Raw genomic sequence first — 115,343 nt, forward strand, 5'->3', positions numbered from 1 at the left:
ATGAATGTAGGCTCAGATTTTTCTAAGGTAGGCACATCATGTGCACCATAGGTAACGGCTAAACAATCCATACCGGCATGATGCGCCATATAAATATCGTGCGTGGTGTCTCCCACCATCAATACGTTTTGCGGCTCCAAATCAAGCTCCCACATAATCTCGTGCAACATTTGTGGGTCTGGTTTACCTCGGGTTTCATCGGCACAACGTGTGGTATTAAAGTAGTGAACTAGATTTACGGTTTGCAAGACTCGATCCAAGCCCACCCGGCTTTTCCCTGTAGCCACGCTAATAGGTACAGTACGTTCACGTAAATTATCTAGCATAGGCACGGCGCCATCAAACATTTTGATGCTTTGATCTCGCTGAAAAAAATGATGTCTGTAACGCTCTAAAAATGGCTCCACCAGCTCTGCCGTAAGCTCAGGTACCGCCTTGTACAAGCCTGCCTCTAACGACAAACCAATAATCCAGCTGGCCTGCAGCGTAGAAGGCACTGGTAGACCTATATCACCAGCAGCCAGCTGTATGGATTCGACTATAGAATGGGTGGAATCCATCAGCGTGCCATCCCAATCAAAAATCACTGCTTCATAATGTTTCAATGTTCATTCTCCAAAATTTGCATAATTTGTGTACACGCCGTGGGCAAATCCGCCTCTAGCTCTAAGATATCATTCGTAATAGGGTGCGGCATGCGTAAACGCGCAGCATGTAAAAACATGCGTTTAAACCCTAGGTGTGAAAAGTGCGCTCGTACTGCATCGGAGCCATATTTATCATCGCCCACTATAGGAAAGCCCGTATGCGCTAAATGTACGCGAATTTGATGAGTGCGTCCTGTTTTCAGTTCGGCCTCTACTAAGCTATAGCGCCCAAAACGTTGCAGCAGCGTAATAATGGTATGTGAGGCTTTGCCTTGATGTTCGTCTACACGTACTCTGCGCTCACCCGACGCTGTCATCCAGCGCAGTAAAGGCGCTTTAATATGTTGGCGATCATTAACCCAATCCCCTTCCACTAAGGCTTGATAATACTTATCGATACGCCCATTTCTAAACATATCATGAATAGCGACTAAGGCATTACGACGCTTAGCAATAATCAAGAGCCCAGAGGTGTCTCTATCTAAACGATGACCTAGCTCTAAAAAACGCGCTTGGGGCCGCGCCGTGCGTAGCTGCTCTATGACACCAAAAGACACGCCACTACCCCCGTGCACCGCTACCCCTTGGGGTTTATCAATAACGAGTAAATAATCATCTTCAAAAACAATAGGGAATTGTGCCGGCGGTGCAACAGGCCTCGCCGCCGGATCTGGCATGCGCATGGGCGGAATGCGCACCACATCCCCCACCTCTAAACGGTATTCATTTTTTATACGCCCTTTATTTACTCGCACCTGCCCACTACGAATGGCTCTATAGATGTGACTTTTAGGTACGCCCTTACACTCTTTAATCAAAAAATTATCAAGTCGTTGACCTGCTAAATCGGCATTTATTTCTATCTGCCGCACTTGCGGTATGGTCTTTTTCGCAGCTAATGGTTTATTCATATTCAAAAGAGGCATATAATCGCCTCAGCCTATGAGATCTGTGACACCGCTAGACGTAGAGACGCAAGGAGCGCCTCCGCTAGCCGTAAAGTATTTATTGTAATACGTATTGTCTACAGTTTTCGGGTCATAAGGTCGCCGGGGCAACACAAAGGCACAGACGCGGTTAACAACGCTCCGCGCATGCTCTTTATGTTTGCCACCCGCGTGCGGCACTGAATACCTGCCAAGCTGTCGCTGTAAATAGAATTTAGCAGCCGTTGTAATTACCCATTACAACGGTGGTTCCCCAGCAGTGTTTTTTTATTATTATTGTTATTTAACACTTACTATTGTGAACTTGTGAACATGACCTCTATGCAGTTATTAGTAGTGCCACACACCGAGTGACTCGCGGTCGCGCGCCGATTGTCTGCGCGCAATGACTACGGAGAATTTCGCTCATGAAACGCATGTTGTTTAATGCAACACACCAAGAAGAACTACGTGTTGCTATTGTAGACGGTCAAAAACTGATCGATCTGGATATTGAATCTGCCGGACGCGAACAGCGCAAAGGCAATATTTATAAAGGAATTATTACCCGCATCGAACCAGGCTTAGAGGCCTGTTTTGTTAATTATGGTGAAGACCGCCACGGTTTTCTGCCCTTTAAAGAAGTGGCTAGAACCTATTTCAAAGAAGGCGTAGATGTACGCGGTGCCCGTATCCAAGATGCGCTTAAAGAAGGGCAAGAGCTCATTATCCAAGTAGAAAAAGAAGAACGCGGCAATAAAGGGGCTGCTCTAACGACTTTTATTTCTCTGGCTGGCCGTTACCTAGTATTAATGCCTAACAACCCTCGTGGTGGTGGTGTTTCGCGCCGTGTAGAGGGCGAAGAGCGCCAAGAACTACGCGAAGCCATGGATCAGCTAGATACCCAAAAAGGCATGAGCATTATTGCTCGTACGGCAGGTATTGGGCGTAGTGTAGAAGAGTTGCAGTGGGATTTAAACTACTTAATGCAGCTCTGGAATGCCATTGATGCAGCTGCCAAAGAGAACCCCGCACCTATACTAATTTACTTAGAATCTAGTCTAGTTATTCGTGCTATCCGAGATTACTTTTCATCAGAAATTGGTGAAATTCTTATTGATACGGATGATATTTACGAACAAGCCACCGCTTTTATGAATGTGGTGATGCCTGACAATGTGGATCGCGTCAAAATGTATCGCGATGACGTCCCACTATTTTCTCGCTTTCAAATCGAAAATCAAATTGAAACGGCTTATTCACGCACGGTACAGCTACCTTCTGGGGGCGCAGTGGTTATTGACCACACCGAAGCGTTGGTTGCCATTGATGTTAACTCCGCTCGCTCTACTCGTGGTGCGGATATTGAAGAAACTGCGCTGCGCACCAACCAAGAAGCCGCCGACGAAGTCGCGCGTCAGTTACGCTTGCGTGATTTAGGCGGACTAATCGTTATCGATTTCATCGATATGGAAGACAGCAAAAACCAACGCGCTGTAGAACAACGCCTGCGCGATGCTTTGTATGTAGACCGTGCTCGTGTGCAAATGGGCAAAATTTCCCGTTTTGGCTTGATGGAACTCTCACGCCAACGCTTACGCCCGGCGCTTAACGAAGGCTCACACGTTACTTGTCCTCGCTGTACGGGCACAGGCGTGATTCGAGATGCCGAATCCAGTGCTTTGCATGTATTACGTTTGCTACAAGAAGAAGCCATGAAAGAAGGCACAGCGGTTATTCATGCCCAATTGCCAGTAGAAGTGGCTACCTATCTACTTAACGAAAAACGTAGTGACATTAGCAATATTGAATCACGCTTAAAGGTCACCCTCACCTTAATTCCAAATAAAAATCTAGAAACCCCTCACCATATTATTGAGCGTTTGCGTAACGATGATGAGCGCCTAGATGAGGCAGAAGCTAGCTACAAACAAGTCAAGGCCGAAGAAACGCCTACATTAACACCCCAACAACGGGCCCAAGAGACAACCACACGGCCACAAGCCTTAGTCAAGGGTATTACCCCTGCTCAGCCTGCTCCCGGAGCCGCTACAGAAAAACCCTCCCCCGAAGGCTTCTTAGCGCGTTTGGGCGCATGGTTTAAATCGCTGTCCGCTTCCCCGGCAGCTAACGAGGAAAAAGCCGCCGTTTCTGAGCCGACACCTCCTAAAAAACCGGCTGTACGTCATAAAAACGAGCGCAGAAGTCCCAGTAGACAGCGTACGCAACGCCCTAAAAACGAACGTCGCGCTGCTAGTCCCACTGACCCTAAGGCAGTAGCCGAGACCGCCACTCGTGATGCACGTAGTCGCCGTCAAGCGCCCAAAGATGCACCGACCGAAGAGCAACAAGATAAACAAAGTACTGACAAGAGTAGAGAAAGCACTTCTCGCCGCCGTCGCAGCCCACGCAACCGTCGTAGAGATACTACGCCCACAGCTGAAGCACAACAGCAGAAAACCGCAGCACCACAGCAGGAACAACCAGAGCCACAGCCGCCTGCACCTAAAAAGCAGCCAGTTAAAGAGGTCGCTCCAGAAACGGTAAAAACCACTCCTGACCATCCAGAAAGTAACGAAGAGGAAACGCAAAGCACTGAACGCAGACGCAGCAGTAGTCGTCGTCGCCGCAGCCGTCGCCCTCGTCGTAACACAGACACCACCGCCACAGAAACCCAAAATGTGACGGCGTCTGAAGACAAGGTAGTAAAAAGCAATGCAGAAGAAACAACAGCTAATCAATTTGTGCCTCATGAAACCCCTCGCTTTGACGCTAAAGCTTTAGAGGCGGCTGCAGAAGCTGAAAGCTCTCAGCCAACGACCCCAGCCAAAGAGACGCAGCCTGCCGCTAAGACTCAAGCAAAGACGGAGACTAAAGTTGAGGAGCAAAAACCTGTGCAGATAGCCGCTGCTGTAGAAACAGCACTGCAACAAGTGCAAACCACTCAAACTACACCAGTCACTCCCACGCCAGAGCCAGAGCAGCCGCTAGGCCGCAGCCCTCGTTCTAGTTGGGCTGAGCCCGTAGCTTCAGAGCCTTTGATACAAGTAGAAACGGGTGATGAACCGAAGGTTGCTGTCACTGAAACCGACGAAGTCAACGTTCCGGTTCCGACTACGGAACAAGAACAAAAGCAAGAGGAGCAAGAGCCAGTGCTAGAAAAAACAGCGCCTACCGCTACTACCCCTGCCCCTGTAACGACTTCCGCACCAGCCTCCATTGAAGAGCCCGTATTTAACCCAGACGAATTGTCTGCCGTCCTGGAAGAAGCCGGCTTAGAGTTAGTACAAACACGCTCTACTCAAAGCCAGCCTACTTTGCCCGAAGAAGAGCCTGTAAAGCTTGGCCGTCCTCGCAAGGTAGTAAATAAAACGGAAAGTGACGTTGAGTTAGTTCAAGTGGACACCACTAAAAACTAATTGCAGCTAACGCAAAAAAGGCCAGTTCCTAATTGAACTGGCCTTTTTTGTATCAACCTAAATCTATATCTACCTAGCCTGAACCGCCTCAGCCGGCTGACGCATAAGCAATGCCATAATAGAGGCCATCTCTTTACGCATCTCACGCCTATCTATCACAATATCAATGGCGCCTTTTTCTTGTAGAAACTCAGCCCGCTGAAAACCTTCTGGCAATTTTTCACGTACCGTTTGCTCAATCACCCGTGGACCAGCAAAACCAATTAAAGCATTAGGTTCAGCGATGACCACATCGCCCATAAAAGCAAAACTCGCAGACACCCCACCCATAGTTGGATCTGTGAGCACACTGATAAAAGGCAAGCCGGCTTCAGAGAGCTGAACCAACATGGCGTTAGTTTTAGCCATCTGCATTAAAGAAAACAAACTTTCTTGCATACGTGCCCCGCCCGAAGCGGCTACACATACAAAAGCAGAACGAGTACGAATGGCCTCTTTAACACCACGTACAAAACGCTCACCCACCACCGAGCCCATTGAGCCGCCCATAAACTCAAACTCAAAACAAGCAACAACTGCAGGTATAGAAAGAATGGTACCGCTCATCACCACCATAGCCTCAGACTCACCAGTAGTGCGCGCTGCTTGAGTTAAGCGCTCGGTATAACGTTTAGTATCACGGAATTTAAGTGAATCCACAGGACGTGTTAGCTCGCCTATTTCTTCTCGGTGATCTGCATCAAGTAAAGCCTCTATACGAGCTCGCGCATCAATGCGTAAATGATGACTGCATTTAGGGCAGACGTTTAATGTGGTCTGTAAATCTTCCTTGTAGAGAACTGACTCACACGAAGGGCATTTCACCCACAAGCCTTCGGGCACCCGTTTACTACTTTCGTGGTTGCGGTTAATTCGAGGAGGCAGTAATTTTTGGATCCAACTCATGAGGACAATCCTGTTTGTAAATGAATTAAGCGATTAATGCTTGATGAACGGTTTGCAGCCAATCAGCCGCCGCCTGTATAGCGAGTTGGTCATCAGCGTGCTCATTAAAGTTTTGTTCCATGGTTTCAATAAGCTTACTGCCAATAACCACCGCATCAGCATGCTCAGCAATTTTTTGAGCACTGTGGGCGTCACGAATACCAAAGCCCACTCCTACTGGAATGGTAACGTGTTGACGAATACGCGCTAACTGCTTAGCCACATCCGCCACATCTAAGGAGGCTGCGCCAGTAACGCCTTTTAAAGACACATAATAAACATAACCACGAGCAATGTCAGCAATCGCCTTTATACGGCCTTCGGTAGACGTGGGGGCTAAGAGGAAAATAGGATCAATTTGATGCGCTAATAACTGTTGTACGTACTCAGAATTCTCCTCTGGCGGATAATCTACAGTCAGCACACCATCTACACCCGCTTCCGAAGCTGCTTTAGCGAACACCTCTTGACCCATCGATTCAATAGGGTTGGCATATCCCATAAGGACCACAGGCGTTTCAGTATCTGTTTGACGAAACGTAGCCACTAAATCTAATACCATGCGTAAAGACATGCCCCTAGCAATGGCACGCTCAGCAGCGCGTTGAATCACTGCGCCATCAGCCATTGGGTCTGAAAAAGGCACGCCCAGTTCAATCACATCGGCGCCCGCTTTAACTAAAGCGTGCATAAGCGGCACTGTAGCGGTTAAAGAAGGATCACCCGTGGTAATGTAAGGGATTAACGCAGCACGCCCTGCTAAGCGCTCAAACACTGCCTTTAGGCGTGGATTTGGAGCTGTAGACATAATAAAAATCTCAACTTATAAAAATTAAAGGCTAATACCGCTGTACTCAGCCACGGTATGCATGTCTTTGTCACCCCTACCTGACAAATTAACCAAGATAATTTTATCTTTATCTAAGGTGGGCGCTAATTTTACCGCCTGAGCGATGGCATGCGCGGACTCCAAGGCAGGCATAATACCTTCAATACGACAACAGTCATGGAAAGCTTGTAACGCTTCTTTGTCTTCAATAACCTCGTAGCGAGCACGCTCAGAATCTTTTAACCACGCGTGCTCTGGTCCCACACCTGGGTAATCTAGACCTGCAGAAATAGAATGTGCCTCTTGAATTTGCCCCGCCTCATTTTGTAAAATATAGGTGCGATTACCATGTAACACTCCCACTTTACCCGCGCTCAATGAGGCCGAATGCTTCAAGCTCGTTAACCCCTCGCCCCCAGCTTCCACACCAATTAACTGCACATTAGGCTGATCCAGATAGGGATGAAAAATCCCCATGGCATTCGAACCACCCCCCACTGAAGCTAAAATATAATCTGGCTGATGCCCCGTTTCAGCAGGCATTTGCTCTAAGCACTCTTTACCAATAACGGACTGAAAGTCACGCACCATCTGCGGATACGGGTGAGGACCTGCCACCGTTCCAATAATATAAAAAGTATTTTCAATATTTGTCACCCAATCACGCATTGCCTCATTTAAGGCGTCTTTTAGCGTACGAGAACCGGAATCAACTGGTATAACTTCAGCCCCTAATAACTTCATGCGATATACATTCGAGGCTTGACGTCTTACATCCTCACTCCCCATATAAACCACACACTGCAGCCCATAACGCGCCGCCACAGTAGCCGTAGCCACTCCATGCTGGCCAGCCCCCGTCTCAGCAATAATACGCTGCTTACCCATGCGCTTAGCCAATAAAATTTGACCAATACAATTATTAATTTTGTGAGCACCAGTGTGATTTAAGTCTTCGCGTTTGAGCCAAATTTGCGCACCACCCAGTTTCTCTGACCAGCGTTTGGCATGATAAAGGGGGGAAGGACGACCTACGAAGTGCTTTAAATCATAATGAAACTCTCGCAAAAACTCAGGGTCATTTTGGTATTTTTTATAAGCTTCAGCAAGCTCATCTAAGGCATGTACTAACGTTTCGGCCACAAAAGAGCCTCCAAAACGGCCAAAATTTCCTAGGGAGTCGGGGTAATTATAGGTTTTCAAGGCATTACTCTCAGTATCTGATTCAGGATAATTGGGTGAAAAATATATTCTAACAGTCTAGATATGCATCGGCTACCCATGGCGCCTAGCTTGTACCCCGGATATTTCTTCAAGGGCACTAATTATACGAGATATTTGCTCGCCATCTTTTACCTCTACTGTAAATAATAGTTGCGTCAGGGTGCGGCGGCTTTGCGTACTCACGCCCACCACGTTAACCCGCAAGCGCGCAAACACCTCAGAAATATCACGTAACAAATTGGCTCTTTCTGGACCTGTTACAGACAAATCAATAGGATAAAGGGCATCTGTTGTTTGCCCCCAATCCACTTCAATCGCACGTTCTGGCTGCTTGGCTATTAAGTTTGCATAGGATTTACAATCACTGCGGTGGATAGAAACACCACGCCCTTTGGTCACGTAGCCAGAAATAGCATCTGGCGGCGCTGGTCTACAGCAGCGGGCTAATTGTGTCATGAGGGAGTCTACCCCCACCACTAACACCCCACTACGACCCGTGCGCGTTACATTGGCACGGTTTGCATCAAACACCTTGGTAGTGTGTTCGGTAGAGCTACTAGTCGCCTCAGACGTCTTAAACGCATTTTCTATTTGCCGTAAACTAAATTCGTCTTTGGCCACCGCTACAAATAAATCATCGGCCTGCGCAAAACCTAGCTTTTGCGCTAATTGCTCTAAATTGATAGCGGTACGCCCTAAGCGCTGCAATTCTTTTTCTACTAAGGCTTGGCCTTGACCAATACGCTGCTGCAACTCAACGGCATTAAACCAAGCACGTACCTTAGCTCGTGAACGAGGACTGGCTAAAAACCCTAACTGCGGATTCAACCAATCCCTAGATGGGCCGCCTGACTTTGCCGCAATAATCTCTACGGTTTGTCCCGTTTTCAGTTTGGTTAATAAAGGCACCATTTGGCCGTCTACTTTAGCTCCCCTACAACGATGGCCTAAATCCGTGTGTAAGTAATAGGCAAAGTCCACTGGTGTGGCTCCATAGGGCAGTTCAATCACTCGCGCTTGTGGGGTTAATACATAAATATGCTCAGGGGTTGCGGCTATGGCTTTATTTGAGTGCTGATCCGTGGAGTGATCCCAAGCCAATAACTGACGCATCCACGCCATTTTTTGCTCTTCAGCAGACACAGCCACCTGCCCGCCTTTAGCCCCCGCTTCTTTATAATGCCAGTGGGCTGCCATACCAAACTCAGCATAATGGTGCATTTCTGCTGTACGTATCTGCACTTCAAAAGTGCGGCCCTCTTCATCCATCACTACCGTATGTAATGATCTATAGCCATTAGGTTTAGGGCGGGAGATATAATCATCAAACTCATTACTAATAGGGGTCCACATAGCATGTATTAATGCCAAAGTGCTATAGCAACTACGTTCGTCATCTACAATAATGCGCAAGGCGCGAATATCAAACAGCTGATCAAAACGCAGGTTTTTATTACGCATTTTATTATAAATGCTATAGATGTGCTTAGGGCGACCATTAATATCGGCCGCTATATCCATCTCTTGTAAAGCTTGCTTTAAGGTGGCCACCACCTTATCTATATATGCCTCACGTTCAGTCCGTTTCTCTTCCAGCTTTTTTGCAATCTCTTTATAGGTATCCGGCTTTAGAAATCGAAAAGCCAAATCCTCCATTTCCCATTTAAGCTGCCAAATACCTAAACGATTTGCTAAAGGAGTGTATAGCTCCATGGTCTCTTGAGCAAACTCCACTGGACAAGGTGTTTTACTGGAGGCAAACCATCGCAAAGACTGTAAACGCGAAGCTAAGCGTATTAACACAATACGTAAATCTACCGCCATGGCCAGTAGCATTTTGCGTTTCATTTCTTTTTGATCTGTGCCGGTAGCGGCTTGATCATGAGACTGAGCCGCCAGTATGCTGATACGATAAAGCGCTTGGGCCCCCCCAACCATAGTGGCCACTTGATCCCCAAACTCTTTTTTTAAAAACTCATGCTTAACCTGATCTTTTTTGGTCAATATAGCAAGTAAAGCACTGATACGCGTGGGCGCATCCACGTTTAGTGCTTGCAGAATTTCTACTACCGCTGCACTATGAGTATCTAAGGGCTCTCCTGTGGGAGCATATAAGCCTTTAATAAGCGGCTCTACATAATGCGTGGCAACGTGTAACTTTTGCTGCAGCGCAGGCGTCAAATCCGCCCCTACCTTTTCTAGCCATTGTGGCGTAAAAGGCGTTTGAGTGGTAATCGCAGACTGAGGCTGAGCAGGAATAAAACTAGACATAACCAATATGCACCATTATTTAGCAACTTTACTTATTGTATGGCATTCTCGCACCTGTGCGAGTAAGCAACTTGCCCAGGCAGCTGCCCTCCGAGCACAAGAAGTCTTGGAAGAGCTTGAATGCACAGAACAAATTCAAATTCTGTGCTTGGCGGCTGATGACGTTCAAAGCAAGCAGATTTTAGAGGCTGACGCCTATTTGTTTTGTGCTCCTGAAAACCTGGGCACCTTAAGCGGTGAAATGAAAGCCTTTTTCGATAGAAATTACTATGCGGTTTTAGAGCAAATTAATGGCAGAGCTTACGGCCTGATTATTAGCGCTGGCTCTGATGGCCAAGGAGCTGCACGCCAAGCAGAGCGTATTTGCACCGGCTGGCGTCTGCAGGCAGTCGCTCCTACCATTATAGTAAATACGGCTGCTCAAACCACCGAAGAAATATTAGCGATTAAAACCATCAGTGCCACCCAAGCGGCACCTGCAGCAGAGCTGGGCGCACTCTTAGTGGCACAATTAGCTCTAGGCTTGGGGTAGATCAAACACCTGACGCAAATAAGTTAAATAGGCTTCGTCATCACACATAGTTTTACCCGGTGTATCTGATACTTTGGCTACGGGCTGCCCATTGCACCGCACCATTTTCATCACTATTTGTATAGGGGTGGGCCCTAGATCATTAGTGAGATTAGTGCCAATACCAAAAGACACCTGACAACGCCCCTGAAAATGCTTATAGAGTTCAATGGCCTTAGGGATAGTAAGCCCATCAGAAAAAATTAATGTTTTGGTGCGTGGGTCTACGCGGTTTTGTTGATAGTGCGCTAGTAAACGCTCTCCCCACACAAATGGATCACCAGAATCATGACGCGCTCCATCAAATAACTTGCAGAAATACATATCAAAATCCGCTAAAAACGCCTCAAGACCATAAACATCAGACAGCGCAATACCTAAATCCCCCCTATACTCTTTAGCCCACACTTCAAAGGCATAGGTTTGAGAATCTCGTAAACGTGGACCTAATGCCTGGCAAGCTTGTAAGTATTCATGTGCCATGGTGCCTAATGGTAGTAAATCGTGTTTTTTCGCCATCCACACATTGCTGCTACCAGCAAAATGCTTGCCCATGTTTTTTTTCATAAGACTGACTACTTCATCGTGCCAACGCTTAGAAAAACGTCTGCGCGTACCGTACTCAGCCACCTTGAAATCCTTAATTTGAGAGTCAGCGGTAATGAGTTGTATTTTATTTTGAAGACGCTTGCGGCCCTCATTCCAATCGGGCTCAGGCTGCGTATTACGAAAATACACCTCATTGATAATGGCAAGCACTGGTATTTCAAATAAAATAGTGTGTAGCCACGGCCCTTCAACCTCTATGCTGAGCTCACCTGGTTTTTCACCGTACTCTACCCGTATACAACGTTCTGGCAAATGAAACAAACCTAAAAAATCCACAAAGTCACTTTTAATAAAGCGCAACTGACGTAAGTAGTTGAGCTCATCTTCTTTAAAACGTAGCTGACATAACGCTTTAATCTCGGCCCGTATTTCATCTATGTACGGGTGTAGATCGACGTTAGGCGTACGGCACTGATACCTATACTGCACTTGGGCAGCAGGAAAATGGTGCAATACCACCTGCATCATAGAAAACTTATATAAGTCGGTATCAAGTAAAGAAGTAATAATCATTGTTTTCCAAGCCTAAACGAATGCGCACAACCTGTGCGTTAAGTGTGTATTAACGATTATAAGATGGTCAATTTCGCACCATGAGTTAAAATAACCCTATTTCCCATATATTTACTATCGTTTCATTGCATTAAAGCATGTTGGAGCCACATAATGACTCATGTCGTCACAGAAAACTGTATTAAATGTAAATTTACCGATTGCGTAGACGTCTGCCCTGTAGATTGTTTTCGTGAGGGTCCTAATTTTTTAGTAATCGATCCCGATGAATGTATTGATTGTGCCGTTTGTATACCAGAGTGCCCAGCTAATGCTATTTTTACGGAAGAGGACGTTCCGGAAGATCAAATGCATTTTATTGAGCTAAATGCTGAGCTTTCCCCCATTTTTGGCATGATCAATCGCTCTAAAGAACCCCTACCTGATGCTGATGATTGGAATGGTGTTGCAGATAAGCTGCAGTACCTAGAACGTTAAAATACATATTATTATAAGGGGCTATTATGCTGTATGACTTACACGAGCTACAACGTTCATTTTTAACACCGTTGGCTGCTTTTTCTGGCTCAAATGCACAGCTGCTTACACACCCTTACAGCCCATGGGCTTACACGCCCGTCTCCAAACAGTTGGCTGCAGGCTATGAGCTGTTGCATCGTTTGGGCAAAGATTATGAAAAACCCGCCTGGGAGATTGATGCTATTACTATAGACGGGCAAACCGTTGCGGTCACAGACCAAATAACACATCAGTTTCCTTTCTGTAATTTAGTTCACTTTAAGCGCGATGGTAGAATTGAGCAGGGGCCTAAAGTATTAATTGTGGCTCCCCTTTCAGGGCATCACGCTACCTTATTGCGTGATACGGTTCGCACTATGCTGGTAGACCATGATGTTTATATTACTGACTGGATTGATGCGCGCATGGTGCCCTTATCTGCAGGGCCTTTTCACCTTAACGATTACGTGCGTTATGTAGAACGGTTTCTTGAGTTTTTAGATGATGATGTACACGTTATAGCGGTCTGTCAGCCTACTGTACCGGTATTGGCTGCCGTCGCTTTAATGTCGGCAAGTAACAACCCCCATGTGCCCAAAAGCTTAACGCTAATGGGTGGGCCTGTTGATACGCGGGAATCCCCTACTGACGTGAATAGCTTAGCTACCACTAAACCGTTTAGTTGGTTTGAAAATAACCTTATCCACCGTGTACCGGCTCGTTACCCAGGAGCTGGCCGCCGCGTCTACCCAGGCTTTCTACAGCATGTTGGCTTTATAGCCATGAATCCAGACCGTCATATGGCCTCGCATTACGATTTCTACCAGCATTTAATTAAAGGACAAGACGATGATGCCGAATCACATCGCCGTTTTTATGACGAATACAATGCCGTTTTGGATATGTCCGCTGAGTTTTACTTAGATACCATTAAAACGGTGTTCCAAGAGCACGCCTTACCTCAAGGTACGTGGGAGATTGATGGTGAACGTGTTGATCCTAGCGCTATTAAAAATACAGCCTTGCTTACTATAGAAGGAGAATTTGATGATATCTCCGGTAAAGATCAAACCCATGCGGCACAACATCTCTGTGAAAACATACCCACTGCTAAAAAGAAAGCCTATACGGCTATGGGCAGTGGTCATTACGGTATTTTCTCTGGTCGCCGTTGGCGCAACCATACTTACCCCTTAGTGAAAGACTTTATTAAAAACAATGCCTAGCCTTACTCAGCGTATTGATGCGCTGCTGCCTCAAACGCAATGTACTCGCTGTGGCTATGATGCCTGCCTGCCCTACGCTGAAGCTATCGCCTTAAACAACGAAGCCATCAACCGTTGCCCCCCCGGGGGTGACGCAGGCATCGCGGCCTTAGCTAAACTAACCGGGCAAGCTATACAGGCGTTAGACCCGGATTGCGGTACCTACACCCAAACCACTGTGGCCCTGATTGATGAGGAGCATTGCATAGGTTGCACTTTATGCATTCAAGCCTGTCCGGTGGATGCTATTGTGGGGGCGAACAAACTTATGCATACGGTGCTTAGCAATCGTTGTACGGGCTGTGATTTATGCGTAGCCCCTTGTCCAGTGGATTGCATTCAAATGGTACCTATAGATCGCGAGTGGACTTCCAACCTCGCCGATCAAGCACGTCTGCACTATGAGCAGCGCACGCAACGTTTAGCCCAAAAACACGGTGAATCCACCGGTGTGGCAGCCCGTGTTTTAGCTAATAAACCCAAAGTCAGCACGGAAGCAAACTCGGAGGCGCACCGTAAAGCCACCTTGGCTGATGTGCTGAGTAAAGCACGCGCTCGTCGCTCATCATAAATTAATGAATTAATGATTTAATGAATAAAGCCATACGTACTGAAATTTTCACGCGTCTGCGAGCCGCCAATCCCAAGCCCACTACGGAGCTTGAATACGACAGCACCTTTCAGCTACTCATTGCTGTGATTCTTTCCGCTCAAGCCACTGACGTATCGGTAAATATTGCTACCCGGCGCTTTTTCCCCACTCATGGCACACCGCAAGGTATTTTAGATCTTGGCCTAGAGCAGCTTACCGAATGCATTAAAAGTATAGGTCTGTATAAAACCAAAGCCCGTAATGTGATTCGCACCTGTGAATTACTACTTAGTGAGTTTAACGGTGAGGTGCCGGATAACCGCACTGACTTAGAATCGTTGCCAGGAGTAGGTCGTAAAACCGCCAACGTGGTACTCAATACCGCGTTTGGCCAATATGCCATGGCGGTAGATACCCATATTTTTCGCGTCTCAAACCGCACCGGCATCGCTAAAGGTAAAACCGTACGCGAAGTGGAAGATCGCTTAATGCGTTTAGTACCTAAAGAGTTTTTACTTGATGCCCACCATTGGTTAATTTTGCATGGACGCTATATTTGTGTGGCTAGGACACCAAAATGCCCACAATGCGGTATTTCTGACCTTTGCGAATACAAAGATAAGACCAAACCCCTATAGCCGTTTTTCATACTGCACCGCATAATAACTAAAACAATAATGATGTTTACCTCAAACGGGGGCAGTATGAGTAAAACGGCACTAGAAATTAAACACTTGCACGCCTGGCAAAACCAAACTCCTATTATTCAAGACTTAAATCTCAGTGCTAAACAAGGCGAAATGATTGCTTTAGTTTCCAACTGCAAAACCACTCAACTTTCTTTACTGGATAGTCTATTAGGTATTAATTCAAACCGTAAAGGTTCTATACGTATCCATGAAACGGAAGCCATACATTTAGCTCCTGGCAGTGTGCCTGAGCTAGGTATGGCCTTATGTTCAAAAGAGGCTTGCTTAGATGTGGAGCTTAACTGCGAAGAAAATCTGCTAATGCCATTAAACGGCAACAACCTGGGTGGAGGTTTACCGCTTACTGAAATATATCAACTGTTTCCTACATTAGCGCCCTATAAAGATACCCCTTCCACAAATCTCAGCCCGGGAGCTCAACAGCTACTTGCTTTAGCCCGTGTATTGCGTAGTGGAGCAGACATCATCGTACTCCACGATCTCTACGAAGATTTATATCCCGTTATGCGTCAGGCTACTCTTGCTCTGTTTAACTCTCTGAAGCAGCGTGGCTATACTATTATTTTAAATGAATCAAATAAACCTTTTGCAGCCAGTTTGGCAGATAAACTGTACTGTATAAAAAATGCTAAGGCGCAGTTATATAACCTGCCACCACACCTTAAGCACAACATCAACTAAGCTAAACACTTTGCTCTTTGTGGCCTAAACCTAAATAGCTTTCTATGACACGAGAATTATCACTGAGATCAGAGGCAGGTCCTTCAAGAATAATCTCTCCTGTTTCTAGTACATAGCCATAATCAGCCACTTGTAAAGCGGCACGTGCATTTTGCTCTACTAACAAAATGGACACACCACTGCGGCGTAAGCGTGCAATAACTAAAAATATTTCTCGCACTATGCGTGGCGCCAAGCCTAAACTTGGCTCATCTAACATCAACAGCTTCGGCTTAGACATCAGCGCTCGGCCGAGGGCGAGCATTTGTCTTTCCCCACCTGAAAGTGTGCCGGCTTGCTGTTGTCTACGTTCTTTGAGGCGTGGAAAAAGTGTATACACCTCATCTAAGGTATTACGCCAACCACTTACCCGTTGTCTATAAAGCCTAAACCCACCCAAAAGTAAATTATCTTCTATAGACATACTGGCAAACAATTCTCGGCTTTCAGGCACTAGACATAAGCCCGCGCCTACGCGACGCTCTGTTTCCCAACCAGAAAGCACATGGCCATCATAAATCACCTCGCCTTCGCTACGCCCCGTTAAAGGTAAATTTGCCATAATGGCATTCAGCATGGTGGATTTACCAGCGCCATTACCTCCAATTACCGTTACAATACTGCCCGGCTTCACCACTATATTTGCGTTATTTAAGGCGGTCACTTTGCCGTACTGTGCCCGCAACTGCTTAACTTCTAATAAAGGGTTGGCTGTCATGATGCCTCCTGAATAGGATGAATGCCCGCTAACTCATCGGCATCAAAATCGTCATCAATACCACCTAAATAAGCCTGTAAAACAGCTGGATCTTGCTGCACTAGCTCAGGTTTGCCCTCGGCTAATTTCGTGCCAAAATCCATTACCACCAGATGATCCGTGAGATTCATCACAAAATCCATATCATGCTCTACTAATAAAATACTCATGCCTTCGGCACAAAGTTGGCGTAACACCTGAGCTAGTTCTTGTTTTTCCTGATAGCGTAGGCCAGCCGCCGGCTCATCAAGTAATAACAACACCGGATCTGCTGCGAGTGCCCTCGCAATTTCTAAGATTCGCTGCTGCCCTAAAGCTAAATTACCTGCCTCTTCATATAAATAATCATCTAAACCCACCCGCTTTAATTGAAGCGCCGCTTCATGGAGCAGTTGGGCTTCACTTGTTCGCTCAGCGTGTAGTGCCGCAGCAACCACTCCTACTTGACGACGTAAATGGGCGCCTAGAGCAACGTTTTCTAATACACTCATAGTAGGTATAAGCTGCACATGCTGAAAAGTCCGCCCTATACCTAGGCTAGCAATATCTCTAGCCTGCAATTTATCTATACGTTTGCCCTGAAAATGCACATCGCCGCGGGTTAAGGGCAATACGCCTGTAATCAAATTAAAAGTGGTGGACTTTCCTGCACCATTAGGCCCAATTAGACCCATAATCTCACCAGCATGCAGCTTAAAACTCATGTCATTTACTGCTACCAAGCCCCCAAACTCTTTACGGGCTTTATCTAGCTCCAATACCAAAGAGCCTTTTTCTGGACGACTACGCTTAGTAAGGGGCGCTGCTTGCGCGGGAGCTACTGCAGCTTGAGTCTGTTCTTTTTTCCCCCCTGTAATAGTATGCCAAGCGCGGGCTAATAAAGGCCAAATACCATTACCGGCATATTGCAAAATGAAGATCATCAATATACCGAAAACAATGAGTTCAAAGTTTGCGGTGGTATCAAATAATTTGGGGAGTATATTTTGCAACTGATCTTTAAGAGTAAGAATAATGGCAGAACCCAGTACCGCCCCCCACACACTGCCTGCACCCCCTACTACGGCCATAAACAAATACTCAATGCTGTAGTTCAATCCAAATGGGCTAGGGCTTACAGCACGCTGTAAATGCGCATATAACCAACCTGACACACAGGCCAAAAGGGCTGCATAGACAAAAATAATAACTTTATAGCGCGCCATATTAACGCCAAAAGACTCAGCCATACCGCTACCATGTTTCAGCGCTCTAATGGCGCGTCCTGGTCTAGAGTGCAGTAAATTATAGGTAAGCCACAAACCTGCCAGCACAAAGATCCAAACCAAATAATACATGTTTCTGCCAGTACCTAAGGAGATACCAAAGAAAGACAAAGGATCTATGCCTGAAATACCGTCGTGCTGCCCTAAAAAATTTAAATTACCAAATAAATAAAATAAAGAAAGGGACCACGCGATGGTACCTAAAGGCAAGTAGTGCCCCGACAGGCGTAAGGTAATAACACCTAATACCGCAGCAAATAGAAAAGTTAAAGCCAAAGCCACAAACAAGGTCAACCAAGGTGACATACCCAAGCGGGTAGTGAGATAAGCAGTCGTATAAGCGCCTATACCCACAAAAGCCGCCTGGCCGAAAGAGGTGAGCCCCCCTACCCCTGTAAGCAGCACTAAGCCCAACACCACTAAGCTGCTGAGCCCTATATAATTAAGCTGGGTAATCCAAAACTCAGGAACCATAGCTAGTTGCGGTAATAAGGCCAGTACGCCCACCACAAAAATCAAAAGTAAGCGATTCATTACCTAATCCTCATCATCTACAACATGCGTACCAAAGGAGCGCCAGAGTAATACCGGTATAATTAATGTGAATACAATAACCTCTTTATAAGCACTGGCCCAAAAAGAAGAAAAAGCTTCTATGATGCCCACAAAAATAGCGCCAGCTGCGGTCAAGGGATAACTGGCTAAGCCCCCTACAATAGCGGCTACAAACCCTTTTAAACCAATAATAAAACCGGTGTCATAGTAAATAGTAGTTACCGGAGCAATTAACATACCCGATAAGGCACCTATAGCTGCAGCTAAGGTGAAAGTAATACGACCAGACATCAACGTACTAATGCCCACCAAGCGTGCACCACGCCGATTTACGGCAGTAGCGCGTAGAGCTCGACCATAGAGAGTCGCGCCAAAAAATAACCATAAAGCACTAATCAGCACTACCGCAGCACTCAATACAAATAACGTTTGTGCTGACCAAGACTCACCAAATAGTTCAACTTGCCCACTCATGAAGGCAGGTGTACGCCAGCCTTCAGCACCAAAAAACACCAAGCCTAAACCGGTTAACGCAAAATGCACTGCCACCGAGGTGATTAAAAGCACTAACACGCTCGCCTCAGCCACGCGCTGATAGACCAATCTATAAAGCAAAGGGCCTAAAGGCACCACTACCGCCATAGAAAACAAAACACTGAGCCATAATGGAGTATCTTTACCTTGTACAAAAGGCAGCAACAGATACAAAGCAGAAGGCAATATTAATGCCCACACTACGGCATGTAATAACCCTTTATACGTTTTATTCCGTATCGCATTTACGCTTTCTAATAAAAAAACCAAGATGCCGGCAATTAACAATAAATACACCGTACCTGGCACTCTATCATTGACTAAAAAAGCCAATGTTAAGGCGCCAAAGGTAACGAACTCACCTTGTGGAATAAAAATAACACGCGTTACAGTAAAAACTAGCACTAGGGCTAAGCCTAACAAAGCATAAATAGCTCCATTAAGTAAGCCATCCTGCAATAGAATCAGAACTATTGTTGAATCCATGTTGGATGCACCATGAATATATAAATAAATAAAGTCACCGCTTACTCAACAACTATAAGCAGTGACTCACCAAAAATAAATAAAAATTAAAGATCAGGCTGATAAACCCACTTACCATCTACCACTTTAACCATGACGCGTGCACGCTCATCCATGCCAGAATGATCATCAGGAGTCATATTGAAGACGCCCTGAGAGGCCACTAAATCAGTGGTGGACTCAATAGCATCACGCATGGCTGCTCTAAATTCAGCCGTCCCCGGTTTAGCACCTGTTTCTAAAGCGCGTGGAATGGCATCTTGCACTAATAAAGCCGCATCCCACATATGGCCACCAAAGGTGTTGGTAGTGCCTTCACCGTATTCTGCATCATAAAGCTGCCTGTACTCTAAGGCTGTGGCTTTAACCGTGTTGTCATCCGGCAGCTGATCAGCTACTAACAACGGCCCCGTTGGTAAAATCATGCCTTCACAGTCTTGACCACAAACACGCAATACATCGCTATTGGCCGCACCATGAGTTTGATAAATAATTCCCTCATAACCACGCTTTTTAATTTCACCTTGAGGCAAAGCAGCAGGAGTACCAGCCGCGGCGATTAAAATCGCATCGGGCTTAGAGGCAATGATTTTTAAGACTTGCCCTGTTACCGAGGTGTCATTACGGGCATAGCTTTCTTTACTCAGAATTTCAATATTTTTAGTAGCCGCTGCAGCTTCCATGGCTTCTAACCAAGCATCGCCATAGGCGTCATTAAACCCAATATAACCCAGCGTTTTAACGCCCTGCTTTTCCATCGCATTTACTAAGGCTTCAGCCATTAGCTCATCATTTTGTGGGCTTTTAAAAGCCCATTCACGCGGTCCATCTACAGGTGAAATAATACGCGCATTAGCGGCTACGCTAATCATGGGAGTTTGTGTTTCACCGGCAATATCCACCATAGCAATAGAACCTGGTGTAAAAGTGGAGCCAATCACCACATCAACCTTGTCTTCACTCACTAATTTACGCATATTGCGCGCCGCGATAGTGGTGTCAGTAGCATCATCTAATACAATGTATTCAACAGTTTGCCCAGCCACTTCGTTAGGCAATAATTTTACGGTATTGCGCTCAGGAATCCCTAAAGAAGCCGCTGGCCCCGTGGATGACACGGTAATACCGACTTTAATCTGCGCCATGGCTGCCATAGGCAAAGCCAAAGCAATAGCACCGGCAAGTACGGTGCATCGTAAAGACGAGGATTGCTGCATAGTTATCTCCAAATAATTCATATATTTTTTGTGCAGGTAACGTGTACTTATCCACACAGAGCTAAATAGTAGGCGTTATTTACTATTTGCGCCAACCTTAAAGCAGGCTACACTAGGGTTTACGATGTTTTTCCACTTGAAAAGTGAGCGTATTTATGAGCAAAGTACAAAAAAGTTTAGAGCAGTGGCAAGCTAAGTTAAGCCCAGAAGCTTTTTATGTTACGCGTCAACAAGGCACAGAAAAACCTTTTAGCGGCCAATATAACAACCATTCTGAGCCTGGTGTTTATCACTGTGTTTGTTGTGATACACCTTTATTTGCCTCTGATACCAAGTTTGATGCTGGCTGTGGTTGGCCCAGTTACTTTGAGGCCTTAAATCCAGAGCATGTACGTGAAGAAGAAGATACCAGCCGTGGTATGGTACGTACTGAAATTTTATGTAATGTGTGTGATGCCCATTTAGGTCATGTATTTCCAGATGGTCCACCACCCACCGGTTTACGTTATTGTATTAATTCCGTTGCCCTGCGTTTTGAGCCTAATAAATAAATGAGAAAACTGCTTTTTGACCTCTTTCCTTTAATTTTATTTTTTATTGCCTTTAGGGTTTTTGACATATACACCGCTACCGCGGTAGCTATGGGTGCAGCCGTAGCGCAAATTCTCTGGTTAAAAGTACGCCATAAACTCATAGAAACCACCCATTGGATTAATTTGGGTGTAATTGTCATCTTTGGCTCTGCGACTTTATTTTTCCAAAATGATGCCTTCATCAAATGGAAACCGACGGTGCTGTACTGGCTGTTTGCTGCTGTTTTACTCGGCGCTTACTGGTTTACGGGCCGCAACCTCATGCAAAAATTTATGGGCGGCCAGCTCGTACTGCCTGCGCATGCCTGGACAAAACTTAACTATGGTTGGGCCACTTTTTTCATTTTATCAGGTAGTATTAATTTGTTTGTGGCTTTCTCAGGCTATTTCACCGATTCACAATGGGTGAGCTTTAAGGTTTTTGGCTCTCTAGTACTTTTAATCCTCTTTGTGGTTATTCAATCCTTATGGTTAAGTAAATATCTCAAAGACGAGCCCAACACAGATCAACAGGATTCTTAAATTCATTATGTCTAACGAAGAGCGCATAGCGCTAATTACCACACGCCTAGCACCCCTTAAACCCACTTATTTAGATGTGATTGATGAATCACACTTACATGAAGGCCATGCTGGTGCTAAAGGTGGTGCTAGTCACTTTAGGCTGATTATTGATTCTGAGCAGTTCGAAGGCTTATCTACTCTAGCCAAACATCGCTTAATTAAAGAGCCTCTCAAAGACTTAATTCCTCATCCTATTCATGCTCTGGCTATAGAGCTTATTAAATAAAACATTAAGGATTTCCATGAAGCGTTTTGCCGTACTGGCACTTAGCTGTGCCCTCGCCGCCCCCTTAGCAGCCCAAAATCTTGCTACCGTTAATGGTCAAGCTATTACCCAACAGCAATTTGATGATTTTGTGAATCTACTTGTCAAAGAAGGCGCCCAAGATACGCCTGAATTACGTGAACAAGTCAAAGATGAAATGGTCATTCGCTTAATTGCCGTCCAAGAAGCCGAAGCCGCAGGCTTAGACAAAAAAACCGAAGTAGCCCAAGAGCTAGAATTAGCACGCCAAGGCATATTAGTGCGTGCTTTACTTAACGATTACGTTGAAAAAAACCCCATCTCTGAAAAAGAGTTGAAGGCGCAATACGAGGAGCTGAAAAAGGCCGAAGCCGACCAAAAAGAATATAAAGTACGCCACATCTTGGTAGAGACCGAAGAGGAAGCCAAGAAACTCTTAGCTGACATCAAAAACAAAGCCATTAGTTTTGAAGAAGCAGCTAAATCTAAATCCATAGATCCCGGTAGCGGCGCTAAAGGTGGTGATTTAGGCTGGGCTCCTAGCGATATTTACGTAGCTGAGTTTGGCGAAGCTGTACAAAAACAGAAAAAAGGTGAGCTCAGCAGCGCTCCGGTGCAATCGGATTTTGGCTGGCATATTATCCAAGTCGATGATGTGCGTGACATTGAGTTTCCTAGCTTCGAAGAGGTCAAACCGCAAATCGAAGAAATGCAACGTAAACAACAGCTTAGTGAGTATCAGCAATCTCTCATGAGCAAAGCCAAAGTAGAGTAATTTCTTAGTATTACTTTAGTGCTTTTAGGGCGTTTTCATCTAAGATGGAAACGCCTAATTCTTGTGCTCTTAAAAGCTTAGACCCCGCTTCAGTGCCTGCCACCACATAATCCGTTTTTCTAGATACTGATCCCGTTACCTTACCGCCCGCTTGCTCTATATAAGCTTTAGCCTCGTTACGCGTCCAAGTAGGTAAAGTACCTGTAAGCACAAAGGTTTTACCGCTGATGGCTGCATTTTCTTTATCTATAGTAGTAGATGCTTGCGGTGGCAACAAAGGCTGCACCCCCACTTCAGCTAATTGGGTTAATACGTCAGTATTGTGTGGTTCCGCAAAAAAATGGGCAATAGATGCCGCTACCACGGGGCCCACATCATCAATCTGCACCAGCTCTGTTTCGGTGCTTTGCACTAGCTTTTCTAAGCTACCAAAATGCTGTGCCAGTGTCTTAGCGGTGGTTTCACCTACGTGACGTATGCCTAAGGCATAAATGAAACGATCTAAATGAGGTCTTTTTGCTGCTTGTAAGGCAGTAATCACATTAGAGGCAGATTTAGCTCCCATACGTGGATAACTGGCTAACTCCAAAGCATTAAGGGTAAAGAGATCAGCGAGATTTTTAATACGATTTTTATCTACTAATTGCTCAATAAGCTTAGTGCCTAAACCATCTACATCTAAGGCTTTACGGCTCACCGCATGCTCTAGGCTTTGCTTACGCTGCGCTGCACACACCAAACCGCCAGTACAACGCGCAATAGCCTCATCTTCAAGACGTTCTAAGGCTGAATCACAAACCGGGCAATGAGTGGGGAACACATAGGGTTGGGATTGCTCTGAGCGCAAGTCCAAGACCGGCGCAACTACCTCCGGGATAACATCACCCGCTCTACGCACAATCACGGTATCGCCTACACGCACATCTTTACGGCGAATTTCATCTTCATTGTGCAAGGTAGCATTAGTAACCGTCACCCCGCCTACAAAGACGGGCTCTAGACGCGCCACAGGAGTAATAGCTCCAGTACGGCCCACTTGCACTTCTATATCTAGTAAAATCGTGGTGGTTTCTTGGGCAGGAAATTTGTGTGCCACCGCAAAGCGGGGCGCCCGGGCCACAAAACCTAGTAAATCTTGAAAATCCAAGCGATTGACTTTGTACACCACCCCATCAATTTCATAAGGCAACTCAGTGCGCGCAGCCGCGGTTTTATCATAAAAAGCCAGCAACTCCTCTACACCGGTTAACACACAACTATGCTTATCTACCGGAAAACCAAAACCTTGTAGCCAATCTAGAAACTCTGACTGTGTGCGGTAAGGCAAGGTTGCACTCTCTACCTCTATCTCACCTGCGCCATAAGCAAAAAAACGTAAAGGGCGCTGGGCGGTAATACGTGGGTCTAACTGCCTTAAGCTCCCTGCTGCGGCATTACGTGGGTTAGCAAAGGCTTTTTCACCACGCTGTAATTGCGCTTGATTTAACTGTTCAAAATCTGCGTGATGAATTAAAACCTCACCACGCACTTCTAAAACCGCAGGCCATGTACTGCTCTCACCCTGTAAGCGCAAAGGTATGGTGTTTATAGTACGTATATTTGAGCTGATGTCTTCACCTACATAGCCATCGCCTCGTGTGACACCACGCACTAAGAGGCCATTTTCATACCGTAAACTAACCGCCAAGCCATCAAATTTATATTCAGCATTATAAGCCACCTGTTCACTATCACCCAGCACACCTTCCGCCCGTAACAACTCCGCTACACGACGATCAAAGGCCAGCAACTCTTCTTCATTAAAAGCATTGCCTAATGAGAGCATAGGTAATGCATGCGCTACCGTGTTAAAGGCGGACACCGGCGCAGCACCTACACGCTGCGTAGGAGAGTCGGCAGTGACCCACTCGGGATGCTTGGCTTCAATTTTTTGCAGCTCGCGCAATAAGGCATCGTACTGCGCATCAGCAATCAGGGGATCGTCAAGTATGTAATAACGGTGATTATGGTAGTGCAGCTGCTCTTTTAGCTGATCTAAACGCTGCTTCACGAAAACACTCGCTGAGTATGAGCGGATGAAGGATCAAAACCAGCTTGCTCTAACTGTAAATATAAATCATAAAGCTGCTGATCTATGTCTTCATCGTAATGGTCTGTAAGGGGCTGACCTTGATCATCAATGAGCTCAGCATTTAAGCGTAAGGCTAAATCTCGGCCCACACTGGCCATACGGCTAAAAGCTTGTTCATCTTTGGGGCTATTCGGCAGATCAATAAGCAAATCCAAACGCTCTATGGTGGCTGACTGTAAATTTAGTGCCGGCTTACCGTTAAAAAGCAGGGTGAATCGGGGTAAGCCTGAGCTGGCCAACCAAGCTAGATGCTTGCCATACTCCATAAAACCAGCGCTAAGCGCCACTTGCTGCACTGTACTGGTGGCGGTGGGTTCACTTAAACTTAAGCTAATGCTCACTTGTGCATCTAATCCCGCACATAAGGTATCTAACTGCTGTGCTTGAGCAATCACGTGATCTTGCTCTGGACCATCCACACTGCCATCTACTTGATTCGCTAAGCTTTCAGCCGCCATCCAAAGACGTGACCAATCAATTTCATTTAAAGGGCCATTGCGATTTGCTAATAACACCACTAATTGCATGGCGTTATAGCGCTCTTCTTCGTGAGGGTAAGCATGATGCTCACCCCCTACCGTAGATGCAAATAAACGCACAGGCTTTGTATCAACTCGCAAATAAGCACGTAAGAGCTCAATGAGCTCCTTGCCTGCTACCGGCTCGTGAAACTGTACATCTATTACTGCCTCAGTATTAGGATCGACTTCCTCAGCAGGCACTGCTGGTTCTGTTTTTTGATCCGCTAAGGTTTCAGCAATGCGTACGGTAGGCTCTCGCCTTTGCGTTTCTAGCTGCGTCATTAACGGGTCTGCCGGTGTTTCAGGAAATTTATCCTGCATTTTGTGACGAATACGACGATCTTGCCACCAGTTAAATACTACTACCAGCAAAATCAGTATTACTCCTAATGCCACTAATCCTATCTGCAAATCACTCATTATCCGATCCAACCTTTTTTAGGTTAAACGTATTATTCATATGGTTATCTATCTTAGTGCATCATATCAACGGCTGCAGCCATATCTACCGCCACAATGCGAGATACCCCTTGTTCTTGCATAGTAACCCCTACCAATTGTTTTGCCATCTGCATTGCTATTTTATTATGCGATATAAATAAAAACTGGGTTTGATCACTCATACTCTTTACTAATTGTGTGTAGCGCTCCGTATTGGCATCATCTAAAGGTGCATCCACTTCGTCTAACAGACAAAATGGCGCGGGATTTAATTTAAAAAATGCAAAAACCAAAGCCGTTGCCGTTAAAGCTTTTTCTCCCCCCGACAATAATTGAATACTACTATTACGCTTGCCCGGAGGTTGAGCCATCACTTGCACGCCCGCATCTAGCATTTCATCACCCGTCATAATGAGTTTAGCTTCTCCCCCTCCAAACAACTGCGGAAACAACTCACCAAAATGCATATTGACGGCATTAAAGGTACTTTGTAACAGAGCCCGAGTTTCACGGTCAATCTTTCGAATGGCATCTTCTAAAGTTTCAATGGCTTCACTTAAATCATCGTGTTGTGATTGTAAATAAAACTGCCGCTCTTCGGCGGTTTTTAACTCTTCTAAAGCGGCTAGGTTTACTGCGCCCAACGCCGTTATAGCGCGGTTAATACGCTGCAACTCAGATTGCAACCACGTCAATTTACGCCATTCTTCGGGTTTACTTTCAACCACGGCCGCTAAGGCTTGCCTATCAACTTGCTGGTTATCTAACTGCTCTGCATATTGCTCTACTGCTAATCTAGCAGCCTGTTCAGCCAGTTGCAGCTCCATTACTTTTTGTCTAAGAGGCTCTACGCCCTCGGCCGTTTGGATTTTGTTGCTTTCTAAATCATGCAACTGGGCGCTGAGAGCAGCTAATTCCTTTTGCTGCTCTTGGAAGGCATCTTCACGTAAAACGCGCTGCTCTAGCGCTTCTTGCAAGCTAAGCTGCAACTCACGGACATCAATCTCTTCGTACTCATCAACTAGCCCCGCTAACTCAATTTGCGTGCGTTGCGTTAAGTCTGTGGCTTGTTGTTGACTACGTAACAGCTCTTCTATACGCAGCTGAACTACATTTTTATTGTATAGCAGGCCTTGGTTTTGTTGTTCGACTTCACGTAACTGTTCGCGCAACAAGTGCAACTGATGGTTAAGCTTTGTTAACTGATCGGCCGTCTGTTGATGGTTTTCTTGATGTTGCTCTACCAACATGGTTTGATCTTCAGCTTGCGCTGCCGTTTGCTCTGCTACTTCACGTAATTCTTCTTGCTGCTCGGTTAATTCGGCTAGCTCTACCTGCAAATGGTGCTGACGCTGCTGTAATTGCTGTGACTGCTGCTCGGCTTGCTGATAATGCAACTGCTGCTCATGGGCTTGTTGCGTATATTGCTGTAACTGTGTTTGATTGTCTTTGAGCTCAGTTTGTGCTTGCTTTAAGGTTAAGTTGGCTTGTTGCTCTGCCGCTTTAGCTTCTACAACACGGCTTTGTAAAGTGCTCAAAAGCTGCTGCTGCTGCGTGATTTGCTGCTGACGTGCTAAGACGCCCGATTGCTCGGAATCGGCGGCATACAGCAAGACTTGATGCGCTTGTACAATATGGCCTGCGGCCACCACCAGCGCCTTTTTAGGCTCTAAATCATTCAACTGTTGTAATGCACTCGTTAGATCATCCGCAATATAGAACCCTTCCAACAACTGCCTCACCACAGGCTGCCAAAGCGCATTATTAACGGTAACTAAATCCATCAACGGTTTTAAGTCTTCTCTGTGCGTGTTTTCAATAATAGATGTAGGTCGCATGAACCAAGAGCGCGCAGGTAAATCGCTTAGCTCTAGGGGTAGCTCTTGCCAATTATTAATCAATGAGGCCTGCAAACGCTGCCCTAAAACTGCCTCTAAAGCGGGCTCCCAGCCCGCTTGTATTTTGATCTGCTCCCACAACTTAACGGCATCGCCCAAACCTTGTTTCTGCAGCCATTCGGCTAATTGACCTTGGCTTTGTACTTGCTCTTGCAAATGCTGCAAAGCTTCTAACTGCGCGTGTACTTGTGTGAGCTCGCGCTCTGCTTCTTGTAATACTCGTGCACTCTGTTGTTGCGCTTCTTGCCGCTGCTGCAGCTGACCTTCCAAGACTAGGTGTTGCTGTTGTTGTTGCTGCAAGAGGGCTTTAGTTTGTTGCCACGCTGACTTATTGGCCACCACGTCAGACGGTGTATTAGCCGCTAAGACGATCTGCTCTTGTTCAAAACGTTGTTGACGCTGCTGCAATTGTTCACGCTGCTGCTGCAGACTGTCTAAACGCTGTTGAGCTAAGGCTTGCTGCTGTTGTGCTTGCTGTAATTGCTGCCTGATTTGCTCTAGCTGACTTTGCAGGGCTTGTTGTTGCTCTTGCACCGGCGCTAACTGATCATTAATTTCATCTAAACGTGCTGTGGTTTCGTCTAGTAATAAAACGGAATCCTCAAGCTCTTGTTGTTTTTGCTCTAGCTCTTCAACACTTTGCACCTGCAGCTGCTGCCATTCTTTTTGTTGTACTTCTAATTGCTGCTGTCGCTGCTGCATACGGGCTTGAGCTGTATTAGCATGGTGTATTTCAGCCTCTATACGACTAACAGCTGCGCTACCCTGGTACAAAGCCCCTTGTGCTGCTTGCACCGCGTCACTGGCTTGAGCATGCTGTTGGCGTAACTGCTCAATGCGTGTTTCTGTACTCCGCATATCAGCCATCGCCGCCTCTACCGCGGTTTGCGCTTGCTCAATAGCTAAGAAATGCTGCTTTTGTTCTTGGCGTGCATTATTTTCACGTAACCACCACAACACGTGCTGCTTTTGCTCTCCTTCAGCTTGTAAGTCTCGGTACTGTTTTGCCACTTTGGCTTGATTATCCAAGCGGCCTAACTGTTGCTCTAGCTCTTGCAATATGTCTTCTAAGCGTATGAGATTTTCTCGCGTATCGCGTAGGCGACTTTCTGTTTCTCTACGGCGCTCTTTATACTTAGAAACGCCAGCGGCTTCTTCCAAATAAACCCGTAATTCTTCCGGCTTAGCTTCAATCAGTCTATTGATCATGCCTTGACCAATGATGGCGTAACCTCTGGCTCCTAAGCCGGTGCCTAAGAAAATATCGTTAATATCACGGCGGCGTACTTGTTGACCATTAATAAAATAACCACTGCTACCATCACGCGTCAGTTCTCTACGTACAGAAATTTCTGTGTACGCTCCCCACTGCCCCACAATGCGGCCAGCGCTATTATCAAAAGTGAGCTCTACAGAAGCTCTAGCTGCGGGTTTGCGCTGGCTTGATCCATTGAAAATAACATCTTGCATAGAGCCACCACGTAGCTCGGAGGCTCGACTCTCTCCTAAGACCCAGCGTACGGCGTCAATAATGTTTGATTTTCCGCAACCATTAGGCCCTACCACGCCCACACGTTGACTAGGCGTGGGAATTACCGTGGTATCTACAAAAGACTTAAAGCCGGATAATTTTATTTGAGTAAGACGCACCAATAACCTACGAATATGAATTTAACTAAATATAAATATGTTGCGGCTTTGTATGATACCGCAGCCATTCCACTAGGTACTAATTGTAATTCGCCCAGAGCTAAAACTAAGGCTTATACTGATGCATGCTCTACAATAGAAGGCACATACATCACTCCGTTTCATTTTGTCACTACTTTACAAACCATAGAGACTCATTTTGAATAAAGGTTTTTATCTTGTGATGGCAGCCCAAGCTCTGTCATCTTTAGCTGATAATGCTCTGCTTATAGCCGCTATTGCTTTAATCGCTGACATTCAAGGCCCCGACTGGATGGCGCCTTTAATGAAATGGTGGTTTGCCTTAGCCTACGTGGTGTTAGCAGCCTTTGTAGGAGCCTTTGCCGATGCCTTTCCTAAAGGGCGGGTGATGTTTATTACTAATGCTATCAAGTTTTTAGGCTGTGCTTTAATGTTTAGCCTGCACTCTATTGCCAGCACTCAAGACTCCCAATTATTTTTTATCTTTTTTGCTTACACCCTAGTAGGTATAGGTGCTGCCGCCTACTCACCCGCTAAATACGGTATTGTGACGGAAATGCTCAAGCCCGAATTGCTCGTCAAGGGTAATAGCTGGATTGAAGGGCTAACCGTACTTTCTATTATTATAGGTACCGTTTTAGGCGGCATACTCATTCACCCCGAGATATCACCTTCTTTACAGAGTAATCCTTTTATCAGTCGTTTGGCTGAAAACCGCACTGAAGCCGCCATTCTCATTATAGGTATTATTTATTTAGCCGCTGCCGCCTGTAACTTACTCATTCCTAAAACCCATGTGGTCTACCCTAAACAACAAACTAACCCCATTGCTTTATTCCATAACTTTAACGGTTATGTGCATATATTGTGGAAAGACAAAATAGGGCAAATATCTTTGGCAGTAACTACCCTTTTTTGGGGTGCTGGTGCCACCTTGCAGTTTATTGTGATTGAATGGAGTGCTCATCAGCTAGGTTATAGATTAGATCAAGCTTCTATCTTAATGGGCGTAGCGGCAGTAGGTACTATTTTAGGGGCTTATTTAGCAGGTAAAGTGCCTTTAAACAAAGCCCTCACCGTCTTACCTATGGGCATTGCCATGGGCTTAGTGGTGCTCTTAATGCCTTATGTGAAAAGCTTATGGGCTGTTTACAGCTTATTAATACTCATTGGCGCTACTTCAGGCTTTTTTGTGGTGCCGATGAATGCCCTACTACAACACCGAGGCCATGTATTGCTTTCTGCCGGGCATTCTATTGCGGTACAAAACTTCAACGAGCAAATTAATATTTTATTTATGCTGAGTTTTTACAGCCTATTACTTTGGTTAAAAATACCCATTAACGTAATTATTACCATTTTTGGTCTGCTCGTCGCCTCTTTGATGTGTGTTTTTATTTATTGGGACAAACAAAATCACAAAAAAAACCCCAATCTGTATGCTTGTATAGGAGAAGAAGGGCATGGCAAGGCCTTAGACTAAATGATTTTCTGAACGTTTAGCGTAGAAATCACTCAGGAAGGCGGTCTCGTAAGCTGAAGCCACTTGCAAAAGCAAGCGCTCTTTATAGTTACCCGTTGCTAGCTGTAAACCCACAGGAAGATTAGGCTCTACCAAGCCGCAGGGGATAGATATAGCAGGGTGCCCAGAAAGATTGAAGGGAGCGGGATTATGTGCAGTCACTGTAAAAAAATCCTGTAACTGCCCATTTATCTCCACCTCATTCACTCCTATTTCTTGTACTGGGCAAGCCATGGCGGGAGTGGCCAACACATCAATGTATTCAAACAGTTGATCCATCTGTTGTGTTAGTTCGGCTTGGCGTTGTAGGGCTTTAATATAGTCGATGGATGAAAACTGCTCCACAGCTGTTAAAGCGGCAATCACATCAGCACCAAATTTATCTTTATATTCCTTAAGACGCTGCTCATGCACTGTGGCACCTTCACTAATCGCTAAGGCGAAAAGTGCGCCTATATCAGCACTCATAACAGGCACATCCACTTCTATTAAAACAGCCCCTAACGCCTCTAGATTTTTTAACGCCGCCTCATAGCTCGCTTTAACGCCAGCATGCGTATAATCAAAGAAAAACTGTTTAGGCACTCCCACTCGTAATCCTTTCATGGGGTGCTGTAAATTACTGCTATAAGCATTACCTGTTAAGACTTCCAAAACAAGTGCCATATCTTCAACTGTTTTCGTGAGGGGCCCTACATGATCCAAAGACGATGAAATAGGCCGAATACCTGTGCTAGGAATTAAGTTGCGCGTTGCTTTAAGCCCAATCACCCCACAGGCGGCAGCAGGCACTCGTATTGAACCACCGGTATCTGTGCCTAAAGTTACCATCGCCAAATCTGCTGCTAGAGCGGCAGCACTACCACCGCTAGAACCCGCAGGCGTATAACTACGATTCCAAGGGTTTTGCACAGCACCATAAAATGGATTTTGACTGGTCATACCAAACGCGTACTCATGTAAATTTAACTTACCTAAATTGATGGCACCGGCATGCTGCATACTTCTAACGGCAGGCGCATCGCTATCAGGCACAAAATGCTCTTCAACCAAAGACCCACTCGTGGTACGTAAACCTTTAGTGTAAATATTATCTTTATAAGCCACTGGAATACCTTCAAGCAGCCCTTGCGCCTCACCAAGTTGATAACGCTGCGTGGCTATTTGAGCCTGTTTACGTGCTTGATCTGCATTGACAGTGATGTAAATATTACTATCTGTATGTTTTTCTATACGGGCTAGATAATCTTCGGCTATCTCTAGGGGGGATAGTTTTTTCTCTAAAAAAAGCTGACGCATTTGTGCAATAGTTAAATTTTTCATTTCATCTCCTACCCTATTTTTTCTTTTTTAATTAATAATAAATCATGCCAAACCTGCGCTTTGAGCTGTGGGCGCAACAATAATGAAGCCGGATGATAGCTAACCACCACTGGCAAGGTACGCCCTTGGGTATCTTGCCAACTCTGCAGCCGCCCCCGTAAGGCTTCAAAGGGCTGCTTGGTACCTAAAAACATAGCCGCCGCTTTTGATCCTAGCAACAATAAACGTTGCGGCTGTATGAGCTCAATTTGTCTTAATAAAATAGCATTACATGCTTGTAAATACTCTAAAGAGGGTTTAGCACTGCTGGAGGAACGGCATTTCAACAGCTGCGTTAAATACAGCTGTTGTTCTATATTGATACCTATACTTTGCATTTGAGCCACAAACAACTCACCACTCTTTCCTTGCATAGGCAAACCAGCTAACTCTTCATGACTACTCGGGGCTGTACTAATCACAAACCAATCAGGCTGTTGAGTTTGACCCGCCCCCCAGACGGTTTGAGTACGCTGCTGAGATAAATCGCAGTCTTGGCATTGCTCCACATGCGCTTGTAATTGTGCTAGGCTCAGTTGGCTTAAATCTGCGGCCTTCGCCGGTATGGTTATCACCTTCTCTTCGCTTGCCGCTGCAGATTTTGCTGGTGGAACTTCTACTACCGCTGGAGCAGATTTCTTGAGTAATTGATTTAGCTCCTTGCTCGCAACAGACTTGGCTTTTTCAACCTCTTTGCCCTTTTCTCTATAAGGGGCAAGAAAGGGCATAGCCACCTGTATTTCCCGCAGCCAGCTCTGCTGTAAAGTAGATAGAACTAATGACATAATTAGGCAATTACCTTCGTATAAAGAACAGCATCTTCACGCTCACCCAAAGCAGTATTTACTTGCTTATAGTAATTTTTGCGTAAACCCACTTGGTTATATCCCGCCCCTTCGTAGAGCTCTATAGCAGATGTATTACTGTGGCGTACTTCCAAATGAATAACTCTACAACCTTGCGCACGGGCATGTTGCTCTGCATAGCTTAACAGCTGCTGGGCAATACCTTGACGCTGATGCTCATTGGCTACGCCTATTAATAATAGCTCACACTCATCCGCGGCGGGCATCAATAATGCATAAGCCACCACCACATCATTAAAGACCGCTACCCAAGCCCAATGACCTGCATCCAAACTATCTTGAAATTGTTTTTCAGACCAAGGGGTAAATTGTAATTCGGCCTCCAGGGAAGCAACCGTCACAACATCTGCAGCCTGCAGTGCACGTATTTGTACTGACTGCCAACTAGCAGACGGATTACCCCCCAAACCCGTTTCACGCTCAGCAATAGTAAACGCCACCCGATTACGCACATATAAAGGCGCCGCTAACGCCGGGTCTAGCAATGCATCTTGCTCATAAGCAAGTAATCCTAAACGGGCAATGGTGTCTGAATGAGCTAACTCGGTATCACCTAATACATAACCCGCTGCGCTTAACTCAGAAGCTAAACCCTCAAAAGCCACTAAAGCATCCCCCGAGATACGCATCACATGATTTGCTCCCAAGGCCATTTGCTGCTCTCTTAGCTTCTGCAGATACTGCTGAAACTGCGCTACGCTGATTAAAATAGGTTTATGAAAACTGTACCACCCGGTAGAAGTACGTTGATAAATCCCCACGTACAGCTCTTGCATACGAGCATCGGTAATCACCACCTCAATACAACCACCCTCTATGGGGGGTTGTTGAGCAGCTATAGCCAATAAAGAAGAGACGGGCGCCACTTTTAACCCCAGAGCATAAGCTAAGCCCTGAGCCACACCACAGGCGACGCGTAAACCTGTAAACCCACCCGGCCCTTGGGCGAAGGCAATAGCATGCAACTCTGCTTTACTTATGTCTGCTTCCTGTAAAACCTGCTCTACTAAAGGTAAAATACGCTCAGCATGCTGGGTGCTGCCACTATGATGCGCCGAATACACAGCTATTTGTTCTGCATGTGTACTTAATGCAGAGACACCACAAACACTGCTGGCACTATCAAGCGCTAATATGTTGATTTTCATAGCCTTATTCTCGTAACTATATGTTACTATATGTAATATTATAGCCCTATTAGGGGCCTAAAAGCATCAAATGTAAAAAATCCCTACCGACCTGTACGACACGCTTTTTGCCTGTTACATTTTAAGCATGAACACACATAATCAACCTCTAACAAAAAAAATACTCGTCGTCGATGATGATCCTCGTCTACGTGATTTATTGCGGCGCTATCTAAGTGAACAAGGCTTCAATGTCTTTGTGGCCGAAGATGGCAAAGAAATGTCTAAGCTGTGGCAACGTGAACACTTTGATTTACTTGTACTTGATTTAATGCTGCCAGGCGAAGACGGACTCTCAATATGTCGACGTTTACGTGGAGGTCACGATAACACACCTATTATAATGCTAACGGCAAAAGCGGAAGAAATCGACCGCATTGTTGGCTTAGAAATGGGGGCAGACGATTATTTAGTTAAGCCATTCAACCCGCGCGAATTACTCGCCCGCGTGAATGCCATTTTACGCCGTCGCGGCACCGAAGAACATCCCGGTGCTCCTAGTCAAGAAAATGAGGCCATCGACTTTGGTCCTTACACCTTGAACTTATCGACGCGCACATTAACTAAAGGAGAAGACGTTGTACCCATTACCACTGGTGAATTTTCCGTATTAAAAGTGTTTGCTCGCCACCCTAAAGTGCCTTTATCCCGAGACAAACTCATGGAGTTAGCACGCGGTCGCGAATACGAAGCCTTTGATCGTAGTTTAGACGTTCAAATTTCCCGTCTACGCAAACTCATAGAACCCAACCCTTCCAAGCCGGTATTTATACAGACCGTATGGGGCCTGGGCTATGTATTTGTACCCGATGGCGGCAACTAACAGCAAAAATGCAACTAAAGCTAAAAAGCCCCCTTTTAAAATGGGGCTTTTTAGTCGTACCTTTTTTCTATTACTCGGCCTCATGGGCATGAGTTTTGGTATTTGGCTACAAACCTTTTTCTCTATGGAATCCGGGCCTCGCGCTCTACAAATGGCTGAACGTGTTATTACCTCAGTCAGTGTTACTCGTTCCGCATTAATTTACGCCCCCGTCGATTTACGCCCTACTTTGCTCTTAGACCTTGCCACTCAAGAAAGTATAAGAGTGCAACCTCGCGACGGCGACGATGTGCTTAAACCCATGCCTCGCTCCTCATATTGGCTTAAAGTTTCCAGAGAAGTACGGCAAGGCTTAGGCAGTCAAACGCTTATCATGTGGTCGGTGAATGATGCCCCTGGCATTTGGGTTTCTTTTGATTTAAATGATGAGCAGTATTGGTTAGTTTTTGACCGAGAGCAGCTCAGTTTAATTGCGGGTGCTGAATGGTTAGGCTGGGTGTTATCTGCCTTTCTCTTGGCTTTTTTAGGCGCTGCTATTAGTGTGCGTTTTGTCAATCGACCCCTTGCACGTTTAGCTCAGGTCACGCAACAACTATCACGTGGTGAAACTCCTTCCCCTCTACCAGAAAAAGGCCCTGCTGAAATACGTGATATGAATGTGGCCTTTAATCGTATGATGCGTGATATTCGGCAATCAGAAATGGATAGGGAGATTATGCTGGCGGGGATTTCGCACGATTTACGTACCCCCTTAGCCCGTATGCGTTTAGAAATTGAACTCTCAAATGTAAGCGATGAAACCCGCCAAGCCATTGATGAAGATTTAGCGCAAATTGATCACAGCATTGGCCAGCTTATGGAGTATGCGCGCCCTGCCACCCAAGCTCCCGCTGAAGGCGTAAATATCAGTCAAGCTCTACAAGAACTCTTTGAGCGCGAACGCAGCCATACAGAAAGCTTAGGTGGAGAGTTAAGTGCTGATATACAGCCAAATCTGTATGCCTTAATTGATGCCAATGATCTAAAGCGCATAGTCAGTAATTTAATTGAAAATGCTCGCCGGTATGGGCGTAGCAGCACCGATAACAAAGCTTACATTCGACTTACTCTAAGCAGTAAAGGGAATCAGATAGAAATTAAGGTTCAAGACCAAGGAGAAGGAGTTGAAGAGCATGAAATACAACGTCTCTTGCGCCCATTCTCTAGAGGGGAACTGGCACGCACAGGCGTGAATGGCGCAGGTTTAGGTTTAGCTATAGTAGAACGTTTACTGCATCAAGTGAATGGCCGTTTAGAACTACACTCACCCGCAGGCCAAGGCCTAACTGCCCGCATCATTCTCCCTAAACTTAGGCTCAAAGCACGTGAGACTAATCGTAAGGCAAATAAACCATGAATCTACACTACAACGTAGTTAAACATTTTTCTGCAGCAGGCTAACCACATTTGCCGCTATACCTTCTTTGCGCCCTAAATACCCTAAGCCTTCATTGGTCTTAGCTTTGATATTAATGCTATCTCTTTCAATAGCTAAGTCAGACGCTAAATTGGCAATCATTGCCGCAGCATGTGGCCCCATTTTGGGTGCTTGAGCATGAATGGTGGCATCAATATTAATCACTCTCCAGCCCGCAGCATGCACTAATTGCACAGCCGCTCGTAGTAACACACGGCTATCGGCCCCTTTATAACGGGGATCGGTATCCGGGAAATGCCGGCCAATATCACCCAATGCCGCGGCACCCAAAATCGCATCGGTAACTGCATGTAACAATACATCGGCATCCGAATGGCCCATTAAACCATGTGTATGGGGAATGTTAACGCCCCCAATAATAAGGGGGCGATCTTCTACTAAGGCATGCACATCAAAGCCTTGCCCTACACGTATATTTATACCCATATTTATACCTATATATCTATTCCTAGTCCTACAACCATTTTTCTAATAGCTGAAAATCACCCGGCCATGTGATTTTGAAATTTTGTGGTGCTCCTTGAATCAATAATGGGCTATAACCCATTTGCTCCATAGCTGAAGCCTCATCAGTGATGACTAGGTTTTTAGCCTTTGCTTGTGCCAAAGCTGTCCTCAACTCATCGGCTTTAAACATTTGTGGTGTTTGCGCTAACCATAAATGCTCGCGCTCCAAGGTTTTTTCTACGCTGGGGCTGATATCAGCCGATGGTTGTGCTCTTTTAACGGTATCGGGTACGGGTATAGCTAACAAACCACCCTGATCGTGTTCTAAACAGGTATCAATTAGCCGTTTTAAGGCTTCAGCAGGCAGACCGGGGCGCGCTGCATCATGCACCACTACCCATTCATCGTCTTTAGCATTAAGATCAACTAAGCCGTTATGAATAGTTTCGGCCCGAGTTTCTCCTCCTACATGACGCCATGAGGTACGAGGCAATCCGGCTAAAGCACGTTCAGCCCAGGTATCAGTTGGGCTTACAATAACTCGCACATGCTCTATACGCGGATCGGCTAACATAGCTAACACCGATAGGCGTAACATGGGTAAACCATTTACCAACTCGTACTGCTTGGGCAGGTCAGACGTTAATATAGCAGCCGTAGACTGCCGTCTCGCCCTCGCGCCTATGCCGGCAGCAGGCATTAACGCAATTATTTTTTTAGATTTAGACATCGCTTTTTTCCTATGAGCAAATCCACACAATCTTCAGAGTATAACTATACCCCGTATCTTAGCAGTACGATGGCTTGTTTACAGGCTTTAAAAACAGGACAACGTTATCAGCAGTCTATGCCCCCTGGTTCGGGCGATGCCTTCTTACTGGCTGATCTGGCACGTCAAAGCCCCCATGCCTTGGTGGTTTTTTGTGCTGATCCAGTCGATGAACAGCGGCTTACTCACGAGCTCATGCTGTTTGCTCCTGAGCTTAAAATTCATGCTTTCCCAGATTGGGAAACCTTAGCTTACGATAGTTTCTCGCCCCATGAAGATTTAATTTCTACACGTCTAAAAACCTTAAATGCCTTATTAAATGATGAGGTGCAAGTATTAATCATCCCTGTAAGCACGGCACTTTATCGTTTAGCCCCTCCTGCTTTTTTAGCGGCTTATAGTTTTAGCTTTAAGCAAGGCGATGTCTTAGATGAGCATCAGCTACGAGAGCAAATGGTATTAGCGAATTACAGTCACACCACCCAAGTCACCGCTCCGGGGGAGTTCTCTATACGTGGTGGGCTGATTGATATTTTCCCTATGGGCTCAGTAGTACCCTACCGCTTAGATTTATTCGATAATGAAATTGAATCCCTACGGGCCTTTGATGCAGATACTCAGCGCACCTTATATCCCGTCCAATCCATAAATTTATTACCTGGCCGTGAATTTCCTTTAGATGAAACCGCACGTGCTTTGTTTAGATCACGCTTTAGAGAGCAATTTGAAGGTGACCCTTCCCGGGCCTTACCTTATAAAGACATAGGAAATGGCATTGCTTTTGCGGGTATAGAATATTACTTGCCCTTATTTTTTGAAGAAACAGCCACTATTTTTGATTACTTACCTAAAAACAGTGTGGTGGTAACCCATGGTTTAGCTCAACCCGCCATTGATGGTTTTTTAGCAGATACCGCTCAACGCTATAATTTCTTAAAAAGTGATGCAGAACGCCCTGTGCTGCCGCCTGAGGCCTTGTTTTTAAATGGCGATGCCTTTTTTCAAGCCTTAAAATCCTTTGCTCGTTTAGACCTAAAAAAAGACGGTATGCATCCGGACTTTATGGAGGTGCCCAATGTGGCCGTGGCACGGCGTGCTGAAGACCCTCTCAGTGCCTTTCGTACTGAAGTACGAGACACTAGCCGCCGCACATTACTGTGCGCTGACTCGGCCGGTAGACGTGAAACCTTACAGCAAATGCTAGCGGAGTTTAACCTTAACCCTGACACCCAATGTCAGGATCTACATGATTTTCTCCAAGGTGATAGCCCTTTTGCTTTGGTCACAGCCGCTTTATTTCAGGGCTTTGCGCTCAAAGAAGCCGCTGTTACTCTACTGACTGAAAATGACCTTTATCCCCATCAAGTCCGTACGGCACAACGCCGTCGTAGAGCACAGCGCACGAATGTAGAGGCTATGGTCAAAGACCTTTCCGAACTACGTGAAGGGGATCCTGTGGTACACACAGAGCACGGTATAGGGCGCTATCAAGGCTTGATTGAAATGGATTTAGGCGAAGGCCCCGTCGAGTTGTTACATTTAGAATATGCCAACGAGGCCACGCTTTATGTGCCTGTGGCACAGCTGCATGTTATTGCCCGTTATAGCGGCACCGACGCAGAGTCTGCCCCTCTACATCAACTAGGCTCAGGCCAATGGGAAAAAGCCCGCCAGAAAGCCGCTAAACAAGCAAGAGATACGGCCGCTGAGCTATTATCTCTTTATGCGCAGCGCGCCTTACGTGAAGGTCAACGCTATCAAGTCCCTACTAATGATTACGAAGCTTTTGTAGCTGGCTTTGGCTTTGAACCCACCGCTGATCAAGCAGCCGCTATTGAGGCCGTATTAGATGATATGAAATCCGGCCAACCTATGGATAGGTTGATTTGCGGTGATGTGGGTTTTGGTAAAACCGAAGTGGCACTACGCGCTGCCTTTGTGGCCGTAGCCAATGGTAAGCAAGTGGCCATTTTATGTCCTACTACGCTCTTAGTGGAGCAACACGCTCAAACCTTCGCCGATCGGTTTGCGGATTGGCCGGTACAAGTAGCGGAACTCTCTCGCTTTAGAAACAGCAAAGAAACCAAAGCCACCATTGAAGGTTTAGCCAAAGGAACGGTAGATATTGTAATTGGCACGCATCAAATACTCTCTAAAAATGTAAAGTTTAATGATTTAGGCATGGTGATTATTGATGAGGAGCACCGTTTTGGGGTACGCCAAAAAGAAGCCTTAAAAGCCTTACGCGCTGAGGTGGATATTCTTACGCTCACCGCTACTCCTATTCCACGCACCTTAGGAATGTCTTTAGAAGGAATTCGAGACTTTTCTATTATTGCCACCGCACCTGAAAAACGCTTAGCCATTAAAACCTTCGTGCGCCGTGAAGATGACGGCACCATACGTGAAGCTTTATTGCGCGAACTACGACGCGGCGGCCAAGTGTATTTTTTGCACAATGAAGTTAGTACTATTGAAAACCGTAGAGCCCGCTTAGAAGAATTATTGCCAGAGGCCCGTATAGGTGTAGCTCATGGCCAAATGGGAGAGCGTGAATTAGAAAGCGTGATGAAAGATTTCTATCAAAAACGTTTTAATGTGTTGCTCTGTACCACCATTATAGAAACCGGCCTAGACGTGCCTACCGCCAATACCATTGTGATACAGCGTGCCGATAAACTGGGGCTAGCGCAGTTACATCAACTACGGGGCCGGGTGGGTCGCTCACACCATCAGGCCTATGCCTATATGCTCACCCCCGGTGAAGATGCGATGACCAGCAATGCAAAAAAACGCTTAGAAGCCATTCAAGCCATGGATGAATTGGGCTCGGGTTTCTTTTTAGCCATGAATGACTTAGAAATACGAGGGGCCGGTGAAGTCTTAGGTGAACATCAATCCGGTAATATTCAAGAAATTGGTTTTTCCATGTATTCGGACATGCTCAATAAAGCCGTGAAATCTTTAAAAGCGGGTGAGGAGCCGGATTTATTATCGCCTTTTGAAGCCAAGTGCGAGGTAAATTTACGCAGTCCAGCCTTATTACCTAATGATTATTGCCCCGATGTGCATGCACGCCTAGGTTTTTATAAAAAACTCTCTCATGCCGAAAATGTTCAAGATATTGATGATATACAAGAAGAGCTAATTGACAGATATGGTTTACTGCCTGAGCCCGCTAAAACCTTGATCACAGTGCATCAGCTACGCCTCAAAGGTGAAACTCTTGGTTTAGATAAAATTGACGCCCAAGAAGATCAACTGGTGCTGCAATTTAATGCCAAGCCTAATGTGGATCCAGTGTTATTAATTGAACTGGTGCAACAAGACAAAACCATGCGTTTTAGTGGCCCAGATAAACTAAGGGTGGCCCTAGCTGAGGCCACCCCTATAGAAAAACGAGTGCAAAAATTGAATAAATTATTTAAACAACTGGGCTTAAAAGCTGCCTAGATAGATAGCTATTAATGACTGAGCCTAAACCAATTAATGATGGCGTCTAAGGGCGCCACATTTAAGGCAAAACGCGCTTGCTCTTGAACTACAGGCTTGGCTCTATACGCAACGGAATAATAGGCCTGCGCCAGCATAGGTAAATCATTAGCCCCGTCACCCACAGCAATGATTTGCTCTGGCGTAGCCTCTAGCTCTTTAGCTAAACGGGCCACGTGATCAGCTTTGGTTTGTGAGCCAACGATATCACCCACTACACGGCCAGTGAGTTTACCGTCTTTAATTTCCAAGGTATTAGAATAGGCTTCATCGATACCAAGGCGCTCTTTAAGGCGCTCAGTAAAGAAAGTGAAACCACCCGAAACTAATAAGGTACGTACACCGTGCTGCTTGGCTACTTTTACTAAACGTTCAGCACCGGCGTTAAGCTGTAAGCGCTGATCGTAAACCTGCTGTAACGCAGACTCAGGCACACCTTCTAGTAAGGCCACACGACGCGTTAAGCTCTCAGCAAAATCGCTAATCTCACCACGCATCGCCGCCTCAGTAATCGCTGAAACCTCAGCTTTTTTACCTACTGCCGCCGCAATTTCGTCTATGCATTCTATATTGATCAGCGTGGAGTCCATATCCATGGCCAGCACTTTCATTTCACGTAACAAATGCACAGGATCAATGAATGCGTAATCAATATGCGCTTGCTTACAGGCAGTAATAATATCGGCCTTAGTACTGGTATCAGTATCTACGCCCAATAAACGTATAGCTGTAGGGGCTAGCTCTTGAATGCCTTCGGCATTCGCAATGGCAGCAATTCTTTCAACCGTTAACGGTTCTAGCTGTATAGCTTGTAATAATAAGTTTGACATAAAATAAATACGAAACAGCTACGACCTTATACGGCCAATACTCGTCTACGTTTTAATAAATAACGCAACACAAAACCAGGATAGGCCAAAATCATAAATAAGCTATAGGTGATGGCATAAAACTCCCACTGTTGCGGAAACACATTACCTAGACTGGACTCAAAGCCTACACCGAGTAAGCCCATAAAAAGATACAACACGGTGGTTTCAAGTAAACGCGCAAAGAAAGACTTCTGGATGGTGTGATGACGGTATGACCAGACTGGAATAGCAAACACCACCGCCATAATCACCACAAACACTAAGCTAGCTAATAGCAACTGCATTAAGCTTACAAAAAACATTTGGCTTAATGCTGTGTGTATGCCCCACCCTACGGCAACTAAACACCCCGTGTAAGCAATAAATAACAGATAGCGCAAGACAACGGGGCGATCGGGCTCACCTTTTTGTTGCCAGGGTAAAAATAATAGAGGTCGCTGTATATACATAGGTATATTTGCAGCAATTAGCGACAATAAAATTAATACCCAAACAGCAGCATTTTGACTCATGATAAACCTAAATTAAAAGCGAAGTGACTCTTGAATAACTCGTATGCTGATTTCCATGAGACCGTTTGGCAAAATACCTAAGCCAATAATGAGTACACCATTAAGCACCAATACCGATTTGGCTATAGCACCTGCTTGTAAAGGCTGTGCTAGCACGTCGTTTTCAGGCTCATCAAAGTAAGCGGCTTTCACCACACGAATGTAGTAGAACGCACCCACTAATGACATCATCACAGCAACCACGGCAATACTCACATGACCTACCCCTATTACCGCTTGTAATACGCTTAATTTCGCGTAGAAGCCGGCTAAAGGAGGAATACCCGCCAAAGAAAACATAGATAATAAAAGCAATAAAGCTAGCCAAGGATGACGACGGTTTAAGCCTTTAAGGTCTGCAATATTCTCACACTCGAAGCCTTTGCGGCTCAGTATTAAAATAATGCCAAAGGTAGAAAGCGTGGTTAACACATAAATAATGGTGTAGAACAAAGCGGCGCCATAGGCAAAATTAGCTATAGCCACATCTTGCCCAATTAATTGACGTATAAAACCCGTTAAACCTTCAGCCGGTGCCACCCCTGTTTCTACTCCAGACAAAAGCCCTAAAAAGATAAAACCCATATGAGAAATAGTGGAATAGGCCAGCATGCGTTTGAAGTTAGTCTGCATTAGGGCGGTTAAGTTCCCCACCACTAAAGACAGCACTGCCATCAAAAGCAACATAGGCTGCCAATCTAAGGCAATGCCATGCAAGCCCTCAACCAGAAGACGCAAAGTAACCACCATAGCAGCAAGCTTGGGGGCAGCTGCAATAATTAAGGTTACCGTAGTGGGTGCGCCTTGGTAGACGTCAGGAGTCCACATATGGAAAGGTGCTGCAGTAAGCTTAAAAGCTAAGCCTGAAACCACAAACACCACACCAAACACCAAAGCTAAACGCTGCGCTTCACCTGCAGAGACTACAGCTGCAATCTCTTGTAAGTCTAAAGAACCGGTAGCACCATACACCATGGATAAACCGTATAACAATACCCCAGAAGATAACGCCCCTAAGATAAAGTATTTCATGGCCGCTTCGGTGGCTTGTACATGCTCTCTACGTATAGCAACCAAGGCATACAAGGAGAAAGACATCAACTCTACGCCTAAGAAAACCATGACTAAATTACCGGCAGAGATCATGAGCAACTGACCTAGCAGCGCCGTCATAGTGAGGGTATAAATCTCACCCCCACGCTCTACCATTTCACGGTTTTCTGCGTATTGTCTACCATAAAGCAAAGTCACTGAGACGGCTATACAAGACAACAGCTTCAAGAAGTGAGACAGTGAATCAACCACATAGAGGCCACTAAAGCTTGTACCTACTATTTCATTACTCCATTGCCACAACACCACTAGAGCGACAATAATTAAACTAAGCTGCGTTAAAGCAAAGGTGGTGTGCCTAGACTCTGTTTTTGAGAAGGCATCAAAAACCAGCACTCCCGCAGCCAGTATCAACAGCAGGATCTCAGGCAGGGCCAGAGCGAAATCAAATGTATTTTGCATAATGTTCCCGGTCTACAATTTCGATACAGATACGTGCTGCAGCAGAGCATCGACGGAGACGTGCATAACTTCTGTAAAGGGAGCGGGATATAAACCCATACCTAATACAGCAATTGCTAACACCCCCAACATAAAGAACTCGCGGCCGCTGAGATCACTCATTTTACCCACTGCAGGGTTAGTCACGGGGCCATATGCCACCCGTTTGAGCATCCAAAGAGAATACGTCGCACCCGTAATTAATGCCGTAGCAGTTAATAAACCGATCCAGAAATTGTACTCAACTGCCCCCATAATGACGGTGAACTCACCAATAAAGCCACTGGTACCAGGCAAACCACTGTTTGCCATAGAAAACAGTACGAAGAAAGCGACAAAGCGCGGCATCACATTAATCACACCACCATAATCGGCAATCTCACGGGAGTGTAAACGGTCATACATCACCCCAATACACAAGAACATGGCAGCTGATACAAAACCGTGCGAAATCATTTGCATGATGGCACCTTCCATACCCGTGGCATTGAAGATGAAAAAGCCTAAGGTAACAAACCCCATGTGCGCTACTGAAGAGTAAGCCACCAGTTTTTTCATGTCTTTTTGTACAATGGCCACGAGGCCAATGTACACCACAGCCACCAAAGACAAGGCAATCATTAAGCCCGATAAGCTGTGCGATGCATCAGGCGCGATAGGTAAGGAAAAGCGCAAGAAACCGTACGCACCTAGCTTCAACATAATGGCAGCTAATACGACTGAACCTCCCGTAGGCGCTTCTACGTGTGCATCGGGTAACCACGTATGTACTGGCCACATAGGGACTTTTACCGCAAATGCCATTAATAACGCGAGGAAAAGCAGTATTTGTGGGTGTAGTTCTAGGGGCAATTTATGCCACGTGGCAATGTCAAAGCTACCGCCAGACTGATGCCATAAATACACAAACGCCACTAAGGTTAAGAGGGATCCTAATAAGGTATAGAGGAAAAACTTAACTGAGGCATAAACCCGACGTGGACCACCCCACACCCCAATAATGAGGTACATAGGGATTAATGTGGCTTCAAAGAACACATAAAACAGCATGCCATCTGCGGCGGCAAACACACCGACCATCAGTCCCGATAAAATGAGGAAAGCCCCAAAATATTGAGCAACACGATCTTTGATGACTTCCCAACCAGCTATCACCACAATAATAGTGATAAAGGCGGTGAGCAGTACAAACCACATAGAAATACCATCTATGCCTAGGTGGTAATTGATTTTAAAACTCTCAATCCACGGAGCAAACTCCACGAATTGTAAGTCAGCTGTAGTGGGATCAAAGCCCGTATACAGAGGAATAGTTACAAGAAACGCGACGATGGAACCAACCAATGCCAATAATCGAGTGAAATTGGCACGGTCGTCTCGCCCTAGAGCGAGGACTAGAAGCCCCGCCACTATGGGCGTAAAAATCGCGAGCGTTAACCAAGGAAAAGTAGAGGACGCCATATCGCTTGCCATTATTGAACCGTTAATACGAAAAAGGTTAAGAGCGCCATAATCCCTAGAATCATGGCGAAGGCGTAGTGATAGATGTAACCCGTTTGCAGGCGACGTGCTATAGAGCCAAACCAGCCCACTAAGCGCGCACTGCCGTTAACGATAAGACCATCAATCAGACCTGTGTCTCCGCCTTTCCACAAACCGGTACCTAAGAGACGCACACCACGCGCTATCACCTGCTCATTAAACCAATCTGCGTAGTATTTGTTTTCTAAGATGTTATACACACCAGAGAAGTTACGCTTAATGGCAGCAGGAATATTGGGATTTACTAAATAGAAGTACCAGGTAATTACTACCCCTGCGACCACCAACCAAAATGGAACAGTCACAAAAGCGTGCAAGCCATACTCTACCCAACCTTGCCAACCTTGAGCTAGAACCTGCATTTCTGTGTGCTCAGGCAAGATGGTAATCACACCATTAAAGAAGTCACCAAAGAGTAAAGGATTAACAAACCAAATACCGGCAAAAATAGAAGGAATTGCCAAAAGCACTAAAGGTAAAGTTACTACCCAAGGCGATTCCTTAGGATCACCCTCTAGTCTTTCATGTTCACCCAGTGCCTCAGCGGAAGGATTACGGAAATTTTCTTTACCGTGGAAAACAATGAAATAAACGCGGAAAGAATAAAGCGCGGTAACCAACACGCCAATTAAGGTGGCATATTTAGCAAAAGTTCCACCCCAGACACCCGCTGCAGCGGCCGCAGCGGCGGCTTCAATAATGTGCTCTTTGGAATAAAAACCGGAGAAAAAAGGCACTCCAGCTAAGGCCACAGAACCTATTAAGAAAGTAATCCAAGTGATAGGCATGTACTTACGCAAACCACCCATGGCTCGAATATCTTGGTTGTGATGCATACCAATAATCACCGAACCTGCGCCTAAAAATAGCAATGCTTTAAAGAAAGCATGTGTCATGAGGTGGAAAATAGCTACTGGGTAGGCAGACACCCCTAAGGCAACGGTCATGTACCCCAGTTGGGACAAGGTAGAGTAAGCAATCACGCGCTTGATGTCGTTTTGGATAATACCCAAAATACCTAAGAACAAAGCTCCTACGCCACCTATGACCATGATGAAAGACAATGCGGTATTGGAATGCTCAAAGATGGGTGAAAAACGGGCCACCATAAAAATACCCGCCGTCACCATGGTAGCCGCGTGAATTAAGGCGGAAATAGGAGTGGGGCCTTCCATGGAGTCAGGCAACCAGGAATGCAACGGCACTTGGGCTGATTTACCCATGGCACCAATAAATAAGGCAATAGCCGCTACAGTGAGTAGCTCCCAGTTCGTACCTGGGAAAGTTAACTGCGCTAAGCGATCTACCTGAGCAAAAATCTCACCATAATGCATAGTGCCGGTGTAAGCGTAAATTAAGGCTATACCCAACACAAAACCGAAGTCACCCACCCGGTTTATCAAAAAGGCCTTCATATTTGCAAAGATGGCGGTTTCTTTTTTAAACCAGAAACCAATCAATAAATATGAAACTAATCCCACCGCTTCCCAGCCGAAGAAAAGCTGCAGCATGTTATTCGACATGACCAGCATCAGCATGGAGAAGGTAAACAGTGATATATAAGAGAAGAAACGTTGATAGCCAGGGTCATCTGCCATATAGCCAATGGTATATATATGCACCATTAAGGAGACAGAAGTCACCACCACCATCATTAAGGCAGTCAGGTTGTCAATCAGAAAACCAATCTGCCAAGTGGCTTTACCAATGGTAGCCCAAGTATATACCGGACCATCAAAGGTATGCCCCCCTAGTGTTTGCATCAGCACCATAACGGAGCCAATAAAAGACACCAGCACGGCAAGAATAGTAATAGAATGCGCGCCTTTTTTACACACAAAGCGGCCTAAAAAGCCCGTGCCAAAAAGACCGGCAATTAGCGCCCCGGCTAAGGGGGCTAATGCGATAAGTAAATATAGACCTGTTGATTTCATGTTTGCTGTCCCATCAACCCTTGAGCTCGTCAAGTTTTTCAACGTTAATGGTATTAAGGTTGCGGAACAACAGCACCAAAATAGCCAAACCAATGGCTGCCTCAGCAGCAGCAACGGTTAACACGAAGAAAACAAAGACCTGTCCTGCCGTATCCCCAAACCATGTGGAAAAGGCAACGAAGTTCATGTTGGCGGAAAGCAAAATAAGCTCCACCGACATCAACAAAATAATCAGGTTACGACGATTTAAAAAGAAGCCAAACATACCGATGGTAAACAGAATGGCACCCAGTACTAAATAATGAGCAAGACTAAGTGTCATCATTATTTATCTCCTGCTGCAGTTGTACTTGTCTTATCATTGGCTTCAGTGGAAGACTCCATTTTTACTATACGTAAGCGATCAGAGGATTGCACTTTCACTTGATCTGACGAAATGGTATGTATCACATCTGAGCGTTTACGTAAGGTAAGTGCAATGGCAGCAATCATGCCCACTAATAAGATCACGCCACCCACTTCTACCGCTAAGAGGTAATCGGTGTACATCATGGTACCTAGCGCCATGGTGTTGTTGTAACCCTCTGCGGGCACTACGGCTGGCCCAGCGTCTACCCAAGCCCGCATCAGCACAAAAGCCATCTCAAGCACCATCACACCACCGACGGTAAGACCTAAGGGTAAATAGGTTTTTAAGCCATCGCGCAAAGACGGCATGCGCGTATCAAGCAGCATGATGACGAATAAAAACATCACCATCACCGCTCCTACATAAACAATAATTAGTAGTAAAGATAAAAACTCAGCTCCCATGGTCATCCAAATCATCGCTGCTGTAAAAAACGATAAAATAAGATGAAGCGCTGCCACAATGGGGCTCACCGCTGTTACCACACGGAAAGCCGCAATCACGAGCACTAAAGCCAAGACATAAAACAGTATCGAAGTAAACATTAGGATCTGCCCTCAGTCTTAACGGTAGGGAGCATCGGCTGCGCGACGCTCGGCGATTTCAGATTCATAACGATCGCCTACCGCCAATAACATATCTTTGGTGTAGTAGAGATCACCGCGTTTTTCACCGTGGTAGTCGTGTATATGTGTTTCCACAATTGAATCTACCGGACAGCTTTCCTCACAGAATCCACAGAAAATACATTTAGCTAAGTCAATATCGTAGCGTGTGGTGCGACGGGTGCCATCTTCACGCTCGTGCGATTCAATAGAAATCGCCAAAGCTGGACACACCGCTTCGCACAACTTACAGGCAATACAGCGTTCTTCACCGTTAGGGTATCTACGCAAAGCATGTAAGCCTCGAAATCGAGGGGATGTAGGAGTTTTTTCATAAGGATAACGCAGCGTAATCTTGCGACGGAAAAAATATCTTCCCGTCAGACGCATCCCTTTGAGCATCTCCGACAGCATTAAACTGCCAAAAAAATCTTTAATTGCTTCCATAATTTGCCTCTGTGCCTTAATGCCAGATATTCCATGGCGTTTGCATCCAAACGGCCACCACGACTAGCCAAACACCAGTCAAAGGAATGAAGACCTTCCAACCTAAGCGCATGATTTGGTCATAGCGATAACGGGGAAATGTGGCGCGGAACCAAATAAACATTGATACCACCACAAAGGTTTTCAAACCTAACCACAACCAGCCAGGTATCCACGTAAAGGGAGCAAAGTCAATAATGGGGAGCCAACCGCCTAAGAACATCACTGATGCCAAGGCAGAGAGCATGATCATATTGGCATACTCACCTAAAAAGAACAGTGCAAAACCCATGCCTGAGTATTCCACCATGGGGCCACCCACAATCTCAGACTCGCCTTCTACCATGTCAAACGGGTGACGGTTTGTTTCAGCCACCGCAGAAATTACATAAATGATAAATAAAGGAAATAAGGGTAACCAGTTCCATGATAAGAAGTTCAACCCCTTATCAGCAAACATGCCGGTGTCTTGTCCGGTCACAATACCACTTAGATTAAAAGTGCCTGACACCAGTAAAACGGTGACTAAAATAAAGCCAATGGCCAACTCATAAGACAACACCTGAGCCGCTGCCCGTAAACCACCTAACAAGGCGTATTTAGAGTTAGAGGCCCAACCCGCTACCACCACCCCATAAACCCCTAAGGAAGCAATAGCTAATACATAAAGTAAACCAGCGTTAACATCTGCCAACACCAGCTCAGGACCAAAAGGAATAACCGCCCAGGCGGCTAATGCCGGCATTAGCGTCACTACCGGTGCCAAGATGAACAACACCTTATTGGCCTTAGTAGGCACAATCACTTCTTTAGTGAGCAGTTTAAATACATCAGCAAAGGGCTGCAGCAAACCTCTATAGCCCACTCGATTTGGACCTAAACGTACGTGCATAAAACCAATCATCTTGCGTTCCCAATACGTTAAATAGGCAACACAAATAATAATTGGTAAAGCAATACAGACAATCTTAATTAATGTCCAAACCACATACCACGCCGTAGGCCCAATCAGATCTGAACCAAAGCTTTGAATAGTAGATAGCAAATCCATTACACGCGCTCCACAGTCAGTTGACCAAAGGCGCTGCCTAGCGCAGCCGTTTCAGCAAATGCCGTTGCCACTCGCACACTTTGTGCGGCCACGGTATCATCAAGCTCAGCCGTTAAGTGCACTTCACCTTGTGCCGATTTCACTCGTACCTGATCACCATCCACCAGTTTTAACTGACTTAAGGTTTCAGCGTTCATACGAGCTGTTGGCAACACGCTAGCTGGCGTTTGCTGTAATGGCTCAGAGCGGCGGGTGATGGCATCAGAACGATAAATAGGTACATCGGCAACGCGCTCAAGACCGGATCCAACCGGAGTGAGAACAGGTTTTGCTGTAATTTCATTAGACAAGCGATTGCTAATGTCTGCACTAAGCACCGTATCGCGCACCGCTTCTGAGCTTTCTTCATCAAAACCTTCAAGCTCAAATAAATTACCTAGTACGCGCAGTACTTTCCAGGCCGGCCGTGAGTCTGCCACTGGGGCTGCCACCCCTTTGAAGCTTTGCACGCGCCCTTCTGCGTTAACAAAAGAACCTGAGGTTTCAGTAAAAGGCGCCACAGGCAACATCACATCTGCCCAGTCTTCAGCTGCTGATTTATAGGAGGTAAGCGCCACTGTTAAAGTAGAACCCTTTAAAGCTTCTACCGCATGCTGCGCTAAGTCACTATCTAATGCAGGCTCTACATTCAACACAAAATAAGCACGTAAAGATTGTGACAGCATTTGCTCGGCGGTTAAACCACCCTCTTTAGGAGTCGCACCTGCCAAATAACCACCTACAGTATTGGCACCAGCCGTGAGGAAGCCCAGTTTAGCGCCTAAGACTTCAGCCAAAGCGGAGGCATTTGCCATAATGCTGCTGGCTTGATCGGAAGACACCGCCATATTACCGAGAAACACTGCAACCTTTTCACCGGCGGCTAAACTTTGCGCAATGACGTGAGCAGGCCCAGTCGGTTGCACCGAGTTAAATTCAGCAATAGGTGTTTGGTTTTTATTTTGGGCTGCCGCTACTGCCACCTCAGCCACTGCATTGGCAATTTGGCTAGGTGCTACGGTCATACGCCCCGCAATCTGGTCAAAGAGTGGGTTATCGGCTGCAGAATCAATGAAGGATACTTGCGTGCCGTGCTTAATGGCTTGACGTAAACGCTGCGCCATTAAGGGATGATCTTTACGCAGGAAAGAGCCGATAATCACTACACGATCCAACTGATTTAGCTCAGCTATGGGCATACCTAACCATGGCGTGCCGGCTAACGACTGATCAAAGCGTGCATCGGTTTGACGTAAACGGAAATCGATATTTTCTGAGCCTAGCTCACGGGTTAAACGAGCTAATAATGCTAACTCTTCAACCGTAGCTTGCGGACTAGCTATAGAGCCGATTTGATCATGACCGAATTTTTCCTGGATGGACTTTACCCCATGCACCACCATTTGCAGCGCATCGTTCCAAGAGGCTTCACGCCATGAGCCGTCGTTTTCACGAATCATAGGGTGCTCTAAGCGATCTTCATATAGACCTAAGTAAGAAAAGCGATCACGGTCACTAATCCAGCACTCGTTAACCTCTTCGTTCTCAAAAGGCACCACACGTACAGCTTCGTCGCGTCTAGTGTGTACGATGAGGTTTGCGCCTAAGCTATCGTGTGGGCTAACGGTACGTCTACGTCCTAATTCCCAAGAACGTGCTTGGAAATGGAACGGTTTTGACAGTAAAGCACCTACCGGACAGACATCAATCATATTGCCTGATAACTCAGACTCCACGGCCCGCCCTACGAAAGTGGTGATTTCCGAGTGTTCACCACGCCCAATCATACCCACTTCTTGGATGCCAGCAATCTCTTCGCCCGTACGTATACAACGCGTACAATGAATACAACGCTGCATGGCTTCGGTAGAAATAAGTGGCCCCATGGATTTAGCCTTCACTACGCGTTTTTCTTCTTGGTAGCGCGAGCTAGATGCACCATAACCCACAGCCAAATCTTGGAGCTGACACTCACCACCCTGATCACATACTGGGCAATCTAGCGGGTGATTAATGAGTAAAAACTCCATCACATCTTTTTGAGCAGCGATGGCTTTTTCCGAACGGGTGCTTACAATCATGCCATTAGTGACAGGAGTCGCACACGCTGGTAAGGGTTTGGGAGCTTTTTCTACGTCTACTAAGCACATGCGGCAGTTAGCGGCAATACTTAGCTTTTTGTGATAACAGAAATGCGGCACATAGACCCCAGCTTCGTGGGCAGCTTGGATGACCATGCTGCCCTCAGGGGCTTCGAGTTTGATGCCGTCGATGGTGAGTTCTACCATTAGTTTGTCCTGAGCCTACAAATATTGGGGCACCACGCAGCTTTTATGCTCGATGTGGTGTGCGAACTCGTCGCGGAAATGCTTAACAAAGCTGATTACGGGTAAAGCGGCGGCATCACCAAGCGCACAAATAGTGCGCCCCATGATGTTATTGGCTATCTCATCGAGCATAGTGAGGTCTTCAATACGACCTTCACCGTGTTCGATACGATGTACCATGCGCCATAACCAACCCGTACCTTCGCGACAGGGAGTACATTGACCACAACTTTCGTGGTAATAAAAATAGGACAAACGCAGTAAGGATTTAACCATGCAACGCGTTTCGTCCATAACAATTACGGCACCAGAGCCAAGCATAGAGCCCGCTTTAGCAATGGAGTCATAATCCATATTGGTTTGCATCATGATGTCTGCAGGTACCACGGGCGCACTAGAGCCCCCTGGAATAACCGCTTTGAGCTTATGCCCATTACGTACTCCGCCAGCCAATTCTAAAAGTTTAGAAAAAGGTGTACCCATAGGCACTTCGTAATTACCGGGTAGCTCTACATCGCCCGATACCGAATAGATTTTTGTACCGCCCGCATTGGGCACACCTACGTCTAGGTATTCTTTACCGCTATGACGCAGAATCCAAGGAACAGCCGCAAAGGTCTCGGTGTTGTTGATGGTAGTAGGTTTACCATACAAGCCGTACCCTGCAGGGAAAGGAGGCTTAAAACGAGGATTACCTCTTTTGCCTTCTAAAGATTCCAGCAGTGCGGTTTCTTCGCCACAAATATAGGCACCATAACCATGGAAGGCATGAAGCTGAAAATTAAAGCCAGAGCCTAAGATGTTATCACCCAGATAACCGGCTTTACGTGCTTGCTCTAAAGCCTCTTCAAAGCGTGTATACACTTCAAAAATCTCACCGTGGATGTAGTTATAACCTACATCAATTCCCATGGCATAGGCCGCGATGGCCATACCTTCAATCACAGAGTGAGGGTTAAAGCGCAGTATGTCTCTGTCTTTAAAGGTGCCGGGCTCACCTTCGTCTGAATTACAGACTAAGTATTTTTGACCGGGTAAGCCGCGGGGCATAAAGCTCCATTTCAACCCACTAGGGAAGCCCGCACCACCCCTGCCTCGTAAGGCGGAAGTTTTTACTTCAGCAATCACATCATCTGGTGTCATGCCCGTAGTTAAAATACGGCGCAAGCCTTCATATCCGCCGCGGGCTACGTAACCATCCAAATCCCAGTTATTACCATCTAAACCCGCTAAGATTTGTGGATCTAAATGACGGCCATGAAAAATCATACTACGCGATAAATCATTACCCGGATTGGGGTCTAGGCCTTCAGATAAGCGTTTAAGCACATCTAAACTCATGCTGACTCTCCGTCTTTAAGGGCTTCAAGCATGGCATCAATACGCTCAGGCTCCATACGTACACACATATGGTGATTATTTACTAGCATGAGGGGTGAGTCACCACAGGAGCCTAAACACTCACACTCCTCAATGGAGAACAAGCCGTCAGGCGTGGTTTCACCGTAATCGATACCGAGTTTATCTTTAAGGTACTGACCAGACTTAACCCCATTACGAAGCGCACAGGGTAAATTGGTACAGACTGAAATCATGTACTTACCCACGGGTTCTAAGTGATACATATCGTAGAAAGTGGCTATTTCTTGCACCATCACAGATGGCAGACCTAAATAATTCGCCACATCTTCAATAACTTCCGCAGACACCCATCCCTTTTCCTCTTGGGCAATGGTGAGTGATGCCATAATGGCCGAGCGTTTTTGCTCAGGTGGAAATTTTGTTAACTCTTGGTCAATGCGTTGATAGGCTTTTTCGGAAAGCAGCATAGTTTGATTCCGTTATATGTAATGCCGCCTTAGCGGTCAATCTCGCCAAAAACAATGTCTTGGGTCCCGATAATGGTCACCGCATCCGCCAACATATGGCCACGGGACATTTCATCTAAGGATTGAAGGTGCACAAAACCTGGGGCACGAATTTTCATGCGGTAGGGCTTATTACCTCCATCAGACACCAAATAAATACCGAACTCCCCTTTGGGGTGCTCAATTCCTGCGTACGCTTCACCCGCCGGTACATGCATTCCTTCAGAAAACAACTTGAAATGGTGAATTAAATCTTCCATTCCTTCTTTCATTTTCTCTCTTTTTGGTGGAGCCACTTTGTGATTATCCGTAATCACAGGACCGCCGGGATTAGCTCTAAGCCAGGTCACACACTGCTTAATAATACGCGTGCTTTCACGCATTTCGGCAATACGCACCAAATAACGGTCGTAACAATCACCGTTAGTACCTACAGGAATATCAAAATCCATGCGATCATACACAGCGTAAGGCTGTTTTTTACGTACGTCCCACTCCACGCCAGAGCCACGTAACATAGGGCCTGTAAAGCCTAAGGCCATGGCACGCTCGGGGGTAACTATACCCACATCCACTAAGCGCTGTTTCCAGATACGGTTATCAGTGAGTAGCGTTTCGTACTCATCAATACAAGCAGGAAAACGATTAGCGAAGTCTTCAATAAAATCTAACAAAGAGCCTGAACGGGCTTCGTTCATCTGACGCAATTCTTTTTCACTGCGATATTTATTACCTTGGTACTGTGCCATGGTATCAGGCAAATCACGATACACGCCGCCAGGACGGTAATACGCTGCATGCAAACGTGCACCAGATACCGCCTCATACATATCCATTAAGTCTTCACGCTCACGGAAAGCATACAAAAACACAGCCATGGCCCCCACATCTAAAGCGTGAGAACCCACCGACATGAGATGATTAGATAGTCGCGTAATTTCATCAAACATCACACGTATGTATTCAGCGCGCTCAGGCACTTCAATGCCTAATAGCTTTTCTGTGGCTAAACAATAAGCATGCTCATTACACATCATGGACACATAATCTAAGCGATCCATATAAGGCAATGTTTGCAAGTATGTGCGGTGCTCAGCGAGTTTTTCTGTAGCTCGGTGCAATAAGCCAATATGCGGATCTGCCCGCTGTATGACTTCACCATCCATCTCTAAGACCAATCGCAATACGCCGTGCGCTGCCGGGTGCTGCGGGCCAAAGTTAATTGAGTAATTTTGAATTTCAGCCATCTTAATGCCCTATTCCATATTTATCTTCACGTACCACTCGCGGTGTGATCTCACGTGGCTCAATGGTAACCGGCTGATAAACAACACGTTTTTGCTCTGGATCATAACGCATTTCCACATAACCAGAAATGGGAAAATCTTTGCGAAAGGGATGACCTATAAAACCGTAATCAGTCAAAATACGACGTAAGTCGGGATGACCTTCAAACACAATACCGTAGAGATCAAAGGCTTCACGCTCAAACCAATTAACCGTAGGCCAAGTGGTGAATAGTGTGGGAAGAGTGGGATACTCATCATCGGGCAAAAATACACGTACACGCATGCGCCAATTATGAGTTAAAGAAAGTAGATGGATTACTACAGCAAAACGTTGAGGGAATTTTTTATGGGCTTCAGGATAAGTGGGTGCACCCCAAGCGGAGTAATCAATACCGCATAAATCAATACAGGTTTCAAAACGCAATAACTCATGATCGCGTAATGTGGTGCAAGCCTCAAGCCATTTATCTGCTGAAACCTCTAGGGTCACTTCCCCTAAGGCAGTAGTGAGTGCTGCCTCACTACCAAACACCGTTTGCAAATTTGTTTGTAGCGTTTCAAGCCGTGTCATAGTTACCTCTTAAGCTCAACGGGCAATGGTATTAGTTAAACGGATTTTGTTTTGCATTTGCAACAACCCATAAACTAAAGCTTCAGCCGTTGGAGGACAGCCCGGCACATAAATATCAACGGGCACAATGCGGTCACAACCGCGTACTACGGAATACGAATAATGGTAATAGCCACCACCGTTTGCACAGGACCCCATGGAAACCACCCAACGCGGCTCTGCCATTTGATCATAAACTTTACGTAAGGCAGGCGCCATTTTATTACATAAGGTACCTGCTACGATCATTAAATCAGATTGACGTGGGCTGGGACGGAAAATAATGCCGAATTGGTCTAAATCATAACGTGCCGCACCGGCGTGCATCATCTCAACTGCACAACAAGCCAACCCGAAGGTCATGGGCCAGAGCGAACCTGTTTTAGCCCAATTAAGAAACTTGTCTGCATTGGTAGTAACAAAACCTTCTTTTAGAATGCCATCGATAGCCATATGTATGCCTTTAAAGCGTTTAAGCTATTACTCCCAATCGAGAGCGCCTTTTTTCCATTCGTAAATGAATCCTACCGTTAGAATCAGCAGGAACACCATTACGGTCCAGAAACCTACTATGCCTACTGCTCCCTGCGCCATAGCCCATGGGAACAAAAAAGCAATTTCTAAATCAAACATAATGAAAAGAATAGCGATGAGGTAGTAACGTATATCAACTTTCATGCGGGAATCGCCAAAAGTCTCAAAACCACACTCGTAGGAAGAAAGCTTTTCATCGTAAGGGCGGTTAGGGCCTAGAATGCGGCCTGCAGCTAATAAGGCAAAGCCAATCAGCGTTGCTACGATGATGAAAAGTAATACGGGAAAATAATTTTGCAGATTCATGCAAACACCCACTCACAAGTGAATAAACTCTTAAATTATAACATCTTACATAAGGTTTTTAAGTGTAAACCCCATACAACTATAACTTATGTCTTATATAAGTCTATATGGCGCACCTACTCTAGCGATGACTGCCATATACCCTTTTATAAATGTACGTACTGTGTACAATTTATTTTAAGCACAAAAAAAGCCACTCCGTAGAGTGGCTTTTTCTTCTTAAAAGCCAGCGAACTAGCTCTAACTAAACGTAGTAATCTACGCTAAGTTATTAGAAGCGGTGTGTTACACCAACACCAGCCAAAGTGGACTTCTGGCTATCAATAAAGTTTACGTTGTTAGCATAAGAACCAATGGCGTAAACGTCTGTGCGCTTAGACAAAGGATGCACATAACCTAAGCTATATGTGTGTTGTTTTTTTCTGTCGATACCTTGGCCACGTAGATCTGTAGGCAATTTGCTGAGGTCAGCCATTTGCCAGCCAGCCATTAATGTACCAGCACCGATAGGAGCACTTACACCAGCTACGTAAGAGTTGATACGTAGACCTTTAGCACCAGTGAAGGAACCTACGCCAGGTAGAGCATCAGCTGCTTGGTAATTTTGCATTGCAAACATACCATCACGAGTCTGACCACCACCTAGGTGTAATTTAACAACTTCAAAGTCATAGCTGAATGCTGCAGCCCATGCTTTAACTGTGGTGTCATCACCAATAATGTTGTTACGGCTCTTGAACTGATCGTAGGATAACGCTGCACCGATAGGACCGTTGTCGTAGCGTAAACCTGTGGTTACAGCGTGCTGGTCAGTTTTAACTTTCTCACCAGTTACGCGGTCTTTATCTACACCGGCTTGTCCGCCATTCACGTTAAAAGAATAACCTACACCAAACTGGAAACCAGAGAAGTTAGGTGTTTGGTACATAACCATGTTGTCGTAGCGGGCTGTGTTCGCTGCAGATAGAACCGCACCTACGTTGGCTTGTAAATAGCTGCTACCGAAAGGGCTAGCAATGTTACCGATGTACTTGGATGCAATGTTTGTTTGACGACCTAGGTCAACTTGACCCCAGCTATCACCAGCCAAACCTAAAGTGGCTTGACGGCCAAATAGACGATCATTGTCTTTGTTAGATTGAGCTTGAGTACCATCACCTAGATTGAAACCGCTCTCTAGTGTGAACACAGCACGTAGACCGTTACCTAGATCTTCAGAACCTTTTAGGCCCCAACGGTTACCGTACTGAACACCGTCAATTAGACCTGTGCGAGTATTTTGAAAATTGTCGTTTTTGGTTTTTTGGTAGCCAATACCACCGTCAACGATACCGTATAGTGTTACAGATGTTTCTGCCTGAGCGATGCCAGCAAAACCGGCCATCAGAGCAGCAGCGAGCAGAGTCTTTTTCATTTGTGAAATCTCCGTGGATTTTTGAGTAAATCAGAGCAGCCAAATAATATCTTATGTGCTACTGCTCTTTCTAACTCCGCAATGGGAAGTTGATGCTATTGCAGCAAAATTTTGCAGCGCTGGCTACGTTTAAGCGTAAAACTCTAAGATATCTGTGATTATTCGTTGCTTTAATGCAACAACCCATACTTATAAGGGCATATTCACAAATTTTTAGTTTTAGCTAAACACACATAAAACCAACTACAAAACTTGTCATTTCATGCATCTCTTCGACCACAGCGGCTGAAGTGTTAATTCTATTTAAGCCTGCATTGGCCTAAACAATCAAGTATTAAAAAACCGAGACTAGCTCGGTTTTAAAATTTTGGTGCCGACGGCGAGAATCGAACTCGCATAGCTTTCGCCACTACCACCTCAAGATAGCGTGTCTACCAATTCCACCACGTCGGCAATATTTAATGCAGCGCACTAAATACCGAAGAATCAAATCATAGCACAGCAATTTTAAAAGTAATAATAAGGGCTAAAAAACCACATAAAGCACGCTTATTTCGTTGTGATAGCACAACACCTCTTATAAACTGCTCCTAGGACTTAAAGGCCATTTGTGCAACCTACTCTACAGGCACCACAGGCACAGAAGGCACACTGGCATCTTTCTCAGCCTGTTGTTCAGGCGCAACAGAACTAGGTGCAGATCCAGGAATAATCGATTCGAAGCCCTGCATAATGCTTTGCTCAGCCTCAATAGGATCCGGTTGATAGTTAACCCAAGCTAAAGCGCCAGTGGCAGAAAAGAACACCACTGCAGCCCATTTTGTCATGCGTGACAAAAAGTTTGCCGCGCCAGCAGCACCAAACACACTACCTGAAGAACCAGCGCCAAAAGCAGAGCCCATTTCTGAGCCTTTACCTTGCTGCAATAAAACCAAACCAATAATAGACAATGCTGCAATCACTTGCACTGCATGTAATGCGGTATTTAACCATTCCATGAAAACGCTCCGAGCCGCTATGCGGCTACTATAGATAAAAAGTCGGCGGCTTTAAGTGAGGCTCCGCCCACTAAAGCACCATCAATGTCGGGCATAGCAAATAACTCTGCCGCATTTGTGGCATTTACACTACCACCATATAAAACTCGCACACTGGCTGCCTGATGCTGAGTTAATAAAGCTCTAATATAAGCGTGCACAGCCTGCGCTTGCTCAGGGCTTGCGCTTTTACCTGTGCCTATGGCCCAAACTGGCTCATAAGCAATCACAATACGTGATAATAACGCAGCATCTAGACCCAGGAGGGATTCTAATTGTTGAGAAATCACCGCTTCTGTTTGCCCTGCCGTGTGCTCTTCTTCGGTTTCACCCACACATACTACTGGAGTCATGCCTGCATCCAAAGCCGCCCGTGTTTTAGCTAACACATCGGCATTACTTTCACCATACAGGGCGCGACGCTCTGAATGCCCTACTAAAACCCACTCACAGCCAAAATCTTGCAACATGGCAACTGACACTTCGCCTGTAAACGCACCGTGTGGATTTGCATTTACATTCTGTGCTCCCCACTGCATAGCGCTTGTTTTTAAGCTTTCTTGCACCTGTGCCAAATAAGGATGTGGCACACACACAACAACATCGCTATGTGCATGCGCTTGGCTTAGGCCGCTAATAAGATGCTCAAGTAACTGCTGATTTGATGCTAGCGAACCATGCATCTTCCAGTTACCTATTACCAACCGTTGTTTAGTCATAGTAAAAATCAATTGTAGGGTTTAAGCCACAAATCTAGATTTGCGACTACTAAACCATGCATTGTAGCTTGCCATTGAGCGAAATGCCTACACAGTAAGGATGATTTTACCTATTTGTGCTCCACTTTCCATTAAGGCATGGGCTTGATCGGCATTAGCAAGAGGATAAGTAGCATGCACTATTGGTTTTACTTGGGCACTTTCTAATAGAGGCCAAACGTGCTGTTGTAGTTTAGTGGCAACTTCTGCTTTAAATACATTAGAACGAGGACGCAAGGTAGAGCCGGTGATCGTTAAACGCCTACTTAGAATATGCCCCGCGTTTACCTCAGCCTTAGCGCCTCCCAAGAGAGCAATAATCACAATACGACCGTCATCAGCTAAGCAGCGTATATTACGGTTTACATATCCTCCGGCCACCATATCTAAAATAACATCTACGCCTCTGCCGGCGGTTTGCTCTTTCACCACTTCTTCAAATTTTTGAGTTTTGTAATTAATACCTATAGCGCCTAAAGCATTAACAGCAGCCACACGTTCGTCTGATCCCACCGTGGCAAACACGTTGTGCCCCTGAGCCACAGCTAGCTGAATCGCCGTAGTCCCAATACCACTAGCACCGCCATGCACCAATAGCGTTTCTTCTTCTTTAAGCTGACCTCTTAGCCAAACATTACTATAAACAGTGAAAAACGTTTCTGGAATTCCCGCTGCGGTTATTAAATCCATTCCTTTTGGTACAGGCAAGCATTGCCCAATTTCAGCCACTACATATTCAGCATAGCCACCACCGGCCACTAAGGCACACACCTCGCTGCCCATTTCAAAAGATGTGCCAACAGTATCTCCTGCCACAATCACGCCCGCCACCTCCAGCCCCGGCAAGTCTGAGGCGCCAGCTGGCGGCGGATAATGGCCTTTACGTTGAAAAACGTCGGGACGATTAACACCCGCTGCTCTTACCTTTATTAAAACCTGCCCTGCTTTAGGCACAGGCATGGGACGTTGCACCGGCAACAACACGTCAGGTCCACCGGGTTTACTAATCTCTATTGCCAGCATCGTTTGATCCATCTTCTTTCCCTCAATGTCTTAGTCGTCTTAATTGTTTTGGTTTTAAAGTTTTAAATATAGATTCATTGTATATATCATTTTGTAGTATTTATGCTGCTTTATCGCTACAAGTGAAATAATGCGTGACAAATGAAAAAAGTTAGGTTATAGTTATGTCTTTGGTGGCTCAGCTAGGAAGCGTGCCAGAGTGGTTGAATGGACTGGTCTTGAAAACCAGCGATGGGGTAACTCATCCGTGAGTTCGAATCTCACCGCTTCCGCCAACCACACCAAAAGAATTCGCATCCATGGCGGAATAGGTAGACGCAAGGGACTTAAAATCCCTCGAACGCAAGTTCGTCCCGGTTCGATTCCGGGTGGATGCACCAAAATACAAAACCCTGCAAGGTTTTAAATCTTGCAGGGTTTTTTATTGAGGATCGGGCATGGCCCGACCCCTACGGGGGGATTATTCCTCTGTGGATTTGGCTTCGGGGGCCTGAGGACCGCCTTGGGCTTCAATACCGCCAATGGCCTTCATTGATAAGCGTAAACGACCTTTGTCATCCGCTTCTATAACTTTCACACGTACCGTTTGACCAACTGAAACCACATCATTGATGTTATTAATGCGGTAGTTAGCAATTTCAGAAATGTGTAACAGACCATCTTTGCCCGGTAGGACTTGAACAATAGCACCAAAGTCTAATACGCGAACGATTGGACCTTCGTACTCTTGACCCACTTCCACTTCAGCAGTGAGCTCTTTAATACGACGCTCAGCCTCTTGAGCTTTATCTAAGTCTGCGCTAGAAATAGTGATCAAACCATCATCACCAATATCAATCTGAGTACCGGTTTCTTCGGTAAGAGTACGGATTGTGGCGCCGCCTTTACCAATGACATCACGGATTTTGTCAGGATTGATTTTTACTGTCAGCATACGTGGAGCAAAAGCAGAAAGCTCTGTGCGTGAACCATCTAAGGCGTCTTGCATGCGACCTAGAATATGCATACGGCCTTCTTTGGCTTGGGCCAAAGCTACCTGCATGATTTCAGTGGTAATACCTTGGATTTTGATATCCATCTGCAAAGCAGTTACGCCATCTTTGGTGCCCGCTACTTTGAAATCCATATCACCCAGGTGATCTTCATCACCTAAGATATCAGTCAATACAGCAAACTTACCACCATCTTTGATTAAACCCATGGCTACACCTGCCACGTGATCCGTCAGAGGCACACCCGCATCCATCATGGCCAAAGAAGCACCACACACAGAAGCCATAGAAGACGAACCGTTGGATTCGGTAATTTCAGACACTACGCGTAAGGAGTATTGGAACTCTTCAGCCGCAGGCAATAATGGGGTTAAAGCGCGTTTAGCAAGCATACCGTGACCAATTTCACGGCGTCTGGGAGCACCAAAACGACCCGTCTCACCTGTGCTAAATGGGGGGAAGTTATAGTGCATCATAAAGCGGTCACGTGACTCACCTAAAACCGAATCAAGGATTTGCTCATCTTGACGTGTACCTAAGGTGGTGACCACTAAGGCTTGCGTTTCACCACGAGTAAACAACGCACTACCGTGGGCACGTGGCAACACGCCTAAACGAATCTCAATAGGACGTACGGTGCGTGTATCACGGCCATCAATGCGTGGCTCACCACTTAAGATTTGACCACGTACAATTTCACTTTCTAGATCAAATAACACATCCGCAATAGCGACTTTTTCAGGTACCTCTGTACCCGCAGACTCCGCAGCGGCAGTTAGCGTTTCATTTACCTTCTCATAAACATTTTTTAAGGCATCAGTACGCGCTTGCTTTTGACGGATTTGATAGGCGGCTTTCAGGTCTTCTAAACCAGCAGCTTTAACGGCAGCAATAAATGTCTCGTCAGTAGGTGCAGGCTGCCAATCCCACTCCGGCTTACCCGCTTCTTCTACCAGCTCATTAATCGCATTAATCGCGGCTTGCATTTGCTCATGACCATATGCAATCGCACCTAACATAACCTCTTCAGACAACTGTTTAGCCTCTGACTCAACCATGAGCACGGCCGCCTCAGTACCAGCCACCACTAAATCCAAAGCCGACTCCTCAAGCTGCGTGGCTGAAGGATTTAAAATGTAATCCCCATCAGCGTAACCAATACGCGCTGCACCCACTGGCCCATTAAATGGAATACCCGAAATAGCTAAGGCAGCCGAAGCACCGATTAGCGCAGGAATATCAGGATTAATTTCGGGGTTTACAGACAACACATGAATGATGATCTGTACTTCGTTATAAAAACCCTCAGGAAATAAAGGACGTAACGGGCGGTCAATGAGACGAGCCGTTAAGGTCTCGCGGTCTGAAGGCTTACCCTCACGCTTGAAAAAACCTCCGGGTATACGACCCGCTGCATAGGTTTTTTCTACATAATCTACAGTAAGAGGGAAAAAATCTTGGCCGCTTTTAGCGGTTTTGGCGCCAACCACAGTGGCGAGAATAACGGTGTCTTCTATAGAGACCAATACAGCACCGGACGCTTGGCGAGCAATCTCACCTGTTTCGATTACAACTTGATGCTGTCCGTATTGGAATGACTTTGTCACTTTGTTGAACATTAGGATATATCCTTACAATAAAAAAGCCGCGCACATGCGAAGCGAAGTTCGCACTATGCACGGCTGTATCGCGGGGCAAAGCCCGTGAATCACTTACGTAGACCGAGCTTTTCAATGAGGTCGCTGTAAGCGCCTGGTTTACGATCTTTTAGGTAGTCAAGCAACTTACGACGACGACTAACCATACGCAATAAACCACGACGTGAGTGATGATCTTTTTTGTGGCTCTTGAAGTGATCTGTAAGCGTATTAATGCGTGCAGTTAATAGCGCAACTTGAACTTCAGGAGAACCTGTATCGCCTTTGGTGCGTTGAAACTGTTCAACGACTTCGGCTTTATTAATGTTTGAACCAGACATGTATAACCTCAAAAAACAAGCGACAGGGCTGAGTGTGCCCTGACGTGCAATAACAATAAACAGCACCGCTAAAAGCAGTGCTAAGATATAGATTATAACGGATTTCAAACAAAAAGCCGATTGATTTTTAAAAGGAGCCCACATGCTGCGTATTTTAACCTTAAGCGCTGTGAGTCTGTTTGCTCTAAATGCCTGCACAACCCTTAGCGATATGCCAACGGGCACTCCTCTTACGGAATTAGAACAAAAGTTCGGCCGCCCCACTGTAAGCTGCCCAGCACAAAATCCAACTCGCTTTGTTTGGTCTATGCAACCGATGGGTCAACGAGCGTGGGGGGTAGACATAAACGCGCAACAGCAACTTACCGAAGCGCATCAAGTGCTAGACGATAAGCACTTTGCATTACTTAGCGAAGGCATCTGGGATAAAGAAAGAGTTTGGTGCTATTTTGGCCCACCTGCTGAGAAAGACATTACTCCTTATAGAGGCATCAAAATGCGAGTGTGGTCTTATAGGTACAAACAAAGTGGAGCTTGGGATAGTATGATGTATGTGTACTTTGATGAGCAAAACATCGTTAGGCATCACCACCCAGGACCAGACCCCTTGGCCACTAGAGACGGCAAACTTCTCCATATATTTTAACTGGTGGTGCCCCCACATTAGGCCAGGTTTAATCTCGCGCTTTACGCTGTTGATTTAGGCGCCTAGCTTTGCGCCAGCGCCAGCCCATAATCACCCACCCAGATAAGCCATAAATAACGAAAAGCCCAAACAGTACAATGGGTGGATCACTAGAAACAAACACAAAAAGTAAAACAAAAAGCAACATAACCCAAAACGGTACACTGCGTCCTAAAGCAAATGATTTTCCACTGTAAAAAGGCGCATTAGACACCATAGCCACACCAGCGTATATAGTTAATACAAAGGCACACCACGCCATAGGGCCATCAGCAATACGCAGTTTATTATCTACTGCTAACCACACAAAGCCAGCAATGAGCGCCGCTGCAGCAGGGCTTGGTAAGCCTTGAAAAAAGCGTTTATCTACCACCGCAATATTTGTATTAAAACGCGCCAAACGTAAGGCCGCACCTACTACAAATACAAAAGCCGCCAACCAGCCCCAGCGCCCTAAATCTTGTAAAGCCCATACATACATCACAAAAGCCGGCGCCACCCCAAAAGAAATAATATCTGCCATGGAGTCATACTGCTCCCCAAAAGCTGACTGCGTATTAGTGAGACGCGCCACGCGGCCATCCATGCCGTCAAACACCATAGCCAAGAAAATAGCAATGGCTGCTACCTCAAATCGGCCATTCATGGCTTGGACTACGGCGTAAAAGCCAGCAAATAAATTGGCCGTAGTAAAGGCATTAGGTAATAAATAAATACCTTTATTACGTTTATCGTCTTTTTCAGCAGAAGGAAGTCTTGGCATAGCACCCCATTTCATAAAATGTATATACCCTAAGCATAACTCAAAAAAAAATCTCTGACACATGCACAGCACGTATCAGAGATATTATTGATGACTAAGCACCGCCTACATATACAGCTCAGTAGGCGTTTTAGTTTTTCTCTTGGTCTACTAATTTATTAGCAGCAATCCAAGGCATCATGGCGCGTAACTGAGAACCCACTTGTTCGATTTGAGACTCAGCATTAATACGACGACGTGCAGTCATAGAAGGCGCACCTGCAGCGTGCTCTAAAATGAAGTTTTTCGCGTACTCACCGCTTTGAATATCTGCTAAACACTCACGCATTGCTTTACGCGTCTCATCTGTCACAATCTTAGGACCAGTTACGTACTCACCGTATTCTGCGTTATTAGAGATGGAGTAGTTCATGTTAGCAATACCGCCTTCATAGATTAAATCTACGATAAGCTTCAACTCATGCAAACACTCAAAGTACGCCATTTCAGGTGCATAACCGGCATCTACCAACGTCTCAAAACCGGCTTTGATGAGCTCAACAGCACCACCACATAAAACGGCCTGCTCACCGAATAAATCGGTTTCGGTTTCTTCGCGGAAGTTAGTCTCGATAATACCGGCACGCCCGCCACCATTCGCGCTGGCGTAAGATAAAGCAATATCACGCGCTGCACCGGATACATCTTGGTATACCGCGACTAAATGCGGCACACCGCCGCCCTGCTGGTAAGTGCCACGTACGGTATGACCGGGGGCTTTAGGAGCCACCATGATTACGTCGATGTCTTCACGCGGTACGACTTGACCGTAATGTACATTAAAACCGTGGGCAAACGCTAGAGAAGCACCGGCTTTAATGTTTGGCTCAACTTGCTCTTTATATACTTGGGCAATGCTTTCATCGGGTAAAAGAATCATCACCACATCAGCGTCTTTCACGGCCTCAGCGACTTCTTTAACCTTTAAACCAGCTGCCTCGGCTTTAGCCCAGGAACCACCACTTTTACGCAAACCAATGGTGACATTAACGCCAGACTCATTGAGGTTATTAGCATGCGCATAGCCCTGTGAACCATAACCGATAATGGCAACTTGTTTGCCTTTGATTAAAGACTGATCGCAGTCCTTGTCGTAAAAAACCTTCATGTGCAACTCCAAATAATGTATTTGTTTATGTTTATATTCAATTGATGTTTATTTAATTACCAATTACAACTTTAAAATGCGCTCACCACGGCTAATACCAGAGACCCCGGTACGTACCGTTTCAAGAATGGCACTGCGATCGATGGCTTGTATAAATGCCGTTACCTTTTCCTGCTCACCAGTGAGCTCAATGGTAAAGGTTTTATCCGTCACATCAATAATACGACCACGGAAAATATCAGCCATACGCTTGAATTCATCGCGCTCCTTACCCACCGCGCGTACCTTAATGAGCATAAGCTCACGCTCCACATGCGGCCCTTCAGATAAATCAACCACTTTAACCACATCGACCAAACGATTTAGGTGCTTAGTGATTTGCTCAATCACAGCATCTGAACCCGTGGTGACTATGGTCATGCGTGATAGGGTGTCATCTTCAGTAGGGGCTACGGTTAGCGTTTCAATGTTATAACCACGCGCTGAAAACAAACCCACCACACGCGATAAGGCGCCTGGCTCGTTTTCTAAAAGGATAGATATAACGTGTTTCATTCGGCATCCTCTCTTAAGTCAGCGGCATTCAGAATCATTTCAGTTAAGCCTTTACCTGCTTTAACCATAGGCCAAACGTTTTCAGCTTGATCAGTGATAAAGTTCATAAATACCAAACGATCTTTATGTTTAGTGAATGCCTCACGAATAGCCGGCACCACATCAGAGGGACTTTCAATATGTAAGCCCACATGGCCATAACTTTCTACTAATTTAGTAAAATCAGGCAACGCATCTACATAGGACTCAGAGTATCGGGAGCCGTAATCAATTTCTTGCCACTGACGCACCATACCTAAATAACGATTATTAAGGCACAAAATCTTAGGACTTAGGTGATACTGATAACACGTAGAAAGCTCTTGGATATTCATTTGAATAGAGCCCTCACCCGTAATCACAGCTACATCCGCATCGGGGTTAGCCATCTGCACACCCATGGCATACGGCAGGCCTACACCCATCGTGCCTAGACCACCGGAATTAATCCAACGACGTGGCTTATTAAAGCGGTAATATTGGGCAGCCCACATTTGGTGCTGACCTACGTCTGAAGTCACGAACGCATCGCCCCCGGTAACTTCCCATAAGGCCTCAACCACAGATTGTGGCTTGATAATGCTGTCAGACTTTTCATAAGCCAAGCTATCAACCGCACGCCACTCGTTAATTTGCTGCCACCACTTAGCCAAAGCCGTTTTTTTCGCTTGGCTAGCAGCCTTATTTTGGGCGTAGAAACTATTTAGCTCGACTAGAACCTCTTTCACGCAGCCTACTATAGGTACATCTACCTTAACGCGCTTAGAAATAGAAGATGGGTCTATATCGATATGAATGATTTTGCGTGGTACTTGTGCAAAGTGACGGGGATTGGCAATAACGCGATCATCAAAACGCGCGCCAACGGAAATCAATACATCACAGTGCTGCATGGCCATGTTGGCCTCGTAAGTACCGTGCATACCTGGCATACCTACGTACTGATCATCGCCGCCCGGAAAAGCCCCTAAGGCCATCAAAGTGGTGGTGCAAGGCGCGCCAGTTTGTTTTACTAGCTCAATCACCTCTTTAGAAGCATCAGATAGAATTGCCCCACCCCCTACGTAAATCATAGGACGCTCAGCCTGAGCGAGCATTTGTACGGCTTTTTTGATTTGACCTTGATGCCCTTTAGTCACCGGCATATACGAACGCATCTTAGGCTCACCCTTTTTTGGGGTGTAACGCGTGGTGTTTAAGGTGATGTCTTTAGGGATGTCTACTAAAACTGGACCTGGTCTACCCGTTTTAGCGATGTAAAACGCTTTACGTAAGGTGTCAGCCAATTCTCGTACATCGCGTACGAGGAAATTATGCTTCACACAAGGGCGTGTAATACCAACCGCGTCACACTCTTGGAAAGCATCTTCGCCAATAGCAGCAGAGTTTACCTGACCGCTAATAATAACTAGGGGTATGGAGTCTGTATAGGCCGTGGCAATACCGGTTACGGCATTTGTTAAGCCCGGACCGCTGGTAACCAAAGCCACACCCACTTTATTAGAAGAGCGAGAGTAAGCATCAGCAGCATGTACTGCAGCTTGCTCATGACGCACTAATATATGGCGGAATTTGTCTTGTTCGAAAATCGCATCGTAGATATAAAGTACTGAACCACCGGGGTAACCAAAAACGTGTTCAACCCCTTCTTCAGCTAATGTGCGCACTACGATTTCAGCGCCTTTGAGTTCCATGATAAATATTTCCTTTCAGGTTTTGCTCGAATACCTCACATGGCACTTAAGCCTGAGTCTGAACTAACCCTAGAGCATGCATAGCGCTTAGTAGCCCACAAGACCACACCACCTAAGCACACTAGAGGGCCGTCTGCACTCTGTGAAATACGGCAAGCACGCAATATGCGTATAGCTTGAAATGAAAGCCCGGCATCTCGCGCTTGTGACGCGGCCAGCAGCAGTAAATAGAGGCGCAAATAACAGGCGGATAACCGTGAAACTTCAAGCCTATCAATTTTCATTCCTATAAGAATGAATTATATAGAATAACCTGTTTCCTTAAACGGGATCAACTGTATAAGATAGTATGTTGGTATTGTGCTAATCAACCCGGATTAGCCCTCATGTATTAATATACCTAAAACAAGACTAAGACCTAACCACGCCCTCCCTATTACTAATGATATTGCCCATTTCTCAGCTACAGCGCTTTATCTATAGCCACCATTTATTTGGTGGGCTACGCCAGTCTATTGGAGTTCTGTTACCCGCCATTATTTTAGGGGGTGTTTTTAAGCTGTATGACATTGGTGTGGTGGTTTCAATGGGTGCATTGTGTGTTGCCATTATTGATCAGCCTGGTGGGCCACGGCGCTATAGAATCAATGAAATGTTGGGTGGTGCGGTACTGGGGACATTTACCGCTTTTATTACCGGATTAAGCTCTAGTTCGGTCATTTTGCTTTGGCTACTCATCCCTACGCTTAGTTTTTTTTACTCCATGCTCAATGTATTTGGCAAAAGAGTGGGGTTGATCGGCTTTGCCTGTTTATTATTAATGGCTTTGAATATGCGCTTTCCTATGACACCTGATGAGGTGTTAGCGCATACGGCATTTACAGCCGGTGGGGCCCTTTTCTACTTTATGTTTAGCGCGCTATTTCGTAAGGTTTTTCTTTATAGAGAAGAACGGTTAAGCTTAGCCATGGCCTTATTTGCTACTGCTGAATATGTCTATGAACGAGCTAAATTTTATGACGCTAACACTGACTTAGAAACCGCTTATAGAGATTTAATTCAAGTGCAAGCCACAATGAGTGAGGCACACCAAGCCACTAGAGACATTGTGTTGCGCGAGCTGCCCACTGATGACTCCAGTCAGGCCAACACTCATCGTTTAGCGTTACTCGCCATTCATATGAATATGGTGAGTCTACTTGAACTGTTTGTAGCTACTCATACGGACTATACCAATTTACGTAAACGTATGGCAGATAGCGACTTCATGCTATTTGCTCGCGATGCTCTCTATAAAATGGCAAATAATATAAGCGACATCGCTCTTAATATTTCACGCTCTAAAAGAACCACCATAAAGCAAAATGTAAAAGCCGAACTGCGCGCCATGGAGTACGAGCTAGAACGTTATAAGCGCAGTGGTTTAAATACTGAGGAACCTGAAATATATGCCCTATTAGTACAAATATTACGTCGTCTACGTAATGCCCAAAAAACAATTGCCCATATGGGAGCTCAAACTCGGCGTCCTAGCCAAGACTTGCCTATGGATCAATATTTAGATAAGTCGCTAAGCCGCTTTTTATCTAGAGATCAAATTCGATTTGGAATGTTTACCAGCAATTTGCGGTGGAATTCTCCCCACTTTAGGTTTTCAATACGAATGGGTTTAGCTACCTTATTAGGTTTGGCGATTCCTACGCTTATGTCTTCTCTTTCGCCTCAAAGCTCCTTACTCAATACGTTGACCTCAAATAGCCACTGGGTTATTTTAACGTCGCTAGTGATTTTAAAGCCCGGTTTCGCCTTAACTAAGCAACGCAATGCGTGGCGTCTCAGCGGTACGCTACTAGGCAGCATATTTGCTTTTTTATTAATTCGGCTCACCACAGATGTGGAGATTTATTTTCTAATTATGCTGCTTGCCTATATTTTAGGCAGAAGCTTAGTGCAGTTTAATTACATGCTATCAGCGGTTTTTAACACGCTTTTTGTACTGATCTCTTTTCAGTTTCTACAAACCGAAAGTGAGTTTGTCATTGGTGAACGGTTGCTCGATACCTTAATTGGTAGCGTAATTGCGCTGGTTTGTAGTTATGTGCTGCCATGGTGGGAAGCCAGCTCCATGAGCAACTTTGCCAAAGAGGCCATTAATGCGAATAAAAAATATTTACAATCCGGCCTGCATTACGCCGCCCTCAACCGCGAGCACACTGCTATCACCCGGCGCAGAGCCGACCCAGATGTGGACAAAGAGCTTATCAATATAGATATAAAACAACTGGAAAAAGAGCTAAGTGAAGCAGACACCCAATGGCGCGTGGCGAGAGGTAATGTGCATGTGGCATTTAGCAACTTTGCGGCGGGTTTCTATAGAATGATGAGTGAACCGGTGAGCCGTCAACAAAACGTTTCTTTATTAAACAACTTACTTATACAAAATCATGTTCTGGCTTCGCAAGTTAGCGCCGCTATCCCACTACTAGCGGCCTTGCCTGATATACCTGAAGGGGTGAATACGGCGCTAACCGCCATTGAATGTGAGCTTAATGGCACTGAGGGCCCTGCCGTAGGTAGCCTAGAAACAGAAGGCGAGCTTGCCATGCTTGCTTATCCGCTACGCCAAATGATTAAGGCCACGCAACTAATTAGACAAGACTTGCGCGGTTTGGTGCTCAGCTCAGGCCCGCCGGCACCAAAACATTTGGAACTACTGCAGCCTGAAATAACAACTACCGCTCAGGCCGACGAAAAACCAAGGTAGTCTCGGAAGATGCATCCGCCACAAAGCCATAACCATCTAGGTCAAAGGCCTTTAAGCCTTCTACGCTATTGATTTGATTATCAATGGCGTAGCGCAACATAAGGCCGCGTGCTTTTTTGGCATAAAAACTAATGATCTTCCAGTCATCGCCTTTTTGATCCTGAAAAACACAATCAATTACTGGGGCTTTTAGGGTTTTACGATCTACGGCTTTAAAATACTCATTAGAAGCCAAGTTAATAACCGCTGGTTTTTTTACGCCCTCAAAGTGCGCATTGATGTAGTGCGCAATTTGGCTACCCCAATAGGCATACAGATTTTTACCCGCCTCAGTGGCTAAGCGTGTGCCCATTTCTAAGCGATACGCTTGCATTAAATCAAGGGGGCGTAACACACCATATAAGCCACTTAAAATGAGTGCATGCTGCTGCGCCCACTCCAGCTGCTCATCAGATAACTCATTAGCTTGCAGCCCTTCATACACGTCACCATTAAACGCTAAAACTGCTTGGCGTGCATTCTCTAACGTGAATGTTGGCTCCCAGTCTACATAACGCTGCACATTAAGCTGCGTTAAGGCATCGCTAAGCTTCATGAGCGTTTGAATTTCTGCTGGCGTTTTTTGTTTTAAAATAGTAATTAATGTTTGCGCTTGCGGCACCATTTGGGGCTGGGTGTACAGCTTGGTACGTACCGGGCTGTCGTAATCCAGTTTTTTTGCTGGTGATAATAAAAACAACAACATATTAAATACCTTTTTTTATTAGCGAGCTGTCCAGCCACCATCTAAAGTCATAGTGGTGCCAGTCATTTGATCTGCCGAGCCCGAGCATAAAAACACAGCAGCGCCCCCCAGTTGCTCTGGCATCACGAACTGCAAGGAAGGCTGTTTCTCAGCAAGCAATTCTTTAGCTGCTGTCTCAATATCGGTATTATTTACTTTGGCTAAGGCTTCAATTTGATCTTCTACTAAAGGGGTACGTACCCAGCCGGGGCAAATGGCATTGCAGGTAATACCCGTGCCTGCATTTTCTAAACCCGCTACCTTAGTAAATCCTACGACTCCATGCTTGGCGGCCACATACGCCGCTTTATGCTCAGATGCCACTAAACCATGCGTAGAAGCAATATTAATAATGCGACCCCAGCCTTTTTTCTGCATATGTGGCAAGACTTCAGCCGTAGTATGAAAAACAGCGGATAGATTTAATGCAATAATTTTATCCCAACTTGCGGTAGGAAAGTCTTCAATGCTATCGGTATGCTGCATGCCGGCATTATTCACCAATATGTCTACGCTACCAGCCAACTGCACGGCTTGGTCTATGAGTTGACGCGCACTTTCCGCTTGACTGAGATCGGCATTGATATAATACGCTTTCACATCATGCTGCAACTCTATGTTAATACGCACTTTTTCAATTTCATCGGCATCACCAAAACCATTGAGCACCACATTTGCTCCATGTGCCGCCAATTGCTGCGCAATTGCTAAACCTATACCGCTAGTAGAGCCCGTAATAACTGCTGTTTTATCAGTAAGCATAAATTTCTCCGTAATTCCATAAAACAAGATTCTTTAGTGTAGCGCGTTGCGCACTCAGCTCACACTGCTATATTTGTGATTTTTAACCGCTATTTTTAGTATTTTTTACGGGTTTTCTGCTAGAATACTACTTTTAGCGGGCAGGTGGCAGAGTGGTCGAATGCGCTGGACTCGAAATCCAGTTTACGTTTAGGCGTAACGTGAGTTCGAATCTCACCCTGCCCGCCATTTTTTATGTCTAAAAACAACTAAACAAACAATAAGCATAAAAAACCTATTTCCACCAGCATTTTTAGTCTCGCACACGGCCTTATCCGTATGAGAAACCCACTGACTGAGCGGCTATGCCTAGACGAAATAACAACGCCAATAAGCTAAGAAGCCGCTGCAAACAAATTCTGGTAAACACCCTCTTGCGAAGTCTAAAAACTCTACTTATATTAGATAAGACAACTAGCAGCGTCAGTTCGTGATTGTCACCCGTGCATTTTCGGCGGGTCTCTTGAGGAGTCCGTGATGCATTTTCAATCTTTACAGTGGGTTATAGACCTCAATGCCGATGGCCATATCTCTATGTTGGAGTTATGGGAAACGCTACGTTGGGTTTTCCGTATACCGGGCAGCTTAGTGGTTGAGCTTATAGGGCAATTTCCTGCTCTGGCTCAACTCTTAGGTATCCAAGCTTCAGCTGCCACAGGATACGCCAGCTTAAACGGTTTGCTTGCTAAGGTCTTATCCTTTTTCTTCTGGCTGCCCCTACTGGTTTGGGCTTTAAGTTTCTCAGCTAAACCCAAACGTCGTCATGCTTACCTAGACGAAAACTCCAATACTCAACCCTTACTATTACCTATGCCCAAAGGTTATATGCGGTTTCGTAATCATCAATAGGCTTTAACTCAACGCCCGCCCATCAGCGGGCTTAGTTTTTTATGAAAAAAAACACGTTTATTATTATAACTTTCTGTGTGGCTTTAGGTTTTGTCTCCTCTGGCCACACAGAAACCATTTATTTAGAAAACAAAAAAGGCTCTGACACAATGATATTGCGTACAAAGCCTTCTACTTCAAATTCTCAGTCTCGCCCTAGGCGAGAGTATAGCGATGAGCAAATCTTACACATTGCCCCGTCCATCCATTACGAAAGCACGGGCAGGCCTTACTTTCCTGAGCAACGGCCACCGCATCATGGCAAACCCCCGCACCACTCTAAGCCCCCTCATATAAAACCGCCGCACCCCAACCGCCCTGGACACAAAACGCCTAGAAGCTCATTGCAAAACAATTAAATCGGCCTGTGCTAATGCCGTTAATAGAACGGCAATATCTGTTTCTACCCTAGGGGCCGGCACTTCAAAGTGGGCTGCTAAAAGTTCACTTAGCTCATAACCTGATAACGGTTCTTGTTGTAGCAGCTGCCACACTGCTCTACCACTAGAATTCAATTTATGAATGGCACCGCTTAGCGTGTGAATTAAAAACAATTCTTCACCTAGCGGATAAACACTGACTGTAGTAGCGGGTGCACACACGCTTTGCAAATCAATTAAAGAGGTGAACTCAGTCTCAGCAGGAGCATAATTCAGTAGGCTAGCGCGTTGCACAGATCCCCGCTGTAACGATTCTATATTTTTCGCTAAATAGCGTGCACCAGCTAAAGGTTCAGTATAACGAAACAAAAAACAAGGTATGCGCTGCATTAGTGGTAATAATCGCTCGAGTAATTGTTCACTAGAGACATGATGCGAAAGATTTTGACTCAAAAGTTGTAGCAATCCCTCGCTAGGTGGCAAAGCAATGAGCTCAGGATCGGGGTCTTTATCATCGTCCGCATAGGTGTAGCGCTCTAATAAAACAATTGCCCCCACGCTACACGCATCGGTATAACTGGCTAAACCATTATCTGCGGGTAATACAAAACCATAGCGATCATCTTGGGGACCAGCGTGGCGTTGTATGTAATTCACAAACTCAGTTGAAAAACTGCTGGGCAGCGGCAAGCGTAACCGCGGTGCCACTCCCATTGCTACGCCCTCACCTTGGGCCGTTAAACCCAACACATCATCCCCAAAAACCTTATGACCCGCTGCGGCAAAAGCCGCTGCTAATGTGCTTTTACCCGCTTTGCTGTTTTCTGGAAAAATCACTAATTGCTTATTAATCTCTACACTAGCGCAATGCAGACCGAATAACTCGGGCTGCAAGGCTAAACGTTGAGCAATTAATGGCCCCAGCACACTACAAACAGCAGAAGTGGGAGACGGCACATAATATTCTTCATCCGAATCTGCCTCACCTTGCCATAAGCCTTCTGCATCTTGAGCTATATAAAGGGGTGGCATCTTTCCTTGAGCGGCATGTAGTTTTACAGGCCAGCCCGGTAGCGCCTTAACAAAAGTCTGCGCTACCTCTGGCGCATTTATTAGGCGCACACAGCGGCCAATCAGAGGCAGGCTTAAATCAAGAGCAGAAGAACTCACTAGCGACGCTGCGAGCCAATAATGGCATCTTCCAAAATAAGTAAGGGGTCTTCAGTGTAATCACGAATGCGGCTGCGGTTACGACTGCGCCCCCGCGGATAAGAATAAGAGTACGAATAGGACCCGCCCTGCCACTGAGGATAACGAGGCCCCGAATAGCTACCCCGGCGTTGCGCTTGGGCTTCCCCAACCGTAAATAAGGTGGGGGCCACGTAGGCTCCCAACACACCCAGCCCTAAGCTAGTTAATAAGCGTCTACGACGTTGCTGATCAATAGTGGCATTATTTTCATTTTCTTGATTTGTATTTGTATTTGTATTTGTATTTTTACTTTTGGACATTCTTTACCCCTAAAGACTTTTTCCCGCCCATATAAGGCTGTAACACCTCAGGAATAAGCACACTGCCATCAGCTTGCTGATAGTTTTCTAATACCGCTACTAGCGCACGGCCTACTGCTAGACCTGAGCCATTTAAGGTGTGCACAAACTCCGGGCGGCCTTTTTCTGGACGGTAACGTGCCTGCAAACGGCGTGCTTGGAAAGCTTCGCAATTAGAAACCGAAGAAATCTCCCGCCAGGTATTTTGTGCCGGTAACCACACTTCTAAATCATAGGTTTTAGCGGCAGAAAACCCCATATCACCCGTGCACAAGGCAACCACCCTATAAGGTAGCCCTAATCGTTGTAAAATAGTTTCAGCATGCGTAACCATTTGCTCTAAGGCGTCATAAGACTGCTCTGGGTGCACAATTTGCACCATCTCCACCTTATCAAACTGATGCTGGCGAATAATGCCGCGAGTATCGCGGCCCCCACTGCCGGCTTCAGAACGAAAACAAGGAGAATGGGCGGTTAAGCGAATGGGTAACTCAGCCGGGTTTAAAATTTCATCACGTACCGAGCCCGTTAAGGTAATTTCAGACGTGGAAATCAAATACAGATCTTCGGCCGGGCCCGCTTCTTCTTCGCTTTCATCTGTATGATCTTGCCCGCCTTTGGTTACCCAAAACATATCATCTTTAAACTTCGGTAACTGCCCGGTACCAAATAAGGTGGCGGCATTGGCCATATATGGCGTGTAGCACTCTTCGTACCCATGCTCTTCGGTTTGCACATCTAACATAAACTGCGCCAGCGCCCTATGCAGTTTGGCCATTTGACCACGCAGCATCATAAAGCGTGACCCAGCAATCTTACGCGCAGACTCAAAGTCCAAGCCCAAGCGCTCACCGATGGCCACGTGGTCTGCGGTTTCAAAATCAAAGGGGGTAGGAACAGCATCAGCGGCCTCATTACCGGGCACCCAACGGCGCACCTCCACGTTTTGCGCTTCATCTTCACCTACGGGTACGGATTCATGCGGGGTATTTGGTAAGCCACTGAGCCACTCATGCATCTCGGCTTGGATGGCTGCCAGCTGTTTTTCTAGCTCATGCAGCTGCTGCGGAATCTCTTTGGACTCTGCCATTTCCGCCGTGGCGTCTTCGCCTTTGGCCTTCATCTGACCAATCAGTTTAGACACTGTATTACGACGCGCTTGTAAGGCCTCAGTCTGCACCTGCACCTCTTTACGTTGTGCTTCCAGCTGATTAAAACGCTCAGTATCAAATTGCACACCGCGTTTTGCTAAACCAGCAACCACTTCGTCTAAGTTTCTACGCAACGTATTTATGTCTAACATATCAATATGGCCTTAAAAAATAATATATTTTGAACTTTAATGATTTTAATAGCTAACCGCGCTTATTTAGTACGCTTAGCTTGCTTATCTAGGTCTGCTAAAAACTGTAATTTTTCGGCAATTTTTTGCTCTAAACCGCGATTAGTGGGCTTATAAAATCTGGCTCTTAAACCATCTGGAAAATAGTTTTCACCGGCTGCATAACCGTGCGGCTCATCATGGGCATACCTATATGCTTCTCCATGGCCTAATTCTTTCATCAGCGCAGTGGGGGCATTACGTAAATGGGCGGGCACCGGCGCACTACCATGCTCGGCCGCATATTTTCGTGCTTGGTTATACGCCATATAACCCGCATTACTTTTAGCCGCTATGGCTAAATAAATAAGAGCTTGCGCCAAAGCCAGCTCACCTTCAGGCGAACCTAAGCGCTCAAAGGTAGCCGCCGCATCATTCACTATTTGCATAGCTCTAGGGTCCGCTAAACCAATATCTTCCCACGCAATACGTACAATGCGACGGGATAAATAGCTAGCATCAGCGCCCCCATCTATCATGCGGCAAAACCAATATAAAGCGGCATCAGGGTCTGAGCCGCGCACCGATTTGTGTAGGGCACTGATTTGATCGTAGAAGGCATCACCGCCCTTATCAAATCGGCGTAAATTTTGGGATAAGGACTGCTCTAAATAGCTCGCATCAACCTTTGTTACGCCTGCCGCTTGTGCGGACTCCGCCACCACTTCTACCGCATTAATCACCCGCCGCGCATCCCCATCAGCCCAAGTGGCTAGCTGGGTTTTGGCCTCATCACTAAATAACAATTCCACTTTTCTATCAGTGGTGAAAACGGTAATGGCCTTATCGACCAAGAGTAACAGCTCATCTACGCTTAACGGTTTCAACACATACACGCGTGCGCGAGACAGCAGTGCTGAGTTCACCTCAAAAGAGGGATTTTCTGTGGTGGCACCGATGAAAGTAAAGAGCCCGCTTTCTACATAAGGCAAAAAAGCGTCTTGCTGCGCTTTATTAAATCGATGCACCTCATCAACGAATAAAATAGTCCTACGCCCTTGGCCTTGGGCCACTTGGGCTTTGACCACGGCATCACGAATGTCTTTAACACCGCCTAATACAGCAGAGATCGCAATAAACTGCGCATCAAAACTCTGCGCCATCATGCGTGCTAAGGTGGTTTTACCTACACCAGGTGGCCCCCAGAAAATCATGGAGTGCGGCCTGCCTGACTCAAAAGCCACACGCAAAGGTTTACTCTCAGCCACCAAGTCCGTTTGCCCTACGATTTCATCTAAGGAGCGCGGGCGCATCTTTTCAGCTAAGGGCGCATAAGGTACGGTCTGGGTATTTTTAAATAAATCTTGGCTCATTAATAACTTTGCTTAACAACTCTTAAGGCAGCGTCACCACGTCCACATCAGCCGGTGGCGTAAAACTAAAATCGGCAGCCTGTAGTTTTACTGCGGTATTGATCTGGCTTAGTTCTATAAGCGTTTGCTGCCCAAACGCATCTAATAAAATCAATCGGGCCGGGGTGCCATCATCAAAAGCAATATCCACATACTCAAAACCGGCATCGCCGGCTTTGGGCTTGGCTCGTAACCACTGCAGGCCTTCCGCATCCGGTCTATCACTTAGGTCAAAATTTTGATCAAGCTGACCTGAACCAAACAAAATCGCTGCCGGCGAGGCCCCTATGGCCTCGTCCACTCCACGTTGGGTAAGCTGATTTAAGTCGGGATCGTATTGATAAAGCTGCTTACCGTCTGAGAGCACCAGCTGCTCATAAGGTTTAATTACTTGCCACTTAAACTGGCCAGGCCTTTTGAAAGCAAACTCACCCGTTTGCGCTGGGCGCTCTTTACCTTGTGCATCGACGGTACGCTGACTAAATTCGCCAGTGGCAGCCGCTACATGTTGCGCAAAATCACGCAACTGCTGTGCAGCACTTTGTGCATAAAGCACACTGCTACCCCCTAAAAGCCCAAATATTACGACGACTTTTTTCCATGCTTTCATCATTATTGACTTCCTCATGTAATAACGGGCTATTCATCGGCACCGGTGTTTTGGGGAACTAAAATCTCTCTTCTGCCATTACTGCCCATGGGCGATAAAATACCATTGCGTTCCATCTCTTCCACTAAACGAGCCGCCCGGTTATAGCCCACGGATAAATTGCGCTGTACCCATGAGGCTGATGAGCGTTGTGATTCCAACACCAGTGCTACGGCCTTATCATATAAAGGATCCGATTCGGTATCGGCCATGCCCGTCACGGGATTTAACCCTTCACCGGTTTCACCCGGTGTGCCCCCTTCTAAGATGCCTTCAATATAGTCTGGTTCACCTTGGGCTTTAAGGAAATCCACCACTCGGTGTACTTCATCGTCATCCACAAAAGCGCCATGCACTCGTATAGGCACGGAAGTGCCAGGTGGCAAGTAAAGCATATCGCCTTGCCCTAATAAGGTTTCGGCCCCCATTTGGTCTAATATAGTGCGCGAATCAACGCGTGAGGACACTTGAAAAGAAATACGCGTGGGAATATTGGCCTTAATAAGGCCGGTGATCACATCCACACTGGGGCGCTGTGTAGCTAGCACTAAATGTATGCCTGCCGCGCGGGCTTTTTGGGCTAAGCGTGCAATCAACTCTTCAATTTTCTTGCCAGCCACCATCATTAAATCGGCTAATTCATCAATGATAACCACGATAAAAGGCAGTCGCTCTAAAGGCTCAGGTGCATCGGGTGTAAGTGAAAAAGGATTGGGAATGTTTTCCCCCTTCGCCACGGCCTCATCGATTTTGCTATTAAAACCGGCCAGATTACGCACTCCCATTTTACTCATGAGTTTATAGCGGCGCTCCATTTCATTCACGCACCACGTCAATGCATTGGCGGCCTCGCGCATATCAGTGACCACGGGGGCTAATAAATGGGGGATGTCTTCATACACACTCATTTCTAGCATTTTAGGGTCAATGAGTATTAAACGCACCTCATCAGGCGTGGCCTTATAGAGCAACGATAAAATCATAGCGTTAATCCCCACAGACTTCCCTGAACCCGTGGTACCTGCTACTAATAAATGCGGCATACGAGCTAAATCCGCCACCACCGCCTCACCGGCGATATCTTTACCTAAGGCCACCGTTAATAGGGATTTGGCGTCCACAAAATCCACCGAGCCAATGATTTCTTCTAAACGCACCATTTGGCGTTTGGGATTAGGCAACTCTAAGCCCATGAGATTTTTACCCGGTATGGTTTCTACTACGCGAATATCCACCAAACTTAAAGAACGCGCCAAATCTTTGGAGAGATTAACAATCTGATTGCCTTTTACCCCGGTGGCGGGTTCTATTTCATAACGGGTGATAACCGGCCCGGATAACGCCTCTTCTACAGTCACATTGACGCCAAAGTCACTGAGTTTTTTCTCAATCAGTCTGGAGGTGAACTCTAGGGTTTCAGCAGAAATGGGTTCTCCCAACTCTTCGGCCTGCTCAAGTAAATCTAGGGTAGGTAACCCAACCGTAGTAGGTGCCTTGGCGGCCTTTTTTACCGTAGCTTGGGTTTGGGTTTGTATGGCATGGGTGGATAAGGCTTCTGCATCCGTAGCAGCTTCAGTTTCAGTTTCAACTTCAATCTTAGCTTCAGCCTCAAACTCCGGTTCAGCGTTCACCCACGGAGTCGTATCAGGCGCTGCGGCAGGTGTAGGCTCATCAAATATGGGGTTTTTATATTGGCGTGCTACCGTAATAATAGGTGGCTCTTCAGTAGATGCCTGCTCTGCCGTATTGAGCAACGATGCCGCTTGCGTATGCGCAAAGGTATTGCCCCCTCCTAAAGAAGGTTCTGTGCGTTCAGGCGCTTGCTGACGCTGCACTTGTTTAATGGCCACACTTTCTGAGCGCTGCGCAATACTAGCACGCCCCGCTTTACGATCATCCAGCTTGGCTTTAAGGCTAAGCAAATAAAAGAAAAGCGTCTCAACCCATTCCCCTATTTTTTCTGCCACATTAAGCCACGAAAAGGCAAAAAACCAGCTCGCTCCTACTGCCATGGCTAAGAGCAGTATAATAACCGCCCCGGCCATGCCTAAATAAGTAACTAGCAGCGTAGATAGCAAAAAGCCCACTTGCCCACCTGGGCCTGCCGGTAAATGGGTTCCATAAAGCAACTGTAGGGCTTCAAAGCCTATACACCCCATAAACAGCAAGCTAAAACCAATGCCTAACTCCCACGGTACACGAGGCAAGGGTTCTTGTATTTTCATACTAGGCACTATAATGGACGTAATATGAAAAAAGCCACGTGCTAAATGATAAAACAACAAGGCCACTAGCAGCCACGTGCTATAGCCAAACGCAAAATACAAAATATTCGCCACATAGGCGCCAATGCGGCCGCCTTGGTTATGAATAATATGCGTATCGGCTGATTGTGACCAGCCTGGATCGGAACTATTCCATGTAAATAGCACCAAAGTTAACCAGGCAGCTAAAAGAAAAAACACCACCCATCGCGCCTCGCGCACGAGTGTAGACAACCGTTGTTGCCATATAGATGGGCCATTACGGACGTTTTTTGCGGATCGATTTGAGGTTGCAGGTATTCTAGCCATGATTCATTATAATTGGCTGATCATTGATTTTAGAGAAATAATATTATGACTACGAGTAAACACGCTAACGTTTTAATCCTTGGTTCAGGGCCAGCTGGCTATACAGCAGCTATTTATGCTGCCCGCGCCAACTTAAACCCGGTATTAATTACAGGTATGGAGCAAGGTGGCCAGCTAACCACCACTACGGATGTAGATAACTGGCCAGCTGACGCCGATGGCGTACAAGGCCCGGCGCTCATGGAGCGTTTTAAAGCCCACGCCGAGCGCTTCGAGACCGAGCTGATCTTTGATCAGATTGTATCGGTAGACTTCTCTCAACGCCCCTACACCCTTAAAGGCGACGGTGGCACCACTTACACGTGCAATGCACTGATTATATGCACAGGTGCTTCCGCCATGTATCTGGGTTTACCCTCCGAGCAAGAATTTCTTGGTAGAGGGGTATCCGGTTGTGCCACCTGCGATGGTTTCTTCTATAAAAACCAAGACGTGATTGTAGTGGGCGGTGGTAATACAGCGGTTGAAGAGGCATTGTACCTGTCTAACATCTGTAAAACCGTAACATTAGTACACCGTCGTGACACCTTCCGTTCAGAGCCGATCTTAACCGACAAACTCATGGATAGCGTAGAAAATGGCAATATCAAGCTAAAACTGTTCAGTGAGTTAGAAGAAGTCTTAGGTGATGCCTCGGGTGTAACCGGCGCACGCATACGCAACAATCAAGACAACACCACCGAAGACATGGACGTCACCGGTGTGTTCATTGCGATTGGTCATCATCCTAATACTGAGCTCTTTGAAGGCCAATTAGAGATGAAAGATGGCTACATTATCACAAAAAGTGGCCTTGAGGGGATGGCTACCATGACATCGGTACCCGGTGTATTTGCAGCAGGTGATGTACAAGATACCATTTACCGTCAAGCAATCACGAGCGCCGGTACCGGTTGTATGGCTGCTTTAGACGCTCAGCGTTGGTTAGAGAGTGAAAACTCATAAATTCAGCAAAGCTCAGCTAAAAAAACAACTGCAGGCCGCTGTTAAGCCTGCAGTGCGCCCTGCTGCGCCTAAAAAACCCAGCCCCCCTTCAGATAAAGCGCTCTTTTTAGCGGCTATGCAAGATGTTCAACCCTTAAAAAACGGTAGAAATAGCCTGCGGCATCCTCATGCCACACTGCCTCCTAGGCAAGCTAAGGCCCAAAAAGAGCAGTTTCAACGTAAACAACAGCACGCTGTAGGCCAGAACCGGCTGCCTGCTTTACAGGGCATTTCTGACTATTACAGTGCCGATTACAGCGAAGGCCCGCGCGCTGAGTACCTCAATCCGCTGTGTGGTACGGATGTATTACGCAATCTAAAAAAAGACCGCTGGGGTGTTATGGCCAGCATCGATCTGCACGGCGCCACCTTAGAAAAAGCACGTTTACGCTTAGAGTACTTTTTACAACACTGTTTGGCGGAAGGCTATAAATGTGTGCGTATTGTGCATGGGGTGGGTTATGGCTCTAAAGATAGCGGCCCAGTATTGCCTACGGCGGTGCGGCGTTGGTTATGCCAGCTGGATTTTGTGCTCGCCTACACCGATTGCCCGCCGCGTGAGGGCGGCGCTGGCGCGGTTAAAGTGTTGTTGCGTCTATGACCCTAAGCTGGCTTTATTTATCTATTGCGATTTTTGCCGAGATTATTGCTACTACAGCATTAAAAAGCGCCGCCGGTTTTACACGCCTCTGGCCTTCTCTCATTACTATATTGGGCTATGGCATTGCTTTTTATTGTTTGTCGTTGTCTTTACGCTCTATACCGGTAGGGGTGGCGTATGCGGTGTGGTCTGGGGTGGGTATTGTGGCCATTTCTTTAATTGGCGTGGTAGCGTTTAAACAGCATTTAGATTTAGCCGCTCTTATAGGTATAGGCCTTATTATTGCTGGTGTTTTTATTTTGAATGTGTTTTCTAACACCGCCTAAAAAAACTGAAAGTCGAATGCAAAAAAGCCAATCTAAATAAATAGATTGGCTTTTTTGGGTTTTATTGTAATTAGAGTTACTGCAATATGCCTTTATGGCGTGTGCCCTATTAGTTGGGCTATGTCTCCTCACCAGCATGTAACCATTGTGCCTGATTTATTTTGCTTTCACACTTAGGGAATGCCCTATAAAAAATCAAAGGCCTTGGCTAATTCTTGTATTTTAGCTTCGCCCGTGGCTTTATCCTCTTGAGTTTTTGCTGTTGAAAGCCCTCCGACCGACTCAATCGACTCAACTGCTTCCAGCTGTAATTGTAGGTCTAATGCCTGTAGTAATTTTAAGGCTAAAGCCAACTCTGCTCGGGGTTTGCCTTTTTCTATGTCTATGATCCATTGTCGACTGACTCCCACTTGGGCGGCCAATTGAGCTTGGCTGCGTTTTAATTCTAAGCGGCGTTGCCGTACCCGCAGGGCAAAATCATCACTATTTGTTATGTTTTTCATGTTCTGTGTCTCATTACGTCAACTAAGTTACATATACATTTGATTACAGTCTGAATTAACGGTATCGTAATTATGCTGTTACAAAAATTACGATATTTAACATTTATTCACAGTATTTGATCCAGTTTTCTACTTAGCTCAAAACCCCGATATTGCCACCGCCTTGGAAGGTTCTGGTGTGAGTGCGTTTGATCACTTTGCCGCCTACGGTTTCAATGAGGCGCGTGCTATTCATCCTACCATTAATTTGGGTGATTACCTCAGTTCTAACCCGGATGTGGCGGCTGCAGTTGCTGCGGGTGAGGTGAGTGCGTTTGATCATTTGATGTCTTATGGTTTAGCTGAGCCGCGCGATTTAGGTAATGGTGTAAACCTAGGTGCTTTCGCTAATGACCCCGTCTACCAAGAAGCCGTCGCCTCCGGTGACCTCACTACCGTAGCCGCTCGCGTAGCCGACGTCTCCCCCTTCATCCCCACCTTCAAACCCGCCGCCGGCTGGAAAGCCCCCACCGACCTCCCCATCCCCACCGATTTCAAACCCGTTGACGGCGAAAAACTCGTCATCCCCGCTGGCGTAAAAGTCCCTGCAGGAACAGAGCTACCTGATTTTATTGAACCGGCGAAGCCTGTAGCACCAACACCGCCGGTGGGTTCGGGTGGTGATTCTAGTGGTGGCAATAAATCTGAACTTATTTTTTCAGGTACAGAGCTAGGTGCTTTCGTAGATAATTCAGCTGAAAATAAAGATAAAGTATTTAACGATCAAAAACGCAAAGTCATAGATCTTAACGAAGATAAAGATATAGACGAAGTTTGGACTAATTTTGTTGGCCTATCTTTTGAAGATGCTAAGAATTTAGACGGTAATGAGAAGTACAACACTCGCGGCGTAGGTATCGAATATAAAAATGCGGCGGAAGGTACCGTTTTTGGTATTTCGAATGTACAAGCACAAATTACAGTAAACAATAAAAAAGCTGGTCTTGCGGGCATTAGCCTTACCGGTGAAAGTTTAGGTAAAGAGTTAAACCTAGCCCTAAAAGACAATGCTGAAGGCAGTTATTACAAAGCCGGTGCTGCACAAAACTTCGACACTGTTAACATTAATATTACCGATAAAAATGACGGTGTAATTGCTGTCAGTGATGATGTGAAAAAAATAATAGTTCAGGGTGTTGAAGAGGGTAATCTCAGCTTTTTACAGCGTAAGTTTTCAAAGCTATCCGAGTTTGATGCTAGCGAAGCCAAAGGTAATATTACGTTTGGTGGTAAGACTGGTGCGGGTAGTGAAGTAGGTCTAGCTCTTGCCGAGGATGCAGAAATACTCACCGGCTCTGGTAATGATGTAATTGACTTATCAAGCGTAAGCGCAGATAAAAACATAACCATCAACACCGGCGCCGGTGACGATACAGTCATAGGCTCTCAAGGCAATGACACCATCATCGTAGGCGCAGGCACAAACACGCTAACTGGTGGCGAGGGCGATGACACCTTTGTCTTTACCAGCACTGAGGGTGAAAATACCATCACCGACTTCAGCACAGGCTCTAACACGATTAACCTAAGTCAGCTTATTACTACTGATGGTAACTTCAGTTTTAATACTGATAGTATTAGTAGTGTTGATGACATCAAAACTATTGGTCAATACTACTTCGTCCAAAAAGAGGGTGATGGCACTCTAACCGTTGGTGTTAATGGTGATGGTGATTCCATCAACAAAATCACAATTGAACTAACCGGCGTAACCTCTTTTAATCCTGGTTATCTTAGCGCCGCAGCTCTTGATATTGTCTAACTCTGACCTCTCTATCAAACCACCTATCACAAAATAGGTCCCATACCCCCGCCCCCGCGGGGGTTTTTATGCTTCAAAAACAGCAAAAACACCCACTTAAAACCGGGTGTTTTTTTACGTCTATGACTAACCCCTACGACCAAAGTCGTCTATTAGAAAAAGGGAAGTAAACGTATATTGTCTCCATAGAGCGTATCCACAAAACGCCGAAAGATAAATAAAAATCAACTAAGGAGACAATCATGAGTGAATCTCGCGATTTAATCGCCGAGGTGACTCGCAATCCTAAATACCAAGAGCTACTACGCAAACGAACCCGTATTAGCTTAACGTTTTTTGCGATCACCATCGTTATTTATGCCGGCTTTATCCTCACCCTCGCCTTCGACCCCGAACTCTTCGGACGGCCCATAGGTAATTTAACCATGAGTATAGGGGTACTCACCGCTACGCTTGTTTTAGTAAGTGCCAGTGTGCTGGTATCAGCTTACGTTTATATTTCTAATAAGATTTTCGACCCCTTATTAAAAGACATTATTGAGGAGTTAAAACTATGAAAAAGTGGCTATTAACTCTGTCTTTATTTGGGGCAAGCACCTCCATCGCGCAGGCGGCTGAGGGGCAAGCGAATGCTTCGGCGATTGTGATGTTCTTGGTGTTTATTGCGGGTACCATGGTGATTACCTGGTGGGCAGCGCGTAAAACGCAAACCACTTCGGACTTCTACACCGCAGGGGGTGGCATTACGGGTTTCCAAAACGGCTTAGCCATCGCGGGGGATTATCTCTCGGCGGCTTCCTTCTTGGGGATTGCCGGCATGGTGTACGTCAGTGGCTTTGACGGCATGATTTACGCCATTGGTTTCATGTTTGGCTGGCCCACGGTGATGTTCTTGATTGCTGAGCGCCTACGTAACCTAGGGCGCTATAACTTTGCAGACGTCACCTCTTTTCGTCTCAAACAAACCCCCATGCGCCTACTGGCCGCCAGTGCCTCCTTACTCATTATTGCACTCTACTTAATTGCACAAATGGTAGGTGCGGGTAAGCTGATTGTGCTGCTGTTTGGCATTGATTATAAACTCGCCGTGGTCATTGTGGGCTCTCTGATGATGATCTATGTGGCCTTTGGTGGCATGACGGCCACCACGTGGGTGCAAATCATTAAAGCGGTCCTCATGCTATTTGGCGCCACGCTCATGGTGTTTTTGGTCTTATTAGCATTTAGATTTAACATCGATGACATGCTCACTAAAGCCGTGGAGGTCCACCCGGATGGCCGCTCTATTTTAGCGCCAGGCTCCTCCGTCAGTGGTAATCCACTTAATGCCCTATCTTTAGGTTTAGCCCTGGCACTAGGTACCGCCGGCTTACCGCACATTCTCATGCGCTTCTTCACCGTCTCCAGCGCTAAAGAAGCCCGTAAATCGGTAATTTGGGCCAGCAGCTTCATTGGTTACTTCTACATACTGACCTTTATTATTGGTTTTGGGGCGATTTACCTCTTAGTGCAACACCCCGAATACTACATCACCGATGCCAACGGCAACTTTGACATGATCAAAAGCCTGATTGGCGGCACGAACATGGTAGCGGTGCACTTAGCTAACGCGGTAGGTGGTGAATTACTCCTGGGCTTCTTAGCAGCGGTGACCTTTGCCACCATTGTGGCAGTAGTGGCCGGTTTAGCCTTAGCGGGCGCCGCAGCCATCTCCCACGATATTTACGCTAACGTGATTGCCAAAGGCGAAGCCACTGAGCATAACCAAATGCGTATCTCTCGCCTTTCCACGGTGTTTTTAGGTATTTTATCTATTATTCTCGGGATTGTATTTGAAAACCAAAACGTGGCCTTTATGGTGGGCTTAGCTTTTGCCATTGCGGCCAGCTCTAATTTCCCTGTGTTAGTGTTATCCATTGCATGGCGTGGCTGTACAACGCGTGGTGCTGCAATAGGTGGTTTCCTAGGGTTAATTACGGCCACCATTTGGGTTATGTTGAGTACCACGGTTTGGGTAGACGTATTTGGCTTTGCTGAGCCCATTACCCCCTTCCCTAACCCCGGTATTCTCTCTATTCCGTTGGCTTTTGTTGCTATCTGGTTCTTTTCTATCACAGATAACAGTGCAGACTCAGTGCGTGAAAAACTGGCTTTTGATGCACTCACTGTACGTAGTCAAACGGGTTTAGGCGCTAGCCAAGCTTCAGCCCACTAAACCGTTTATATACCTCAAACGCAAAAAGGGAGCTTCGGCTCCTTTTTTGTTTTGTGGCATACTATAAATTATGAGTCTAAACGAATTACTTATTGCAGATGACCATCCTCTTTTTCGGGAGGCGCTACGGGGGCTGATAGCTAGGCTATACCCAAGTACTGCCATCTATGAAACAGACAATATTAGTTCGTTATATTTACTGGTTGAAGACAGACCGAATGCCGACTTATTACTTTTAGATTTAACTATGCCCGGCGCCGCGGGCTATAGTGCTTTAGTACACCTACGTGCCCAACACCCCTTATTACCTATAGTGATCGTCTCCGCGCACGAAGACCCTGTGCTGATGCGGCGCGCTATAGATCATGGTGCCATGGGCTTTATTCCAAAATCGGTAGATAGTAAAACTCTGAGTACCGCTTTACAAGAAATCTTACTGGGTAATACTTGGATTCCAGAAAGTGCAGCCGCCATCCCCCCTATTAGCCCGGAAGAAAAACAAGCAGCCAACCTACTACGCGACTTAACGCCTCAGCAATTTCGGGTATTACAAATGGTAAGCACGGGGCAGCTTAATAAACAAATAGCCTATGAGCTGGATGTTTCTGAAGCCACCGTTAAAACGCACATGACGGCCATCTTGCGTAAACTGGGTGCTACTAATCGTACTCAAGCCGTATTAATTGCCAACCAACTCCTCCTACACGACAAATCCGCTCCAGAAAATAATAATTATTAAGAATCAATCCCGTTTTTGTGCTGCTAAAAAGGAGCGTAAAGAGGCGGGTCTGACGGGTTTTGTTAACACTAAATAGCCGCGTTGACGCGCCTTTTGTTTTAGCTCCTCACTGCCATCGGCTGTTAATAGTGCCCCATGTAAATGGCGGGCATTTTCGCGTAGGGCATCTAAACTATCCAAACCATCTAAACGGTCATGCAAATGGTAATCCACTAATAAAACGTGTGGATTATGCTTCATGAGCATTAAGGCATCATCAATGGTAGTGGCTTTAATTACCTCCACCCCCCACTGCCCTAGCAGCGCCTCCATACCCATCAGTATTTCCACATCATTATCTAAGCACAACACACGTAAACCCGCTAAAGCCTGATTCGCCTGCTGCTTAGACGTTGCATTTTCTACCGCTTTAACCTCTGTATTCACAGCGCTAGGCTTCACTGCTAAGGGCACTTCTATGCTAAACATACTGCCATGCCCTACCTTAGACTCTGCCCATAAAGGATGCCCTAATAAAGTCGCTATACGCTGACAAATAGATAAGCCAATACCCATACCACGCTCGCCCCAATCAAAACTTTGTTCATAGCGGTGAAATTCGGCATAGATTTGCGCTAAGTGATGGGGTGGAATACCTTGGCCACTATCCCACACTTGAAAAACCACCTTATCTGCGCGTACTCGGCCAGCAACAATAATGCGCCCTTGACGCGTATAACGCAGGGCATTCGCAATAAAATTTTGTAATACCCTACGCAGTAACCGTTGATCGCTGCGCACATAAACCGAGCGCATATGTAAGCGTAAAATTAATCCCCTACGCTGTGCAGTAGGGGTGTATTGATCTATCAGCTCTTGTAAAAAGTCCTGAGCATTAAACACCGTAATTTCAGGCTTTAACGCCCCCGCATCTAATTGGGAAATATCTAAGAGCCCATCTAACAACTCTTCCGCGGCACGCAAGGAGGCATCCACCCGCTCGGCTAAGTGATGCATCTCTTTAGGCTCGTTGCTGTCATATAAAGCAGAAGCAAATAGCCGAGCTGCATTAATAGGCTGCAACACATCATGACTCACGGCCGTTAAAAAATGCGTGCGCGACTGCTGGGCTAACTCCGCTTCTTGGGTGCGCTCTGCCACGCGTTGCTCTAGGTTCTCATTGATTTCTAGTAATTCACGCTCTACGCGTTTATATTCGGTCACATCAGAATAACTGGTCACATAGCCCCCGCCCGGCAAAGGCCTACCGCGCAATTCAATCACCTGTTTATTATTTAAGGTACGTTGAAACACATGGGAGGTGCCAGCATGCATAAAAGCAATGCGTCTAGCGATGGCTTTTTCTATGTCTTGATTATTTCTATGTTCAATTTTGCCGCGTTTAGCATTAAAACGTATTAAATCCGCCACGGGCCGCCCCACATACAACATTCCAGCCGGATAATCAAAAAGCTGCTGATAACGCTGATTCCATGCCACTAAACACATATCAGCATCCACCACACTCACGCCTTGATCCAGGTTTTCTAAGGTAGCTAATAAAATATCACGCTTAAAACGCAACTCCTGACCGGCCTCATCTAACAAAGACACAATGGCCGCCACTTCCATACCCGAACCGCGTAATGCACTGGTTAATAATAAACGGGCTGAGGCCGCACCCACGGCCGCTGCTAATAACAGCTCAGTAAACTGTATCCATTCACCATCCGCTTGTAAGTCGGCACCTAATTGCAAATCTAAGGATTGCGCTTGATTCTCAAAAGCCCATTCCGCCTTTTTCTCCCCCACAATACGCCCCGCTAGGGCCATTAAATCCATAACTAACAAATTTCCATAACCCTGGCTAGGGGTTAAGGTTTTACGCTGCTGCGCATAGGGATAGAGAAAAGGCTCAGCTTGTAAACGTGCCCCCAAACTGGGTTTATGGCGCAAAGACACCAACAAAAAAGCGGTGATATTAAATAACAAAGACCAAAACGTACCGTGCGTTAATGAATCCCAACCACTCAAACCAAATAACTGATGTGGACTTAACCAATGCATACCCCACAAGCCGTGCTCTAACCACGTTGAACCAAACCACCCCGATTGCGCTAAGGTGGGTAAAAGCAGCGTATACGCCCATACACTAAAGCCCAACACTAAACCCGCCTCCACCCCTTGGCGGCTGGCCCCTTGCCAATACAAGCCCCCAATCAAGCCTGGAGCAAATTGTGCGACCGCAGCAAAAGTAATTAATCCATACGCCGATAAAGCGGTATCTCCGCCACTGCTCATGTAATACCCATACGCTGCGGCTGCCACCACAAAAATGGCTAATCGACGTACCCAAAGCACGGTGGCGGAGATATCGCCCTGTGTTTTTTGCGCCCAACCACGCCGTAAAAGTAAAGGCATAATCAGATCGTTACTCACCATCGTAGATAAGGCCACACTGGTTACAATCACCATGCCAGTGGCGGCTGAAAAGCCTCCTATATAAGCGGCTAAAGCCAAGGTGATTTTGTTTTGTGATAAAGGCAGTGCCAACACAAAGCTATCTGCAGCTACGGCTCCACTAGCCCCAAAAAGATGGACGCCCACGGCCGCAATGGGTAACACCATCAAACTAACAATGAGTAAATAAAAGCCAAAAATCCAACGTGCACGGCGTATATCACTGATATCACCACACTCGATGATGGCCACATGAAACTGCCTAGGTAAGCAAATAATAGCGGTAAAAGCTAATAAGGTTTGCCCTACAAAGCCCACGGGTGAGGAGTTTTGCACTAAGGTTTGCACTGCACCGTACACATCTAATTGATTTCTGCTAGACCAAATTAAAGCAAACACCCCTACCGCCACCAAAGCCAGCAATTTCACTAAAGACTCAAAGGCCACGGCCAGCATGAGACCAGGCCTGTGCTCAGTGGCATCAATTTGGCGTGTACCAAACAAAACCGAAAAAACCGCCATGGCAATGGCCACATATAAGGCCGGATCGCCCAAGATGGTGGCTTGTATATCTTTACCGGTTAACACCATCAAACTGAGGGTGACGGCTTTATATTGCAATGCAAGATAGGGCACGCCAGCAATCACCGCAATTAGTGCCACTAGGCCTGCTAAACGCTGCGAACGCCCATAGCGGCTGGCCATAAAATCTGCAATAGACACCGTGTTTTGTGACTGCGCAATTAAAGCCAAACGCTCAATTAAGCGCCAACCAAACATCAACATCAAAAAGGGCCCTAAGTAAATAGGTAAATAACCCCAGCCATAGCGCACGGCTGAACCCACCGCCCCATAAAACGTCCATGAGGAACAATACACGGCTAGCGCCATGCTATAGACCGTAGGCCGTAACCAAGGACGCTGCGTATACAACGGGTGCCTATCTCCTACCCAGGCAATAGCAAATAAAATAGCAGCATATAAAAAAGATGCCAAAACTACCCACACAGGCAGCATAGTGATCTCCTACTTTGGTCTAGCCTACTGACATTAGGCCTTTTTTATAGGTATATTAGAACTAACTAATCAAGGTCACCATTATTACAAACGCTTATATGCGCTCATTAAAGACCGAACAAACGGAGGAAACATGGAGCCAACCAAACTAAATTTTGATAATTACCCTCAGCAGCCCCACGGCGGCACGCTAACAAACCAAGTGGTGCCTGAGCACCTGCGCGAAGCAGAAATTGCCCGTGCGCGTGAATTACCTTCTATTCGCGTCGATCTAGAAGCCGTCATCACCATTGAGATGATCGCAACAGGTGTGCTATCACCCAATAAAGGGTTTATGAATGAAAAAGACTACCTTTCAGTACTAGAAAAAGGGCGCTTAGCGAATAACGTGGTGTGGCCAGTGCCACTTAGCTTTGCCCCCACAGGCCAACGTAATGCCGAAGTCATCAAAGGGTTAAAGGTGGGTGATCAAATCGCCCTTACCGATTCCAATAACGAACCGGTAGCTATTTTAGATATTGAAGATATTTTTGCTTACGATAAAGATCACCGTGCTAAAAACTTATTCGGCACTACTGATCATAATCACCCTGGTGTAGATTCTATTCATCGTCGTATGGGGGATACTTCTCTGGGCGGTACGCTGCACTTATTAAACCGCGTAGACTGGGGGCCGTTTGAAAAACTACGCCGTGAGCCTAAAGACACCTGGCACCTTTTCTATGAGAAACAAAAATTTAATTCCGTAGCGGGTTTTATTACCGGAGCTAACCCTTTACATCGTGGTCATGAATATATTCACCGTAATGCACTTGAGGAAATTGACGGCCTCTTTCTACAACCTTTGGTAGAGATGGCCAAGCGCGAATACGTGCGCCATGAGCATCGTATGCTGGCCTACCAAAACGTACTAGATACGTATTATCCTAAAGAGCGTGCGATATTATCGCCATTACGGGTGACGTATATTTTTGCCGGTCCGCGTGAAACGGTATTGCATGCATTGATCATGAAGAACTACGGCTGTACGCATGCACTAATTGGCCGTGATCATGCAGGTATTGGAGATTTCTACGATAAATACGCCAGCCACAGTATTTTTAATCAGTTCACGCCAGAAGAGCTAGGCATTGATATTCGTCTTTTCCATGAGGTGTTTTACTGCTCACGCTGCGCTTGCCACGCCACCACCCAAACCTGCTCGCACGATGAGCGTTTCCGCCTAAACATTTCCGGCACGGGTATTCGTGAAATGTTGCGTCATGGTATTTTGCCACCTAAAGAGGTGGTGCGTCCTGAGTCAGCGTTGGCCGGTATTCAAGGCATTCAGCCTAAAGGTGTGGATGAGAACCACGAGGCCACACTTCCAGTGGGTAAGGTGATTCGTAGTATGTACCCCTATTACATGAAATACAACCGTTTAGGTGGAGCCACACGTGGCTTTCCGCTCAAGGAAGAAACTCTCAACGTTAGTGACTTAGAAGCCGCCACCCTAGACGCGCGTTCACATGCCACCAATATTTATGCGGATGTGTACACCGAATACTGCTCCTTGCTGGATCACAACCGTAATCTTCAGCCCACCTGGCAAGAAGACGCCCGTATGGCACTACGTGCTCAGCAAGAGCGCTTGATTAGCGATTTAAAAGAAAAGCTCGCGCAGGCACCGGATACGGCGTCGGATGAGTTTATGTATCAAGATCGCGCTGAAGTGGAACGTGAACTCGCAGTGGCCTATCAGCTACTGGAAGAAATCCCCATCTCTTTATGCCCTGATGGGTTGAAAAAGCGCACTTGGAACGTCTTAGAATATAAGCGTTATAGAGGGGCTTCGAATGACTAAGTCTGGTTACTCGTTTTAACGACTTTATCTTCTCTTTATCTTCTCTTAACTACAATCCCAATCTAAACCCTCTTCGGAGGGTTTTTTGTGCTGAACTACAGACGCTCCATGGCTTCATGTAACCAATCCCCTTCCATATGCGCTTGGCAACTGTCTAGCCATGCCCTAGCCGCTTGCGACAAGTAACGACCATTCCATAGCAAAGCCACCTCCCAACGTAACGGCAGGGGCTCCTCTATGACCTTATAAACCAGATCAGAGGGCAGGCGGGTACAAAACGGCTCGGGTAATAATGCCACGCCTAAACCAGCCTGTGCCATGGAGATGACCCAATCCCATTGGCTGCTTTGTGCATAAATAGAGGGGTTTAACTGCGCTGTTGTAAATCTTTGACGCAAAAGACGAGTTAATCCGAAGTCATCATTCAATAATAAAAGGGGCTTTTTAGCTATGGAATGTAGACTTAAAGGCCCTTTGCTGCACGGCAGCAACTTAGGCGTAGCAATGGCATAAACGGCGTAACTGGCTACGATTTCATGGCTTAGCGCTAAACGCTGATCTACGGGCGCAATACTAAAACCCAGATCTAATTCATTTTTAGCTACCAGCTGCTCAATGGCCGGGCCGGGTGGCTCCGATATTTCTAAAAGAATGCTGGGATAACGCTCTCTGAAATCTTTAACTACCTCTGTAAAAAGCAAGTTAACCATAGGGGGAATGCCGATCTTTAAATACCCCTTCTTTAAGGCTTGCACGGCATGCACCTCTTGTTCTAGACGCCGTAATGCCTCTAAAACCTCACCGCCCTTAGCATAAAGCACACGACCCGCATCGCTTAAAAGCAAGGGTTTACCACTACGCACAATCAAGGTTTCTCCTAGATCTGTCTCTAGGCTTTTCACCATTTTACTGACGGTAGACTGACTCACTCCTAAATATTGTGCAGCTGCAGTAAAACTGCTTAATCGCACGGTTTCCACGAAGTATTCCAAGGCCGTAACATTAATCATTGCCATTCCATTTGAGCATAATAATTATATATTTAATTCATATTCTCAATGATATGCTGAAATCATAGAAGAAGAAAAGTACAAAAATTACTACATAAATACATCAATACAGTATTAAGAGAAAACAAGGAGCAATTATGTGGCAACAACGCATTCGTCATTCTGACTTACACCTTAAAGTGATGCCCGCTGAAGAGGCAGTGCAATTCATTGAGCCCAATATGATCATTGGCATGAGTGGTTTCACTCGAGCAGGGGACAGCAAAGCCATCCCTATTGCTTTAGCGGCAAAGTCTGCTACTCAAGGCCCCTTGAACCTCACCTTATTTACTGGCGCCTCCTTAGGCAATGATAGCGATGGCCTTATGGCCAATTCCGGCGTGATTGCTAGACGCGCTCCTTTCCAAGTCGATGCCGATATGCGTCGCAATATTAATAACGGCAAACTAAAATTTTTTGACCAACACCTTTCACAAATGGCAGAAAATTTACGCGCTGAACCCGGTTACCCTATTGATGTAGCCGTCATTGAAGCGGTGGCCATCACAGAAGAAGGCTATATTGTACCCAGTACTTCCGTTGGCAACTCGGCCAGCTTTGTGCAGCAAGCTAAAAAAGTCATTATTGAGCTCAATACCGCTATGCCGGCTGAATTAGAGGGGTTTCATGATGTATATTTACCCGAAGTGCGCCCTGGGCGTCAGCCTATACCCCTTACCGAGGTAGATCAACGCATAGGCAGTCAAGCGATTGCCGTTGATCCGCAGCGCATTGCTGCCATTGTGTTAACTGACACCTTAGATAGCCCTTCTGCGGTGACGCCCCCGGATGCAGAAACTAAAGCCATTGCCCAACACATTGTAGAGTTTTTAGAAAATGAAGTGGCTTTAGGGCGCTTAAGTCATTCACTGTTACCTTTACAAGTCGGTATTGGCAGTATTGCTAATGCCGTCACTCAAGGTTTATTAGAATCGAATTTTAAAGATCTAAGCATGTATTCAGAAGTGCTACAAGACAGCGCTTTTCATCTGTTAGAGTCTGGGCAATTACGGTTTGCTTCGGCCTCTTCCATTACAGTTACCGCTCCCATGATGGAGTACTTCTTTAAGAATTTAGATAGCTTCAGAGATAAAGTGGTGTTACGCCCCCAAGAGATCAGTAATCACCCAGAATTAGTACGCCGTTTAGGGATTATTGCCATTAATACCGCCTTAGAATTTGATATTTACGGTAATGTAAACTCCACGCATGTGAGCGGCACGAGAATGATGAATGGCATTGGTGGCTCAGGTGATTTTGCGCGTAATGCACATCTTTCTATTTTCGTGACGAAGTCTTTGGCTAAGGGCAATGCCATTAGTCGGGTGGTCCCTATGGTGTCGCATGTAGATCATTGTGAGCATGATGTAGACGTTTTAGTCACCGACCAAGGTTTAGCCGATTTGCGCGGTTTAGCGCCCACTGAGCGGGCTGAATTGATTATTAAAAACTGCGTGCACCCAGACTACCAAGCAGAACTGTCTAGCTACTTTGAGCGTGCCTGCGAGCGTGGCGGTCAAACTCCGCATATACTCGAAGAGGCACTCTCTTGGCATCAACGCTTTGATGAAACGGGTGATATGCGAGTCACCGCTTTCTCTGCAAACTAAGCACAAAAAATCCCGTACAAAATATTTTCTGTACGGGATTTTTTAGTAATAACAATAATAATACAAAAACCTAATAGGTTTTAGATGTTAGGTGTTAGGTTTAAGTATTAGGTATACGATGTATTACATACGTTTAATCATCTCTTCACCAAAAGCCGAACACGCCACTTGGTTGGCACCGGTCATTTGACGGGCGAAGTCATACGTCACGTTTTTAGACTTAATGGCTTTACCCATGCTGCTAATGATGAGGTCAGCGGCTTCTACCCAGCCCATGTGACGTAACATCATTTCAGCAGACAAAATTAAAGAACCGGGATTGACGTAATCCTTACCCGCATATTTAGGTGCTGTACCATGCGTGGCCTCAAACATCGCAACGGTATCAGACATATTGGCACCAGGGGCAATACCAATACCACCTACCTGAGCGGCTAGAGCATCAGAAACATAATCACCGTTGAGGTTTAGGGTAGCAATCACGCTGTACTCGGCAGGACGTAATAAAATTTGCTGTAAGAAGGCATCTGCGATGGCGTCTTTAACAACAATGTCTTTACCTGTTTTAGGGTTTTTAAACTTACACCATGGGCCACCATCGATAAGCTCAGCGCCAAACTCTTTTAATGCAACCTCATAACCCCAATCACGGAAACCACCCTCGGTGTATTTCATGATGTTGCCTTTGTGCACAATAGTCACAGAAGACTGGTCATTGTCTATGGCGTACTGAATGGCTTTACGTACTAAGCGCTGCGTACCTTCTATAGAAACGGGCTTAATACCAATACCGGAGGTTTCTGGGAAACGGATGTTTTTAACCGCTAATTCGTTTTGTAAGAATTCAATCAGTTTTTTGGCATCAGCAGATTGGGCTTCAAACTCAATACCGGCGTAAATATCTTCTGAGTTTTCACGGAAAATAGCCATGTTTGTTTTCTCTGGCTCTTTTACGGGTGAAGGTACACCATCAAAGTAACGTACAGGGCGTAAACAAACGTATAAATCTAGCTGCTGACGTAAAGCTACGTTTAAAGAACGAATACCACCACCTACTGGTGTGGTGAGTGGGCCTTTAATAGAAACCACGTAATCTTTTACAGCTTCTAGCGTTTCTTCAGGTAACCAAACATCGGGGCCATAAATTTGTGTAGATTTTTCACCGGCATAAATCTCCATCCAGTGAATTTTTTTCTCGCCACCATAGGCTTTTTCAACGGCGGCATCCACCACATTAATCATGGCAGGCGTAATGTCTACACCAATACCATCACCTTCAATAAAGGGAATAATAGGCTGGTTGGGGACATTTAGCGTGTGATCGGCATTTACCGTAATTTTTTCGCCCTGAGCAGGGACTTTAATATGCTGAAAAGACATGTATGCTCCAGTAATATGAACAGAGGAAGGCAAAAGCGCAAAGAGCGTTTGCCTGTGTCGTTAGTCTTATATAAGAGTTTAGCCTAAATCACGTCAAAATACGAAACAAAACCACAGATAATGCAGACAATACCTCCCCTACCATCTACCATATACACTATATAGTGTATTTACTGTGGAAAAAACTATGTTTAACCCTTCTAGAGATCAAGTACGCCAATTTTTCATTGAAGCATGGCAAAAGTATCGCCATAAGCAATTACTTAGCCCCTTAGAAAACATGGCGGTAAACTTGGTTCAACAACACCCGGAATACCATCAGTTATTAGAAAACCCGGATGCCATTGAGCAAGACTTTACCGTAGAAAAAGGGCAAACCAATCCTTTTTTACATCTCTCTATGCACCTAGCCATTCAAGAACAGTTATCCATAGATCAACCTCCTGGCATCAAAGCAGCCCATGACCGTCTAGTGGCCACTTTAGACCCCCATGAAGCCTCACACCGCATTATGGAAGCTCTAGGAGAGGTGATCTGGGAAGCTCAGCGCCTTAACAAGCCCTTAGATAATGAGCGCTACATAGAGTTAATCCATAAACACGCCCATTAATAAGTTTTAAACAGAATTATCAATTTTTAACAATGAATCACCACACTGAAAACACCCATCGCTTTAGCGGCACAGATCGTTATGTAGCTACAGAAGACCTTAAAACAGCCGTTAATGCTGCCCTCATATTACAACGCCCATTATTAATCAAAGGGGAACCCGGCACAGGTAAAACCCTACTTGCTGAAGAAGTGGCTGCCGCTCTAGGCCGTGAGCTATTACAGTGGCATATTAAATCCACCACCAAGGCTCAACAAGGCTTGTATGAATACGACGCTGTTTCTAGGCTGCGCGACTCTCAATTAGGGGATGAGCGCGTGCATAACATTGGTAATTACATTGTTAAAGGCGCTCTTTGGGAAGCCTTTGCGTCTCCCGAGCCTACGGTGGTACTCATTGATGAAATCGATAAAGCCGATATTGAATTCCCCAATGATTTACTACGTGAAATCGATAAGATGGAATTTCACGTGTATGAAACGCAGCAAACCATTTCCGCTACGCATAGACCTTTAATTATTATTACCTCTAATAATGAAAAAGAGCTGCCTGATGCCTTTTTACGCCGCTGCTTTTTTCATTACATACGCTTTCCCGACATAGAAACCCTAGCGGATATTGTGCAAGTTCACTATCCTCAACTCGCTAGCGATTTACTGGATGCGGCCTTAACGCGTTTTTATGAATTACGCCAAGCACCCAGTCTTAAGAAAAAACCCTCTACCTCAGAGCTTTTAGACTGGTTGCACTTATTAATGAGTGAAGACATGACGGCTCAAGATATCGCTTCTGCCGATACAGCCCATACTCCGCTTATTGGTGCTTTAATTAAAAATGAACAAGACCTGTCACTTTTAGCGCGTATCGCAAAATATGGCCGTTAATACCGACTTATGCTGATTCGTTTCTTTTATTTTTTACGTGCTAAGCAACTCAAGGTCTCTATACAGGAATTCATGCTACTCATAGAGAGTTTGCGTAGCCCCGCTGCACCTATTTCCATCGATGAGTTTTACTATTTAGCTCGTTTAATTCTCATTAAAGATGAAGGACTGTTTGATAAATACGATCAAGCCTTCAGTCAATTTTATAATTTATTGAGTCAACAGCTGGCCGAAAGTGGTGCTATCCCGGAAGATTGGCTGGTTAAAACCTTAGAGCGTCATTTGTCCGATGAGGAAAAAGCCGCTCTCAAAAAGCACGACCTTAATGAGCTGCTAGACCTATTCAAAAAAACCTTAGCTGAGCAAACAGAGCGCCATGCTGGGGGTAATAAATGGGTGGGTACAGGAGGCAGCTCACCATTTGGGCATGGAGGCTATCACCCGCAAGGTATTCGGGTAGGCGGCCCTTCGGCTGGTAATATGACGGCTACCAAGGTGTGGGAAAAGCGCGAGTACCAAGATTATGACGACCAAGTGGAGCTGGGTACCCGTAACTTCAAAGTGGCGCTACGCCGTTTGCGTCGTTTTGCTAGACAAGGCAGCGCCACAGAGCTTGACCTGCCCGGCACCATTCGTCACACCGCCCAACAGGGGGGCTTACTCGATATTCAAATGCAGGCAGAGCGCAAAAATACGGTAAAAGTCCTTATGTTACTCGATGTGGGTGGTAGTATGGAGGCACACATAGAGCAAATTGAAGCGCTATTTTCTGCCGCACGCAGTGAATTTAAACATCTAGAGGTGTATTATTTTCATAACTGCCCTTATGAATCGCTTTGGCGCAATAATCAACGGCGTTTTGACGAAGCCACCCCTACTACCGAAGTGCTTAGACTATACAATGAGGACTGGCATGTGGTCATAGTGGGTGATGCCACCATGAATCCTTACGAAATCACTCATATTGGTGGTGCCATTGAACATCACAATACCGAAGCCGGCCATGTGTGGCTTTCTAGAATTATCTCGCAATGGCCTAAAACGGTGTGGCTTAACCCCACGCCTACACGCTTCTGGCAATATCACCGCTCGCTGTATTTAATTCGTCAAATTATGCAAGACCATATGTACCCCGTGACCATGCAAGGGCTAGAATCAGCCATGCAGTTTCTAACTAAATAACGCATACATATAATACATACAGCACATACAGGAACTCTTATGTTTAATGCTCTACATAATGCTTTACATAAAAAAACCAAATACGTAGTACTGCTTGGGATTTTTCTCAGCCCTCAGCTGGTTTATGCTTTGCCCCAAGGCGTACAAGAAATCACTAGTGTTGAAGGGGTTACCGAATATAAGCTTAATAATGGTTTAACCGTATTATTAGCCCCCGACGACTCCCGACCCAATACCACCGTGAATATGACGTATTTGGTGGGTTCCAGACATGAAAACTATGGCCAAACGGGCATGGCGCATTTACTTGAGCATATGTTGTTTAGAGGCACGCCTACTATGCCGAATGCGTTGGGTGAGTTTTCTAAGCGTGGTTTAGCCGCTAACGGCACCACTTCAGTAGACCGTACTAATTATTACGCTACCTTTGCGGCTAACCCTGAAACCTTAGACTGGTATTTAGACTGGCAAGCCGATGTGATGATAAATGCCAGTATTGCTCAAGCTGACCTAGACGCGGAAATGACGGTGGTACGCAATGAAATGGAACGTGGTGAAAACAGCCCCTTCCGAGTCCTTATGCAAAGCACACAAAGCGCGGCTTTCCAATGGCATAACTATGGCAAAAGCACCATCGGTGCACGTAGCGATGTAGAGCAGGTAGATATAGAGCAATTACGTAATTTCTATAAATTGTATTATCAACCCGATAACGCCGTACTCATTGTAAGTGGGCAGTTTGATGTGGATGAAACGCTAGAATATATCCATCAGCAATTTAGTACCATCCCTAAGCCTAAGCGCACGCTTCCCCCTGAATACACTGAAGAGCCGGTACAACATGGTCCGCGTAGCGTTACCATACGGCGCCAAGGTGGCTCTCCCCTCATCGCAGCGCTCTACCACACTCCCGCTGAAGCCGACCCACAATTTATGCCTTTAAGCTTAGGGGTCAGTATTTTAGCTGACACCCCTTCTGGGCTTTTATATAAAAATTTGGTAGAAAAAAATCTTGCCACTTCCGTATTTGGTTATGCTGCCGGTTTAAAACAACCCGGTTATGCTCTATTTATGGCTGAGCTTAATGATGAGATGAATCAAGAAAAAGCCCTAGAAAATCTCAATCAAAGCTTAGAAACGCAACCTATCACTATTGAAACTACCGATGTGGACCGCGTACGTAACCAGTGGCTTAACGGTTGGTCTCAAACCTATGCCGACTCGGGCAGTTTGGCGGCTGCGCTTTCGGAAGGCGCTTCTTCGGGTGATTGGCGCTTGTTTTTCTGGCAGCGCGATCAGGTAGAAAGTATTCAGCCTACCCAAATACAAGAAGCCCTTAAAACTTGGCTAGTAGCAGATAACCGTACGAATGGTTTATATGTGCCTACTGAGCAAACCGCACGGGCGCCTCTGGCACAAAGCCCTGATGCAGCAGCATTACTAGCAGACTATGAAGGCAAGGTCCTCGCCGAACAACAACAAAGCTTCGACCCCACTCCTGAAAATATTAATGCACACACACAACGCTATATTTTAGACTTGGGTGAAAATTTAGGTGAGGTGCAACTGGCATTATTACCTAAACCTACCCGCGGTAATCGCGTAGAAGCACAGCTTTCTATACGATTTGGCGATCCGGACAGTCTCAAAGGTAGCTCTACTATTGGCAGTGCTACGGCAAATTTACTCACTTATGGTAGTAAAAATCGTACACGTCAAGAAATAGAAGATGCCTTCACTGCTTTACAATCATCGGTGAGTTTTGGGGGCGGTTCGAATGGTTTACAGGTGGACATTTCTACTACAGGTGAAAATCTAGCAGAAACCATAGACTTAGCCCTAGAAGTAATACGTGAGGCGAATTTTCCAGAAACCGAGCTAGAAAAATACAAAACCCGTCGTCTCACCAGTATTAATAATGCAAAAAACGAACCTTCTGCGGTAGCTAACCAAGCCTTAGCCCGTCATATGAACGCATGGCCTAAGGGCGATATACGCTATGTGCCTACTTTTGAAGAGGCCATTGAAGACATCAACACCTTAAGTCAAGCAGACGTGCTGGCGTTTCACGAGCGATTTTATGGCACCGGTGATATTCGTTTCAGTGCTACCGGTACCTTTGATGCCGATGCCATTAAAACCAGTCTACAAAAAGGCCTTAAAGACTGGAAACGTGCTCCGGCCTACCAACGCGCCGCAGACCCCTATACAGAAGTGATTGCCAAACATTTCAGTATAAATACGCCCGATAAAGCCAATGCCTTTTTTATAGAGAGCTTGCCTTTGGCCTTACAAGATACAGATGAAGACTTTGTGGCACTTTATTTAGCCAACTATATGTTGGGGCAATCAGAAACGTCTAGGCTATGGAACCGGGTACGCGTGGGGGAAGGCTTGTCTTATGATGTGCGTAGCCGTTTAAATGTCTCTTCGTATGAGCCTTCAGCCAGCTGGACGATTTACGCCATTCACGCGCCCGAAAACTCCGCCAAGCTCAATGAGGTAATACGTGAAGAACTAGATAAGGTCTTAAAAGATGGTTTTACACAAGCAGAAGTGGATGAAGCCATTCACGCCTTATTGCGCTATAGACAACTAGCACGCAGTAATGATTCTGTGTTGACCAATACTTGGCAAAGCTATATGGATTTAGACCGTGATTTTTCTTGGTCGCAACAAATGGATGAAAAGCTACAAGAACTGGATGCCAAACAAGTTAATGCTGTACTCCAACAATACCTCAAACCCGACGCCTTTAGCTCCGCTTTAGGTGCGGATCAAAGCAAACAACAATAAGTATCTACACAAAAAACCCGTCTACAAATACGTTTGCAGACGGGTTTTAAACTCAAGAGCCTGTGGCTTTTCAAGGCCGTTTATCACGCCACCTAGCGCGCTTTCTCGGCTTTAAGAAAAAAAACTTTTCACCTTATCTGTCCAGGATTTACTTTTGGGTGAGTGTTTATCACCCCCACCGGATAGGGACTCTTCAAATTGACGCAAAATACTTTTCTGCTCATCTGACAAGCGCACCGGTATTTCTACCTGCACATGACAGTAGAGATCACCAGGATAACTAGAGCGCACGCCTTTAATCCCTTTACCACGTAAACGAAATACTTTGCCTGTTTGCGTGCCTTCAGGAATAGAAATCTCACCACGACCGGTTAAAGTGGGCACTTCTACATCACCACCTAAAGCAGCCGTAGTAAACGGAATGGTGAGCTCACAGTGCAGGTCATCGTCTTCACGCTCAAAAATACCGTGGCGTTTCAAGTGCACTTCTACATATAGATCACCTGGAGGGCCACCATTGGCACCCGGCTCCCCATTACCGGTGGAGCGAATGCGCATACCATCATCAATCCCAGCGGGGATGCTGACTTGTAAGGTTTTATTTTTACGTACACGACCTACGCCATCACACACCGTACACGGATCGGTAATTTCCTGTCCCGTGCCGTGACAAGTGGGACACGATTGCTGTACGCTGAAAAACCCTTGCTGCATACGTACTGCACCCGCACCATTACAAGTACTACACGTGCGTGGCGACGTGCCCGGCTTAGCGCCTGAGCCAGAACACGTATCACAGTTTTCCCAACTAGGGATACGAATTTCAGTATCAAAACCGGTAGCCGCCTGCTCTAGACTTATTTCTAAGGAGTAACGTAAATCTGCGCCACGTTGTACACGAGGCCCACCACCGCCACCACCACGTCGGCCACCACCAAAGATATCGCCAAAAATATCACCAAAGGCATCGGCAAAGTCGGCTCCGCCCATACCGCCTCCCATACCGGCGCCCATATTCGGGTCTACGCCTGCATGACCATAACGATCATAAGCAGCGCGCTTATCATCATCATAGAGGGTTTCGTAGGCTTCTTTGGCTTCTTTAAATTTGTCTTCGGCCTCTTTACTATCCGGATTACGGTCCGGATGATATTTCATTGCCTTTTTTCTATAGGCTTTACGAATATCGTCTTTAGACGCATTTTTCGCCAGGCCTAACACTTCATAAAAATCACGTTTTGCCATATTAACTGTAGCGTTAAGACGCTATCCTCGTAAACAAGAACGCCCGATCTCTGGCATGACCAGAAACCGGGCATAAGCATATTAAACCTGCTGTAGATTATTGATCGCGCTTCACTTCTTTGAAGTCAGCGTCGACCACATTCTCATCTTCAGGTTTTGCCTCGGCTTCAGCACCACCTTGGGCTTGCTGCTCAGCTTGCATATCGGCATAGATTTTTTCACCTAGCTTCTGAGCGGCTGTGGTTAAAGCTTCAGTTTTACTATCAATGGCGTCTTTATCGTCACCTTTGAGGGCTTCTTCTAGCTCAGTAATAGCGGTTTCTATGGCTTCTTTTTCGGAAGCTTCTAGCTTATCGCCATACTCTTCTAAGGATTTCTGCGTAGAGTGTACTAAGGCTTCACCTTGGTTACGGGCATTGGCTAAGGCAGCAATACGACGGTCATCTTCAGCGTGCATCTCTGCATCGGCCACCATTTTCTCGACTTCTTCCTCAGTTAAACCTGAGCTGGCTTTAATGGTAATTTTGTTTTCTTTACCAGTGCCTTTGTCTTTGGCAGACACATTCAAGATACCGTTGGCATCAATGTCAAAGGTCACTTCAATTTGTGGCTCACCACGACGTGCTGGTGGAATACCCTCTAAGTTAAACTCACCTAGAGCTTTGTTACCTGCAGCAATCTCACGCTCACCTTGGAACACTTTAATGGTTACCGCAGGCTGGTTGTCATCAGCGGTGGAGTAAACCTGTGAGTGACGTGTAGGAATAGTGGTGTTTTTAGGGATCATTTTCGTCATCACCCCACCTAAGGTTTCAATACCCAAGGAAAGTGGTGTTACGTCTAGTAAAAGCACGTCTGAGCGATCACCCGCTAACACGGATCCCTGAATAGCAGCGCCGGTGGCTACCGCTTCGTCTGGGTTTACATCACGACGTGGGTCACGGCCAAAGAACTCTTTAACCTTTTCCTGCACCTTAGGCATACGTGTCATGCCACCCACTAAAATCACATCGTTAATCTCTGAAACCTTCACGCCCGCGTCTTTAATAGCAACACGACAAGGCTCTAACGAGCGCTCGATGAGATCTTCAACTAAAGATTCCAACTTAGCACGAGAGATTTTTAAGCTCAGGTGCTTAGGACCGGAGGCATCTGCCGTAATATAAGGTAAGTTAACTTCAGTCTGTGTAGTAGAAGATAGCTCAATTTTTGCTTTTTCAGCGGCTTCTTTCAAACGCTGTAGTGCCAATACATCCTTGGATAAATCTGCACCACTTTCTTTTTTGAACTCGTCAATAATGTAATCAATGATACGCTGATCAAAGTCTTCCCCACCAAGGAAAGTATCACCATTAGTGGAAAGCACTTCAAACTGCTTATCACCATCCATATCCGCGATTTCAATGATGGATACATCAAACGTACCACCACCCAAGTCATAAACAGCGATTTTGCTATCACCTTTAGCCGCTTTATCAAGACCAAAGGCTAATGCTGCTGCGGTAGGCTCGTTAATGATGCGTTTAACATCTAAACCAGCAATACGACCGGCATCTTTGGTGGCCTGACGCTGACTATCGTTAAAGTAAGCAGGTACGGTAATAACCGCTTCTGTGACTTCTTCGCCTAAGTAATCTTCGGCGGTGGTTTTCATTTTACGCAAGATATCGGCAGACACTTGCTGAGGGGCCAAGGCTTTACCCTGCGCTTCTACCCAGGCGTCGTTATTATCAGCCTTAACAATTTTATAAGGCATTTTATCGATATCTTGTTGCACGGTTTTTTCATCAAACCGACGACCAATTAAACGCTTAACGGCGTAAATGGTATTTGTAGGGTTGGTTACTGCTTGGCGCTTAGCAGGCGCACCCACTAATACTTCGCCGTCTTCCATATATGCCACGATGGAAGGTGTCGTACGTGTACCTTCGGCGTTTTCGATAATACGAATTTGATCGCCTTCTTGTACGGACACACAACTATTTGTGGTACCTAAGTCAATTCCAATGATTTTGCTCATTATTTTTTCCTAGCCTGTATATTTAATATTGATATTTGATATTTGATATTTGATGCTTAAGTTTTAAATGCTTTATTAAGTAGTTACTACCTATATGGGGGATACTTTTTGTTTTTCAAGCCCCATTCTTAACAAAACACTTAACCAGCAGACACCATCACTAAAGCAGGGCGTAATACACGATCAGCTAAGGCATAACCTTTTTGTAAAACTTGGGCTACCGTATCTTTGGGATGCTCTGAAGGAATCGCAGAAATAGATTGATGCACATGGGGATCAAACTTATCACCGGCCACAGGAGCAATTTCTGTTAACTTATTACGCTCAAAAGCACTATTTAATTGTTTTAATGTGGTCTCTACCCCTTCAGAGAAACTTTCTACACTTTGATTCTCTTGGGCTAAAGCGGCTTCCAGACTATCGCGCACAGGCAATAAACTTTCAGCAAAGCCTTCAACGGCAAACTTACGTGCTTTGGTCACTTCTTCATTAGCACGTCTACGTATGTTTTCTACCTCGGCCTTAGCACGTAAAAGCTGATCATGGTATTCAGCTACCTTAGCCTGCGCTTCGCTAAGCTCTGTTTCCAGATTGGATTCTTGCGGAAACTGGATAGTTTCATTCTCAAAAAGCTCATCCTCTTCGATTTCGGACTGCTCTTGCTCTACTACTTGATCTACGTTTGCTACAGAATCTTTTTCTGTTTCTTTAGGGTGCTTAGGGGCTGACATAAAGGTCTCCACAATAAATATTCAATAATGACTGATACAAATATGGGGGCTTTCGCCCCCATTTCAAGTGTCATCGTGGACATGGCCCACTTTCTACTGAAAAATCTCTCAAAACTGGTTTTGGATACGGCGATAAGCTTGCGCTAAAGAGACATTAGTGTGCATTACGGATTCGGAAAAATCGGTGGCGGCTTGAGGTACGGTATCTAAGGCGCTGAGCTCGGTAGCACTACTAACTACCGTGGCAGAGGGCAAGTAGAAACGTTTAGGAATATCGTGACCATCTACTACACAGTTATGACGAATAACCGCTGACTCGCCCACTATGCAATTAAATAACACAGAATTAAAGCCTATAAACACATGGCTTTCCACCACACAAGGCCCATGCACAATGGAGCGATGGGCAATAGAGGTATGCTCACCAATAGTCACCGCAGCACCATCTTTAGAATGAATAACCACGCCATCTTGAATGTTTGAGTTTGCGCCAATCACAATGGGTTCTAAATGGCCATTTTCATCTACCTCATCAGCACGAATCACCGCGTAAGGGCCAATAAAAACATGGGCCCCTACCTCAATACGCCCACACAAAATGGCAGTAGGGTCTACAAAAGCAGTTTCGTGAACAACGGGATAATCACCCCGAGGATTTTTTCTAAGCATTAGGTTATTCCTATTATCAGTGCAAATATACCCGAGTATTTTAGTCTACTTATCTAAAGCTGGTAAATCCCAACCCTGCAAATTTTGCAACACAATGTCACAAAGACCGCTTATCCAAGCCGGATCATCATTCAAACAAGGTATGTAAGAAAAGCTTTTACCGCCATCTTCTAAGAAAGCATCACGGCATTCCATTTGAATCTCTTCTAAGGTCTCTAAGCAATCCGCTAAAAAACCCGGACACGCCACATGCACCGACTCCACCCCTTCTTTAGCCCATTGGCGTAAGGTGGGTTCAGTGTAAGGTTCTACCCATTTCTCTGCACCAAAACGACTTTGAAAGGTAGCGAAAATAGGTACGTTTTGATCCGCCAAGGCTTCACGTATAGCAGCAGTGGTGAGCATACAATCTCTATAATAAGGGTCACCTTTATCTATGCAACGACGTGGCAAGCCGTGAAAACTTAGCAAGAGCCGTTGTGGTTTTTCATGCGTTTCCCAGTGGCGCAATACACTTTGTACAAAAGGCTGTATGTAGCCCTCATGTTGCTCATAGCTTTTTACACTACGTGTTTCAGGTTGATTTCTGCGTTTAGCCAAATAGCGATTGAGTTCATCTACCGCTGTGGCTGTAGTGCTAGCCGCGTATTGGGGATATAAAGGCACCATTAAAATGCGTTCACAGCCTAGTGTGGTGAGCTCATGCAACACATCGTGCATAGCGGGCTCCCCGTAACGCATGGCTAAACGTACAGGAATGTCATAACCTTTATCATGCAATTTTTTTTGGACACCATCAGCTTGAGCTTGGCTATACACTAAAAGGGGTGAGCCGCCTTCCATCCAAATGGATTCATATTTAGGCGATAATTTTCGTGGCCTAAAAGGTAGAATCGCACCCCGCAAAATAATTTGCCATAAGAAAGGCGGTAACTCAACCACCCGTTGATCAGATAAAAACTGGCCTAAATAACGGCTAATATCCTTAGGCGCTGTGGTGGCCGGTGTACCTAAATTGACCACTAGCACGCCGACCTTAGGGATAGCTCGGGTGCGAACCTGAGGGTCAAACAGTGAGGCATCAGGCAGCTCTTCGTAGATTTTTTTGGCACTCATAATAATCCGTAGTTGAGTAGGTCTTCAAACAATGTAACTAAAGGTATTAGACAGTATACCTATAGATCATCCACTTTAGGATGGCGCTTCACAACACACAAGCTTTGCAGAAAAGTATAGAATCAGGTTAATTTCACAAATTAAAATTATAAGGTTTGTTAGCTCATGCATTTTAAGTCCGTGGCAATTATAGGGCGCTACCAAGATAGCGGCCTAGATATGCCTTTACGCGCCCTCGCACAAACACTACAGCAAGCAGGCTGTAATGTGATGATCGAAGCTGATACCGCTCATTACGCGGGCATTACCGAGCTGCCTATAGGCAACTACGATGACATAGGCACGCAGGCAGACTTGGCTGTCATTATGGGAGGTGATGGCACGATGATTGGCGCAGCGCGTGAGTTAGCTAATTACCACGTGCCATTAATTGGTGTAAATCATGGCCGTTTAGGCTTTATTACTGACATCTCCCTAGATAATGCACACGAAGCCGTTTTAAGCGTGATTGCTGGGCATTATGATTCCGAAGAACGCAGCTTATTAGAAGGCAGCATTGTGCGCGATGGTGAGGTGCTGCATTCAGGCATAGCTTTAAATGATATTGTCATCAATAGAGCCGGACGCGGTGGCATGATAGAACTACGCGTTGAACTAGATGGCATTTTTATGCATAGACAACGTGCTGATGGGGTGATTATTTCCACCCCTACGGGCTCTACTGCCTATGCAATGTCAGCTAATGGCCCTATATTACACCCTAGTCTTAAGGCTATTTTACTGGTGCCTGTAGCCCCACAGACTCTGTCTAATCGACCTGTTGTTGTGCCTGACAGCAGTACATTAAGCCTTACTATTACCACCTTAGGGCGTGTAGAAACCGGCGCTAGCGTGCATTTTGACATGCAGGCTTGGTCTGACTGTCAGGCAGGAGACCGTATCGATATACAACGCTCTAAAAACACTGTCTGTTTTATTCATCCTAAAGGCTATAGCTTCTTTTCCACCTTAAGACAGAAATTAGATTGGAACCGTATGCCCGCAGACGAAAACGAACCACACTGAGTAACCTCCCTATGCTACGTTCATTACATCTTCGTGATTTTGTTATTGTGGATCACAGCCACATTGAGTTTGAGGCTGGCTTTACGGTTTTTTCTGGAGAAACCGGTGCCGGTAAATCCATATTAATTGATGCTCTCTCTTTAGCTTTAGGCGCTAGAGGCGATGCCGCTGTAGTGCGTCAACACGCCGAACGTGCCGAAATCACGGCTACCTTTGAGCCCGATGCCAGCACGTTAGTCTGGTTGCAAGAGCACGATTTCAACATGGATAACAAAGAAGAGTTGATTTTACGTCGAGTCATTGATGCTCAAGGACGTAGCCGTGCTTATATTAATGGCACCCCCACTACCGTCTCTTTACTGCGTGAACTAGGCGCTTTGCTGGTAGACATTCATGGCCAGCACGCCCATCAAAGCCTGCTGAATCCACAAAGTCATTACGCCATCCTAGACACCCAGGGTCAACATCTGCGCTTGAGTCAACAAGTGGCCCACGCTTGGCAGGCATGGCTACAAGCGCAAAACGCTTACGAAAAGGCGCTGCAAAGCGCTCAGGTGAACGCGCAAGAACTAGAATTATTAGATTGGCAGGTTCAACAACTAACAGATCTCAATCTCGCCGAAGGCGATTGGGAAGCGCTCACTCAAGAGCATCAACGCTTGGCGCATGCGCAAACGTTACTAGACAATGCAGGCCGTAGTCTTACGCTTTTAGAAAATGAGGATGGCGGAGCGTTTAAGGCGATTAATACCGCTTTGCAAAGCTTACAATCCGTATTGAACCACGATACTAATTTGACAGAAATCTGCCAGACTTTAGAGTCAGCCCAAATAGCTTGTGCAGAAACTATCTCTGATCTCAACAGCTATGTGAGTAATGTAGAGCTTGACCCAGAACGTCTAGCTCACATAGATCAAATCATGTCTGAAGCGTTTAACTTAAGCCGCAAGCATAAGTGTGAGCCAGAAGAGCTACCAAAAAAACTCGAACAACTATTACAACGTCAACACGCACTCCAAGAGTCTGTAGATACTGAGGCTTTATTAAAAAACACGCAAAAAGCAGAAAAACGCTATACAGAATTAGCTGAAGAACTCACCCAAGCCCGTGAGCGTACTAGCTCTACCCTTAGCCAACAAGTGACGGACGCCATGCAACAACTCTCTATGAAAGGGGGGCAATTTGTGGCGCAACTGAGCCCCAGTGCCCCAAGCGCACATGGCAATGAAAAAGTAGAATTTTTAGTAGCAGGCCATAGTGGTGTACCGCCTGCCGCTTTAGCTAAAGTGGCCTCAGGCGGCGAATTAGCACGTATCTCTTTAGCGCTTTCAGTGATAGCTAGCCAAGCGGCTCGCGTACCCACTCTGATTTTTGATGAAGTAGATAGCGGGATTGGCGGTGCCGTTGCGCAAGTAGTGGGCAAACTACTACATGAATTAGGTCAACGCCATCAAGTACTGTGTGTTACCCACTTACCTCAAGTGGCAGCTTGTGGTGACTCGCATTTTGAGGTCAGCAAAGCCACCCAAAACAGCCAAACCGTTTCGAAAATACAACAACTCAATACTCACCAACGCATTGAAGAAATATCTCGCATGCTAGGCGGTATAGAAATTACCGCCACCACACGCAAACATGCCCAAGAAATGCTGGGTATTAATGAGTGAGCAGGGCTAAGAGCTATGAAAGCACGTACAGCTGCTTTTAACGGGATTTACTTCTGGGGCCGGGTTTGGTGTTTTCCAAGCACTCATTACAAATGCCATACAATACAAAGGTATGGCTTTCTAACTCAAAACCCAGTCTTTCTGCTATGTCAAACTGACGTTTTTCAATTTCAGGGTCTGAAAACTCCACCACTTTGGTGCAATTGGTACAAATAAAATGATCATGATGATCACCATCGTTAAGCTCAAAAACCGCTTTACCACCATCAAATTGACTACGCATTAAGATGCCCGCTTGCTCAAATTGAGTCAGTACGCGGTACACTGTAGCGAGGCCTATGTCGACATCTTCAGCGATTAATAAACGATAGACGTCTTCAGCGCTTAGGTGGCGCATTTCTTTGGTATCGTCATGACGACGGAACACATCGAGAATCTTAAGGCGCGGGAAAGTCGCCTTAAGCCCCATACTTTTCAATTCATTTTGGTCTTTCATAAGCTAAATTATATATCTATATATCTGATTGGAGGGGGTAAGGCTCGTAGCCCGCACTGCATAATACAAGCGGATTTCGAGATGAAGTGATAATGCACATTTCTCTAAACATTTATATGATAACGACTTTATCCTAACAGGGGCATGCTAAAGCAATGATGACAAAAAAACATTCTAACTTACTCCGATTATGCTTGATTACAGGTATAACTGCTTTAACCTTAAGCGCGTGTAGTGGTACTAAATGGGGCTTTCCTTATAAAGCGCCTGTACAGCAAGGTAACTGGCTTACCGCTTCACAGATTGAACGCCTAGAAGTGGGAATGAGCCGTGAGCAAGTACGCTTTTTACTGGGCTCCCCTACCTTACAAGATATATTTCACAGCGACCGCTGGGATTATCCTTATTTTTACAAACCCGGTACTGGCAAATCAGAGCAACGCTTGTTTACCGTTTGGTTTGATGGAGATTACTTAGTACGCTGGGAAGGCGATGCTATGCCTGATCGTCAGCCCTACGAGCAGTTTGATGCCGGTACCTTTAAAGGTGAAAAAATACAATCTCCTGAAGAAGGTGCCTTTCCTCAGTCTATACAGATCCCAGACGGGCAAATCCTACCTGCTGAGCCGCTGCTTTAATACGACTAAGGCATATACATAATACCATTACAGTTTTAGTACTGATTTATTAGCTACTTATAGCTACTTACACTTATTATTTACTCTTAGGATTTACTATGCGTATTGCAATTGCAGGCGCCGATGGCCGTATGGGTCGTATGCTCATCGAAGCCGTACTTAATAGCGACGATATGAAATTAGCCGTTGCCCTTGATCACTCTGGTGCAGACTCTATAGGTAAAGATGCAGGCGCTTTCTTAGGAAAAGACACAGGCGTGATTATCAGTGATGATTTGACCCAGCTTGCTAATGCAGACTGCCTAATTGATTTTACGCGTCCTGCTGGCACCATGGCTCATGTAGAGGCGTGCTTAATACACAACTGCAAACTCATTATTGGCACCACGGGGTTAAACGCCGAAGAAAAAACAAAAATTGATGCCGCTGCTGAAAAAATCGCTATTGTGTTTGCCCCGAATATGAGTGTAGGCGTGAATGTTACGTTACGCTTAGTGGAAATTGCCGCTCAGCTCATGGAGCAAGGCTTTGATGCTGAAATCTATGAAGCTCACCACCGTAATAAAGTGGATGCTCCTTCTGGTACAGCTTTGGCCATGGGCGAGGCTGTGGCTAAATCTTGGGGTGTAGAGTTAAATGACGTGGCCGACTGGGCTCGCCATGGTGAAACGGGCATACGCAAAGACGGTAATATTGGTTTCTCTGTAGTGCGTGGCGGCGATATTATTGGAGACCATACCGTACTTTTTTGCGGTGAAGGTGAGCGCATTGAAATTACACACCGCTCTAGCAATCGCACCACCTATGCGCAGGGAAGTTTACGCGCTGCTCGCTTCTTAAAAGATAAAAACCAAGGCATTTATAGCATGCAAGACGTGCTAAACATTAACTAATAGTTATAGGCTCTTGCTCTAAGACCACATTGAACAGCTGTTTGATGTGGTCTTTTATTTGCTCTACTAATACCCGTACCTCAGCCGCGGTGGCGCCACCGTAATTCACCAAAACCAGAGCTTGATTTTTATGCATACCTACAGGGCCCACTTGCTTACCCTTCCA

General features: G+C 45.9%; 101 protein-coding genes and 4 tRNA genes (2 of these 105 running past the window's edge). 39 read left to right on the forward strand and 66 right to left on the reverse strand.

Annotated features, from left to right (window positions below; translation table 11 throughout):
- On the reverse strand, window positions 1-605 hold the 5' portion of the coding sequence (locus AC2UZJ_RS01910; RefSeq protein ID WP_486948425.1) for an HAD-IA family hydrolase. It extends 67 nt beyond the left edge of the window; only the first 605 of its 672 coding nucleotides appear in the window; the start codon lies at window positions 603-605; the stop codon falls past the left edge of the window.
- Entirely contained in the window at window positions 602-1,573 is a 972-nt protein-coding gene (locus AC2UZJ_RS01915) for an RluA family pseudouridine synthase (RefSeq protein ID WP_486948426.1), read from the reverse strand. Before AC2UZJ_RS01915 ends, AC2UZJ_RS01910 begins: the two co-directional genes overlap by 4 nt.
- 428 nt (window positions 1,574-2,001) lie before the next feature.
- Between AC2UZJ_RS01915 and AC2UZJ_RS01920 the strand changes: the two genes are divergently transcribed.
- A complete protein-coding gene (locus AC2UZJ_RS01920) occupies window positions 2,002-4,992 on the forward strand; it encodes an Rne/Rng family ribonuclease (protein WP_486948427.1) in 2,991 nt (996 codons plus the stop codon).
- Between the two features lie 69 nt (window positions 4,993-5,061).
- Here the strand turns inward: AC2UZJ_RS01920 and accD are convergent, their stop codons facing one another.
- From accD to AC2UZJ_RS01940, 4 genes are all read right to left on the reverse strand, one after another.
- Complete coding sequence (gene accD / locus AC2UZJ_RS01925; RefSeq protein ID WP_486948428.1) at window positions 5,062-5,937, reverse strand: acetyl-CoA carboxylase, carboxyltransferase subunit beta; 876 nt, start codon at window positions 5,935-5,937, stop codon at window positions 5,062-5,064.
- Between the two features lie 25 nt (window positions 5,938-5,962).
- Window positions 5,963-6,784 carry a tryptophan synthase subunit alpha gene (gene trpA, locus AC2UZJ_RS01930; protein ID WP_486948429.1) on the reverse strand — a complete coding sequence of 274 codons (822 nt, stop codon included), beginning with the start codon at window positions 6,782-6,784 and terminating at the stop codon, window positions 5,963-5,965.
- Window positions 6,785-6,808: 24 nt separating this feature from the next.
- Window positions 6,809-8,008: a tryptophan synthase subunit beta gene (gene trpB, locus AC2UZJ_RS01935; protein WP_486948430.1), complete on the reverse strand. Its 1,200-nt coding sequence runs from the start codon at window positions 8,006-8,008 to the stop codon at window positions 6,809-6,811.
- Between the two features lie 72 nt (window positions 8,009-8,080).
- Window positions 8,081-10,300: a RelA/SpoT family protein gene (locus tag AC2UZJ_RS01940; RefSeq protein ID WP_486948431.1), complete on the reverse strand. Its 2,220-nt coding sequence runs from the start codon at window positions 10,298-10,300 to the stop codon at window positions 8,081-8,083.
- Between the two features lie 7 nt (window positions 10,301-10,307).
- On the opposite strand from AC2UZJ_RS01940, the gene AC2UZJ_RS01945 reads away from it, so the two are divergent.
- Window positions 10,308-10,832, forward strand: a complete 525-nt coding sequence (locus AC2UZJ_RS01945; protein WP_486948432.1) for a flavodoxin family protein — start codon at window positions 10,308-10,310, stop codon at window positions 10,830-10,832.
- On the opposite strand, the gene pncB is transcribed toward AC2UZJ_RS01945, so the two are convergent.
- A complete protein-coding gene (pncB, locus tag AC2UZJ_RS01950) occupies window positions 10,818-11,993 on the reverse strand; it encodes a nicotinate phosphoribosyltransferase (RefSeq protein ID WP_486948433.1) in 1,176 nt (391 codons plus the stop codon). The two genes, AC2UZJ_RS01945 and pncB, sit on opposite strands and share 15 nt — an antisense overlap.
- Before the next feature lie 153 nt (window positions 11,994-12,146).
- Between pncB and fdxA the strand changes: the two genes are divergently transcribed.
- From fdxA to AC2UZJ_RS01975, 5 genes are all read left to right on the forward strand, one after another.
- A complete protein-coding gene (fdxA, locus tag AC2UZJ_RS01955; RefSeq protein WP_486948434.1) occupies window positions 12,147-12,470 on the forward strand; it encodes a ferredoxin FdxA in 324 nt (107 codons plus the stop codon).
- A 26-nt stretch (window positions 12,471-12,496) separates the two neighbouring features.
- Window positions 12,497-13,717 carry a polyhydroxyalkanoate depolymerase gene (locus AC2UZJ_RS01960; RefSeq protein WP_486948435.1) on the forward strand — a complete coding sequence of 407 codons (1,221 nt, stop codon included), beginning with the start codon at window positions 12,497-12,499 and terminating at the stop codon, window positions 13,715-13,717.
- Window positions 13,710-14,327 carry an RnfABCDGE type electron transport complex subunit B gene (locus tag AC2UZJ_RS01965; RefSeq protein ID WP_486948436.1) on the forward strand — a complete coding sequence of 206 codons (618 nt, stop codon included), beginning with the start codon at window positions 13,710-13,712 and terminating at the stop codon, window positions 14,325-14,327. Before AC2UZJ_RS01960 ends, AC2UZJ_RS01965 begins: the two co-directional genes overlap by 8 nt.
- A 20-nt stretch (window positions 14,328-14,347) precedes the next feature.
- Window positions 14,348-14,986 (forward strand): endonuclease III, encoded by a 639-nt coding sequence (gene nth / locus AC2UZJ_RS01970; protein ID WP_486948437.1) that lies wholly within the window; start codon window positions 14,348-14,350, stop codon window positions 14,984-14,986.
- Window positions 14,987-15,052: 66 nt separating this feature from the next.
- Window positions 15,053-15,739 (forward strand): ATP-binding cassette domain-containing protein, encoded by a 687-nt coding sequence (locus AC2UZJ_RS01975; RefSeq protein WP_486948438.1) that lies wholly within the window; start codon window positions 15,053-15,055, stop codon window positions 15,737-15,739.
- A gap of 1 nt (window position 15,740) precedes the next feature.
- Here the strand turns inward: AC2UZJ_RS01975 and AC2UZJ_RS01980 are convergent, their stop codons facing one another.
- From AC2UZJ_RS01980 to AC2UZJ_RS01995, 4 genes are all read right to left on the reverse strand, one after another.
- Window positions 15,741-16,496, reverse strand: coding sequence for an ABC transporter ATP-binding protein (locus AC2UZJ_RS01980; RefSeq protein ID WP_486948439.1), 756 nt, complete (start codon window positions 16,494-16,496; stop codon window positions 15,741-15,743).
- Window positions 16,493-18,334, reverse strand: coding sequence for a branched-chain amino acid ABC transporter ATP-binding protein/permease (locus AC2UZJ_RS01985; RefSeq protein ID WP_486948440.1), 1,842 nt, complete (start codon window positions 18,332-18,334; stop codon window positions 16,493-16,495). The genes AC2UZJ_RS01980 and AC2UZJ_RS01985 overlap by 4 nt, the downstream gene beginning before the upstream one ends.
- A 3-nt stretch (window positions 18,335-18,337) precedes the next feature.
- The gene (locus AC2UZJ_RS01990; RefSeq protein WP_486948441.1) at window positions 18,338-19,375 is read right to left on the reverse strand and encodes a branched-chain amino acid ABC transporter permease; all 1,038 of its coding nucleotides are present in this window, start codon (window positions 19,373-19,375) and stop codon (window positions 18,338-18,340) included.
- An 86-nt stretch (window positions 19,376-19,461) separates the two neighbouring features.
- A complete protein-coding gene (locus tag AC2UZJ_RS01995) occupies window positions 19,462-20,631 on the reverse strand; it encodes an ABC transporter substrate-binding protein (RefSeq protein WP_486948442.1) in 1,170 nt (389 codons plus the stop codon).
- A gap of 155 nt (window positions 20,632-20,786) precedes the next feature.
- Between AC2UZJ_RS01995 and msrB the strand changes: the two genes are divergently transcribed.
- The 4 genes from msrB to AC2UZJ_RS02015 are packed head-to-tail and all read left to right on the forward strand — an operon-like array spanning window position 20,787 to window position 22,807.
- Window positions 20,787-21,182, forward strand: coding sequence for a peptide-methionine (R)-S-oxide reductase MsrB (gene msrB / locus AC2UZJ_RS02000; RefSeq protein ID WP_486948443.1), 396 nt, complete (start codon window positions 20,787-20,789; stop codon window positions 21,180-21,182).
- Window positions 21,183-21,746, forward strand: coding sequence for a septation protein A (locus AC2UZJ_RS02005; RefSeq protein WP_486948444.1), 564 nt, complete (start codon window positions 21,183-21,185; stop codon window positions 21,744-21,746).
- Window positions 21,747-21,753: 7 nt separating this feature from the next.
- Window positions 21,754-22,014 (forward strand): BolA family protein, encoded by a 261-nt coding sequence (locus AC2UZJ_RS02010; protein WP_486948445.1) that lies wholly within the window; start codon window positions 21,754-21,756, stop codon window positions 22,012-22,014.
- Window positions 22,015-22,030: 16 nt separating this feature from the next.
- Window positions 22,031-22,807 (forward strand): peptidylprolyl isomerase, encoded by a 777-nt coding sequence (locus tag AC2UZJ_RS02015; protein ID WP_486948446.1) that lies wholly within the window; start codon window positions 22,031-22,033, stop codon window positions 22,805-22,807.
- 10 nt (window positions 22,808-22,817) lie between these two features.
- On the opposite strand, the gene ligA is transcribed toward AC2UZJ_RS02015, so the two are convergent.
- From ligA to smc, 3 genes are read right to left on the reverse strand one after another with little or no spacing between them, the layout of a single operon-like run.
- Window positions 22,818-24,857 carry an NAD-dependent DNA ligase LigA gene (ligA, locus tag AC2UZJ_RS02020; protein ID WP_486948447.1) on the reverse strand — a complete coding sequence of 680 codons (2,040 nt, stop codon included), beginning with the start codon at window positions 24,855-24,857 and terminating at the stop codon, window positions 22,818-22,820.
- Window positions 24,854-25,879, reverse strand: coding sequence for a cell division protein ZipA C-terminal FtsZ-binding domain-containing protein (locus AC2UZJ_RS02025; RefSeq protein ID WP_486948448.1), 1,026 nt, complete (start codon window positions 25,877-25,879; stop codon window positions 24,854-24,856). Before AC2UZJ_RS02025 ends, ligA begins: the two co-directional genes overlap by 4 nt.
- Window positions 25,880-25,932: 53 nt before the next feature.
- On the reverse strand, window positions 25,933-29,448 hold the full coding sequence (gene smc, locus AC2UZJ_RS02030) for a chromosome segregation protein SMC (protein WP_486948449.1): 3,516 nt from the start codon (window positions 29,446-29,448) through the stop codon (window positions 25,933-25,935).
- A gap of 199 nt (window positions 29,449-29,647) precedes the next feature.
- Between smc and lplT the strand changes: the two genes are divergently transcribed.
- Window positions 29,648-30,952, forward strand: coding sequence for a lysophospholipid transporter LplT (lplT, locus tag AC2UZJ_RS02035; RefSeq protein WP_486948450.1), 1,305 nt, complete (start codon window positions 29,648-29,650; stop codon window positions 30,950-30,952).
- Here lplT and AC2UZJ_RS02040 read toward each other — a convergent pair.
- Genes AC2UZJ_RS02040 through tsaB form a run of 3 tightly spaced genes read right to left on the reverse strand, consistent with a single transcriptional unit; the run spans window position 30,944 to window position 34,367 of the window.
- Complete coding sequence (locus AC2UZJ_RS02040) at window positions 30,944-32,314, reverse strand: amidase (RefSeq protein WP_486948451.1); 1,371 nt, start codon at window positions 32,312-32,314, stop codon at window positions 30,944-30,946. The two genes, lplT and AC2UZJ_RS02040, sit on opposite strands and share 9 nt — an antisense overlap.
- 8 nt (window positions 32,315-32,322) lie before the next feature.
- Window positions 32,323-33,138, reverse strand: coding sequence for a uracil-DNA glycosylase (locus AC2UZJ_RS02045; protein WP_486948452.1), 816 nt, complete (start codon window positions 33,136-33,138; stop codon window positions 32,323-32,325).
- 2 nt (window positions 33,139-33,140) lie between these two features.
- Window positions 33,141-34,367 (reverse strand): tRNA (adenosine(37)-N6)-threonylcarbamoyltransferase complex dimerization subunit type 1 TsaB, encoded by a 1,227-nt coding sequence (tsaB, locus tag AC2UZJ_RS02050; RefSeq protein WP_486948453.1) that lies wholly within the window; start codon window positions 34,365-34,367, stop codon window positions 33,141-33,143.
- A 127-nt stretch (window positions 34,368-34,494) separates the two neighbouring features.
- On the opposite strand from tsaB, the gene ompR reads away from it, so the two are divergent.
- Window positions 34,495-35,229 carry an osmolarity response regulator transcription factor OmpR gene (gene ompR, locus AC2UZJ_RS02055; protein ID WP_486948454.1) on the forward strand — a complete coding sequence of 245 codons (735 nt, stop codon included), beginning with the start codon at window positions 34,495-34,497 and terminating at the stop codon, window positions 35,227-35,229.
- Entirely contained in the window at window positions 35,201-36,625 is a 1,425-nt protein-coding gene (locus AC2UZJ_RS02060; RefSeq protein ID WP_486948455.1) for a sensor histidine kinase, read from the forward strand. The genes ompR and AC2UZJ_RS02060 overlap by 29 nt, the downstream gene beginning before the upstream one ends.
- Window positions 36,626-36,643: 18 nt before the next feature.
- Here the strand turns inward: AC2UZJ_RS02060 and ispF are convergent, their stop codons facing one another.
- The gene (gene ispF / locus AC2UZJ_RS02065; protein ID WP_486948456.1) at window positions 36,644-37,132 is read right to left on the reverse strand and encodes a 2-C-methyl-D-erythritol 2,4-cyclodiphosphate synthase; all 489 of its coding nucleotides are present in this window, start codon (window positions 37,130-37,132) and stop codon (window positions 36,644-36,646) included.
- Window positions 37,133-37,160: 28 nt separating this feature from the next.
- Window positions 37,161-37,883 carry a 2-C-methyl-D-erythritol 4-phosphate cytidylyltransferase gene (ispD, locus tag AC2UZJ_RS02070; protein ID WP_486948457.1) on the reverse strand — a complete coding sequence of 241 codons (723 nt, stop codon included), beginning with the start codon at window positions 37,881-37,883 and terminating at the stop codon, window positions 37,161-37,163.
- A gap of 12 nt (window positions 37,884-37,895) precedes the next feature.
- On the opposite strand from ispD, the gene mfd reads away from it, so the two are divergent.
- Window positions 37,896-41,375: a transcription-repair coupling factor gene (mfd, locus tag AC2UZJ_RS02075; protein ID WP_486948458.1), complete on the forward strand. Its 3,480-nt coding sequence runs from the start codon at window positions 37,896-37,898 to the stop codon at window positions 41,373-41,375.
- Between the two features lie 11 nt (window positions 41,376-41,386).
- Here mfd and serB read toward each other — a convergent pair whose 3' ends face one another.
- The 21 genes from serB to AC2UZJ_RS02180 form a co-directional block, all read right to left on the reverse strand.
- Entirely contained in the window at window positions 41,387-42,244 is an 858-nt protein-coding gene (gene serB, locus AC2UZJ_RS02080) for a phosphoserine phosphatase SerB (RefSeq protein WP_486948459.1), read from the reverse strand.
- A 26-nt stretch (window positions 42,245-42,270) separates the two neighbouring features.
- Window positions 42,271-42,798, reverse strand: a complete 528-nt coding sequence (locus AC2UZJ_RS02085; protein WP_486948460.1) for a DUF2818 family protein — start codon at window positions 42,796-42,798, stop codon at window positions 42,271-42,273.
- Between the two features lie 12 nt (window positions 42,799-42,810).
- Window positions 42,811-44,355, reverse strand: a complete 1,545-nt coding sequence (nuoN, locus tag AC2UZJ_RS02090; RefSeq protein ID WP_486948586.1) for an NADH-quinone oxidoreductase subunit NuoN — start codon at window positions 44,353-44,355, stop codon at window positions 42,811-42,813.
- Window positions 44,356-44,364: 9 nt separating this feature from the next.
- Window positions 44,365-45,852 (reverse strand): NADH-quinone oxidoreductase subunit M, encoded by a 1,488-nt coding sequence (locus AC2UZJ_RS02095; protein WP_486948461.1) that lies wholly within the window; start codon window positions 45,850-45,852, stop codon window positions 44,365-44,367.
- A gap of 11 nt (window positions 45,853-45,863) precedes the next feature.
- Window positions 45,864-47,867, reverse strand: coding sequence for an NADH-quinone oxidoreductase subunit L (gene nuoL, locus AC2UZJ_RS02100; RefSeq protein WP_486948462.1), 2,004 nt, complete (start codon window positions 47,865-47,867; stop codon window positions 45,864-45,866).
- Window positions 47,868-47,880: 13 nt separating this feature from the next.
- A complete protein-coding gene (gene nuoK, locus AC2UZJ_RS02105; RefSeq protein ID WP_486948587.1) occupies window positions 47,881-48,189 on the reverse strand; it encodes an NADH-quinone oxidoreductase subunit NuoK in 309 nt (102 codons plus the stop codon).
- A gap of 2 nt (window positions 48,190-48,191) precedes the next feature.
- Window positions 48,192-48,821 (reverse strand): NADH-quinone oxidoreductase subunit J, encoded by a 630-nt coding sequence (locus tag AC2UZJ_RS02110; RefSeq protein ID WP_486948463.1) that lies wholly within the window; start codon window positions 48,819-48,821, stop codon window positions 48,192-48,194.
- Window positions 48,822-48,839: 18 nt separating this feature from the next.
- Complete coding sequence (gene nuoI / locus AC2UZJ_RS02115; RefSeq protein WP_486948464.1) at window positions 48,840-49,328, reverse strand: NADH-quinone oxidoreductase subunit NuoI; 489 nt, start codon at window positions 49,326-49,328, stop codon at window positions 48,840-48,842.
- A 16-nt stretch (window positions 49,329-49,344) separates the two neighbouring features.
- Window positions 49,345-50,418, reverse strand: coding sequence for an NADH-quinone oxidoreductase subunit NuoH (nuoH, locus tag AC2UZJ_RS02120; protein ID WP_486948465.1), 1,074 nt, complete (start codon window positions 50,416-50,418; stop codon window positions 49,345-49,347).
- Window positions 50,418-52,745 (reverse strand): NADH-quinone oxidoreductase subunit NuoG, encoded by a 2,328-nt coding sequence (gene nuoG, locus AC2UZJ_RS02125; RefSeq protein WP_486948466.1) that lies wholly within the window; start codon window positions 52,743-52,745, stop codon window positions 50,418-50,420. Before nuoG ends, nuoH begins: the two co-directional genes overlap by 1 nt.
- Before the next feature lie 15 nt (window positions 52,746-52,760).
- A complete protein-coding gene (gene nuoF / locus AC2UZJ_RS02130) occupies window positions 52,761-54,125 on the reverse strand; it encodes an NADH-quinone oxidoreductase subunit NuoF (protein ID WP_486948467.1) in 1,365 nt (454 codons plus the stop codon).
- Window positions 54,122-54,613, reverse strand: a complete 492-nt coding sequence (gene nuoE, locus AC2UZJ_RS02135; RefSeq protein WP_486948468.1) for an NADH-quinone oxidoreductase subunit NuoE — start codon at window positions 54,611-54,613, stop codon at window positions 54,122-54,124. Before nuoE ends, nuoF begins: the two co-directional genes overlap by 4 nt.
- 29 nt (window positions 54,614-54,642) lie before the next feature.
- On the reverse strand, window positions 54,643-55,899 hold the full coding sequence (locus tag AC2UZJ_RS02140) for an NADH-quinone oxidoreductase subunit D (protein WP_486948469.1): 1,257 nt from the start codon (window positions 55,897-55,899) through the stop codon (window positions 54,643-54,645).
- Between the two features lies 1 nt (window position 55,900).
- Window positions 55,901-56,512 carry an NADH-quinone oxidoreductase subunit C gene (locus AC2UZJ_RS02145; protein WP_486948470.1) on the reverse strand — a complete coding sequence of 204 codons (612 nt, stop codon included), beginning with the start codon at window positions 56,510-56,512 and terminating at the stop codon, window positions 55,901-55,903.
- Between the two features lie 15 nt (window positions 56,513-56,527).
- Window positions 56,528-57,004, reverse strand: coding sequence for a NuoB/complex I 20 kDa subunit family protein (locus AC2UZJ_RS02150; RefSeq protein ID WP_486948471.1), 477 nt, complete (start codon window positions 57,002-57,004; stop codon window positions 56,528-56,530).
- 27 nt (window positions 57,005-57,031) lie between these two features.
- A complete protein-coding gene (locus AC2UZJ_RS02155; RefSeq protein WP_486948472.1) occupies window positions 57,032-57,391 on the reverse strand; it encodes an NADH-quinone oxidoreductase subunit A in 360 nt (119 codons plus the stop codon).
- A gap of 271 nt (window positions 57,392-57,662) precedes the next feature.
- Window positions 57,663-58,805, reverse strand: coding sequence for a porin (locus AC2UZJ_RS02160; RefSeq protein WP_486948473.1), 1,143 nt, complete (start codon window positions 58,803-58,805; stop codon window positions 57,663-57,665).
- 368 nt (window positions 58,806-59,173) lie between these two features.
- A tRNA-Leu gene (locus tag AC2UZJ_RS02165) sits at window positions 59,174-59,258 on the reverse strand.
- A 164-nt stretch (window positions 59,259-59,422) separates the two neighbouring features.
- Complete coding sequence (gene secG, locus AC2UZJ_RS02170; protein ID WP_486948474.1) at window positions 59,423-59,803, reverse strand: preprotein translocase subunit SecG; 381 nt, start codon at window positions 59,801-59,803, stop codon at window positions 59,423-59,425.
- Window positions 59,804-59,820: 17 nt separating this feature from the next.
- Window positions 59,821-60,561 (reverse strand): triose-phosphate isomerase, encoded by a 741-nt coding sequence (gene tpiA / locus AC2UZJ_RS02175; RefSeq protein ID WP_486948475.1) that lies wholly within the window; start codon window positions 60,559-60,561, stop codon window positions 59,821-59,823.
- Between the two features lie 87 nt (window positions 60,562-60,648).
- A complete protein-coding gene (locus tag AC2UZJ_RS02180; RefSeq protein WP_486948588.1) occupies window positions 60,649-61,623 on the reverse strand; it encodes an NAD(P)H-quinone oxidoreductase in 975 nt (324 codons plus the stop codon).
- A 185-nt stretch (window positions 61,624-61,808) separates the two neighbouring features.
- Here AC2UZJ_RS02180 and AC2UZJ_RS02185 point away from each other — a divergent pair.
- Window positions 61,809-61,898 (forward strand) — tRNA-Ser (locus AC2UZJ_RS02185).
- Window positions 61,899-61,916: 18 nt separating this feature from the next.
- Window positions 61,917-62,003 (forward strand) — tRNA-Leu (locus tag AC2UZJ_RS02190).
- Window positions 62,004-62,083: 80 nt separating this feature from the next.
- Here AC2UZJ_RS02190 and pnp read toward each other — a convergent pair.
- A complete protein-coding gene (gene pnp / locus AC2UZJ_RS02195; protein ID WP_486948476.1) occupies window positions 62,084-64,234 on the reverse strand; it encodes a polyribonucleotide nucleotidyltransferase in 2,151 nt (716 codons plus the stop codon).
- A gap of 89 nt (window positions 64,235-64,323) precedes the next feature.
- Window positions 64,324-64,593 carry a 30S ribosomal protein S15 gene (gene rpsO / locus AC2UZJ_RS02200; RefSeq protein WP_486948477.1) on the reverse strand — a complete coding sequence of 90 codons (270 nt, stop codon included), beginning with the start codon at window positions 64,591-64,593 and terminating at the stop codon, window positions 64,324-64,326.
- A 142-nt stretch (window positions 64,594-64,735) separates the two neighbouring features.
- Here rpsO and AC2UZJ_RS02205 point away from each other — a divergent pair, with 142 nt between their 5' ends.
- Window positions 64,736-65,239, forward strand: coding sequence for a hypothetical protein (locus AC2UZJ_RS02205; RefSeq protein ID WP_486948478.1), 504 nt, complete (start codon window positions 64,736-64,738; stop codon window positions 65,237-65,239).
- Window positions 65,240-65,267: 28 nt separating this feature from the next.
- Here the strand turns inward: AC2UZJ_RS02205 and pssA are convergent, their stop codons facing one another.
- From pssA to AC2UZJ_RS02230, 5 genes are all read right to left on the reverse strand, one after another.
- Window positions 65,268-66,056: a CDP-diacylglycerol--serine O-phosphatidyltransferase gene (gene pssA / locus AC2UZJ_RS02210; RefSeq protein WP_486948479.1), complete on the reverse strand. Its 789-nt coding sequence runs from the start codon at window positions 66,054-66,056 to the stop codon at window positions 65,268-65,270.
- Between the two features lie 115 nt (window positions 66,057-66,171).
- The gene (ilvC, locus tag AC2UZJ_RS02215; protein WP_486948480.1) at window positions 66,172-67,188 is read right to left on the reverse strand and encodes a ketol-acid reductoisomerase; all 1,017 of its coding nucleotides are present in this window, start codon (window positions 67,186-67,188) and stop codon (window positions 66,172-66,174) included.
- Between the two features lie 63 nt (window positions 67,189-67,251).
- A complete protein-coding gene (gene ilvN / locus AC2UZJ_RS02220; RefSeq protein WP_486948481.1) occupies window positions 67,252-67,743 on the reverse strand; it encodes an acetolactate synthase small subunit in 492 nt (163 codons plus the stop codon).
- Complete coding sequence (gene ilvB / locus AC2UZJ_RS02225) at window positions 67,740-69,476, reverse strand: biosynthetic-type acetolactate synthase large subunit (RefSeq protein WP_486948482.1); 1,737 nt, start codon at window positions 69,474-69,476, stop codon at window positions 67,740-67,742. Before ilvB ends, ilvN begins: the two co-directional genes overlap by 4 nt.
- Window positions 69,477-69,511: 35 nt before the next feature.
- Complete coding sequence (locus AC2UZJ_RS02230) at window positions 69,512-69,760, reverse strand: hypothetical protein (RefSeq protein ID WP_486948483.1); 249 nt, start codon at window positions 69,758-69,760, stop codon at window positions 69,512-69,514.
- 158 nt (window positions 69,761-69,918) lie between these two features.
- Here AC2UZJ_RS02230 and AC2UZJ_RS02235 point away from each other — a divergent pair, with 158 nt between their 5' ends.
- Window positions 69,919-72,240: an FUSC family protein gene (locus AC2UZJ_RS02235; RefSeq protein ID WP_486948484.1), complete on the forward strand. Its 2,322-nt coding sequence runs from the start codon at window positions 69,919-69,921 to the stop codon at window positions 72,238-72,240.
- Here the strand turns inward: AC2UZJ_RS02235 and yaaA are convergent.
- Together yaaA and AC2UZJ_RS02245 are read right to left on the reverse strand one after the other, a co-directional pair.
- Window positions 72,209-72,982, reverse strand: a complete 774-nt coding sequence (gene yaaA / locus AC2UZJ_RS02240) for a peroxide stress protein YaaA (RefSeq protein WP_486948589.1) — start codon at window positions 72,980-72,982, stop codon at window positions 72,209-72,211. The two genes, AC2UZJ_RS02235 and yaaA, sit on opposite strands and share 32 nt — an antisense overlap.
- 21 nt (window positions 72,983-73,003) lie before the next feature.
- Entirely contained in the window at window positions 73,004-73,786 is a 783-nt protein-coding gene (locus tag AC2UZJ_RS02245) for a 3-hydroxybutyrate dehydrogenase (protein WP_486948485.1), read from the reverse strand.
- A 138-nt stretch (window positions 73,787-73,924) separates the two neighbouring features.
- Here AC2UZJ_RS02245 and AC2UZJ_RS02250 point away from each other — a divergent pair.
- The 3 genes from AC2UZJ_RS02250 (at window position 73,925) to AC2UZJ_RS02260 (ending at window position 75,072) form a co-directional block, all read left to right on the forward strand.
- Window positions 73,925-74,014, forward strand: a tRNA-Ser gene (locus AC2UZJ_RS02250).
- 288 nt (window positions 74,015-74,302) lie between these two features.
- Window positions 74,303-74,674, forward strand: coding sequence for a hypothetical protein (locus AC2UZJ_RS02255; RefSeq protein WP_486948486.1), 372 nt, complete (start codon window positions 74,303-74,305; stop codon window positions 74,672-74,674).
- A 41-nt stretch (window positions 74,675-74,715) separates the two neighbouring features.
- Entirely contained in the window at window positions 74,716-75,072 is a 357-nt protein-coding gene (locus tag AC2UZJ_RS02260; protein WP_486948487.1) for a hypothetical protein, read from the forward strand.
- Here AC2UZJ_RS02260 and AC2UZJ_RS02265 read toward each other — a convergent pair.
- The 6 genes from AC2UZJ_RS02265 to AC2UZJ_RS02290 all read right to left on the reverse strand — a co-directional run bounded on the left by AC2UZJ_RS02265 (window position 75,055) and on the right by AC2UZJ_RS02290 (window position 82,598).
- Window positions 75,055-76,263 (reverse strand): PqqD family protein, encoded by a 1,209-nt coding sequence (locus AC2UZJ_RS02265; RefSeq protein WP_486948488.1) that lies wholly within the window; start codon window positions 76,261-76,263, stop codon window positions 75,055-75,057. The genes AC2UZJ_RS02260 and AC2UZJ_RS02265 overlap by 18 nt on opposite strands.
- Window positions 76,263-76,604: a hypothetical protein gene (locus tag AC2UZJ_RS02270; protein ID WP_486948489.1), complete on the reverse strand. Its 342-nt coding sequence runs from the start codon at window positions 76,602-76,604 to the stop codon at window positions 76,263-76,265. Before AC2UZJ_RS02270 ends, AC2UZJ_RS02265 begins: the two co-directional genes overlap by 1 nt.
- Window positions 76,591-77,946, reverse strand: a complete 1,356-nt coding sequence (gene serS / locus AC2UZJ_RS02275; protein WP_486948490.1) for a serine--tRNA ligase — start codon at window positions 77,944-77,946, stop codon at window positions 76,591-76,593. The genes AC2UZJ_RS02270 and serS overlap by 14 nt, the downstream gene beginning before the upstream one ends.
- 62 nt (window positions 77,947-78,008) lie before the next feature.
- A complete protein-coding gene (locus AC2UZJ_RS02280; protein ID WP_486948491.1) occupies window positions 78,009-79,337 on the reverse strand; it encodes a replication-associated recombination protein A in 1,329 nt (442 codons plus the stop codon).
- Between the two features lie 22 nt (window positions 79,338-79,359).
- Window positions 79,360-79,989, reverse strand: coding sequence for an outer membrane lipoprotein periplasmic chaperone LolA (lolA, locus tag AC2UZJ_RS02285; RefSeq protein WP_486948492.1), 630 nt, complete (start codon window positions 79,987-79,989; stop codon window positions 79,360-79,362).
- Between the two features lie 26 nt (window positions 79,990-80,015).
- Complete coding sequence (locus AC2UZJ_RS02290) at window positions 80,016-82,598, reverse strand: DNA translocase FtsK (protein WP_486948493.1); 2,583 nt, start codon at window positions 82,596-82,598, stop codon at window positions 80,016-80,018.
- Between the two features lie 45 nt (window positions 82,599-82,643).
- Between AC2UZJ_RS02290 and trxB the strand changes: the two genes are divergently transcribed.
- From trxB to AC2UZJ_RS02305, 3 genes are read left to right on the forward strand one after another with little or no spacing between them, the layout of a single operon-like run.
- A complete protein-coding gene (gene trxB, locus AC2UZJ_RS02295) occupies window positions 82,644-83,603 on the forward strand; it encodes a thioredoxin-disulfide reductase (RefSeq protein WP_486948494.1) in 960 nt (319 codons plus the stop codon).
- A complete protein-coding gene (locus AC2UZJ_RS02300; protein WP_486948495.1) occupies window positions 83,590-84,243 on the forward strand; it encodes a Smr/MutS family protein in 654 nt (217 codons plus the stop codon). The genes trxB and AC2UZJ_RS02300 overlap by 14 nt, the downstream gene beginning before the upstream one ends.
- Window positions 84,240-84,569 carry a DMT family transporter gene (locus tag AC2UZJ_RS02305; RefSeq protein ID WP_486948496.1) on the forward strand — a complete coding sequence of 110 codons (330 nt, stop codon included), beginning with the start codon at window positions 84,240-84,242 and terminating at the stop codon, window positions 84,567-84,569. The genes AC2UZJ_RS02300 and AC2UZJ_RS02305 overlap by 4 nt, the downstream gene beginning before the upstream one ends.
- Before the next feature lie 185 nt (window positions 84,570-84,754).
- On the opposite strand, the gene AC2UZJ_RS02310 is transcribed toward AC2UZJ_RS02305, so the two are convergent.
- Window positions 84,755-85,072 carry a helix-turn-helix domain-containing protein gene (locus AC2UZJ_RS02310; protein ID WP_486948497.1) on the reverse strand — a complete coding sequence of 106 codons (318 nt, stop codon included), beginning with the start codon at window positions 85,070-85,072 and terminating at the stop codon, window positions 84,755-84,757.
- A 178-nt stretch (window positions 85,073-85,250) separates the two neighbouring features.
- Here AC2UZJ_RS02310 and AC2UZJ_RS02315 point away from each other — a divergent pair, with 178 nt between their 5' ends.
- From AC2UZJ_RS02315 to AC2UZJ_RS02330, 4 genes are all read left to right on the forward strand, one after another.
- Entirely contained in the window at window positions 85,251-86,873 is a 1,623-nt protein-coding gene (locus AC2UZJ_RS02315; RefSeq protein WP_486948498.1) for a calcium-binding protein, read from the forward strand.
- A 242-nt stretch (window positions 86,874-87,115) separates the two neighbouring features.
- The gene (locus AC2UZJ_RS02320) at window positions 87,116-87,430 is read left to right on the forward strand and encodes a DUF485 domain-containing protein (RefSeq protein WP_486948499.1); all 315 of its coding nucleotides are present in this window, start codon (window positions 87,116-87,118) and stop codon (window positions 87,428-87,430) included.
- The gene (gene actP / locus AC2UZJ_RS02325; protein WP_486948500.1) at window positions 87,427-89,088 is read left to right on the forward strand and encodes a cation/acetate symporter ActP; all 1,662 of its coding nucleotides are present in this window, start codon (window positions 87,427-87,429) and stop codon (window positions 89,086-89,088) included. The genes AC2UZJ_RS02320 and actP overlap by 4 nt, the downstream gene beginning before the upstream one ends.
- A gap of 70 nt (window positions 89,089-89,158) precedes the next feature.
- On the forward strand, window positions 89,159-89,827 hold the full coding sequence (locus tag AC2UZJ_RS02330) for a response regulator transcription factor (RefSeq protein WP_486948501.1): 669 nt from the start codon (window positions 89,159-89,161) through the stop codon (window positions 89,825-89,827).
- Between the two features lie 3 nt (window positions 89,828-89,830).
- On the opposite strand, the gene AC2UZJ_RS02335 is transcribed toward AC2UZJ_RS02330, so the two are convergent.
- Window positions 89,831-93,283 carry a hybrid sensor histidine kinase/response regulator gene (locus AC2UZJ_RS02335; RefSeq protein WP_486948502.1) on the reverse strand — a complete coding sequence of 1,151 codons (3,453 nt, stop codon included), beginning with the start codon at window positions 93,281-93,283 and terminating at the stop codon, window positions 89,831-89,833.
- Window positions 93,284-93,416: 133 nt separating this feature from the next.
- On the opposite strand from AC2UZJ_RS02335, the gene AC2UZJ_RS02340 reads away from it, so the two are divergent.
- Window positions 93,417-95,126, forward strand: coding sequence for a sulfate adenylyltransferase (locus AC2UZJ_RS02340; RefSeq protein WP_486948503.1), 1,710 nt, complete (start codon window positions 93,417-93,419; stop codon window positions 95,124-95,126).
- A gap of 95 nt (window positions 95,127-95,221) precedes the next feature.
- On the opposite strand, the gene AC2UZJ_RS02345 is transcribed toward AC2UZJ_RS02340, so the two are convergent.
- On the reverse strand, window positions 95,222-96,136 hold the full coding sequence (locus tag AC2UZJ_RS02345; RefSeq protein ID WP_486948504.1) for a LysR substrate-binding domain-containing protein: 915 nt from the start codon (window positions 96,134-96,136) through the stop codon (window positions 95,222-95,224).
- A 137-nt stretch (window positions 96,137-96,273) separates the two neighbouring features.
- Between AC2UZJ_RS02345 and scpC the strand changes: the two genes are divergently transcribed.
- Window positions 96,274-97,785, forward strand: coding sequence for a succinyl-CoA:acetate CoA-transferase ScpC (gene scpC / locus AC2UZJ_RS02350; RefSeq protein WP_486948505.1), 1,512 nt, complete (start codon window positions 96,274-96,276; stop codon window positions 97,783-97,785).
- A 123-nt stretch (window positions 97,786-97,908) separates the two neighbouring features.
- Here scpC and icd read toward each other — a convergent pair whose 3' ends face one another.
- Window positions 97,909-99,165, reverse strand: a complete 1,257-nt coding sequence (gene icd / locus AC2UZJ_RS02355; protein ID WP_486948506.1) for an NADP-dependent isocitrate dehydrogenase — start codon at window positions 99,163-99,165, stop codon at window positions 97,909-97,911.
- A gap of 187 nt (window positions 99,166-99,352) precedes the next feature.
- Here icd and AC2UZJ_RS02360 point away from each other — a divergent pair, with 187 nt between their 5' ends.
- The 4 genes from AC2UZJ_RS02360 to AC2UZJ_RS02375 are packed head-to-tail and all read left to right on the forward strand — an operon-like array spanning window position 99,353 to window position 104,637.
- Complete coding sequence (locus AC2UZJ_RS02360; RefSeq protein WP_486948507.1) at window positions 99,353-99,775, forward strand: DUF1841 family protein; 423 nt, start codon at window positions 99,353-99,355, stop codon at window positions 99,773-99,775.
- Between the two features lie 32 nt (window positions 99,776-99,807).
- Window positions 99,808-100,659 carry an AAA family ATPase gene (locus tag AC2UZJ_RS02365; RefSeq protein ID WP_486948508.1) on the forward strand — a complete coding sequence of 284 codons (852 nt, stop codon included), beginning with the start codon at window positions 99,808-99,810 and terminating at the stop codon, window positions 100,657-100,659.
- Window positions 100,660-100,668: 9 nt separating this feature from the next.
- Window positions 100,669-101,841: a vWA domain-containing protein gene (locus tag AC2UZJ_RS02370; protein ID WP_486948509.1), complete on the forward strand. Its 1,173-nt coding sequence runs from the start codon at window positions 100,669-100,671 to the stop codon at window positions 101,839-101,841.
- A 39-nt stretch (window positions 101,842-101,880) separates the two neighbouring features.
- Window positions 101,881-104,637 carry a M16 family metallopeptidase gene (locus AC2UZJ_RS02375; RefSeq protein ID WP_486948510.1) on the forward strand — a complete coding sequence of 919 codons (2,757 nt, stop codon included), beginning with the start codon at window positions 101,881-101,883 and terminating at the stop codon, window positions 104,635-104,637.
- Window positions 104,638-104,748: 111 nt separating this feature from the next.
- On the opposite strand, the gene dnaJ is transcribed toward AC2UZJ_RS02375, so the two are convergent.
- From dnaJ to hemH, 5 genes are all read right to left on the reverse strand, one after another.
- Window positions 104,749-105,882, reverse strand: coding sequence for a molecular chaperone DnaJ (gene dnaJ / locus AC2UZJ_RS02380; protein WP_486948511.1), 1,134 nt, complete (start codon window positions 105,880-105,882; stop codon window positions 104,749-104,751).
- A gap of 97 nt (window positions 105,883-105,979) precedes the next feature.
- Window positions 105,980-107,902 carry a molecular chaperone DnaK gene (dnaK, locus tag AC2UZJ_RS02385; RefSeq protein ID WP_486948512.1) on the reverse strand — a complete coding sequence of 641 codons (1,923 nt, stop codon included), beginning with the start codon at window positions 107,900-107,902 and terminating at the stop codon, window positions 105,980-105,982.
- 140 nt (window positions 107,903-108,042) lie between these two features.
- On the reverse strand, window positions 108,043-108,633 hold the full coding sequence (gene grpE, locus AC2UZJ_RS02390) for a nucleotide exchange factor GrpE (RefSeq protein ID WP_486948513.1): 591 nt from the start codon (window positions 108,631-108,633) through the stop codon (window positions 108,043-108,045).
- 108 nt (window positions 108,634-108,741) lie between these two features.
- Window positions 108,742-109,302 carry an LbetaH domain-containing protein gene (locus AC2UZJ_RS02395; protein WP_486948514.1) on the reverse strand — a complete coding sequence of 187 codons (561 nt, stop codon included), beginning with the start codon at window positions 109,300-109,302 and terminating at the stop codon, window positions 108,742-108,744.
- 45 nt (window positions 109,303-109,347) lie between these two features.
- The gene (hemH, locus tag AC2UZJ_RS02400) at window positions 109,348-110,418 is read right to left on the reverse strand and encodes a ferrochelatase (RefSeq protein WP_486948515.1); all 1,071 of its coding nucleotides are present in this window, start codon (window positions 110,416-110,418) and stop codon (window positions 109,348-109,350) included.
- A 165-nt stretch (window positions 110,419-110,583) separates the two neighbouring features.
- Between hemH and AC2UZJ_RS02405 the strand changes: the two genes are divergently transcribed.
- Together AC2UZJ_RS02405 and recN are read left to right on the forward strand one after the other, a co-directional pair.
- Window positions 110,584-111,483: an NAD kinase gene (locus AC2UZJ_RS02405; protein WP_486948516.1), complete on the forward strand. Its 900-nt coding sequence runs from the start codon at window positions 110,584-110,586 to the stop codon at window positions 111,481-111,483.
- Between the two features lie 11 nt (window positions 111,484-111,494).
- Window positions 111,495-113,150 (forward strand): DNA repair protein RecN, encoded by a 1,656-nt coding sequence (gene recN / locus AC2UZJ_RS02410; protein WP_486948517.1) that lies wholly within the window; start codon window positions 111,495-111,497, stop codon window positions 113,148-113,150.
- A 37-nt stretch (window positions 113,151-113,187) separates the two neighbouring features.
- On the opposite strand, the gene fur is transcribed toward recN, so the two are convergent.
- On the reverse strand, window positions 113,188-113,646 hold the full coding sequence (gene fur, locus AC2UZJ_RS02415; RefSeq protein ID WP_486948518.1) for a ferric iron uptake transcriptional regulator: 459 nt from the start codon (window positions 113,644-113,646) through the stop codon (window positions 113,188-113,190).
- 155 nt (window positions 113,647-113,801) lie between these two features.
- Here fur and AC2UZJ_RS02420 point away from each other — a divergent pair, with 155 nt between their 5' ends.
- Together AC2UZJ_RS02420 and dapB are read left to right on the forward strand one after the other, a co-directional pair.
- Window positions 113,802-114,284: an outer membrane protein assembly factor BamE gene (locus AC2UZJ_RS02420; RefSeq protein ID WP_486948519.1), complete on the forward strand. Its 483-nt coding sequence runs from the start codon at window positions 113,802-113,804 to the stop codon at window positions 114,282-114,284.
- Window positions 114,285-114,382: 98 nt separating this feature from the next.
- Window positions 114,383-115,177 carry a 4-hydroxy-tetrahydrodipicolinate reductase gene (gene dapB / locus AC2UZJ_RS02425; protein WP_486948520.1) on the forward strand — a complete coding sequence of 265 codons (795 nt, stop codon included), beginning with the start codon at window positions 114,383-114,385 and terminating at the stop codon, window positions 115,175-115,177.
- Here dapB and murB read toward each other — a convergent pair.
- Window positions 115,170-115,343: the 3' end of a UDP-N-acetylmuramate dehydrogenase gene (murB, locus tag AC2UZJ_RS02430; protein WP_486948521.1), read on the reverse strand. 849 nt of this gene lie beyond the right edge of the window; only the last 174 of its 1,023 coding nucleotides appear in the window; its start codon lies beyond the right edge, outside the window; its stop codon occupies window positions 115,170-115,172. The two genes, dapB and murB, sit on opposite strands and share 8 nt — an antisense overlap.

Source organism: Paenalcaligenes sp. DL 309 (assembly GCF_057475285.1).

Excerpts from the sequence above, each read along its gene's own strand:
- AC2UZJ_RS01915 (WP_486948426.1), bottom strand. The coding sequence starts at position 1,573 with ATGCCTCTTTTGAATATGAATAAACCATTAGCTGCGAAAAAGACCATA.
- AC2UZJ_RS01920 (WP_486948427.1), top strand. The coding sequence starts at position 2,002 with ATGAAACGCATGTTGTTTAATGCAACACACCAAGAAGAACTACGTGTT.
- accD (WP_486948428.1), bottom strand. The coding sequence starts at position 5,937 with ATGAGTTGGATCCAAAAATTACTGCCTCCTCGAATTAACCGCAACCAC.
- trpA (WP_486948429.1), bottom strand. The coding sequence starts at position 6,784 with ATGTCTACAGCTCCAAATCCACGCCTAAAGGCAGTGTTTGAGCGCTTA.
- AC2UZJ_RS01940 (WP_486948431.1), bottom strand. The coding sequence starts at position 10,300 with ATGTCTAGTTTTATTCCTGCTCAGCCTCAGTCTGCGATTACCACTCAA.
- AC2UZJ_RS01945 (WP_486948432.1), top strand. The coding sequence starts at position 10,308 with ATGCACCATTATTTAGCAACTTTACTTATTGTATGGCATTCTCGCACC.
- pncB (WP_486948433.1), bottom strand. The coding sequence starts at position 11,993 with ATGATTATTACTTCTTTACTTGATACCGACTTATATAAGTTTTCTATG.
- fdxA (WP_486948434.1), top strand. The coding sequence starts at position 12,147 with ATGACTCATGTCGTCACAGAAAACTGTATTAAATGTAAATTTACCGAT.
- AC2UZJ_RS01960 (WP_486948435.1), top strand. The coding sequence starts at position 12,497 with ATGCTGTATGACTTACACGAGCTACAACGTTCATTTTTAACACCGTTG.
- AC2UZJ_RS01965 (WP_486948436.1), top strand. The coding sequence starts at position 13,710 with ATGCCTAGCCTTACTCAGCGTATTGATGCGCTGCTGCCTCAAACGCAA.
- nth (WP_486948437.1), top strand. The coding sequence starts at position 14,348 with ATGAATAAAGCCATACGTACTGAAATTTTCACGCGTCTGCGAGCCGCC.
- AC2UZJ_RS01975 (WP_486948438.1), top strand. The coding sequence starts at position 15,053 with ATGAGTAAAACGGCACTAGAAATTAAACACTTGCACGCCTGGCAAAAC.
- AC2UZJ_RS01980 (WP_486948439.1), bottom strand. The coding sequence starts at position 16,496 with ATGACAGCCAACCCTTTATTAGAAGTTAAGCAGTTGCGGGCACAGTAC.
- AC2UZJ_RS01985 (WP_486948440.1), bottom strand. The coding sequence starts at position 18,334 with ATGAATCGCTTACTTTTGATTTTTGTGGTGGGCGTACTGGCCTTATTA.
- AC2UZJ_RS01990 (WP_486948441.1), bottom strand. The coding sequence starts at position 19,375 with ATGGATTCAACAATAGTTCTGATTCTATTGCAGGATGGCTTACTTAAT.
- AC2UZJ_RS01995 (WP_486948442.1), bottom strand. The coding sequence starts at position 20,631 with ATGCAGCAATCCTCGTCTTTACGATGCACCGTACTTGCCGGTGCTATT.
- msrB (WP_486948443.1), top strand. The coding sequence starts at position 20,787 with ATGAGCAAAGTACAAAAAAGTTTAGAGCAGTGGCAAGCTAAGTTAAGC.
- AC2UZJ_RS02005 (WP_486948444.1), top strand. The coding sequence starts at position 21,183 with ATGAGAAAACTGCTTTTTGACCTCTTTCCTTTAATTTTATTTTTTATT.
- AC2UZJ_RS02010 (WP_486948445.1), top strand. The coding sequence starts at position 21,754 with ATGTCTAACGAAGAGCGCATAGCGCTAATTACCACACGCCTAGCACCC.
- AC2UZJ_RS02015 (WP_486948446.1), top strand. The coding sequence starts at position 22,031 with ATGAAGCGTTTTGCCGTACTGGCACTTAGCTGTGCCCTCGCCGCCCCC.
- AC2UZJ_RS02025 (WP_486948448.1), bottom strand. The coding sequence starts at position 25,879 with ATGAGTGATTTGCAGATAGGATTAGTGGCATTAGGAGTAATACTGATT.
- AC2UZJ_RS02040 (WP_486948451.1), bottom strand. The coding sequence starts at position 32,314 with ATGAAAAATTTAACTATTGCACAAATGCGTCAGCTTTTTTTAGAGAAA.
- AC2UZJ_RS02045 (WP_486948452.1), bottom strand. The coding sequence starts at position 33,138 with ATGTCATTAGTTCTATCTACTTTACAGCAGAGCTGGCTGCGGGAAATA.
- tsaB (WP_486948453.1), bottom strand. The coding sequence starts at position 34,367 with ATGAAAATCAACATATTAGCGCTTGATAGTGCCAGCAGTGTTTGTGGT.
- ompR (WP_486948454.1), top strand. The coding sequence starts at position 34,495 with ATGAACACACATAATCAACCTCTAACAAAAAAAATACTCGTCGTCGAT.
- AC2UZJ_RS02060 (WP_486948455.1), top strand. The coding sequence starts at position 35,201 with ATGTATTTGTACCCGATGGCGGCAACTAACAGCAAAAATGCAACTAAA.
- ispF (WP_486948456.1), bottom strand. The coding sequence starts at position 37,132 with ATGGGTATAAATATACGTGTAGGGCAAGGCTTTGATGTGCATGCCTTA.
- ispD (WP_486948457.1), bottom strand. The coding sequence starts at position 37,883 with ATGTCTAAATCTAAAAAAATAATTGCGTTAATGCCTGCTGCCGGCATA.
- mfd (WP_486948458.1), top strand. The coding sequence starts at position 37,896 with ATGAGCAAATCCACACAATCTTCAGAGTATAACTATACCCCGTATCTT.
- serB (WP_486948459.1), bottom strand. The coding sequence starts at position 42,244 with ATGTCAAACTTATTATTACAAGCTATACAGCTAGAACCGTTAACGGTT.
- AC2UZJ_RS02085 (WP_486948460.1), bottom strand. The coding sequence starts at position 42,798 with ATGAGTCAAAATGCTGCTGTTTGGGTATTAATTTTATTGTCGCTAATT.
- AC2UZJ_RS02095 (WP_486948461.1), bottom strand. The coding sequence starts at position 45,852 with ATGGCGTCCTCTACTTTTCCTTGGTTAACGCTCGCGATTTTTACGCCC.
- nuoL (WP_486948462.1), bottom strand. The coding sequence starts at position 47,867 with ATGAAATCAACAGGTCTATATTTACTTATCGCATTAGCCCCCTTAGCC.
- nuoK (WP_486948587.1), bottom strand. The coding sequence starts at position 48,189 with ATGACACTTAGTCTTGCTCATTATTTAGTACTGGGTGCCATTCTGTTT.
- AC2UZJ_RS02110 (WP_486948463.1), bottom strand. The coding sequence starts at position 48,821 with ATGTTTACTTCGATACTGTTTTATGTCTTGGCTTTAGTGCTCGTGATT.
- nuoI (WP_486948464.1), bottom strand. The coding sequence starts at position 49,328 with ATGGAAGCAATTAAAGATTTTTTTGGCAGTTTAATGCTGTCGGAGATG.
- nuoH (WP_486948465.1), bottom strand. The coding sequence starts at position 50,418 with ATGGATTTGCTATCTACTATTCAAAGCTTTGGTTCAGATCTGATTGGG.
- nuoG (WP_486948466.1), bottom strand. The coding sequence starts at position 52,745 with ATGGTAGAACTCACCATCGACGGCATCAAACTCGAAGCCCCTGAGGGC.
- nuoF (WP_486948467.1), bottom strand. The coding sequence starts at position 54,125 with ATGAGTTTAGATGTGCTTAAACGCTTATCTGAAGGCCTAGACCCCAAT.
- nuoE (WP_486948468.1), bottom strand. The coding sequence starts at position 54,613 with ATGCTGCTTTCCGAAAAAGCCTATCAACGCATTGACCAAGAGTTAACA.
- AC2UZJ_RS02140 (WP_486948469.1), bottom strand. The coding sequence starts at position 55,899 with ATGGCTGAAATTCAAAATTACTCAATTAACTTTGGCCCGCAGCACCCG.
- AC2UZJ_RS02145 (WP_486948470.1), bottom strand. The coding sequence starts at position 56,512 with ATGACACGGCTTGAAACGCTACAAACAAATTTGCAAACGGTGTTTGGT.
- AC2UZJ_RS02150 (WP_486948471.1), bottom strand. The coding sequence starts at position 57,004 with ATGGCTATCGATGGCATTCTAAAAGAAGGTTTTGTTACTACCAATGCA.
- AC2UZJ_RS02155 (WP_486948472.1), bottom strand. The coding sequence starts at position 57,391 with ATGAATCTGCAAAATTATTTTCCCGTATTACTTTTCATCATCGTAGCA.
- AC2UZJ_RS02160 (WP_486948473.1), bottom strand. The coding sequence starts at position 58,805 with ATGAAAAAGACTCTGCTCGCTGCTGCTCTGATGGCCGGTTTTGCTGGC.
- secG (WP_486948474.1), bottom strand. The coding sequence starts at position 59,803 with ATGGAATGGTTAAATACCGCATTACATGCAGTGCAAGTGATTGCAGCA.
- tpiA (WP_486948475.1), bottom strand. The coding sequence starts at position 60,561 with ATGACTAAACAACGGTTGGTAATAGGTAACTGGAAGATGCATGGTTCG.
- AC2UZJ_RS02180 (WP_486948588.1), bottom strand. The coding sequence starts at position 61,623 with ATGCTGGCAATAGAGATTAGTAAACCCGGTGGACCTGACGTGTTGTTG.
- pnp (WP_486948476.1), bottom strand. The coding sequence starts at position 64,234 with ATGTTCAACAAAGTGACAAAGTCATTCCAATACGGACAGCATCAAGTT.
- rpsO (WP_486948477.1), bottom strand. The coding sequence starts at position 64,593 with ATGTCTGGTTCAAACATTAATAAAGCCGAAGTCGTTGAACAGTTTCAA.
- AC2UZJ_RS02205 (WP_486948478.1), top strand. The coding sequence starts at position 64,736 with ATGCTGCGTATTTTAACCTTAAGCGCTGTGAGTCTGTTTGCTCTAAAT.
- pssA (WP_486948479.1), bottom strand. The coding sequence starts at position 66,056 with ATGAAATGGGGTGCTATGCCAAGACTTCCTTCTGCTGAAAAAGACGAT.
- ilvC (WP_486948480.1), bottom strand. The coding sequence starts at position 67,188 with ATGAAGGTTTTTTACGACAAGGACTGCGATCAGTCTTTAATCAAAGGC.
- ilvN (WP_486948481.1), bottom strand. The coding sequence starts at position 67,743 with ATGAAACACGTTATATCTATCCTTTTAGAAAACGAGCCAGGCGCCTTA.
- ilvB (WP_486948482.1), bottom strand. The coding sequence starts at position 69,476 with ATGGAACTCAAAGGCGCTGAAATCGTAGTGCGCACATTAGCTGAAGAA.
- AC2UZJ_RS02230 (WP_486948483.1), bottom strand. The coding sequence starts at position 69,760 with ATGAAAATTGATAGGCTTGAAGTTTCACGGTTATCCGCCTGTTATTTG.
- AC2UZJ_RS02235 (WP_486948484.1), top strand. The coding sequence starts at position 69,919 with ATGATATTGCCCATTTCTCAGCTACAGCGCTTTATCTATAGCCACCAT.
- AC2UZJ_RS02245 (WP_486948485.1), bottom strand. The coding sequence starts at position 73,786 with ATGCTTACTGATAAAACAGCAGTTATTACGGGCTCTACTAGCGGTATA.
- AC2UZJ_RS02255 (WP_486948486.1), top strand. The coding sequence starts at position 74,303 with ATGCATTTTCAATCTTTACAGTGGGTTATAGACCTCAATGCCGATGGC.
- AC2UZJ_RS02260 (WP_486948487.1), top strand. The coding sequence starts at position 74,716 with ATGAAAAAAAACACGTTTATTATTATAACTTTCTGTGTGGCTTTAGGT.
- AC2UZJ_RS02270 (WP_486948489.1), bottom strand. The coding sequence starts at position 76,604 with ATGTCCAAAAGTAAAAATACAAATACAAATACAAATACAAATCAAGAA.
- serS (WP_486948490.1), bottom strand. The coding sequence starts at position 77,946 with ATGTTAGACATAAATACGTTGCGTAGAAACTTAGACGAAGTGGTTGCT.
- AC2UZJ_RS02280 (WP_486948491.1), bottom strand. The coding sequence starts at position 79,337 with ATGAGCCAAGATTTATTTAAAAATACCCAGACCGTACCTTATGCGCCC.
- lolA (WP_486948492.1), bottom strand. The coding sequence starts at position 79,989 with ATGATGAAAGCATGGAAAAAAGTCGTCGTAATATTTGGGCTTTTAGGG.
- AC2UZJ_RS02290 (WP_486948493.1), bottom strand. The coding sequence starts at position 82,598 with ATGGCTAGAATACCTGCAACCTCAAATCGATCCGCAAAAAACGTCCGT.
- trxB (WP_486948494.1), top strand. The coding sequence starts at position 82,644 with ATGACTACGAGTAAACACGCTAACGTTTTAATCCTTGGTTCAGGGCCA.
- AC2UZJ_RS02305 (WP_486948496.1), top strand. The coding sequence starts at position 84,240 with ATGACCCTAAGCTGGCTTTATTTATCTATTGCGATTTTTGCCGAGATT.
- AC2UZJ_RS02310 (WP_486948497.1), bottom strand. The coding sequence starts at position 85,072 with ATGAAAAACATAACAAATAGTGATGATTTTGCCCTGCGGGTACGGCAA.
- AC2UZJ_RS02320 (WP_486948499.1), top strand. The coding sequence starts at position 87,116 with ATGAGTGAATCTCGCGATTTAATCGCCGAGGTGACTCGCAATCCTAAA.
- actP (WP_486948500.1), top strand. The coding sequence starts at position 87,427 with ATGAAAAAGTGGCTATTAACTCTGTCTTTATTTGGGGCAAGCACCTCC.
- AC2UZJ_RS02330 (WP_486948501.1), top strand. The coding sequence starts at position 89,159 with ATGAGTCTAAACGAATTACTTATTGCAGATGACCATCCTCTTTTTCGG.
- AC2UZJ_RS02335 (WP_486948502.1), bottom strand. The coding sequence starts at position 93,283 with ATGCTGCCTGTGTGGGTAGTTTTGGCATCTTTTTTATATGCTGCTATT.
- AC2UZJ_RS02340 (WP_486948503.1), top strand. The coding sequence starts at position 93,417 with ATGGAGCCAACCAAACTAAATTTTGATAATTACCCTCAGCAGCCCCAC.
- AC2UZJ_RS02345 (WP_486948504.1), bottom strand. The coding sequence starts at position 96,136 with ATGATTAATGTTACGGCCTTGGAATACTTCGTGGAAACCGTGCGATTA.
- scpC (WP_486948505.1), top strand. The coding sequence starts at position 96,274 with ATGTGGCAACAACGCATTCGTCATTCTGACTTACACCTTAAAGTGATG.
- icd (WP_486948506.1), bottom strand. The coding sequence starts at position 99,165 with ATGTCTTTTCAGCATATTAAAGTCCCTGCTCAGGGCGAAAAAATTACG.
- AC2UZJ_RS02360 (WP_486948507.1), top strand. The coding sequence starts at position 99,353 with ATGTTTAACCCTTCTAGAGATCAAGTACGCCAATTTTTCATTGAAGCA.
- AC2UZJ_RS02365 (WP_486948508.1), top strand. The coding sequence starts at position 99,808 with ATGAATCACCACACTGAAAACACCCATCGCTTTAGCGGCACAGATCGT.
- AC2UZJ_RS02370 (WP_486948509.1), top strand. The coding sequence starts at position 100,669 with ATGCTGATTCGTTTCTTTTATTTTTTACGTGCTAAGCAACTCAAGGTC.
- AC2UZJ_RS02375 (WP_486948510.1), top strand. The coding sequence starts at position 101,881 with ATGTTTAATGCTCTACATAATGCTTTACATAAAAAAACCAAATACGTA.
- dnaJ (WP_486948511.1), bottom strand. The coding sequence starts at position 105,882 with ATGGCAAAACGTGATTTTTATGAAGTGTTAGGCCTGGCGAAAAATGCG.
- dnaK (WP_486948512.1), bottom strand. The coding sequence starts at position 107,902 with ATGAGCAAAATCATTGGAATTGACTTAGGTACCACAAATAGTTGTGTG.
- grpE (WP_486948513.1), bottom strand. The coding sequence starts at position 108,633 with ATGTCAGCCCCTAAGCACCCTAAAGAAACAGAAAAAGATTCTGTAGCA.
- AC2UZJ_RS02395 (WP_486948514.1), bottom strand. The coding sequence starts at position 109,302 with ATGCTTAGAAAAAATCCTCGGGGTGATTATCCCGTTGTTCACGAAACT.
- hemH (WP_486948515.1), bottom strand. The coding sequence starts at position 110,418 with ATGAGTGCCAAAAAAATCTACGAAGAGCTGCCTGATGCCTCACTGTTT.
- AC2UZJ_RS02405 (WP_486948516.1), top strand. The coding sequence starts at position 110,584 with ATGCATTTTAAGTCCGTGGCAATTATAGGGCGCTACCAAGATAGCGGC.
- recN (WP_486948517.1), top strand. The coding sequence starts at position 111,495 with ATGCTACGTTCATTACATCTTCGTGATTTTGTTATTGTGGATCACAGC.
- fur (WP_486948518.1), bottom strand. The coding sequence starts at position 113,646 with ATGAAAGACCAAAATGAATTGAAAAGTATGGGGCTTAAGGCGACTTTC.
- AC2UZJ_RS02420 (WP_486948519.1), top strand. The coding sequence starts at position 113,802 with ATGATGACAAAAAAACATTCTAACTTACTCCGATTATGCTTGATTACA.
- dapB (WP_486948520.1), top strand. The coding sequence starts at position 114,383 with ATGCGTATTGCAATTGCAGGCGCCGATGGCCGTATGGGTCGTATGCTC.